The organism is Rubritepida flocculans DSM 14296 (genome assembly GCF_000425365.1).
Taxonomy (GTDB): domain Bacteria; phylum Pseudomonadota; class Alphaproteobacteria; order Acetobacterales; family Acetobacteraceae; genus Roseococcus; species Roseococcus flocculans.
Genome location: NZ_AUDH01000013.1, coordinates 1 through 87,683 on the forward strand (window position 1 = coordinate 1; position 87,683 = coordinate 87,683).

Below are 87,683 nucleotides of genomic sequence, written 5' to 3' on the forward strand. Positions count from 1 at the left end.
AGTGCCACAGTTTCATCCACGGCGGGTCGGGACCGCCGGTGGGTAACTGATACGGGCGGCGAAGCGGCGGTTAAGGCTTCGGAAAGAATCCGGCGCGAAGCTTGGGGCCCCGCCCGGAGGAATGCCCATGTCGCCCTCGCCCGACGCCGCGATCTTCGCCGCGCTGGCCGCGGAGGCTCCGCCCGCGCCCAATGCGGCCGATCTCGCGCTCGAACTGACGGAGGAGGTGCGCGCGCTGACGCGGCTTCTGCGCGAGGCGACGGAGACGCTGCGCGCCCCGCCTGCGCCCGGCTCGGCCGCGCGGCTTGCGGGGCTGCTCGCCGCCGCGGAGGAGACGGCGCAGCGCCAGGGCGAGGCGACCCTCGCCCTGCTGCGCCAGTTGGGCGCGCGGCGCAGCGCGGCCTAGCGCCGCCCGTATCAGTTACCCACCGGCGGTCCCGACCCGCCGTGGATGAAACTGTGGCACTATGGTTTGGGTGGTGGCGAGGTCGGCATGCCGATGGTGCGCCAGAGCCCGCATGTCAGTTTCTGTCTAGCGCGGCCTAGCGCCGCCCGTATCAGTTACCCACCGGCGGTCCCGACCCGCCGTGGATGAAACTGTGGCACTATGGTTTGGGTGGTGGCGAGGTCGGCATGCCGATGGTGCGCCAGAGCCCGCATGTCAGTTTCTGTCTAGCGCGGCCTAGCGCCGCCCGTATCAGTTACCCACCGGCGGTCCCGACCCGCCGTGGATGAAACTGTGGCACTATGGTTTGGGTGGTGGCGAGGTCGGCATGCCGATGGTGCGCCAGAGCCCGCATGTCAGTTTCTGTCTAGTCCGCCTGGATGCGGTGCTCGCGCACCACCGCGCCCCATTTCGCGATCTCGCGCTCGAGGAAGTCGCGCAGATGCGCCGCATCGCCCAGCACCACGCGGGCCTGCTGCGCCTCGGTCACGGTGCGCATCACCCGCTCCTCGCGGAAGCTCTCGGTCAGCGCCGCGGCCATGCGCTGCACCACGGGCGCGGGCGTGCCGCGCGGGGCGAAGACGCCCCACCAGGCCTCCGCCTCGAGGCCCGGGAATCCGCTCTCCGCGGCGGTGGGCACATCGCGCAGCGCAGGCAGGCGCTCGGGGCCGAACTGGACGATGGGGCGCAGATTGCCCGCGGCGATCTGCGGCGCCACCAGCGCGGCGCTGCCGATCATCATCTCCACATGCCCCGCCACCGTGTCGTTCACCGCAAGGCCGCCGCCGCGATAGGGCAGATGCGCCATGCGCACGCCGGCGCGCGCGGCGAGCAGGATCATGGTCAGATGGCCGATGGTGCCGTTGCCCGTGCTCGCGTAGTTGATCGCATCGGGCCGCGCGCGCGCGGCGGCCAGCACATCGGCGAGGCTGCGGTAGGGCTTGTCCTGACGGGTCGCGATCACATAGGGCGCGCCGCCGATCAGCAGCACGGGGTCGAGGTCGTTCGTCAGGTTGAAGGGCAGGTTGGGCAGCAGCGCGGGCAGGGTGGCGTGGCTGTCGAAGGTCAGCAGCCAGGTCTGGCCGTCGTTGCGCGCCTGGGCCACCGCCTGGGTGCCGAGGCTGCCGGCCGCGCCGCTGCGGTTCTCCACCACCACGGGCACGCCCAGGCGCTGCGTCAGCCCCGGCGCGGCGAGGCGCGCCACCGCGTCCGTGCTGCCGCCGGCCGCGAAGGGCACGATGATGCGGATGGGCCCCGAGGGCCAGGACTGCGCCCTGCCGGGGCCCGCAAGGGCGAAAGGCGCGGCGAGGGCGGCGCCGAGCGCGGCGCGGCGGGTGGTGGTCACGCGTTTTCCTCCTGGCGGGGGGCGGGCCCCGCATGCTTCGCGCCGCATGTGATCACCGCCCGCGCGCGCCGGCAAGCGAGGGGCCGGCCGCGCCCCGAGGCGAGGGCGCGGCAGGCGAGCGCCTACCCCTCCTCGCCGCGCAGCCGAGGGTGCGGCACGCTGCGCGGCGCGCCGCCGCCGGGGCGGGTGATGGGGATGCTGCGCACCTTGGCCTCCGGCATCGGGCGCTGCAGGTCGATGTGCAGCAGCCCGTTGTCCAGGAAGGCGCCCTCCACCTCGATGCCCTCGGCCAGCACGAAGGCGCGCTGGAACTGGCGCGCGGCGATGCCGCGATGCAGGAAGACGCGCCCCTCGCCCTCCTCGCGCTGCCGGCCGCGGATGACGAGCTGGTTGTCCTCCTGCGTGATGGCCAGATCCTCCATGGCGAAGCCCGCCACCGCGAGGGTGATGCGCAGCCGGTTCGCCCCCGTCTGCTCGATGTTGTAGGGCGGATAGCCGTCGGCGTTCTTCTGCACGCGGTCGAGCATCTGCTCGAGATGGTCGAAGCCGAGGAAGAGCGGCGAGCCGAACACCGAGGAGCGGGACATGCGGGGCCTCCTGAGGGCAGCGAGCCGGGCGCGCCCCGAAGCAGCGCGCCCGGCGCAGAATTGGCCCGCATGCCGCACCGTTGCAAGGCTCGGCCCCGCGCCCTAACTCCGCGCCGCCATGAGCGACGCGCCCCTGCCCATCCTGATCGTCCCGGATCCGCGCCTGCGCCAGAAGGCCCGCCCCGTGGGCGAGGGGGACGGCGATGCGGTGCGCGAACTCGCCCCGCGCATGCTCGCCACCATGTACGCCGCGCCGGGCATCGGCCTCGCCGCACCGCAGGTGGGGGTGGGGCTGCGCCTCGTCGTGCTCGATGTGGGCCCGCGCGAGAAGCCCGAGCCCATGGTGCTGGTGAACCCCGAGATCGTAGCCGCGAGCACGGAGCGCGCGGTGCGCGAGGAGGGCTGCCTCTCCCTGCCCGGCCAGTTCGCGGATGTGGAGCGGCCCGCGCGCGTGCGCGTGCGCTGGCGCGAGCTCGACGGAACGCGGCGGGAGATGGAGGCGGAGGGGCTGCTCGGCGTCTGCCTGCAGCACGAGATCGACCACCTCGACGGCGTGCTTTTCGTGGACCACCTCTCGGCGCTCAAGCGCAACATGCTGCTGCGCAAGCTCGCCAAGGAGCAGCGCGCGAAGGCGCGGGCGGAGTGAGCGCGCGCGCCGGCTCGCCCCGCCTGCGCCTCGCCTTCATGGGCAGCCCCGGCTTCGCCGTGCCGGCGCTGCGCGCCCTGCACGCGGCGGGGCACGAGATCGCGGCCGTCTATTGCCAGCCGCCGCGCCCCGCCGGCCGCGGGCAGCGCGAGACCCCCTGCCCCGTCCACGCCGCCGCGCTGGAGCTCGGCCTTGCAGTGCGCACCCCCGCCCGGCTGCGCCGCGCGGCGGAGGAGCATGCCGCCTTCGCCGCGCTCGGCCTCGATGCGGCGGTGGTGGCGGCCTATGGGCTGATCCTGCCGCCCCCCATGCTGGAGGCCCCGCGGCGCGGCTGCCTCAACATCCATGCCTCGCTGCTGCCGCGCTGGCGCGGCGCGGCGCCCATCCAGGCCGCCATCCTGCACGGCGACGCCGAGAGCGGCGTCACCATCATGCGCATGGACGAGGGGCTCGACACCGGCCCCATGCTGCTGCGCGAGTCCATCGCCCTGCCGCCCCGCGCCACCACGCCCTGGCTGCATGACCGCCTGGCCGAGATGGGCGCGCGGCTGATCCTGCGCGCGCTCGAGGAGGATCCGCCCGCCATCCCGCAGCCGGAGGCCGGCGTGACCCATGCGCCCAAGCTGAGCAAGGCCGATGGCCGGCTCGACTGGTCGCGCCCGGCGGAGGAGCTCGATCGGCGCATCCGCGCGATGAATCCCTGGCCCGGAGCCTGGTTCGAGCAGGGCGGCGAGGCCTGGCGCGTCTGGGAGGCCGAGCCCCTGGCCGGAGAGGGCGGGCCGCCCGGCCTCGTTCTGCCCGGCGCGCCGCTCACCATCGGCTGCGGCGCGGGGGCGCTGCGCCTGATCCGGCTGCAGCGCCCGGGGCGCGCGGCGATGGAGGCCGAGGCCTTCCTGCGCGGCACGCCGCTGCCGCCCGGCACGCGGCTGGGCTGATGCCGGGCTATGCGCTGCTCGTCGAGTATCACGGCGCGGGCCTTGTGGGCTGGCAGCGCCAGCCCGACGGGCTCTCGGTGCAGGAGGCCATCGAGACCGCCGCCGCCCCGCTGAACGGCGGGGTCGCGCCGCTCGCCACCGCCGCGGGCCGGACGGATTCGGGCGTGCATGCGGAAGGCCAGGTGGTGCATCTCGAGATCGCGAAGCCCCTGCCCCTCGCGCGGCTGCGCGCCGCGCTCGACTTCCACACCCGCCCGCACCGCATCGCCATCCGCGCCGCCTGCCTCGCGCCCGAGGGATGGTCGCCGCGCTTCTCGGCGCGGATGCGCCACTACCGCTACCGCATCCTCAACCGCCCGGCGAAGCCCGCGCTGGAGGAGGGGCGGGTGTGGCACGTGCCACAGAAGCTGGACGCGGAGGCGATGCACCGCGCCGCCCAGCGCCTGCTGGGCCGGCATGACTTCTCGGCCTATCGCGCCGCCTCCTGCCAGGCCGAGCACGCGGTGCGCACGCTGAGCCTGCTCGAGGTGCGGCGCGCGGGCGAGGAGCTCCACATCCGCGCCAGCGCGCGCAGCTTCCTGCACCACCAGGTGCGCAACCTGGTGGGCACGCTGGTCGAGGTGGGGCTGGGCCGGCGCGGGGAGGAATGGCCGCGCGCCGTGCTGGAGGGGCGCGACCGCCGCGCCGCCGGGCAGACCGCGCCGCCCGAGGGCCTCACCTTCCTCGGCGTGGACTACGACCCGCCCCTGCCATGGGAGGCATGAGCCGCCCGCCCCACCGGCCCCCAACGCGGCGTGCCGCGTTGTGTGGTGGCGACCCGGCGGGCGCGATAGGTCCGGCGCAGCCGCCGGCCGTATCAGCTTCCCGCGATGCGCGCCGTGAAGCCCCCGATGAACAGGCCGAGCACCAGGTCGAGCAGCACGAACATCACCGCCGTCGGCCCCGCCACGGCCAGGGCCGCGCGCGCGACGAACCACTCGAGCCAGAGCGCATAGCCCAGCGCCACCAGCCCCAGCCCGTTGCCCAGCCAGTTCGGCAGGCCGAGCAGCGGCGGCAGCATCAGCGCCAGCAGCAGCAGATACTGCACGAGGTTGCACCAGTTCCAGGCCGCGATGAAATGCGGCCAATGCGCGCCGCGCTGCGCCTGCTCGGCCAGCAGCTTCGAGGCGAGCGCATACCCCGCCCAGGAGACGACATACCCCACCAGCTCCGCCGCGAGCGCGATGATCAGCCCGTTGCGCGGCTCGCCCTGCAGGGACCAGGAGAGCAGGCGCAGGCCCAGGAAGGCGGGAAGGCAGATCAGCGCGGCGCGGAAGGAGAAGCGCGCCGTCTCGATGTCGGGCGCGAGCAGCGCGAGCCCCTCCGGCCGGCCGCGCGCCAGCAGCAGCGCCGCGGCCAGGCCGTTGGGGATGCTCGGCGTCACCCGAGGCACTCCTCGAGGATCGCGCGATAGACGCCCGCGAGGGTGCGGAGGTTCTCCACCGAGGCGCGCTCGTCCACCTGGTGGCCGGTGGCGCCGACATCGCCGAACTCGGCCACCGGACAATAGGCGCGGATGAACCGCGCATCCGAGGTGCCGCCGCCCGCGTTCAGCTCCGGCTCCTCGCCGGTGGTGCGGCGGATGGCGCGGATCAGCGCCTCCACGAAGGGGCCGGGCTCGGTGAGGAAGGGGGCGGCGTTGCTCTCGATCTCGATGTCGTAGCGGCAGCCCGCGGCGCGCAGCGCGGCATGGAGGCGCTCGGTCAGGCTCTCGCGCGTGTGCAGGTCGTTGAAGCGGATGTTGAGCATGGCCCGCGCGGTGGCGGGGATCACGTTCGCCGCCCTGTTGCCGACGTCGAAGCCCGTCACCTGCAGAGTGGAGGGCGGGAAGAACTCCGTGCCCTGGTCGAGGGGCGCGGCGATGAGCGGGGCGAGGGCGGCCATCAGCCGGTGCACCGGGTTGTCGGCCTTCTGCGGCAGGGCGCTGTGGCCCTGCTTGCCGTGCACCGCGATGCGCGCGGTGAGCGAGCCGCGCCGGCCGATGCGGATCACATCGCCCACGCGCGCGAAGCTGCTCGGCTCACCCACCAGGGCCATGTCGGGCAGCAGGCCGCGCTCGGCGAGCCAGGGCATGACGCGCGCCACGCCGTCCACGCTGCGCGCCTCCTCATCGCCCGTGATCAGCAGGCTGATGCTGCCCGGATGGTCGGGGTGCGCGGCGAGATAATCCTTGAGCCCGGCGAGGAAGGCCGCCACGCCGCCCTTCATGTCGTTCGCACCGCGGCCGTAGAGCCAGCCCTCGCGCACCACGCCGGCGAAGGGGTCGTCGGTCCATTGCGAAGGGTCGCCGGGCGGGACCACATCGGTGTGGCCGCAATACATGAAATGGGGCGAGCCGCTGCCGCGCCGCGCCCAGAGATTGTCCACCCGCCACTCCTCCGGGCCGAAGACCAGGCGCTCGCAGGCGAAGCCGAGGGATTCGAGGAAGCGCTGCACCACATCGAGCGCGCCGTGATCCGCCGGCGTGACGGAGGGGCAGCGGATCAGCGCCTGCGCGAGCGGGATCGGGTCGGTCGGCGCGAGGGGATCAGTCACGCAGCAGCTCGTTGATCGCGGTCTTGGCGCGGGTCTGCGCGTCCACGCGCTTGACGATCACGGCGCAGTAGAGCGAGGGGCCGGGCGAGCCGTCGGGCAGCGGCTTGCCGGGCAGGGAGCCGGGCACCACCACCGAATAGGCCGGCACGCGGCCCATGAAGACCTCGCCCGTCGCGCGGTCCACGATCTTCGTGGTGGCGCTGAGGAAGACGCCCATGGAGAGCACGCTGCCCTTCTCGACGATCACGCCCTCCACCACCTCGCTGCGCGCGCCGATGAAGCAGTCGTCCTCGATGATGACGGGGTTGGCCTGCAGGGGCTCCAGCACGCCGCCGATCCCCACGCCGCCCGAGAGATGCACGTTGCGCCCGATCTGCGCGCAGGAGCCGACGGTGGCCCAGGTGTCCACCATCGTCCCCTCGCCCACATAGGCGCCGAGATTCACGAAGGAGGGCATGAGCACCACGTTCGGCGCGATGTAGGCCGAGCGGCGGGCGATGGCGCCCGGCACGGCGCGGAAGCCCGCGGCCTTGAAGCGCGCCGCGTCCCAGCCCGCCCATTTCAGCGGCACCTTGTCGTAGGCGCCGGCGGCGGTGGCCATGGGCGCGCTGTCCTCCAGCCGGAAGGAGAGCAGCACCGCCTGCTTCAGCCACTGGTTCACCACCCAGCCCTGCGGCGTGGGTTCGGCGACGCGCGCCGCGCCGCGGTCGAGCAGGTCGAGGGCGGCCTCGATGGCCTCGCGGTCCGCGCCCTTCGTCGCGGGGGAGAGGCTGTCGCGCCGCGCCCAGAGGGCTTCGATGGTGGCTTGCAGGGACATCAGACAAGCGGCTCCTGAATCGCGCCGCGTGATTCGCAGCGGGGCGAGGGCGAGTCAATCAGCCCTGCTCGAGCTCCGAATCCCAGTAGAGGTAGTCGCGCCAGCTCTCGTGCAGGTGGTTGGGCGGGAAGGCGCGGCCATTCTCCTGCAGCTCCCAGCTCGTGGGCTGGCGGGGCTCCTGGCGGGGCAGCATGTTGCACTCGCGCGGCAGGCGGCTGCCCTTGCGCAGATTGCAGGGCCCGCAGGCGGCCACGACATTCTGCCAGGAGGTGCGCCCCCCGCGCGAGCGCGGGATCACATGGTCGAAGGTGAGCTCCTGCGCGGGCTTCGCCTCGCCGCAGTACTGGCACTCGAAACGGTCGCGCAGGAAGACGTTGAAGCGCGTGAAGGCGGGGCGGCGCGCGGCGGGGATGTAGTCGCGCAGCGCGATGACCGAGGGCAGCCGCAGCGAGAAGGAGGGCGAGCGCACCTCCGTCTCGTATTCGCTCAGCACCGAAACGCGCTCCAGCACCACGGCCTTCACCGCATCCTGCCAGGACCACACCGAGAGCGGGAAATAGGAGAGCGGACGGAAATCCGCGTTCAGCACCAGGGCGGGGAAGCCGCCGGGGCCGGAGACCTGGGGGATGAGACTGCCGTCGGGCAAGCGAAGCTCCTCCACGTCTGGCGCGGCAGGAACCCCGGATGCCGGGAGCGGCGCGCTCCCGAGTCGGTTCGCCGCCACAACTGCATGGCCTGCATGACAGGCTTGCCGCAGCGCCGCAAGCCGTCGCGTGGTCGCCGGAGGCGGATTCACGGGCACGTCACGAAACCCTTGCGCGCCCGGCATGACGGCGCGACCAAGGGGCGATGGCCGCGCACACCACCCGCTTCGCGCCCTCGCCCACGGGGCTGCTGCACCTCGGCCACGCGCATGCCGCGCTTTTCGCGGCGCGGCACGGGGCGCGGCTGCTGCTGCGCATCGAGGACATCGACGCCACGCGCTGCCGCCCCGAATTCGCCGAGGCCATCCTCGAGGATCTCGCCTGGCTCGGCCTCGGCTGGGAGGCGCCGGTGCGCGTGCAGTCCCGCCACATTGGCGAGTACGCCGCGGTGCTGCAGGCTCTCGCCGCGCGCGGGCTGCTCTATCCGTGCTTCTGCACGCGCGCCGACATCGCCGCCGCCATCGCCGCCCAGCACGGGCCCGCGGCCGTCTATCCCGGCACCTGCCGCGGCCTCGATCCGGGGCGCGCCGCCCGGCGCGTGGCGGCGGGCGAGCCCCATGCGCTGCGCCTTGACGTGGCGCGCGCGCTGGCCGAGACGGGCCCCCTCGCCTTCACCGACCTCATCCACGGCCCGCGCCGCTGCGACCCGCTCGCCCAGGGCGATGTGGTGCTGGCCCGCAAGGATGTGCCGGCGAGCTACCATCTCTGCGCGACGCATGACGACGCGCTGCAGGGCGTCACGCTCGTCACGCGCGGGGAGGATCTGCTGCCCGCCACCGACATCCAGCGCCTGCTGCAGGCGCTGATGGGCTGGCCCGAGCCGCTCTATGCCCATCACGCCCTGATCCGGGGCCCGGAGGGCGAGCGGCTCGCCAAGCGGGCCGGGGCGCCCGCGCTGCGCGCCCTTCGCGAGGCGGGGCTGAGCCCCGCGCAGGTGCGCGCCATGGCCGGCTTCCCCGATGCCGCGTAGCCTCGCGCCGTGACGCCCCGCACCGCCGGCCTGCTGCTGCTGATGCTCACCACGCTGGGCTGGGGCTCCAACTGGCCCCTGCTCAAGCTGCTGCTGGCCGAGATGCCGCCGCTCGCCGCGCGCTCCTACGCCGCCTTCCTGGGCGCGGCGGCGCTCGGGCTGCTGGCGCTGGCGCGCGGCGAGAGCCTCGCCATCCCGCGCGCGCTGTGGGGGCGGACGATGCTGTTCGCCGCGCTCAACGTCACGGCCTGGATGGGGCTGACGACGGTGGCGCTGCTCTGGCTCTCGGCGGCGGAGGGGGCGATCATCGCCTACACCATGCCGGTCTGGGCGGCGCTGCTGGCCTGGGCGCTGCTGGGCGAGCGGCTGGGGGCCGCGCGCATCGCCGCGCTCGGCTTCGGCGGGCTCGGCGTGGCGCTGCTCGTGCTCGGCCAGCCCCTGGCGCTCGGTCCCGGGAAATGGCTGGGGGCGGCGATGGTGCTGGGCGCGGCGGTGGCCTTCGCGCTGGGCGCGGTCCTGGCCAAGCGCCGGCCGCTCGCCCTGCCGCCCAACGCCTCGGTGGCCTGGCAGCTCTTCCTCGGCTGCGCGCCGCTCGCGCTGCTCTCGCTGCTGCTGGAGGCGCCGCGCTGGGGCGCGCTCTCGGCCACGGCCTGGTTCTGCTTCGTCTGGATGGCGCTGGTCCCGCTCGCCATGGCCTATGTCTGCTGGTTCGCCGCGCTGCGCCGCCTGCCCGCGGGCACGGCGGCGCTGGGCACGCTGTTCGTGCCGGTGATCGGCACGGCGGGCGCGGCGCTGCTGCTGGGCGAGGCTCTGGGCTGGCGGCAGGCCGCGGCGCTGGGCTGCATCCTGGCGGGGGTGGCGCTCGCCGTGCGCGCGGGCGAGGCGCGCGCGCCATGAGCCCGCGCGCGGCGGGGGTGGCGCTGCTGCTCTTCACCTCCTTCGGCTGGGGCTCCACCTGGCCGGTGCTGAAGCTCGTCTTCGCCGAAATCCCGCCCTTCTCGGCCCGGGCGCTCACGGCCTATCTCGCCTGCCTGCTGCTGCTGGCGGCCGCCCGGCTGCGCGGCGAGGCGCTGTGGCCGCCGCGCGCCGTCTGGCCGCGGCTGCCGCTTGCGGCCTTTCTCAACGTCACCTGCTGGATGGCGCCGACGACGCTCGCGCTGCTGTATCTCACGGCCGCCGAGATCGCCATCGTCGCGGCCATCATGCCCGTCTGGGCCACGCTGCTCGGCGCGCTGCTGCTGCGCGAGGCGCTCACGCCCGCGCGGCTGCTCGCGCTGCTGCTCGGGCTCGGCGGGGTGCTGGCGCTCTTCGCCGGCGAGGCGCGCGCCCCCGGGGCGGGCCAGCTTCCGGGCGTGCTGCTGATGCTCTGCGCCACCTTCCTCTTCGCGCTGGGCGCGGTGCTGATGAAGCGCGCGCCGCTCGCCCTGCCGCCGGTCGCCGCCATCTTCTGGCAGATGAGCCTCGGCTGCCTGCCGCTGCCGCTGGCCGCCCTCGCGCTCGAGGCGCCGGCGTGGCAGGAGGTGACGCGCACGGGATGGCTCGCCGTGCTCTGGATGGTCATGGTGCCGATTTCCTCCTGCTACCTCGCCTGGTTCGCCGCGCTGCGGCGCCTGCCCGCCTCCGCCGCGGCGCTCGGAACCCTGCTTTCGCCCGTCATCGGCGTGGCCGCCGCCGCGCTGATGCTGGGCGAGCCGGTGGGCGGGCGCGAGCTCGCCGCGCTGGCGATGACGGGCGCGGCCATCCTCATCGCCGCGCGCGCCGGCGGGGGCCGGGCATGAGCGCGCCCCCGCTGATCCGCCTGCTGCCGGGGCGCGACCGCCGGGTGAAGGCGGGCCACCCCTGGGCCTTCTCGAACGAGGTGGCGATGACGCCCGCCGCCCGCGCCCTGCCGCCGGGCAGCACCGTGCGGCTCGAGGGCGATGACGGCGTGCGCCACGGGCTGTGGCACTTCAACCCGCACAGCCTGATCGCGCTGCGCCTTCTGGACCGCGACGCCGAGGCGCGCATCGACGCCGCCTGGTTCGCGCGCCGCATCGAGGCGGCGATGGCGCTGCGCGCGCGGCTCGGCCTCGGCGCGCATCACCGCCTCGTCCATGCCGAGGCGGACGGGCTGCCGGGCCTGATCCTCGACCGCTACGGCGACGCCATCGCGCTGCAGGCCAACACCGCGGGCATGGAGGCCGCCACGCCGCTGATCCTCGAGGCGCTGCGGGGGCTGCTCGCGCCCCGGGCCGTCGCGGCGCGCAACGACGCGGCGGTGCGCGCGCTCGAGGGCCTCGACCAGCACGCGCGGCTGCTGCACGGCGCCGAGGCGCGCGCAAGGGTGGAGGAGGGCGGCCTCGCCTTCGAGGTGGACCTGCTCGGCGGGCAGAAGACGGGCTGGTTCCACGACCAGCGCGAGAACCGCCGGCGCGTCGCCGCCCTCGCCGCGGGCGAGACGATGCTCGACGCCTTCTGCCACACCGGCGGCTTCGGCCTGGTGGCGGCCCGGGCGGGCGCCCGCCAGGTCACGCTGCTCGACCGTTCGGAGCACGCCCTCGCCCTCGCCAGGGAGAGCGCGCGCGCGAACGGCCTCGCCGGGCGGGTGGAGGCGCTGCGCGGCGAGGCGATGGAGGCGCTGGAGCGCATGGCGGCCGAGGGCCGCCGCTTCGGCGTGGTGGTGGCCGACCCGCCCGCCTTCGCCAAGGCGCGCAAGGACATCCCGGCCGCGCTGCGGGCCTATCAGCGCCTCGCGCGGCTGGCCGCGCAGGTCACCGCGCCGGGGGGCGTGCTCTTCCTCGCCTCCTGCTCGCACCATGTGGGGCCGGGCGAGTTCCTGGACGCGGCGGCGCAGGGGCTCTGGCGCGCGCGGCGCGAGGCGCGGCTGCTCTGGAGCGGCGGGGCGGGGCCGGACCATCCCGTGCACCCGCTGCTGCCGGAGAGCGCCTATCTCAAGGCGATGCTCTTTGCGCTGGACTGAGCCGTGACGCGCCACGCCGCCTATCGCGCGAGCCTCTACCGCGCGGGCGCGGTGGCGGTGCGGGTGGGGCGGCGCAGCGCCTCGGCCGATCGCTGGCTGCTGCGGCATGGCGCGGCCCAGGGAGTCTTCCTCACCGCCTGGAACCCGCTCTCGCGCCCCATGCCGGGGCGCTGGAACGCGCGCGCCATGGCGGCGCTGCGCCGCGCCCTCGGCCCCGCAGCGCATGAGACAGGCGAGGGCGCGCTGGGCCGCTGGCGCGAGGCGATGCTGCTGGCCGCCCTCTCCCGCACCGCCGCGCGGCGCCTCGCCCGGCGCTTCCGCCAGGCGGCCGTGGTGCTCGTCCCGCGCGGCCGGCCCGCGCGGCTGCTCTACATCGCCGGGCCGCGGGCCAGCCCCGCGCCCCATGCCCCTGCGTAGAGTTCCCATGCGTAGTTTTCCGAGGTTGCGGCGCGCCGGGCCCGGGCGGAGATTCAGGCCCGGACATTGGCTGCATCGGGATCGGTTTCATGAGCGAACACGCCCCCCACCGCTTCGTGGACGACTACCTGCTCTACCTGCTGGCGCGGGCCTCCCACACGATCTCGGCCGAGTTCCACGCCTCGCTGCGCCGCGCCGGCCTCACCGTGCCGGTCTGGCGGGTGCTGGCCAGCCTCTCGGGCGCCGAGCCGCAGACCGTGACCGGCCTCGCCGACGCCTGCCTGCTGCAGCAGCCCACCATGACCAAGCTGCTCGACCGGATGGTGCGCGACGGGCTGGTGCGCCGCCTGCCCGACCCCAGGGACCGCCGGGTGGTCCGCATCGAGCTCACCCCCAAGGGGCAGGAGCTGGTGAAGGAGCCGCTGGAGGCCGCCAAGCGGCACGAGGCGCAGGTGATCCAGCGCTTCCCTCAGCTCGACGCCGAGGCCTTCAAGGCCCTGCTGCGCGAGATGATCGTCCGCCCCGCCCGCCCGCGCCGGGCGCTGGCGGCCTGAGGCGTGCCCGATCCGGGGCGGCTCGGCGGCTGGGTGCTGATCGCCGCCACCGTCGCGGCTGTGGTGCAGATCCTGGTCCTCGTCTTCCGCTGAGGGCGGGGCCGGCGCCGCGAGCATTCCGGACCGTCCCGATCTGCGCTATCGCCCGGGCGTGAGCGCGACCCGGCCCGACTTCCTCGACCATGACCGCCCGCCGGTGCCCGATCTCGTGGTGCCGCGCGGCGTCAACCCCTTCCACCTGCGGCGCAAGCCGGTGCGCGGGCGGCTGGTGCGGCTCGGCCCGCTGGCCGAGGCGCTGCTCACCCGCCACGACCATCCCGAGCCGGTGACGCGGCTGCAGGGCGAGGCGCTGGCGCTGACCGCGGGCCTCGCCTCGGCGCTGAAATACCAGGGCAGCTTCTCGCTGCAGGCCAAGGGCGATGGCCCCGTGCCCATGCTGCTGGCCGACTGCACCCACACCGGGGCGCTGCGCGGCTATGCCCGGGTGGAGGCGGAGAAGCTCGCCCGCTACGGCCGCAACCCCTCGCCGCGGGCGCTGCTCGGCAAGGGCTACCTAGCCTTCACCTGCGACCAGGGGCCGCAGATGGACCGCTACCAGGGCATCGTCGCCATCGAGGGGGCGGATCTGGCGGAGATGACGGGCAGCTATTTCGCCGCCTCCGAGCAGCTGCGCGCCTTCGTCCGCCTCGCCTGCGCGCGCGGGCCGGAGGGCTGGCGCGCCGCCGCCTTCCTGATGGAGCGCGTGGCCGGCGAGGGCGGCGTGGGCCCCGAGCTGGACGAGGCGGCGCAGGAGGAGGCCTGGACCACCGCCCTCGCGCTGGCCCACACCCTGACGGCCGAGGAGATGCTGGACGACGCGCTGCCGCCCGAGCGGCTGCTGCACCGCCTGTTCCACGAGGAGGGGCTGGCGCTGGATCAGCCCCGCGCGCTCGCCTATGGCTGCCGCTGCTCGCGCTCGCGCCTCGCGGGCGTGCTGGAGGGTTTCCCGCCGGAGGATCTCGACCACATGGCCGAGGACGGGACGATCACCATGACCTGCGAGTTCTGCAACCACGATTTCCGCTTCGCCCGCGAGGGGCTGCGCGGCGCGCCCGGGGGGGCGGCATGAGCGCGACGGCCCCGCCCGCGCGCCGTCTGGCGCGAGACGATGCCTCCGCGCACCTTCTGGCGCGACGCACCCTCCTGCTCGCCCCGGCCGTGCTGGCCGCCTGCGCGAGCCCCCCGCCCCGGCTGGAGGGGCCGCCCATCGGCTACCGCCACCTCACCCCCATCGCGCTCGATGTGGCGCAGGTGGAGATCGACGAGCGCACGCCCAACGCCGGCCCCGGCGATGTGGGGCGCGAACTTTCGCCCAGCGCGGCCGAAGCCGTGCGCATCATGGGGCGCGACCGCCTCTCCGCCTTCGGGCGCGAGAACCGCGCGCGCTTCCTCGTGGTGCGCGCCCAGATCCTGCGCGCGCGCAACCCGCGCGGCGGCGGCTATTTCGCGGCCGACCCGGGCGAGCGGCTGGACTGCACCCTGACCGCACGGCTCGAAATCCTGGGCGAGAACGACCGCCGCCTCGGCTTCGCCGAGGCCACCGCCTCGCGCAGCCGCAACGCCGAGAGCACCGCCGAGGGCCGGCGCATCGCCGCCGAATCCCTGCTGCGGCTGACCATGTTCGACCTCAACACCGAGTTCGAGTTCCAGGTGCGGCGCGCGCTGCGCCCCTATCTGGCCCCCTCGGCCGGCGCCGCCCCCCCGCCCGCCGGCGTCCAGCGCGAGGAGCTGCCCCGCACATGAGCCTGACCTTCACGAACCCCGAGGGCGTGCGCGCCCCCGCCTCGCGCTATTCCCATGCCTGCCTGGTCGAGGGGCCGGGGCGGCGCCTCGTGATCTCGGGCCAGGTGGGCCTCGCCCCGGACGGCAGCCTGCCGGCGACCGCGGAGGGGCAGATCCGCCAGTCGCTGGCCAACCTCCGCACCATCCTCGCCGCGCACGGGATGGGCGTGCGCGACCTCGTGAAGATCACCGTGTTCCTGACCGACACGGCGCTGGTGAAGCCCTGGCGCGCGCTGCGCGACGAGGCGCTGGAGGGGCATGCGCCCACCTCCACCCTCCTCATCGTCGCGGGGCTCGCCGATCCGCGCTTTCTCGTGGAGGTCGAGGCGGAGGCGTTCCGGGCGGGCTAGACAGAAACTGACACGCGGGCTCTGGCGCACCATCGGCATGCCGACCTCTCCACCAGCCAAACCATAGTGCCACAGTTTCATCCACGGCGGGTCGGGACCGCCGGTGGGTAACTGATACGGTCGGCATGACATGCCGACCGTATCGCGCGCAGGGTTGGCGTGGCGGCTGCGCGCCAAAACAAAGGCATACCAGCGGCCGCTCCGCCTCCTGAGGAATCCAAATCAGCGGCCGCTGGTATAACAGGGCCGCGCCCATTGATCGGCGCGCGCGGGGCGGGCGAAGCTTCCCTCCCCGGAAGGACACCGCCCATGCGCATCGCCCGCCCCCGCCTCGCCCGCCGCGCCCTGCTCGCCGCGCCGCTGCTGCTTCCAGCCGCCGCCCGCGCCCAGGCCTGGCAGCCCAGCCGCCCATTGCGCCTCATCGTGCCCTTCGCCCCCGGCGGCAGCACCGATGTGGGCGGGCGCATCCTGGCCGAGCGGATGAGCGAGACCATCGGGCAGAGCGTGGTGGTGGAAAACCGCACCGGCGCGGGCGGGGCGGTGGGCATCGAGGCCGCCGCCCGCAGCGCGCCCGACGGGCACACGCTGCTGGTCGCCACCAATGGCGCCTTCACCCTCGCCCCGCATCTGGGGCTCATGCGCGCGGTGGATGTCCGGCGCGAGCTGGTGATGGCCTCCAAGCTCTTCACCACCGACGTGATCCTGGTGGTGAACCCCGCCCTGCCCGTGGGCAGCATCGCCGAGTTCCTGGCCTACGCCCGCGCGCGGCCGGGGCAGCTCAGCTTCGGCACCTCCGGCGTGGGCACGGGCACGCACATCTTCACGGAGCTCTTCATGGCCGAGGCGGGCATCCGCATGGTGCATGTGCCCTATCGCGGCTCGGGCCAGGCCATGGCGGACATCGTGAGCGGCACCATCCAGGTGATGCTGGACCAGCCCGCCTCCGCCCTGCCGCAGGTGCGCCAGGGGCGGCTGCGGGCGCTGGCCACCTCGGGGCCGCGGCGCATCGCCGTGCTGCCCGATCTGCCCACCTTCGCCGAGGCCGGGCTGCCCGGGGCCACCGCCCAGTCCTGGGGCGGGATCGCCCTGCCCGCGGGCAGCCCGCCGGCCGCGGTCGCGCGCATCTCCGAGGCGGTGCGCGAGGCCGTCTCGCACCGCCCCACCGCCGAGCGCATGGCCGCGGCGGGGCTCGATGCCGTGGCCAGCACGCCGGCCGAGATGGAGGCCTTCGTCGCCGCCGAGTTCGAGCGCTGGGGCCGCGTCATCCGCGAGCGGAACATCCGCGTCGAGGGCTGAGCCGGTGGAGGAGTGGCCCCGCCCCCTGCTGGGCAGCGAGAGCCCGCGCTTCTCCGGCCCCGCGAGCTTCTTCCGCCTGCCGCTGCGCCGCGCGGGCCTCGACATCGCGCTGTTCGGCGTGCCCTTCGACGGGGCGACGACGCTTCGCCCCGGCGCGCGGCTCGGCCCGCGCGCGCTGCGCGAGGCCTCGACGCTGATCCGCCCGCGCCACGGGCGCAGCGGCCTCGCGCCCTTCGATCTCTGCCGCGTGGCGGATGCAGGGGATGCGCCGGTGCGCCCCTTCGACATCCCGGCCACCCTCGCGAGCGTGGAGGGCTTCGTGGCAGAGCTCTGCGCCGGCGGCGCCGCGCCGCTGATGGCCGGCGGCGACCATCTGATGAGCCTGCCCGTGCTGCGCGGCCTGGCGCGGGCCGGCGCCGCGCCGCCCCCGCCCTGGGGGATGGTGCATCTCGACGCCCATTCCGACACGGCCGAGAGCTTCCTGGGCGCGCGCTTCACCCATGGCACGCCCTTCCGCCGCGCGGTGGAGGAGGGGCTGCTCGACCCCGCCCGGGTGGTGCAGATCGGCCTGCGCGGCGGGGCCTATGGCCCCGATGACCTGGGCTGGGCGCGCGCGGCCGGGATCACGCTGCTCGACATGCCCGCGGTCGAGGCGCTGGGCGCGGCCGGGCTGGCGGCGCGGGCGCGCGAGGTGGTCGGCGCCGCGCCCTGCTGGGTGAGCTTCGACCTCGACGCGCTGGACCCGGCCTTCGCCCCCGGCACGGGCACGCCCGAATGGGGCGGGCTGACGCCGCGCGAGGTGCTGGGCGTGCTGGACGGGCTGCGCGGCGCGCGGGTGATCGGCGGCGATGTGGTCGAGCTCTCGCCGCCGCATGACCCGGCCGGGGTCAGCGCCCTGGCCGGGGCCACGGTGCTGTTCGAGCTGCTCTGCCTGATCGCGGCGGCGCGGGCGGGGTGATACGGGCGGCATCATACCGGCGGCCGCTGGGATGATGCGATCGCCCGGCTCGGCCCGCGATCAGGCCTTGCGCGCCAGTGTCGGGATTTCCTCGCGCAGCCGGAAGCGCAGGGCGGACCAGGTGTTGTCCAGCGCCACCTGCGTCACCGGCAGCAGCCCGGCCTGGGTCAGCGGCTCCCAGCCATGGTCGCGGTCGAGGTCGGAGCGGATGGGGCCGTTCTTCTTCGGATAGGCCATCCACAGCCGCCCGCCCACGCCGTAGAGGTCGAGCGCGCGCGCGGCCACGCGGGCGAGGGAGGCGCGGTCGGTCGCGAAGGCGAGGATCAGTTCGGGCTCGGAGGCGTTGGTCGCCGGCAGCCCATGCTTGAATCCGGCCGGCGGCTCCAGGACGGAGCAGACCATGCCGGGCTTGAATCCAAGCTTCCGGGGAATGGAAGCCTCGAGCGCGGTGTCAATCAGCGGTCACTCCGGCGGCGCGGGCCACCGGCCCCCAAATGGAATCCTGTGCGCGGATCGTGGCCGCGAGCTCCGTCCGCGTTCCCCCGACAGGGTCCGCGGCCAGGGCGCGCAGCCGCCCGGCCACCGCGGGGTCACGCACCGCCGCGATGGCCGCCGCCTCGAACCGCTTCACCAGCACCTCGGGCAGGCCGCGGGGGCCCATCAGGGCCACCCAGCTTTCCGCCTCGAAGCCCGGGATGGTCTCGCCCACCGCCGGCACCTCCGGCAGCAGCGGCGAGCGCGCGCGGGAGGTGACGGCGAGCGGGCGAACGCGCCCCTCCCGCACCAGTGGCAGTCCGATGACAGCGGACTCGACATAGACCTGGACCCCCCCGCTGATCAATTCCGCGACGGCGCCGTTGCGGCCGCGGTAGTGCAGCATGTCGCAGCGGGCGTTGAGCGTGCGCAGCAGCAGCTCGAGGGTGAGGTGGCTGACCGTTCCGGCCCCGGAAGTGCCGCAACTTCCGGGCCTTGCCTTGAGCAGATCGGCCAGTTCGGAGAGGGTGCGCGGCCCCGCCCCCGGGGGGCCCAGCACCAGCAGCGGGATGCTGGCAAGGCGGCTGATGGGGGTCAGCTCTGCCTGTGGGTCATGGCCGAGCTGCCGGGCGAGGTGCCGGTCGAGGACCAGCAGGCTCGCCGGGACGATTCCGAGCGTGTTGCCGTCCGGCGTGGCGCGGGCGAGGGTCTCGGCGGCCAGGCCGCCCCGCCCGCCGGTGCGGTTCTCCACCTCCACCGGGCGCATCACGCGCTGCGCCAGCCCCTCCGCCACGGCGCGGGCGAGCAGGTCCACCGTGCTGCCCGGCGGGAAGCCGACGAGCAGGCGGATGGGCTCCGCCCCGGCGGGGGGGGCGGCCGGGGGCGGGTTGCCGGCCGGCGGCTGCGGCTGGGCGGCGGCCGCGGCGGCCGCGCCCAGCATCAGCGCGAGAAGCGCGGCATGAATCCTTCGGATCACGGCGATGCCCATCCTCCCCGGCCGGCGTGGGTGGTGCGGCCCAGAGGCCCGGCCGCGCAGAGTCTTGCGCCGCCCGGGCCAGGTCAACCGGGGATTTGCACGCCGAGGGTAACTTTCCGCTGACGAGACATTCGGCATGCGCATGACCGGGCGCGCGATTGACGGCCCCGTGACGCGACGCCTAGAAGCGAGGCCGAGGAAGCAAGGCTGGAGTTCCCGATGCCGGAGTTCCCGATGCCGGGCGCGGTTCCGGTGGTGGCTGGCGACGCCGGCGCGCGGCGCGCGGGGCTGGGCTGCGGCGGGAACCCGGCAGGGAGGCTCAGCCCATGACCGACCCGAGGGAGGCCGGCTTCGTCGGCCGGCGCAGCGACGGAAGCCTGATCCGCCGCCCGCTTTCGCCGCATCTGCAGGTCTATGACATGGCGCAGATGACCAGCGCCCTGTCCATCATGCACCGCATCACGGGCGTGATCTGGTCGGCCGGCACGCTGCTGCTGGTGTGGTGGCTGATGGCCGCCGCCACGGGCGAGGCCGCCTTCGCGGCGGTGCAGTGGTTCCTCGGCTCCTTCCTCGGGCTGCTGCTGCTGTTCGGGCTGACGGCGGCAGGCTGGTACCACACGCTGGCCGGCATCCGGCATCTGATGTGGGATGCCGGGCGCGGCTTCGATCTCCCCTCGGTTTATGCCACGGGGCGCGCGGTGCTGATCGGCACCGCCGTGCTGACCGTGCTGACCTGGGTGCTCCTCCTCCTGTTCTGGAACTGACGCGATGGCGGACGGCAAGACGGTGCATGAGGCGGCGCTGCGCACCCCGCTCGGGCGGGTGCGCGGGCTGGGTTCGGCGAAATCGGGCACGCATCACTGGTGGATGCAGCGCGTCACCTCGCTCGCGCTGCTGCCGCTGACGCTGTGGTTCGTGATCAGCCTGATCGGCCTCGCCGGCGCCTCCTATGCGGAGACGCTGGCCTTCATCGGCGCGCCGGTGAACGCGGTGCTGCTGCTGGCGCTGATCGCCGCCACCTTCCACCACATGGCCGCCGGGCTGCAGGTGGTGGTGGAGGACTATGTGCGGGGCGAGTTGCGGCGCAAGGGGCTGATCCTGCTCATCCAGGGCGGCTCTGCACTGATGGCGCTGGCCTCCGCCTTCGCGGTGCTGCGCATCGCCCTCGCCTCGTGACGGTGGCGGAACGGCATGTGACGCGGCGCCCGGGCGCGCCGAGTATCGGGATGACGCGCCGCGCGGCGGCGCGAGGCGGGACGGACCGGAACGGATGAACGCGATCAGCAAGCCTTCGATGGGCGCCTACCGCATCGTCGATCACACTTATGACGTGGTGGTGGTGGGCGCGGGCGGCGCGGGGCTGCGGGCCACCTTCGGCATGGGCGCCGCGGGCCTCAAGACCGCCTGCATCACCAAGGTGTTCCCGACCCGCAGCCACACCGTGGCGGCGCAGGGCGGCGTCGGCGCCGCACTCGGCAACATGGGCGAGGACGACTGGCGCTGGCACATGTACGACACCGTGAAGGGGTCGGACTGGCTCGGCGACCAGGACGCCATTGAGTACATGTGCCGCGAGGCCATCCCCGCCATCATCGAGCTCGAGCATTTCGGCGTGCCCTTCAGCCGCACCGAGGACGGGCGCATCTACCAGCGCCCCTTCGGCGGCCACATGCAGCACTACGGCAAGACGCCCGCGATGCGCGCCTGCGCCGCGGCCGACCGCACGGGCCACGCCATCCTGCACACGCTCTACCAGCAGAGCCTGAAGCACAACTGCGAGTTCTTCGTGGAGTATTTCGCCCTCGACCTCCTGATGGACGACGAGGGCGTCTGCCGCGGCGTCATCGCCTGGTGCCTGGAGGACGGCTCGATCCATCGCTTCCGCGCGCAGAAGACGGTGCTCGCCACCGGGGGCTACGGCCGCGCCTGGTTCTCCTGCACCTCGGCGCACACCTGCACGGGCGATGGCGGCGGCATGGTGCTGCGGGCGGGGCTTCCCCTGCAGGACCAGGAGTTCGTGCAGTTCCACCCCACGGGCATCTACGGCTCGGGCTGCCTCGTCACCGAGGGGGCGCGCGGCGAGGGCGGCTACCTCACCAACTCCGAGGGCGAGCGCTTCATGGAGCGCTACGCCCCCACCGCGAAGGATCTCGCCTCGCGCGACGTGGTCTCGCGCGCCATGTCCATCGAAATCCGCGAGGGGCGCGGCTGCGGCCCGAAAAAGGACCACATCCACCTCCATCTCGAGCATCTGGGCGCCGATCTGCTGCACGAGCGCCTGCCCGGCATCTCCGAGACGGCCAAGATCTTCGCCGGCGTGGACGTGACGAAGGAGCCGATCCCGATGCTCCCCACCGTCCACTACAACATGGGCGGCATCCCCACGAACATCCACACCGAGGTGCTGCGCCCCACGCGCGAGGACGAGGACGCGATCGTGCCCGGCCTGATGGCGGTGGGCGAGGCCGCCTGCGTCTCGGTGCACGGGGCGAACCGGCTGGGCACCAACTCCCTGCTCGACCTCGTGGTGTTCGGCCGCGCGGCCGCGCACCGTGCCGTGGAGACGGTGAAGCCCGGCGCGCCGCAGCCGCCGCTCCCGCCCCGCGCGGGCGAGGCCTCGCTCGACCGCTTCGACCGCGTGCGCCATGCCAAGGGCTCGACCGGGACGGCCGAAATCCGCCTCGAGATGCAGCGCACCATGCAGGACCACGCGGCGGTGTTCCGCACCTCCGCCCTGCTGGCCGAGGGGGTGGAGAAGATGCGCAAGGTGCATGCCGGCCTCTCCGACCTCTGCGTGAACGACCGCAGCCTGATCTGGAACAGCGACCTCGTGGAGGCGCTCGAGCTGCACAACCTCGCCGGCAACGCGATGACCACCATCGTCAGCGCCGAGGCGCGCAAGGAGAGCCGCGGCGCCCACGCCCATGAGGACTACCCCGAGCGCGACGACGCGAACTGGATGAAGCACACCCTCGCCTGGATGGACGAGAAGGGCGAGGTGCGGCTCGACTACCGCGGCGTGAAGATGCGCACGCTGACCAACGAGGTGCAGGTCTTCCCCCCCAAGGCGCGGGTCTATTGAGGAGAGCGGGACCATGGCGACCTTCACCCTTCCCCGCAACTCCGTCGTCGGCGAGGGCAAGACCTTCAAGGCCCCGCCCGGGGCCACGAACGTCAAGGCGTTCAAGATCTACCGCTGGGATCCGGACGGCGACGCGAACCCGCGGCTGGACACCTACGAGGTGGACCTCGACGCCTGCGGGCCGATGGTCCTGGACGCGCTCATCAAGATCAAGAACGAGGTGGACAGCACGCTCACCTTCCGCCGCTCCTGCCGCGAGGGCATCTGCGGCTCCTGCGCGATGAACATCGACGGGCTGAACACGCTCGCCTGCCTCAAGCCCATCGAGGACGTGAAGGGCGATGTGCGCATCCACCCGCTGCCGCACATGCCGGTGGTGAAGGACCTGGTGCCGGATCTCACGCAGATCTACGCGCAGTACCGCTCCATCGAGCCCTGGCTGAAGAGCGACACGCCCCCCCCGCCCGACGAGGAGCGCCGCCAGTCCAAGGAGGAGCGCGCGAAGCTGGACGGGATGTGGGAGTGCATCCTGTGCTTCTGCTGCTCCACCTCCTGCCCCAGCTACTGGTGGAACGGCGACCGCTACCTCGGCCCCGCCGTGCTGCTCGCCGCCTATCGCTGGATCGCCGACTCGCGCGACGAGGCGACGGGCGAGCGCCTCGACCAGCTCGAGGACCCGTTCCGCCTCTACCGCTGCCACACCATCATGAACTGCACGCGGACCTGCCCGAAGGGGCTGAACCCCGCGGAGGCGATCGGCAAGATCAAGCAGCTCATGGTCGAGCGGCAGGGCTAGCGCGCATGGAGCCGGGGGCGGGGCTGGCGGAGTTCCTCCGCGGCCGCCGCGCCCTTCTCTGCTACGGGCTGATGGGCGATGCGGTGGTGCGCCTCGGCCTCGACTACATGGACGCGCACGCCGAATGGCTGGCCGCGCAGGGCGCGCGGCCCGAGGTGCTGAAGGTTCCCACCGCCGACCCCGTGGCCGCCAATGCCGAGCGCCTCGCCGCCGCGCTGAGGGACGGCCCGCCGGGCGCGCTGGTGATCGCGCACAGCAAGGGCGGGGTGGAGGCGCTGGCGGCGCTCGTCGCGCCCGAGACCGCCGCGCGCTGCGCCGCCTTCCTCGCCTTCCAGTCGCCCTTCTACGGCAGCGAGGTGGCGGATCTCGTGACCGAATCCCGCCCGCTGACGGGGCTTGCCCTCGCCACGGCCCGGCTGTTCCGCAGCGGCAGCGGCCAGGGCCTGCGCGACCTCACCACCGCCGCGCGAGCGGCCTGGATGGCCGAGCACGCCGAGGCCGTCCAGCGCCTCGTGCGCAGCCTGCCGGTGGTGACGGTGGCCAGCCATTTCCGCCCGCGGCTGCGCATCGCGCGCGGCCCGCACCTGGCCGCGCTGGCGCTCTGGCTACAGGACAAGGTGGGGCCCAATGACGGGCAGGTGGCCGTCACCTCCGCCCTGCTGCCCGGGGCGCGGCACCTGGTCGAGCAGGGCAGCCACATCGCCCTCGTCACGCGCGGGCCGGGGCAGGACCCGCAGGGTGCGCTGCGGCGCGCGCTGCTCGCCGCGCTGGTGTGATACGGGCGGCATCACATGCCGACCGTATCGCGCGCAGGGTTGGCGTGGCGGCTGCGCGCCAAAACACAGGCATGCCAGCGGCCGCGCGACTGCCGCACGCGTCACGGCAAGCGGCCGCTGGTGTGATACGGGCGGCCGAATGGCCGGACCTATCGCGCACGCCAGGCTGGCGGGCAGCGGCGTGCCGGAACACCGGCATGACGCTTGCCCGACTCCGCCCCCGCGCCACATGGGGGAAGGCGATGCTGCACCTCATCAAGCTCTCGGTCGGCGTGCGGGACGTGGCGCATCTGCGCGCGATCCAGGAGCGCCGGGCGCTGGCCGAGCCGCCGCTGCGCCATCAGACGCGCATGCTGCCCAAGCGGCGCGAGGAGCTGCTGGCGGGCGGCAGCATCTACTGGGTGATCGGGGGCTTCGTGCAGGTGCGCCAGCGCCTGCTGGACGTGATCGAGGACCGCTGGGACGACGGCACGCCCTGCTGCGGCCTGGTGCTGCATCCCGAGCTGGTGCCGGTGGCCGCCCGGGCGCAGAAGCCCTTCCAGGGCTGGCGCTACCTCGCGGCCGAGGACGCGCCGCCCGATCTCGCCGCCGCGCCGGCGGCCGAAGGGCTGGAGGCGCTGCCCCCCGCGCTGCGCGCCGCGCTGCGGGAGGCCTGTCTGATCTGATCAGCCCGGCGCGACGCGCCCCGCCGCCGCCTCCAGCGGCACCTCCTCCTGCGTCCCCGCATCGAGGTCGCGGAACTGCGCCACCCCGCGCGCCGCCTCGCTCTCGCCGATGATGAAGGCGGCGCGCGCGCCCTGCTTGTTGGCGCGCTCCATGCGGCGCTTGAGGTTGCCGCGATAGGCCATCTCCGCCGCCACCCCCGCCGCGCGCAGCCGCTGCAGCAGGGCGAGCGCCACCCCCTCCTCCGCCTCGCTGACCGGGATGACGGCGACGAGGCGCGGCGCGGGCGGCGTGAGGCCGGCGCGCTCCATCAGCATCGCCAGCCGCTCCACCCCCGCCGCCCAGCCGACGCTGGGGGTGGGCGGGCCGCCCATCTCCTCCACGAGGCCGTCATAGCGCCCGCCGCCCATCACCGTGCCCTGCGCGCCCAGCCGCTCCGTCACGAACTCGAAGGCGGTGTGGCTGTAGTAGTCGAGGCCGCGCACGATGCGCGGGTTCTCCCGCCAGGGCAGGCCGAAGGCGTCGAGGTGGCGGCGCAGCGCGTCCCAATGCGCCTGGGCCGCGGGGGTGAGGAAGGCGGCGATGGTCGGCGCCCCGGCCACCAGCGCCTTGTCCTCGGGCTCCTTGCTGTCGATGATCCGCAGCGGGTTCTTCTCGAGGCGCCGGCGGCTGTCCTCGCTGAGCTCGTCGCGGTGCGCGGCGAAATGCGCGATCAGCGCGGCGCGATAGGCCTCGCGGCTCGGCGCGTCGCCCAGCGTGTTCACCTCCAGCACCACGCCGTCCGCCAGGCCGAGCTCGCGGATGATGTGGTGCCCGCAGGCGATCACCTCCGCATCCGCCAGCGGCTCGGCCGCGCCCAGCACCTCCGCGCCGATCTGGTGGAACTGGCGGTAGCGCCCGGCCTGGGGCCGCTCGTAGCGGAACATGGGCCCGGCATAGAACACCTTGCGCGGCAGGGATTGCGTGAGCCCGTTGGAGACGAGGGCGCGGCAGACGCCCGCCGTGTTCTCCGGGCGCAGGGTGATGCTCTCCCCGCCGCGGTCCTCGAAGCTGTACATCTCCTTGGAGACGACGTCGGAGGTCTCGCCCAGCCCGCGGGCGAAGACGCGCGTGTCCTCGAAGATGGGCGTGGCCCATTCCTCGAAGCCGTAGAGCGCGCTGATGCGCCGCGCCGTCTTGATCACCCGGTGGTGGCGGCGGAACTCCTCGCCGATCAGGTCACGGGTGCCGCGCGGCGGCTGGAGCTTGATGGTCGCCATGATGCGGGGCGGGTAGCGCCGCCCGCGGCGGGCGGCAAGGGCGCGCCCCCCTTCAAGGCGCGGCGCGCGCGCGGCAGCATGCGCGGCCCCGCCGCCGAGGAGTCCCGCCTTGCCCGCCCTGCCCTGCCTCGCCCCCGAGAGCGCCGAGGCGCTCCCCATCCATGTCGTCACCCCCGGGGCCTGGGAGGCGCTGCCCGGCGCGGGGCTGGCGCGCGCGAGCGGCTTCGCGGCCAAGCCTGGCGAGCTCGCGCTGCTCACCGACGGCGAAGGGCTGACGGGGGCGATCTTCGGGCGGCCGGAGAGCCATTTCGGCTATGGCGCGCTGGCCACCGCCCTTCCCGCCCGGAGCTGGCGCTTCGCGGAGCCCGCGCCGGAGGGCGCGCTGCTCGGCTTCTGCCTCGGCGCCTACCGCTTCGAGCGGTTCCGCGCGCCCGGCCCGGCGCGCGCGCGCCTCATCCCGCCCGCCGGGCGCGAGGCGGAGCTCGTGGAGGCCGCGGCGATCTGGCGCGTGCGCGACCTGATCAACACGCCCGCCAACCATCTGGGCCCGGCCGAGCTCGCCGCCGCGGTGCAGGCGCTCGGCGCGGAGCACGGCGCGCGCGTGAGCCTGATCGAGGGCGAGGCGCTGGAGCGCGGCTACCCCGCCCTGGCCGCCGTGGGGCGCGGCAGCCCGCGCGCCCCGCGCGTCGCCCTGCTGGAATGGGGCGAGGAGGAGGCCCCGCTGCTCGCGCTCTGCGGCAAGGGGGTGTGCTTCGACACGGGCGGGCTCGACCTCAAGCCCTCCTCCGCCATGCTGCGCATGAAGAAGGACATGGGCGGCGCGGCGGTGATGATCGGCCTCGCCGAGACGCTGATGGCGCTGCGCGCGCCGCTGCGCCTGCTGCTGCTGGTCGGCGCGGTGGAGAACAGCGTCAGCGGCGGCGCCATGCGCCCGCTGGACGTGATCCCCACGCGCAAGGGGCTGACGGTGGAGATCGGCAACACCGACGCCGAGGGCCGGCTGGTGCTGGCCGACCTGCTGGCGCATGCCGCCGAGCGACGCCCGCGCCTGATCCTGGACGCGGCGACGCTGACCGGCGCGGCCCGAGTCGCGCTCGGGCCGGACCTCCCCGCCCTCTTCGCCAATGACGAGGCGCTGGCCGAGTCGCTCCTGGCGGGCGGCCGCGCGGCGGGCGAGCCGCTGTGGCGGCTGCCGCTCCACCCGGGCTACGAGAGCTGGCTGGACAGCGGCGTGGCCGATCTCTCGAACGTGGCGAGCAAGCCCATGGCCGGGGCCATCATCGGGGGGCTGTTCCTCAAGCGCTTCGTTCCGAACGACATTCCGTGGGGACACCTCGACCTGTACGCCTGGAATGACAGCAGCCGGCCCGGCCGGCCCGAGGGCGGAGAGGCCACCGGGCTGCGCGCCCTGCGCCAGGGGGTGCTGGGTCACCTCGGGATGGCGTGACCGTTGGGAAAACGTAACGCCTTTCTCAAGGGTCTCATCACATGAATTTCTTGCAATTCCTCTCCGGATAGGCCCTAATCGGCGGCGATGACATCCCCATCTGTGACGTCGGGAATGTCATCCTCCGCGGCAGGCCGGGCGGCTCCGCGCCGATCTGTCCCGCGGCAAGAAGGAAGGAAGCCATGTCGAACCCCAACAACCCCGATCATCTGGTGGGGGTGCTGCGCGACACCATCGTCGCGCTGGTGCGCCGGGACGGGCCCGACCTCTCCGCACGGCAGCTCGCCGTGTTTCTCACCGTCTATCTCAGCCCGGGGCCGCATACGGTGCGCGGCCTGGCGCAGGAGTTGAACGTCTCCAAGCCCGCCATCACCCGCGCGCTGGACAGGCTGGGCGAGCTCGACCTCGCCCGCCGCAAGGTGGACCCGATGGACCGCCGCTCGGTGCTGGTGCAGCGCACGCTCAAGGGGGCCGTGTTCCTGCGCGACCTGCGCACCACCATGGCCGAGGCGGAGGGCGTGATCAGCGAGATGCCCCTGCCCGAGACCATGGGCGAGGAGCTGGAGCCCTCCGTCCGCTACGCCTGATCAGTAGCCGGCCGCGAAATCCACCAGGTTGATGAGCGGCCGCCCCTCGCGCGCGCGGTGGATGTTCTCCACCACCTGGGGCGCCGCGCTCTCCGGGATGGTGATGCTCGCCGCGTGCGGCCAGACCAGCACGCGCGGATGGCCCCAGAAGGGGTGATCGGCCGGCAGGGGCTCGGGCTCGAACACGTCGAGCGCGGCGGCGGCGATGTGCCCGGAATCGAGGGCGGCCAGCAGATCCTCCGCCACCACATGCCCGCCGCGCGCGGCGTTGATCACGAAGGCCCCGCGCGGCAGCAGGGCGAGGCTGCGCGCGTTGATCACGCCGCGCGTCTCGGGCGTCAGCGGCAGCAGGCAGACCAGGATGTCCGTCCGCGCCAGCATGGCCGAGAGCCCCTCGGCGCCATGGAAGCATTCCACCCCCTCGCGCCGGCGCGGCCTGCGCGTCCAGCCCATCACCGGGAAGCCGAGGGCGCGGAGCGCATCGGCCGCCGCCCCGCCCAGCTCGCCCAGGCCGAGGATGCCCACGCGGCGCTTCGCCGTGTCCGGCGCGGGCAGCTCCTCCCACAGGCGCGCTGCCTGCTGGGCGCGGTATTCCAGGTCCTGCCGGTGGAAGCGCAGCACGTTCAGCAGCACCCACTCTGTCATGCCCTGGGTGAGCCGCGCATCCTTGAGCCGCGCCACCGGCACGCCGGGCGGGGGCCCGGGCGGGCGGAGCAGATGGTCCACCCCCGCGCCCATGGAGACGAGCAGCCGCAGCTTCGGATAGCGGCGCAGCTCCGCCATGTCGTGCTGCGTCCAGCACACGGCGGCCTCGATCTCGGCCGGATCGCCGGCATCGGGGTGGAGGCGGATGTCGAGGCTCGGGTCCACCGCCAGCAGCGCGGCCTTCCAGGCCTGCATGGTCGCGGCCTTGGTGGAGAGCAGAACGGCCATCAGGGCGTGTCCTCGTGGAAGGAGCGGACATAGGCGCGCCAGTCGTCGCGGCGCGTCGCCACCCGCTCCGCGCCGTCGGGCAGCTTCGCGTAGAGGCTCAGCACGCCGCGCGACCAGAGCAGGTCGAAGCGCGCGGGGTCGGCCAGCGCATAGGCGGCGCTGCGGTCGAAGACGCCATCCTTCACCCGCGGCAGCACCTTCGCGATCCACCACCAGCAGCCGACGGCGAGCACCGCCGCGCCCAGGTAGAAATGCACGAGCGCGGTGGCGAGGAAGCTCGACGTCAGGATCAGCGCGGCGGGCCAGATGTTCTCGCCATAGCGATAGACCGGGCTGCCGGGCGAGTTCATCTTGCGGATGTGCACGCCGAGCTTCACCCGCCCCTGGTCCAGCAGGTCGCGCAGGCGTTCCAGCTCCTCGCCCTCCCAGGGGTGTCTCGCCTCAGCCGCTTGCATCTCGTTCCGTCGGGCCCTGTTCCTCGGCGCGCAGCTCGAAGGCGGCGGCCATCAGGGCGCGCGTATAGGGCTCGCGCGGCGCGGAGGTAAGGGCCTCGGCCTCGCCTTCCTCGACGATGCGGCCCGCGCGCATCACCGCGATGCGGTGCGCCATGGCGCGCACCACGCGCAGGTCGTGCGAGATGAAGATGTAGGCCAGCCGATGGCGCGCCTGCAGCTCGCGCAGCAGCTCCACCACCTGCGCCTGCACGCTGACGTCGAGCGCCGAGGTCGGCTCGTCCAGCACCACGAGGCGCGGCTTGAGCACCAGGGCGCGGGCGATGGCGATGCGCTGGCGCTGCCCGCCCGAGAACTCGTGCGGGTAGCGCCCGGCCATGGCGGGATCGAGCCCCACCTCGGCCAGCGCCTCGGCCACCCGCGCCGCGCGCTCGGCCGGCGGCAGCGAGGGCGCGTGCACCGTCAGCCCCTCCCCCACGATCTCGCCCGCGCTCATCCGCGGCGAGAGCGAGCCGTAGGGGTCCTGGAAGACGATCTGCATCCGCGCGCGCAGCGGGCGCAGCGCGGCGCGCGAGAGGCCCTGCAGATCGCGCCCCTCGAAGCGGATCGCGCCCTCGCTGGCCTCCAGCCGCAGCAGGGCGAGGCCGAGCGTGGTCTTGCCCGAGCCGCTCTCGCCCACGAGGCCGAGCGTCTCGCCCTCGCGCACCGAAAGGCGCACGCCGTCCACCGCCTTCACGTATCCCACCGTCCGGCGCAGCAGGCCGCGGCGGATGGGGAAATGGACGCGCACATCCTCGGCGCGCAGCAGCTCCGCCGCCTCGGCGGGCACGGGGGCGGGCCGGCCCTTGGGCTCGGTGGCCAGCAGCATGCGCGTGTAGGGGTGCTCGGGCGCGGCGAAGACGCGCGCCACCCCGCCCTGCTCCACCACCCGCCCGTCCTTCATCACCACCACGCGGTCGGCGTGGCGCTTCACGATGGTGAGGTCATGGGTGATGAGCAGCATCGCCATGGAGAGGCGGCGCTTGAGATCGGCCAGCAGCTCCAGGATCTGCGCCTGGATGGTGACGTCGAGCGCGGTGGTGGGCTCGTCGGCGATGAGCAGCTTCGGATCATTGGCCAGCGCCGCCGCGATCATCACGCGCTGGCGCTGCCCGCCCGAGAGCTGGTGCGGATAGGCGCCGAGCCGCTCCTCCGCATTCGGCAGCCCGGCGCGGCGCAGCTTCTCGATCACCTCCGCGCGCAGCGCCTCGCCGCGCAGGGGGCGGTGCAGCGTGATCGCCTCGCCCACCTGCCGGCCGATCGTGTGCAGCGGGTTGAGCGAGGTCATCGGCTCCTGGAACACCATGCCGGCCACGCCGCCGCGCAGCCGTCGCAGCTCGGCCTCGCCCGCCGTCAGCACCTCCACGCCGTCGAGCGTGATGCGCCCCTCGGGGTTGCTGCCGGCGGCGGAGAGGAGGCGCAGGAGGGAGAGCGCGGTGACGGATTTCCCGCTGCCCGATTCGCCCACCAGCGCCACCGTCTCCCCCGCCTCGACGCGGAAGGAGACGCCCTCCACCACGCGCCGGCCGCGGAAGGCGACGGCGAGGTTCTCGACGCTGAGCAGGCTCATCGCGCGCCTCCGGGCAGCTTGCGCGGGTCGAAGGCGTCGCGCACCGCCTCGCCGATGAAGATCAGCAGCGTCAGCACGCCGCCCAGCACGATGAAGCCGGTGAAGGCGAGCCAGGGGGCCTGGAGGTTGTTCTTCCCCTGGCTCAGCAGCTCGCCCAGCGAAGGCGAGCCGGGCGGCAGCCCGAAGCCCAGGAAGTCGAGCGAGGCGAGCACGGTGACGCTGCCCGAGAGGATGAAGGGCAGGAAGGTGAGGGTGGCCACCATCGCGTTGGGCAGGATGTGGCTCGCCATCAGCCGCGCATCCGAGACGCCGAGCGCGCGCGCCGCGCGCACATAGTCGAGGTTGCGCCCGCGCAGGAACTCCGCGCGCACCACCCCCACCAGCCCCATCCAGGAGAAGAGCAGCAGGAAGACGAGCAGCGTCCAGAAGGAGGGCTCGATCACGGAGGCCAGGATGATGAGCAGGAAGAGCTGCGGCATGCCCGACCAGATCTCGATGAAGCGCTGGAAGAGCAGGTCCGTCAGCCCGCCGTAATAGCCCTGCACCGCCCCCGCCGCGATGCCGATGAGAGAGGCCGCGATGGTCAGCGTGAAGCCGAACAGCACCGAGATGCGGAAGCCGTAGATCACGCGGGCCAGCACGTCGCGCGCCTGGTCGTCGGTGCCGAGCCAGTTGCGCGCGGAGGGCGGCGAGGGCGCGGGGGTGGGCAGGTCCCGCACGATGGTGGCGTGGCTGAAGGGAATGAGCGGCCAGACCATCCAGCCGCCCGCGGCCGCGATGTCGGCCTGGAAGTCGCGGTCCTTCCAGTCGGCGCGGGTGGGCAGCCCGTTCTCCACCACGTCGCTCTCCGCGTACTCGACGAGGATGGGGAAGAACCACCTGCCCTCCACCCGCGCCAGCAGCGGCCGGTCATTTGCGATCACCTCCGCGAAGAGGGTGAGGAGGAAGAGCAGGCCGAAGATCCACAGCGAGACCATGCCGCGCCGGTTCGCGCGGAAATTCGCGAGGCGGCGCTGCGTGATGGGCGAGAGGCTCATGCGCGGGCGAGGCGGAAGCGCAGCGTCTCGCGCGGGGCGGCCGCGAGGCCCGCCCGCATGGCCGCCGCATCGGCGAAGCGGCCGGGCAGGCGCAGCGCCTCCGTCTCCACCACCAGCGCCGCCGGCGCGAGCGGCCAGGGGTCGAGCGTGGCGGCGAAGGGGCCGGTGCGTATCAGCGTGGCGCCCGCGCAGTCGAAGCGCGGCTGGCCCCAGCACAGGCCGAGCGCGATGCCGTCCACGAGCGCGAGCTTCCGCTGCTGCGGGCGCACCTCGGCCTCGCTCACGCCGAGGCGCGCCATGATCCCGGCGCTCCACGCCCTCTCGCGCGCGATGTAGCCCTCCATGGCCGCGCGGCTCTCGGGCGCGGGGGCCATGCGGTTGCCGAGGATGCCCATGCGGTAGATGTGCGTGCCGTGCAGCAGGACGAGCAGCCCCACCCAGAGCCCCCAGTTGGCCAGCGCGGCCTCCACGCCCTTCTCCCACATCGGCACATGCTCCGCGCCCGAAAGGGCGTTGAAGTGGCGCGGCAGGCCGGTCGCCGGGTCGAACTCCGGCGCCTGCTCCCAGGGCATCCAGGCGCAATCGTGCTGGGCGGCGGCGGTGCACACCGCCTCGAAGGGCTCGGGCCGTTCGGCCAGCGCGCGCATGAGCTGCCCCGCGATCAGCGCATGCGCGGGCTGGGGCGTGGCGAGGACGGAGCCATCCTCCTGCGGCCAGAGGATCAAACCGCCTACCTCCTCGCCTCGAAGTCGATCCGCGGATCCACCAGCGTGTAGGTGAAGTCGCTCACGATCTGCATGAGAAGCCCCAGCAGGGTGAAGATGTAGAGCGTGCCGAACATCACCGGATAATCCCGCCGGATCGCTGCCTCGAAGCCGAGCAGGCCGAGCCCGTCCAGCGAGAAGATGATCTCCACCAGCAGCGCGCCGGTGAACAGGATGCCGATGAAGGCCGCCGGGAAGCCCGCAATGATGATGAGCATCGCGTTGCGGAACACATGGCCGTAGAGCACGCGGCGCTCCGTCGCGCCCTTGGCGCGCGCCGTCAGCACATATTGCTTGTTGATCTCCTCGAGGAAGGAGTTCTTGGTCAGCATGGTGAGGCCCGCGAAGCCGCCGATCACCAGCGTCAGCGTGGGCAGGGTGATGTGCCAGGCGTAGTCCAGCGCGCGCTGCCAGAAGGGCCAGGCCTCCGCGCCCGAGCTCGCGAGCCCCCGCAGCGGGAACCATTGCAGGAAGCTGCCGCCGGCGAAGAGCACCACCAGCAGCACGGCGAAGAGGAAGCCCGGGATCGCATAGCCCACCAGCACCACCGCGCTCGTCCAGAGATCGAAGCGCGACCCGTCGCGCACCGCCTTGCGGATGCCGAGCGGAATGGAGATCAGGTAGATGATCAGCGTGGACCACAGCCCGAGCGAGATGGAGACGGGCAGCTTCTCCACCACCAGATCCCACACCGGCCGGTCGCGGAACAGGGAACGGCCGAGGTCGAAGGTGAGATAGCCGCGCAGCATCTCCGCAAGCCGCGCATGCCAGGGCTTGTCGAAGCCGAAGGCGCGCTCGATCTCGGCCACGATGGCGGGATCGAGACCCCGCGCGCCGCGATAGGCGCCGCGCGGCCCCTCCCCGCCCCCGCCACCGGCCGAAAGCCCGGGCTGCTGGGGCGGACGCACCTCGCCAGGCCCCTCGCCCGTCAGCCGGCCCATCGTGTCGCCCTCGCCACGCAGCTCGGCCAGCATCTGCTCCACAGGCCCGCCCGGCGCGAACTGGATCACAGCGAAGTTGATGAGGATGATCCCGAGCAGCGTCGGCACCACCAGCAACAACCGCCGCAGCAGATAGGCGGTCACGGGCGGCGATCTCCGGGGCGATGCGCCAGCGGGAGGGCGCCGCCCTCCCGCACCCTCCCGCCGGGGACTTTTGGTCCCCGGACCCCTCGGAACCTTGTGGGATGTGGAGGGAGGGGCGTCACGGATGCGTCTGAGGAGAAGCGCGCGCCATGCCCCTCCCTCCACATCCCACCAACGATCATGGGTCCAGGGAACAAGTTCCCTGGCGGGGGAGCGCGAGGGGGCAGCGCCCCCTCGCCGGTGCAGCCGGCCCGGAGGATCACAGTCCGCGCCGTGCTTCCGCGAGGGCGCGGTCGCGGGTGGGGTCGATCCACCAGGAGTCGAAGCCGAGGCCGTAGCGCGGGTTGCGTTCGGGCCGGCCGAAGCGGTCCCAGAAGGCGATCCAGAAGCGGCGGTTGTGCCATTGCGGGATGACGAAGTGGTGGTGCAGCAGCACGCGGTCCAGCGCGCGGGTGCGGTGGATGAGTTCCTCGCGGTCGGGCGCGGTGATGAGGAGCTCCACGAGTTCGTCGATGACCGGGTCGCAGATGCCGGCCACGTTCTGGCTGCCGTTCTGGCGGGCCTTCTCGCAGGTCCAGTAGTCGCGCTGCTCGTTGCCGGGCGAGAGGGACTGGCCCATCACGTCAACGGTCATGTCGTAGTCGAAGGCGTCGATGCGCACCTGGTATTGCGCGGGGTCCACCGTGCGCACGCGCGCCTCGATGCCCAGGCGCTCCAGCCACTGCACATAGGGCAGGGCGATGCGCTCGAAGCTCGCGCCGTTGAGCAGGATTTCGAAGCTGAAGCGCTGCCCCTGGGCGTTGACGAGGCGCCGGTCGCGCACCGTCCAGCCCGCCTCGCGCAGCAGGGCGAGCGCCCGGCGCGCCCCCTCGCGGTTGTTGCCCGAGCCGTCGGTGACGGGCAGGCGGTGCTCGGTGGTGAAGACGCTCTCCGGGATGCGGCCGCGGAAGCGCTGCAGGATTTCGAGCTCGCGCCCGGTGGGCAGCCCGGAGGAGGCGAGTTCCGAGTTGGAGAAGAAGCTCGTGGTGCGGTTGTAGAGCCCGTTGAAGATGTTGGCGTTCAGCCACTCGAAGTCGAACACCTCGATCAGCGCCTGGCGCACCCGGGCGTCCTGGAACAGCGGGCGGCGGAGGTTCACCACGAAGGCCTGCATGCCGGTGGGCAGTTCGTGGCGGATTTCGTCGCGCCGCACGAGGCCGCGCCGCGCGGCCGGGAAATCGTAGCCGGTGGCCCAGTTGCGCGCGATGTTCTCGGTGCGGAAGTCGATCTGCCCGGCCTTGAAGGCCTCGAAGGCCACCGTCACGTCGCGGAAATACTCGTAACGCATCGCGTCGAAGTTGTGCTGGCCGCGCCGGGTGTTGAGGTCGCGCGCCCAGTAGTCCTCGACGCGGCGGTAGATCACGGTGCGGCCAGGCTCGAATCGCTCCAGGCGATAGGGGCCGGAGCCGAGCGGGATGTCGAGCGAGGGGCGCGCGAACTCCCGCCCCTCCCAGAAATGCCGCGGCAGGATCTGCATCTGGCCGAGGATGAGCGCGAGCTCGCGGTTCTCGTTGGTGCGGAAGCGGAAGGTCACGCGGCGGGGCGATTCGGCGAGAACCTCGCTCACGTCCGACCAGTAGGCGCGGTAGAAGGGCCGCCCCTGGCTGCGCAGCGTGTTGAAGGTGAAGGCCACGTCCTCGGCGGTGATGGGCCGGCCGTCGTGCCAGCGCGCGCCCTCGCGCAGCTCGAAGGAGACGCCCATGCGGTCGGCCGGGAGTTCCACCACCTCCGCCACATGCGCGTATTCGGTGCTCGCCTCGTCGGCGCTCTCCTGCAGCAGCGAGTCGTAGAGGTTGACGAGGCCCACCGCCGGGGTGCCGCGCAGGATGAAGCCGTTGAAGCTGTCGAAGCTGCCGATGGCGGTCAGCGCCACCTCGCCGCCCTTGGGCGCATGCGGGTTCACCCAGGGCCAATGGGCGAAGCCGGGGGGCAACGCCGGCTCGCCCAGCAGCGAGAGGGCGTGGGTGCGGATCGTGCCCTGCCGGGCCATGGCCCGGCCGGAGAAGGCGACGAGGCCCACCCCGGCGGCGAAGAGGTCGCGGCGCTTCATGCCCCTGACATTGGGGGCGCGGGCGCGCGGCGGCAACCGTTTCCGGCGGCGCGGGCGGCTGCTACACCGCCCCCATGCTGGCGCTGACCATGGGCGAGCCCGCCGGGATCGGCCCGGAGATCGCCGCCAAGGCCTGGAGGGCGCTCCGCGCGGGCGGGCCGGCCTTTCTTTTCCTGGGCGATGCGGGGCTGGTCGCGGGGGTTCCCGTGGCGTGCGTCGAATCGGTCGAGCAGGCCGCGCGCGCCTTCCCCACGGCGCTGCCCGTGCTGCACCGCCCCCTGCCCGCCTCCGCCACCCCGGGCCGGCCGAGCCCGGCCACCGCCCCCGCCGTGATCGCCGCCATCGAGGAGGCGGTGGCGCTGGCGAGATCGGGCGCGGTGGGTGCCGTGGTGACCAACCCGATCCAGAAATCCGTGCTGACGGCCGCGGGCTTTCCCCATCCCGGCCACACCGAGTTCCTGGGCGCGCTGGCCGGCACGGGCGTGCCGCCCGTGATGATGCTGGCCTGCCCCGGGCTGCGCGTGGTGCCGGTGACGGTGCATGAGCCGCTGCGCCAGGCCATCGCGCGCCTCACGCCGGGGCTGATCGCGGAGCACGCCCGGGTGGCCCATGCGGCGCTGCGGCGGGATTTCGGCATCGCCGCCCCGCGCCTCGCCGTCGCGGGCCTCAACCCGCACGCGGGCGAGAACGGCACGCTGGGCGACGAGGAGGGCCGCATCGTCGCCCCCGCCATCGCCCTGCTGCGCGCCGAGGGCATCGCGGCCACCGGCCCGCACCCGCCCGACACGCTGTTCACCGCCGCCATGCGCCCGCGCTACGACGCCGCCATCTGCCTCTACCACGACCAGGCGCTCATCCCGGTCAAGACGCTGGACATGGCGGGCGGGGTGAACGTGACGCTCGGGCTCTCCATCATCCGCACCAGCCCCGACCACGGCACCGCGCTCGACATCGCCGGGCGCGGCGTGGCCGGGCCGGAGAGCCTGATCGCCGCGCTGCGCTTCGCCCAGAGCCTCGCAGAGACCCGGAGCCGCACGCCATGAGGCTGTCCGTCAACATCGACCATGTCGCCACGCTGAGGAACGCGCGCGGCGGCGCGCATCCCTGCCCGGTGGCGATGGCGCAACTCTGCCTGGATGCGGGGGCCGAGGGCATCACCTTCCACCTGCGCGAGGACCGCCGCCACATCCGCGACGCCGATGTGCGCCGCCTGCACGCGGAGCTGCGCACGCGCCTCAACTTCGAGATGGCCGCGACCCCGGAGATGGTGGGCATCGCCGAGAGCCTGGCGCGCTCTCCCCGGGGCCTCGCCGCCTGCTGCTTCGTGCCGGAGAAGCGCGAGGAGCTGACCACCGAGGGCGGGCTCGACGTGCTGCGCGCCGGGCCCTTCCTCGCCGAGGCCATCGCGCGCATGGCCGCGCAGGGGACGGAGGTGAGCCTCTTCGTGGAGCCGGACGCGGCGCAGATCGAGGCCGCCGCGCGGCTCGGCGCCAAGGCGGTGGAGCTGCACACCGGCAGCTATGCGGACGCGGCGCCCGAGGCGCGCCCGGCGCTGGTCGCGCGGCTCGCGGAGGGCGCGCGGGTGGCGGCGGGGCTCGGCCTCGCGGTGCATGCGGGGCACGGGCTCTCCTTCGAGACGATCGGGCCCGTGGCGGCGATCCCCGAGATCTGCGAGGTCTCCATCGGGCATTTCCTGGTGGGGGCGGCGCTGGCCGAGGGGTTCCCCGGGGCGGTGGCGCGCATGCGCGGGCTGATCCGGACCGCGCGCGGGGGGTGATCCGGGCGGCCTGCGAGGCCGACCGCGTCCTGCCGGCCGGCACGGCGGTGGCTGTTCACCGCGCGTCAAGCTTTCTCCGCCAGCATGCCGGGATGACCCAGCCGACACAGCCCCCACGCCTCGACCGGACGCCCAAGGCCCAGGCCCGCACACGGCGCTATGCCGAGGCGCAGACGCCGCTGCCGACCTACATCCTGCAGGGCGCGGCGGGGATGCTGTTCATGATGTTCATTTTCTGGCTCGCGGGCTTCGGCTCCTAGGCACGGCTTCGCCGCGCGTCGCCGGGCGGGGCATCGCTCCGGGGCGCGCGAGAACAGGCGCCCGCCGTCACCCCGGGGCATCCGCGCAAGCGGATCGGGCCCCGGGCCCGCGGCGGGCGCCATGCGTTCCGGCAGGACGCCCACCGCACATCCCGGCCGCTCTGGAAGCCCGCGTTGCATTTTGCAGGGCCTTGCCGAAGGCGAGCGGGGGCGCCGCGCGGATCGCGCCAAAAAGCCATGCGAATCAAATTTCTGCGCGCCTGGCATGGCGCCCGGCCTCCGGCGCGGGATTTGCGAGGCGGGGGCCAGGATCGGCCAGAGGAGAGAGCCACCGCCATGACCCCGACCTCGAGCAGCCTGCGCCCCGCCCGGACCCTCAAGGCCCCCGCGCGCACCCGCAAATACGACAACGCCCCGGCCTCGCTCGGCAGCTATCTGGCGCAGGGCGCCATGGGCCTGGGCGCGATGATGTTCATCTTCTGGCTGGCCGGCTTCGGGTTCTGATCGGTCCGGCCTGACCGCCGCCCGTATCGTGCCGGCGGCCGCTTGCCGTCGCTCCCGAAAAGGCGGCGCGGCCGCCGCACCGGCGCGCGGTGGCCGGGCGGCGAGCAGGGCCGGCACGCCCGGCACCGCCCGCGGCGGGCCGCCTACTCCGCCGCCGGCGCCATGGCGGCGGCCTTCGCCGCCTTCTCCGCGGCCGCCTTCGCCTCCGCCTCGGCCTTCAGCAGCGCGGCGCGGCGCTCCACCAGCTCCACCAGATGGTCCACCATCTCCTCGGTGGTGGTGGTGTGGTCCTGCTTGCCGGCGGCATAGACCATGTGCTTGTCGGCCCCGCCGCCGGTGAGGCCGATGTCGGTCATCAGCGCCTCGCCCGGGCCGTTCACCACGCAGCCGATGATCGAGAGCGTCACGGGCTGCTCGATGTGCGCGAGGCGCTCCTCCAGCATCGCCACCGTCTTCACCACGTCGAAGCCCTGCCGCGCGCAGGAGGGGCAGGAGACGATCTTCACGCCCCGGTGCCTGAGGTGCAGCGCCTTCAGGATTTCCCAGCCCACATGCACCTCCTCCTCCGGCTCGGTGGAGAGGGAGACGCGGATGGTGTCGCCGATGCCGGCCCAGAGCAGGTTGCCGAGGCCGATCGCGCTCTTGACCGTGCCGGTGCGCCGCCCGCCCGCCTCGGTGATGCCGATGTGCAGCGGGTGGTCGCAGGCCTCGGCAAGCTGGGTGTAGGCCGCAACCGCGAGGAACACGTCGGAGGCCTTCACGCTGATCTTGAACTCATGGAAGTCGTTCTGCAGCAGGTGGTCGGCGTGCCAGAGGGCGGATTCCACCAGCGCCTCGGGGTTCGGCTCGCCATATTTCTCGAGCAGGTGCCGCTCCAGGCTGCCCGCGTTCACGCCGATGCGGATGGCGCAGCCGTGGTCCTTCGCGGCCTTCACCACCTCCTTCACGCGCTCGGGGCTGCCGATATTGCCCGGATTGATGCGCAGGCAGGCGGCACCGGCCTCGGCGGCCTCGATGGCGCGGCGGTAGTGGAAGTGGATGTCGGCCACGATGGGCACGTTCACCTCGCGCACGATCTCGCGCAGCGCCGCGGTGCTCTCCTCGTCGGGGCAGGAGACGCGCACGATGTCCACCCCCGCGAGTTCGCAGCGGCGGATTTGCGCGATGGTGGACGCGGCGTCCGAGGTCAGCGTGTTGGTCATGGTCTGCACGCTGATCGGCGCGTCGCCGCCGACGAGCACCTTGCCCACCCGGATCTGGCGGGACTTGCGGCGGGCGATGTGCTGGTAGGGGCGGTAGCTCATGAAATCCCTCGGGCGTGGCGTCGGGAATATAGGCCGCGCGGGGGGCGCGCCCCAAGCGGCGGCGTCAGGGCCGCCCCATCGGCGGCGCGCCGGCGGGGGCGGGCGCCGGGGCGGGCTGCAGCCGCGCCGGCGCGGGCGGGGCGGCCGCGGGCGGGGCCGGGGGGGCGGCGGGCGGCCGTGCGGCGGCCGGCGCGGGCGCGGCGGCGGGCGGCGGCGCGGGCGAGGGCGGCGGCGCGGGCCGGTTGCGCAGCTCGGCCGGGTTGAGCGGCACGTCGCGCCGCACCCCCTGGGTGGCGGCGAAGACCTGCGAGACCTGCCCATCCACCAGCACGTCGATGTTCTGGGCCGCGCCGGTGGAGAGCAGCAGCCCCGTGCGGTCGGCGGGCACGGTCCAGCTCTCGCCCGGCCGCATCACCCGCGCGAGCAGGTTCTGGTTCGCGCGCGGGTCGCGCACCTGCACCCAGGCCTCGCCCTTGGCGCGGATCACCATGCGCCCCTCGCCGGGGGCCGGGGCCGAGGGCTGGGCGGGGGCGGGCGCGGGCGGCGGCGGCACCTGCACGGGAACCGGGGTGGGCACGGGCAGGCTGGGGCTGGGCGGGGCGGCGGCCTGCGGCACGGGGGCGGCGGGCCCCTCCGGGCGCAGCGCCTCGCCCTCGCGCACCGCGCTCTCGAGGCGCGGCGGCGGGGGGGGCACTGCGTCCACCGTCCGGTCGCCCGAGCCGGTCCAGTTGTACCAGGTGATGTAGCTGCCGATGGCCACCGCCGCCCCCAGCAGCACCAGCACACCGGCGGGGAAGCCGCGCTCGGGCACCGGCTCGGGAAAGACCAGATCCTGCCGCTTTCCGGAGGCCGCCTCGCGGAAGCGGCGCACCATGTCGTTCACGTCGAGGCCGAGCGCGCCCGCATAGTTCCGCACGAAGCCGATGGCGTAGGCGGGCGAGGGCAGATCCTTCAGCCGCCCCTCCTCCAGCGCGATGAGATAGACGCGCCGGATGCGGAGCTGGGCCGCCATGTCCTCGATGGAGGCGCCGAGGGCGAGCCGCGCGTCGCGCAGCTCCTCGCCCAGCCGCGCGGCGTCCACCGGCGGGGCCTCGGGGGTGCGGAAACGCTTCATGTCCTCGAACACGCGGCCATGGTTAGAGCAAGCCCCCCGCGGGGCCAAGCGCGCAATGGGCGCGGCGCGGAACCGTCATGGGCCGCACCGGCGGGCGGCCAGCGCCGCCGCGGCCTGGGCGATCAGCTCCGCCACGATCTCGGCCGCCGGCTGCTCGCGCGTCACCATCCCCACGCTCTGGCCGGCCATCAGCGAGCCGTTCTCCACATCGCCCTCGATCACCGCGCGCCGCAGCGCCCCCGCCCAGAAATGCTCGATGTCGAGCTGCGCGGCCTCCCGCGTCAGCTCGCCGGCCTGGAAGCGGCGCAGCACCTCGGCCTGATGGGCCATGAAGCGCTTGGTGCCCTCGTTCTGCAGGGCGCGCACGGGGATGACCGGGAAGCGCTCGTCGAGCTGCACCGAGGGAAGCGCGTCGCGCGCCGCGCCGCGGATGAAGGCGCGCTTGAAGTTCGGGTGCGCGATGCTCTCGGTGGCGCAGACGAAGCGCGTGCCGAGCTGCGCCCCCGCCGCCCCCATCTCGAGATAGGCGAGGATCGCCTCGCCCCGGCCGATGCCGCCGGCGACGAAGACCGGCACCTCGCGCACATGCGGCAGGATTTCCTGCGCGAGCACGTTGAGGCTGACGGGGCCGATGTGTCCGCCCGCCTCGCTGCCCTCGATGACCAGCGCATCCGCCCCGCCGCGGATCAGCTTCCGCGCCAGCGCCAGCGCCGGGGCGAAGCAGATCACCTTCGCCCCCCCGTCCTTGGCGCGCTTCATCGCCGCCCCGGGCGGGATGCCGCCCGCGAAGACGATGTGCGACACCCCCGCGGCGAGGCAGACGTCCACCAGCGCCTCGAGCTGCGGGTGCAGGGTGATGAGGTTCACGCCGAAGGGGCGCGCGGTGAGCGCCCGCGTGGCGGCGATCTCCTCGGCCAGCCGCTCGGGCGCCATTGCCCCGCAGGCGATCACGCCGAAGGCCCCCGCGTTGGAGAGGGCGGCGACGAGGTTGCGCTCGCTCACCCAGGACATCGCACCGCCCAGAATGGCGTGGCGCGCGCCCAGGAAGGCCGCGCCCCGCGCCATCAGCGCATCGAGCGCGGCGAAGGCGGCCTCGGGGATCGCGGGCGGCGCCTCAGGCATCGAGGCCATAGGCCGTGTGCAGCGCGCGCACCGCGAGCTCGGTGTAGTCGGCCGCGACGAGCACGCTGACCTTGATCTCGGAGGTGGAGATGACCTGGATGTTGATGCCCTTCTCCGCCAGCGCCCGGAACATGGTGGAGGCCACGCCCGCATGGGTGCGCATGCCGATGCCCACGACGCTGATCTTCGCCACGTCCGGATCGGCGATCAGCGCCTCGTAGCCGAGCTCGGCGCGCGCCTTCTCGAGGATGTCGGTCGCGCGCGGCAGGTCCGCCCGGCCCACGGTGAAGGTCATGTCGGTGGAGCCGTCCGCGCCGATGTTCTGCACGATCATGTCCACGTTCACGTTCGCGGCCGAGAGGGGGCCGAACACCTTCGCCGCCACGCCCGGCCGGTCGGGCACGCGGCGCAGCGTCACCTTCGCCTCGTCGCGGGAATAGGCGATGCCCGACACGATGGGCTTTTCCATGATCTCGTCCTCATCCACCACGAGCGAGCCCGGCTTGTCCTCGAAGGAGGACAGCACCTGCACCCGCACGCGCTCCTTCATCGCGAGTTCGACGCTGCGCGTCTGCAGCACCTTGGCGCCCACCGAGGCGAGCTCCAGCATCTCCTCGTAGGAAATCCGCTCGAGCTTGCGCGCCCGCGGCACGATGCGCGGGTCGGTGGTGTAGACGCCGTCCACATCGGTGTAGATGTCGCAGCGGTCGGCCTTCAGCGCGGCGGCCAGCGCCACCGCCGAGAGGTCCGACCCGCCGCGGCCGAGGGTGGTGACGCGGTTGCGCGCGGGCTCGATGCCCTGGAAGCCCGCCACCACCGGCACCTGGCCCTGCTCCATGCGCCGGATCAGCTCCGCCCCCTCGATGGATTCGACGCGCGCCTTGCCGTGCGCGGCGTCGGTGCGGATGGGGATCTGCCAGCCCATCCAGGAGCGCGCCTCCACGCCGATGGCCTGCAACGCGATGGCGAGCAGGCCGATCGTCACCTGCTCGCCGGTGGCCACCACCACGTCGTATTCGCGCGCGTCGTGCAGGGGCGAGAGGTCCTGGCACCATTTTACGAGCTGGTTGGTCGCGCCCGCCATGGCGGAGACGACGACGGCCACCTGGTGGCCGGCCTCCACCTCGCGCTTCACGCGGGCGGCGACGTTGCGGATGCGGTCGAGATCGGCGACGGAGGTGCCGCCGAACTTCATCACGATGCGTGCCATCAACGATCCTGGCCCCTCGCGCTCCTGACCCCGGGATGCGGGCCTTGCGGGGGCCTCAAGGGCGGGTCAGATACCGGGCATGGACGGGCGAGACAACCGGCCCCCCGCCACGGGGGCCAGCGCCGACGCGGCGGAGGTGGCGAAATTCGACGCGCTGGCCGCCGAGTGGTGGAACCCGCGCGGGCCCATGGCCCCGCTGCACGCCATGAATCCCGCCCGCATGGGCTGGATCGCCGCGCGCCTCGGCCCGCTCGAGGGCCTGCGGGTGCTGGATGTGGGCTGCGGGGCGGGGCTCGCCTCGGAATGGCTCGCCCGGCGCGGGGCGGCCGTCACCGGGCTCGACGCCGCCGGGGCCGCGCTGGAGGCCGCACGCGCCCATGCCGCCGCCGCCGGGGTGGCGGTGGACTACCGCGAGGGCACGCCGGAGACGCTGGGGGAGACGGGCTTCGACGCGGTGCTGGCGCTGGAGGTCATCGAGCATGTGCCGCCCGCCGAGCGGCCGGGCTTCCTCGCCGCCCTCGCCCGCGCCGTGCGGCCGGGGGGGCAGGTGATCCTCTCCACCCTCAACCGCACGCCGCGCGCCTGGCTGACAGCGAAGCTCGGCGCGGAATACCTGCTGCGCTGGTTGCCCCCGGGCACGCATGAGTTCCGCCTCTTCCTCCGCCCCGCCGAGCTCGGCGCGCTGATGCGCGGGGCGGGGCTGGTGGTGGAGGAGGTGGCGGGACTCTCGCCCAGCCTGCGCGAGGGCTTCGCCGTCACGCGCGACGTGGGGGTGAACTACCTGATGGCAGGGCGGCGGTAGCTAGACAGAAACTGACACGCGGGCTCTGGCGCACCATCGGCATGCCGACCTCGCCACCACCCAAACCATAGTGCCACAGTTTCATCCACGGCGGGTGGGGACCGCCGGTGGGTAACTCATACCAGCGGCCGCTGATTTCGACTCCTGAGGAGCCGGTGCGGCCGCTGGTATGCTTCTGTTTTGGCGCGCAGCCGCCACACCAACCCTGCGCGCGATACGGTCGGCATGTGATGCCGACCGTATCAGCCCGGCGGCCGCCGGTGTCATGGCCGCGACGTCAGCCCCGCCCGCCTCACCGCACCCCCCTCCGCTCCGCCACCACCGCGCGCGCCGCCTCCTCCGGAACGCCGAGGCGCAGCAGCGCCGCCTCGCCCAGCAGCAGCGCGGCCTCGCGCACCTCGGGCACCACATCGCTCGCCCCGGCGGCGCAGAGCTCGCGCGCATGCGCCTCGTCGCGCACGCGGGCGAGGATGGGCAGGCGCGGGAAGCCCTGGCGCGCGGCGGCCACCAGGGCGCGGGCCTGCGCGGCGTCGTTCACCGTCACCACCAGCAGCGCGGCGCGGGCGGCCCCGAGGCGGGCCAGGATTTCCACCTGCGTCGCCTCGCCATACCAGACGGCCGCGCCCTGCCGGCGCAGCGCCGCCACCCGCGCCGCGTCGCGATCGAGCGCCACATGCGGCACGCGCTGGCCGTCCAGCACCTCGCCCACCAGCCGCCCCACCCGGCCATAGCCCACGATGATGACATGGTCGCGCAGCCCCTCATCGGCCTCGGGCGCGGGGGCCTCGCCCTGCCCCGGCGGCGCGAGCCGCGCGCCGAGTCGCCGGCCCAGGCCGGCCAGCGCGGGCGTGGCCAGCATGGTCAGCGCCACCACGATGGCGGCGAACTGCGCCGTCTCCGGCGGCAGGACGGCGAGCGAGGCGGCCAGCGCGACGACGATGAAGCCGAACTCGCCCCCCTGGCCGAGCAGCAGCGCCGCCTCGGCCGCCACCTCGCGCCGCTCGCCCCAGGCGCGCATCAGCGCATACAGCAGCGCCGCCTTCACAAGGACGAGGCCCGCCACCGTGCCGGCGAGGGCGAGCGGGGCGCGCGCCACCGCGCCGAGGTCGATCATCAGCCCCACGCTGACGAAGAAGACGCCGAGCAGCAGCCCCTTGAAAGGCTCCAGATCCACCGCGACCTGGGCGCGGAACTCCGTCTCGGCCAGCAGCACCCCCGCCAGGAAGGCGCCGAGCGCGAGGGAGAGCCCCGCCGCCTCGGTGGCGATGGCGGTGCCGATGGCGGCGAGCAGCACCGCCGCCAGGAAGGCCTCGCGACTCTCGGTCGCCGCCACGGCGCGCAGCAGCGGGCGCATCACGAGCCGCCCCGCCAGCACGATGAGCATGATGGCCAGCGCCGCCTTGCCCAGCGCCAGCAGCACGTCGGCCGCGATCTCGCCGCCGCTGGGCGCCGCGACCCCGGCGGCTCCGAGCAGCCCCACCAGCAGCAGCACCGGCACCACCGCCAGATCCTGGAACAGCAGCACCGCGAAGGCCGCACGCCCGGTGGGCGTGCCCAGCCGCCCGCGCTCGGCGAGGAGCTGCACGACGATGGCGGTGGAGGAAAGGGCAAGCCCCGCCCCCAGCACCACCGCCGCCGCGGGCGCATGGCCCATGCCCCAGGCCAGGGCGGCGATGACGGCCGCCGTCAGCCCCACCTGCGCGCCGCCGAGGCCGAAAACGAGCCCGCGCATGCGCCACAGCCTCTCCAGCGAGAGCTCGAGCCCGATCATGAACAGCAGGAAGGCGACGCCGAGCTCTGCGGCGAGCTTCATCCCCTCCGTCTGGCGCAGCACCAGCAGCCCCGCCCAGGAGCCCTCCGGCGCCAGCGCGCCCAGCCCGTGCGGGCCGATCAGCAGCCCGACGGCGAGGAAGCCCAGCACGGTGCTGATGCGCGCGCGGTGGCAGGCCAGCGCCACCAGCCCGGTGGCGCCCAGCAACACCACCACCTCGCGCAACTCGGCGGCCACCATGGCTTTCGCGCGCTCTCCCCACCCCTCTGGCCGGAGGTGCCGCAAGCGGCGGGGCGCGTCAAACCTTCAGGCGATCGGGGATGGGCAGGCCCAGCCGGTCGGGGATGGGCCATTCCTCGCGCACCACGCGCAGCACCCGGAAGCCCGCCTTGAGATAGTTGGGCAGGGCGCGCGGATGATCGGCCGTGCAGGTGTTCACCGTCAGCGCCGAAGGCCCCTCGGCCCAGGCGGCGGCGATGGCGTGGTGCAGGAAGGCCATGCCGAGGCCCTGCCCGATCGCCCCCGGCATCAGCCCGAAATAGGCGAGGTTGATGACGCCGCGCGGGCGGCGGTCCAGCTCGTAGAAGCCGGCCTCGCGCCCCGCGGGGTCGTGCAGCACATGGACGCTGAGCGTGGGCTCGGCCAGCACCTCGTCGAGCTCGGCATCCGAGAGGCTGCGGCGCAGCCACCACACATAGTCGCGGCCCACCCCGTCATAGAGGCGGCGATACTGCTGCACCGAGCAGCGCGGCCTGAGGCGGGTGACGCGCCAGCCATCCGGCAGCGCGGGCTGGCCCGGCGGCGGCGGCGCGTCCATCCGCATGAAGGTGACCTCCACCGCGACCAGGGTGGAGGGCTCGGCCGTCCACATCAGGTTTCGAGGAAGCTGCGGAGCTTGCGCGAGCGCGAGGGGTGCTTGAGCTTGCGCAGCGCCTTGGCCTCGATCTGGCGGATGCGCTCGCGCGTGACGTTGAACTGCTGGCCGACCTCCTCGAGGGTATGGTCGGTGTTCATGCCGATGCCGAAGCGCATGCGCAGCACGCGCTCCTCGCGCGGCGTGAGCGAGGCGAGCACGCGCGTCGTCGCCTCGCGCAGGTTGGACTGGATCGCGGCGTCGAGCGGGATGACGGCGTTCTTGTCCTCGATGAAGTCGCCGAGGTGGCTGTCCTCCTCGTCGCCGATGGGGGTCTCGAGGCTGATCGGCTCCTTCGCGATCTTCAGCACCTTGCGCACCTTCTCGAGCGGCATGCCGAGCTTCTCGGCCAGCTCCTCGGGCTGGGGTTCGCGGCCGATCTCGTGCAGCATCTGGCGCGAGGTGCGCACCAGCTTGTTGATCGTCTCGATCATGTGCACGGGGATGCGGATGGTGCGCGCCTGGTCCGCGATCGAGCGCGTGATGGCCTGGCGGATCCACCAGGTGGCGTAGGTCGAGAACTTGTAGCCGCGGCGGTATTCGAACTTGTCCACCGCCTTCATCAGCCCGATGTTGCCCTCCTGGATCAGGTCCAGGAACTGCAGGCCGCGGTTGGTGTATTTCTTGGCGATGGAGATCACGAGGCGCAGGTTCGCCTCGATCATCTCCTTCTTCGCCTGGTTCATGTCGCGCTCGCCGCGGCTGACGGTCGCATAGACGCGGCGGAACTCGGAGATGGGCAGCCCCGTGGCCGCGGCGATGGCGGCGATCTCGGTGCGGATCGCCTCCAGCTCCTCGCGCCCGCGCGCGGCGAAGGCCTGCCAGGCCTTGGACTTGAGCTTGGCCACCCGGTCCAGCCAGGCGGGATCGAGCTCGCTGCCCTTCCACTGCTCGAGGAACTCCTCGCGCTTCACCTTGAAGCTCTCGGCGAGGCGCAGCACCTGCCCGTCCAGCGTGTTCAGCTTGCGGTTGAGCTGCTTGAGCTGGTCCACCAGCTCCTCGATGCGGTTGTTGTGGAGGTGCACCTTCTCCACCAGCGCCACCAGCTCCTGGCGCTGCTTCTCGTAGGTCTTCTCGCTGCGCCCGCCGAGCTCGCCGCCCTGGGCGTAGGCGTCCATGCGCTTGGTGGAGAGCTTCTGCAGCCTGGCGTAGGCTGCCTGGATGGCCTCGAAATTGGCCAGCACCTCGGGCTTCAGCTTCTCCTCGAGGGCGGAGAGGGAAAGCCCCACACCCTCCCCTTCCTCGCCCTCCTCGAACTCCTCGGGCTCGGCGGGCGCGCCGTCGGGGTTGTCGGCGTTGGCGGTGGCCTCGAGGTCGATCACGTCGCGCAGCAGCATGCGGCCTTCCTTGACCGCATCGTGCCAGGCGACGATCGCCTTGAAGGTGAGCGGGCTCTCGCAGAGCCCGCCGATCATCATGTCGCGGCCGGCCTCGATGCGCTTGGCGATGGCGATCTCGCCCTCGCGCGAGAGCAGCTCCACGCTGCCCATCTCGCGCAGATACATGCGCACGGGGTCGTCGGTGCGGCCGAGGCTCTCCTCGTCCACATTGCCGCCGCCCTCCTCGTCCTCCTCGGCGTCCTCGGCCTTGGCGGGCTTCTGGGCGGCCTCCTCGTCGTCCTGCTCGGCCTCGACGACGTTGATGCCGGCCTCGGAGAGGGAGGAGAGCGTGTCCTCCATGAACTCGGGGCTCACCTGGCCCTCGGGCATGGCGGCGTTCACCTCGTCGAAGGTGACGTAGCCGCGCTCCTTGCCGCGGGCGATGAGCTTCTTGACGGCGGCCGAGGTGACATCGAGCAGCGCGCCCTCGACCGCTTCCTCGCGCGCCTCGGCCGTCTCGCCCGTCGTCGCCGTCTTGCTCGCCATGCGCCACTCCGTCGCTGCCGGGGGAGAAACCCCCTCTACCCTATGTGCATCGCCGCGGGCGGGTCAGCCCGCCGCGGAGAGATCCTCCACCTCGCCCCGGCGCAGCGCGTCCAGCGCCGCGGTGAGGCGGATCAGCCGGGCCTGGGCCGCGGCGTCATTCGTCTCGGCCAGGGCCGCCGCAGCGGCCCGGGCGTCCTCGACGAGCTCCGCCTCGCCGCGCAGGAAGCCGAACATCTGCCAGAAGGCGTCCAGCGCCTCCTTGGGCTGCGCGCCCGGCCGGGCCTCCGGCGGCAGGCCGGCCGGCCTGAGCACCAGGGCGCAGGCCTCCGCCGCCGGACCATCGGCGAGGTGGGCGATCAACTCCGCCGAGTCAAGGCGTTCGGCCTGCCGAATCCAGGCGAGGAGGGCATCCCTGACCTGCTTCGCCGGCCCCTCGGGAAAATCGAGCAGGGCCAGCGGCTCCTCGATCTCGGGCAGGAGCTCGGGCTGCCGGAGGCAGATGGCCATGACGATGCGCGCCCGCTCGGCGCGGATGGCCTCGGCGTCGGGCACGGGGCGGGGGTGGCGGGGGGCGGCGGCGGGGCCGGGGCGGCGGGAGAGCGCGAAGAAGCGGTCGAGCAGGGCGCGGCGGAACTCGGCGGCCAGGGCGCGATCCGGGATGGACTGCGCCGCCTGGATCAGCCGGTGGCGGATGGCCGCGCGCGCCTCCGGCCCCTCGGGCAGCTTCGCCCCGGCGATCAGGGAAAAGAGCGCCTCCGCCAGCGGCCGCGCCGCCTCCAGCACCGCCTCCATCCCGGCCGGACCGCGCCTGGCGAGGAGCGTGTCGGGGTCCTCGCCGGCGGGGAGGGTGGCGAAGCGCAGGGTGCGCTCGGGGCTGAGCAGGGGCAGCGCCACCTCGGCCGCGCGCGCCGCCGCCCGCGCCCCGGCCGCGTCGCCGTCGAAGCAGAGCACGGGTTCGGGGCTGATGCGCCACAGCGCCTCGAGCTGCTCGGGCGTGAGTGCGGTGCCCAGCGGCGCCACCGCCCCGGCGAAGCCCGCCTGGTGCAGCGCGATCACGTCCATGTAGCCCTCGACCACCAGCAGCCGCGCGCCGCGGAACACGCCCTCGCGCGCCAGGTCGAGGCCGTAGAGGTTGCGCCGCTTGGAGAAGAGCGCCGTCTCCGGCCCGTTCACGTATTTGGGCTGCCCATCGCCCAGGATGCGGCCGCCGAAGCTGATGGTGCGGCCGCGCCGGTCGCGGATGGGGAACATCACGCGGTTGAAGAAGAGATCGACGGGCGGCCCCTCCTCGCGCGGCTGCATCAGCCCGGCCTCGACAAGCTGGGCGGGCTCGATGCCCTGTTCGCGCAGCTCCGCCGCCAGCGCCCCGCGCCCCGCGCCGGACCAGCCCAGGCCGAAGCGGGCGATGGTCTCCTCCGTCAGCCCGCGCCGGCGCAGATAGGCGAAGCCCTCCGCCCCCTCGGGGCTCGTCAGGCGGCGGCGATAGGCGGCCTCGGCGGCGGCGAGCACGGCGTGCAGGTCGCGCGCGCGCTGTTCGCGGGCGCGGGCCTCGGGGCCGGGTTTGGGCAGCTCCATCCCCGCCTCGGCGGCCAGCCGCTCGACGGCCTCCATGAAGCCCAGCCCCTCGCAGCGCATGAGCCAGGCGAAGGCATCGCCATGCGCGCCGCAGCCGAAACAGTGGAAGCTGTCCTCATAGACGTAGAAGGAGGGGGTCTTCTCGTTGTGGAAGGGGCAGAGGCCCTTCCAGTTCCGCCCGGATTTCGAGAGCCGCACGCGCCGGGCGGCCAGCGCCGGCATGGGGGTGCGGGCGCGCAGCTCGTCGAGGAAGGCGGGAGGGAGGGCCATCGTCTGGGCATGTAGCAGGAGAGGCGGCCGGGCGGACGGGGGATGCGGGCCTGCCATTTTCGGAACGCTCGCGGAAAGTCCGACTGCCAGGCTTGAATTTTCAGAAATTGCTGAACATACGCTCAGCCATGGACCTCCCTCCCGCCACCGCCGCCTTCGTCCTCCACTTCGGCGAGATGGGCTCGCGCTGGGGCATCAACCGCACCGTGGGGCAGATCTATGCCCTGCTCTTCCTCTCCGAGCGCCCCCTGCCGGCCGACGAGATCGCGCAGAAGCTCGGCTTCTCCCGCTCCAACGTCTCCATGGGGCTGAAGGAGCTGGAGGCCTGGCGGCTGGTGCGCCTGCAGCACCTGCCGGGCGACCGGCGCGAGCATTTCTCCACGCCCGAGGATGTCTGGCAGATCGTGCGAATCCTCGCCGAGGAGCGCCGCAAGCGCGAGGTGGACCCCACCCTCACCTTGCTGCGCGACACGCTGATGCAGCGGCCCGCCAGCGCCGAGGAGGCGCACGCCCAGGCGCGCATGCAGTCCCTCTACGAGGTGATCTCGCTGCTCACCGGCTGGATGGACGATGTCCAGAAACTGCCGGACGAGCGGCTGATCGCCCTGCTCAAGCTCGGCGGGCGCGTCGCCCGCGTGCTGGAGGCGACGGAACGCTTCCAGGAGATCGTCACCCGCAAGCCGCGGCGCCGCGCCGCGAAGGAAGGCTGAGCCATGGACCCGCTGCTGCTCGCGCGCATCCAGTTCGCCGCGAACATCTCCTTCCACATCCTCTTTCCCACCATCACCATCGCGCTGGGCTGGCTTCTGCTCTTCTTCAAGCTGCGCTTCAACGCGACGCGCGACGAGGCGTGGATGGAGGCCTACCGCTTCTGGGTGAAGGTCTTCGCCCTCAGCTTCGCCCTCGGCGTCGTCTCGGGGCTGACCATGAGCTTCCAGTTCGGCACCAACTGGCCGGGCTTCATGGAGCGCGTGGGCAACATCGCGGGCCCGCTGCTGGCCTATGAGGTCGTCACCGCCTTCTTCCTCGAGGCCTCCTTCCTCGCGATCATGCTCTTCGGCTACCGCCGCGTGCCGGACTGGCTGCACACGCTCGCCACGGTGCTGGTGGCGGTGGGCACCTCGCTCTCGGCCTTCTGGATCCTGGTGCTGAACTCCTGGATGCACACGCCCGCGGGCTTCGAGATGCGCGAGGGCGTGGCGCACGCGACCGACTGGTTCGCCATCGTCTTCAACCCCTCCATGCCCTACCGCCTGGCGCACATGCTGCTCGCCTCGGGGCTGACGGCCGCCTTCCTGATCGCCGGCCTCTCGGCCTGGCGCTGGCTGCGCGGGGACCGCACGCCCGGCGTGCTGGCCGCGCTGCGCACGGGCGTGGTGCTGGGCGCGGTGCTCATCCCGGTGCAGATCTTCGCGGGCGACCTGCACGGGCTGAACACGCTGAAGCACCAGCCGCAGAAGGTGGCGGCGATGGAGGGCGTGTGGGAGACGGAGCGCGGCGCGGCCCTGCGCCTCTTCGCCATCCCCGACGAGGCCAGCCGCAGCAACCGCTTCGAGATCGCCATCCCCAACATGGCCTCGCTCATCCTCACCCATGAGTGGGAGGGCGAGGTGCGCGGCCTCAACGAGTTCATCGGCGAGCATCCGCCCGTGGCGCCCGTCTTCTACGCCTTCCGGATCATGGTGGGGATGGGCGTGCTGATGCTGCTGGTGGGCTGGTGGGGGGCCTTCGCGCTGCGGCGCGGGCGCGAGCCCGGGCGCTGGCTGGCCCGCGCCCTGGTGGCGATGACCTTCTCGGGATGGGTGGCCACCCTCGCGGGCTGGTATGTCACCGAGATCGGCCGCCAGCCCTGGCTCGTCACGGGCATCCTGCGCACGGGCGAGGCCGCGGGGCCCGTGCCGGCGGCCAGCATCGGCGTCTCGCTCGCGCTCTACCTCGCCATCTACGCGGTGCTGCTCGCGGCCTATATCGGCACGCTCTACCACCTCGCGGGCAAGCGCGGCGGCGCGGGCCAGGAAGTCCGCACCGGGCCCTTCCGGCCCCAGGCCCAGCCCGCGGAGTGAGCGCCATGGAGACCCTGCCCCCGGGCGCCTGGCTGCCCATCGCCTTCGCCGTGCTCATGGCGCTCTCCATGCTGCTCTACGCCATGCTGGACGGCTTCGACCTCGGCGTGGGGGTGCTGCTGCGCCGCACCCCCGAGGAGGCCGAGCGCGACCGGATGATCCACTCCATCGGTCCCTTCTGGGACGCGAACGAGACCTGGCTGGTGCTGGGGGTGGGGCTGCTGCTCGTGGCCTTCCCGATGGCGCATGGCATGATCCTCACCGCGCTCTACCTGCCGGTGGCGCTGATGCTGGCCGCGCTGATCCTGCGCGGGGTGGCCTTCGAGTTCCGCGCCAAGGCGCCCGAGGCGCAGAAGCCGCGCTGGGACATGGCCTTCCAGGCGGGCTCGGTGCTCGCCGCCTTCAGCCAGGGCTGGATGCTGGGCAGCTACATCCTGGGCTTCGCCGAGGGCTGGGCGGCGCTGCTCTTCTCCTTCCTGGTGGGCGCCATCGTGGTGGCGGGCTACACGCTGATCGGCGCCTGCTGGCTGGTCTGGCGCACCGAGGGCGCGCTGCAGGCGCGCGCGGCCGCCTGGGCGCGCGGCGCGCTCTACGCCACCTGGGCGGGGGTGCTGGTGATCAGCGCCGCCACCCCGCTCGCCAGCCCGCGCATCTTCGAGCGCTGGTTCGACTTCCCGCAGGTGCTCGGCCTCGCGCCCATCCCGCTCGCCACGGGGGCGCTGTTCCTGCTGCTGCACATCTTCCTGCGCCGCTTCCCGCGCGCGGACCACGCGCTCGACTGGGTGCCCTTCGCCGCGTGCTGCGCCATCTTCGCGCTGTGCTTCCAGGGTCTCGCCTATTCCTTCTGGCCCTATGTGGTGCCCGAGCGGCTGACCATCTTCGAGGCCGCCGCCGCCCCCGAGAGCCTGCTCATCATCCTGGTCGGCGCGGGGCTCGTGCTGCCGGTGATCGGCCTCTACACGGTGGTGATCTGGCGCGTGTTCGGGGGCAAGGCCCGGCCGCTCAGCTACTACTGATCATCCCCCGCGCGGGGCTTTTCACGGCCCCGCGCGCGGTCCATCTCTGGGGGGAGGAGTTCCCCCCATGAGCGACACCCGCGCACCCGTCCCCGTCACCGTGCTGACCGGCTATCTCGGCGCCGGCAAGACCACGCTGCTCAACCGCATCCTCACCGAGAACCACGGCCGGAAATTCGCCGTGGTGATCAACGAGTTCGGCGAGCTCGGCGTGGACAACGACCTCGTCGTGGACGCCGACGAGGAAGTCTTCGAGATGAACAACGGCTGCATCTGCTGCACCGTGCGCGGAGACCTCATCCGCATCCTCTCGGGGCTGATGAAGCGGCGCGAGCGCTTCGACGGCATCATCGTCGAGACCACGGGCCTCGCCGATCCCGCCCCCGTCGCGCAGACCTTCTTCGTGGACGAGGACGTGAAGCGCGCCACGAAGCTCGATTCCATCGTGACGGTGGTGGACGCGAAGCACCTCTCCCAGCGCCTGAACGATTCGCGGGAAGCCGAGAAGCAGATCGCCTTCGCCGACCTCATCCTGCTCAACAAGATGGATCTCGTCACCGAGGCCGAGGCCGCAGCGGTCGAGGCGAAGATCCGCGCCATCAACCCCTGGGCGGAGCTGATCCGCTCGACGCGCTCCGCCGTGCCCATCGACCGCGTGATCGGCCGCGACGCCTTCAGCCTGGAGCGCATCCTGGCGCGCGAGCCCGAGTTCCTCTCCGGCGATGACGCGCACGAGCACGACAGCGAGGTGAACAGCGTCTCCTTCGAGGTCTCCCGCCCCATCGACCCCGAGAAGTTCAACGCCTGGATGACGGAGCTCCTCGCCAACAAGGGGCAGGACCTGCTGCGCACCAAGGGCATCCTCGCCTATCCCGGCGAGGACCGCCGCTTCGCCTTCCAGGCCGTGCACATGATCGCGGACGGCGACTTCATCTCGCCCTGGCGCGAGGGCGAGCCGCGCAGGTCGAAGATCGTCTTCATCGGGCGCGACCTCAACCGCCCCGCGCTGCGCCGCGGCTTCGAAGCCTGCCAGGTGGAGGCGTGAGCGCCAGCCAGGAGATCGCCTACCTCCTGCACTCCCGCGGCGTGGCGCGGGAGCTCGGGGCCTGGGTGGTCGGCCTCGCCTTCGGACGGGAGGGGCGCTCGCTCGCCTTCGGGCTCGGCGATGGCAGCGTGCATGTGGCGGATGCGCGCGCCCCGGCCGGCGACTGGCTGCGGGTGGAGGCGCACAAGGGCGCGGTGCTCGCCCTCTGCGCCGATGTGGCCGAGGGCGTGCTGACGGGCGGCGACGACGGCCGCCTCGCCCGCGTCACCCCGGCCGGCCAGGTGGAGGAGGTGGCGGGCTTCGGCCGCAAATGGGTGGAGCATGTCGCGGCCCATGAATCGGGGGTGCGCGCGGCGGCCGTGGCCAAGGCCGTGCATGTGCTGGACGCGAAGGGCCAGGCGCTGAAGTCGCTGCCGCACCCCTCCACCTTGGCGGGCCTCGCCTTCGACGCGAAGGGCAAGCGCGTGGCGGCCAGCCACTACAACGGCGCCTCGCTCTGGTTCGTCGCCGCGCGCGAGGACAAGCCGCGGCTGCTGGAATGGAAGGGCAGCCACCACGCCATCGCGATCCACCCCGAGGGGACGCATGTCGTCACCGCCATGCAGGAGAACGCGCTGCATGGCTGGCGCCTCGCGGACGGGCAGCACATGCGCATGTCCGGCTATCCGGCCAAGACGCACAGCCTCTCCTTCAGCGCCAAGGGCCGCTGGCTCGCCACCAGCGGGGCGGAGAGCGTGGTGCTCTGGCCCTTCTTCGGGGGCGGGCCGATGGGCAAGGCGCCCACCGAGCTTGCGGGCGGGGATTCCGTGCTCTGCACCCGGGTCGCCTGCCATCCGCAGCACGAGATGGTGGCCGCGGGCTTCGAGGACGGTCTCGTGCTGCTGGCCGACATCGCCTCGGGCCGGGTGCTGCCCATCGCCCCGCCGGGGCGCGGCGCGGTCTCGGCGCTGGGCTGGAACGCGAATGGCGCGCTGCTCGCCTTCGGCACCGAGCAGGGCTTCGCCGCGCTGCTCGACCTTTCGAAGAAGTGACGCCGATGATCCTGGACACGCCCCTTCTGCGCATGCCCGCCCTCGGCCTCGGCACCTGGCCGATGCGCGGGGCGGAATGCCAGGCGGCGGTGGAGGGCGCGCTGGCGCTGGGCTACCGCCACATCGACACGGCCGAGATGTACGGCAACGAGGCGGAGGTGGGGGCCGCGCTGCGCGCGGCCGGCCTGCCGCGCGGCGAGGTCTTCGTCACCACCAAGATCTGGTGGGACAAGCCCGACGGGCCGCGCTTCCGCGCCGCCGCCCTCGCCTCCCTCGAGCGGCTCGGCCTCGATGCGGTGGATCTGCTGCTCGTCCACTGGCCCTCCCCCGAGCTCGACCTGCCTTCCGTGCTGGAGGCGCTCGCGCGGCTGCGCGAGGAGGGGCGGGCCAAGGCGGTGGGCGTCTCCAACTTCCCGGCCGGGCTGCTGCGCCGCGCGCTCGACCTCGCCATCGCCCCGCTCGCCTGCCTGCAGGTGGAGCACCACGCGATGCTCGACCAGTCGCGCCTGCTGGCGCTGACAGAGGCGGCGGGGATGGTGCTGACGAGCTACACCCCCCCTCGGCAAGGGCGAGGTGGCGGCCCACCCCGCGGTGCGCGCCATCGCCGCGCGCCATGGCGCGACGGGGGCGCAGGTGGCGCTCGCCTATCTGCTCGGCAAGGGGCGGGTGGCGGCCGTGCCCAAGGCGGCGAGCGCGGCCCGCCAGGCGGAGAACCTGGGCGCGCTCGGGCTGCGGCTCGCGCCCGAGGATGTCGCGGCGCTGGACGCGCTGCCGAAGAACCGCCGCTTCGTGAACCCCGCCTTCGCGCCCGACTGGGACGGCTGATCACCCCTCCCAGCGCGCCAGCCAGCCGAGGTCGTGGCAGAGGATCAGGTCCTCGTAGCGGAGGGGCGACATCAGCACCTCGTGCACCAGGTCCGAGCGCGCGAAGGGGCCCTCCACCACCCGCGGCCGCCCCTCGCGCAGCACCACGAGATGGGGGAAGAGCGCCGCCCACTCCTCCATCACGCGGAAGGGGTTGCGGTCGGCGAAGCGCATCAGCGTCCAGAGATTGAACTCCACCTGCACGAGCGGGCGGAAGCGGCGCAGCGCCTCGCGCCCGCCCGCCAGCGCGGCCGGCTCGCTGCCCTCGAGGTCGAGCTTCACGAGGTCGAGCCGCGGCAGGGAGGCGGCCACGGCGTCGAGGGTTGTGACGGGCACGCGCTGGTCCTCGGCCCAGCCATGGGGCGCCGGGGCGTCGGGCCCCGCGAGGAAGGCGACGGAGGCGTTGTCGCGCGGGACGCGCAGCACCGCCTCGCCCGGGGCGGCGCCCAGCGCCTCCGCCCGGCATTCGGCGCGCGCGAGCCCGTGCCGCGCCAGGTTCTGCGCGAGATGCGCGCGCAGCGCCGCATTGGGCTCGAAGGCGAGCAGCCGCGCGTGGCGCGGCGCGCCGAGGCCCATGGCGAGCGCGCCGAGCCCGAGATTCGCCCCGCCATCCAGCAGCACCGCCCCCTCCCCGCCATCGGGCAGCAGGGCGCGCGTCACGCGCAGCAGCCCCTCCTGCGCGGCGGCCTCGGCGGCCAGCGCGCGGGCGTAGTCATCGCCCGCCGGGGCGGAGAGCGACAGCGCACGCCCCCCGAGGCGCACCGGCGGCGGCGCCTCGGGGAAGGCGGCGAGTAGGCCCTCGCGCAGCGCGGCGATCTCGGCCGGCGGGGCGGGCGCATCGGGCGGCGGGCGGGCGCCGAAACGGAGCTGCCGCCAGGCGTCGAGCGCCTCGGCGTCCGGCGCGGCGGCGATGCGCGGCGCGAAGGGCCGGCCGCGCAACGCCCGGTGCTCGGGGCTGGCGAGGAAGGCGGCGGCGAGGGCGCGCGGATCATCCGCCCCCTGCCAGTTCGCGACGACTTCCGCGCTCTCGGGCTCGCGGCCTAAGATGATTCTGTAGGCCCAGACGACCACATGCTCGGCGATCGGCATGCTGGCTTCGGCTCCCTGCGCTTGCCGGGCCAGGCGCCCGGCCATGACGAACGAGGACGGCACGAGCATGGCAGACACGGACGAAGACGGCGAAGAGCTGGACCTCGGCATCTCGCTCGAGGTGGTGGCGACGGTGGTGGACCTCGCCCATGCGGTCCAGGACGCCGAGGAGGCGGAGATCGGCCGCCCCGAGGACGACGAGGAGCTGGACGACGACGAGGAGAACGAGATCACCGAGGAGATGCTGACCGACTACATCGACGAGCTGAACGAGGAGCAGCAGAACGCCCTCATCGCGCTCGCCTGGGTCGGCCGCGGCGACTACGAGCCGGAGGAATGGGAGGAGGCGCTGAAGCTCGCCGCCGAGCGCAACGCGCGCGGCGAGGCCTCGAGCTACCTCGCCGGCATGGACGGGCTGGGCGATCTGCTCTCCGAGGGGCTCGCCGCCTTCGGCATCGCGGTGGAGGAGGTGGAGCGCTGAGGCGCTCCACGGCCCCTCATACCAGCGGCCGCTGATTTCGACTCCTGAGAAGTCGGTACGGCCGCTGGTATGCCTCTGTTTTGGCGCGCAGCCGCCACACCAACCCTGCGCGCGATACGGTCGGCATGTCATGCCGACCGTATCACACCGTGAAGTACTTGGCCCGCGGGTGGTGCAGCACGATGGCGCTCGTGCTCTGCTCCGGATGGAGCTGCCACTCCTCGGAGAGCGAGACGCCGATGCGCTCGGCACCCAGCAGCTTCAGCAGCGGCGCCTGGTCCTCGAGGCGCGGGCAGGCGGGGTAGCCGAAGGAGTAGCGGCCGCCGCGATAGCCCTGTTGCAGCATCTTCTCCATGTCGCGCTCGTCCTCGCCCGCGAAGCCGAGCTCGGCGCGGATGCGCTTGTGGACGTATTCCGCCAGCGCCTCGGCCATCTCCACCGAGAGTCCGTGCAGGTAGAGGTAGTCCTGATAGCGGTTCTCCTCGAACCACTCGCGCGCCATGTCGGAGGCCTTCTGCCCGACGGTGACGACCTGCAGGCCGATCACGTCGCGCTCCGCGTCGTCCACGTCGCGCACGAAATCGGCGATGCACTCGCCATCCTCCTTGGGCTGGCGCGGCAGGTGGAAGCGCGCCGCCTCGGTCACGCCGTCCTCCTCGAAGAGGATCAGGTCGTTCCCCTGCCCCGCGCATTTCCAGTAGCCGTAGATGGCCTGGGGCTTGAGGATCTGCTGCTCCTCGGTCAGCGCCAGCATGCGCTTGAGCACGGGGCGCAGCTCCTGCTTCGCCCAGCCGAGGAAATCCTCCAGGCTGCGGCCCGCTTTGCGGAAGCCCCACTGGAACTGGTAGAGGCTGCGCTCGTTGATGAAGGGCACCAGGGCCTTGGGCGCGGCCTCCATCACCCGCGGCCCCCAGAAGGGCGGCGTGGGCACGGGAAGGCCCGCCGTCTGCCGCCGCCGCCGGGCCTGGGCGTAGGCGAGATCCACGGGCGCGAAGCCGCGCGGGTCGGCGGCGCCCAGCACGCGCTTCTCGTTGCGCGCCTTGCCCGCGCGCCGGGCCTGGATGGCGGCGAGGTAGCCGTCGAAGTCGTTGCCCATCACCTTGTCCATCAGGTGCAGGCCGTCGAAGGCGTCGCGCGCATAGGCCACGCGCCCGCAGGCATAGGCCTTCACGCAATCCTCCTCGACATAGTTGCGCGTCAGCGCCGCCCCGCCCAGCAGCACGGGCAGCTCGATGCCCATGCGCGACATCTCCTCGAGATTCTCGCGCATCACGACGGTGGACTTCACCAGCAGCCCCGACATGCCGATGGCGTGCGCCTTGTGCTCGCGCGCGGCGGCCACGATGTCGGCGAGCGGCACCTTGATGCCGAGGTTGATCACCTTGTAGCCGTTGTTGGTGAGGATGATGTCCACGAGGTTCTTGCCGATGTCGTGCACGTCGCCCTTGACGGTGCCGAGCACGATGACGCCCTTCTCCTGCCCCTCCACGCGCTCCATGAAGGGTTCGAGATAGGCGACCGCCGCCTTCATCGTCTCGGCCGACTGCAGCACGAAGGGGAGCTGCATCTTGCCCGCGCCGAAGAGGTCGCCCACCACCTTCATGCCGTCGAGCAGGATGTCGTTGATGATCGCGAGCGGCGTGAGCCCCTTGGCCAGCGCGTCCGCCAGCTCCTCCTCCAGCCCCTTGCGGTCGCCGTCCACGATGCGGTCCCTGAGGCGCTCCTCGACCGTCTCGGCCTTCTTCTTCGCCGCGGCGTCGGCGGCCTTGCGGCCGGCGAACATCTCCAGGACCTTCTGCAGCGGGTCGTAGCCCTCGCGGCGGCGGTCGAAGATCAGATCCTCCATCACCTGCACCTCCTCGGGCGGGATCTGATGGAGCGGCTTGATCTTGGAGACGTGCACGATCGCCCCCGTCATGCCGGCCTTCACCGCGTGGTCGAGGAAGACGGAGTTGAGCACGTGCCGCGCCGCCGGGTTGAGGCCGAAGGAGATGTTCGACAGGCCGAGGATGATCTGGATGTCCGGAAACTCCTCCCGAATCATCCGGATGCCCTCGAGCGTCCACAGCCCCAGTTTCCGGTCGTCCTCGTTGCCGGTGGCGATGGTGAAGGTCAGCGGGTCGATCAGCAGGTCTGACTGCGGCAAACCATGGCGGTTGCAGGCGAAGTCCACGAGGCGGCGGGCGATGCGCAGCTTGTCCTCGGCGGTCTTGGCCATGCCCTGCTCGTCGATGGTGAGCGCGATGACGGCGGCGCCGAATTTCCGCGCCAGCACCATGCGGTCATGCGCGGCGCCCTCGCCCTCCTCGAAGTTGATCGAGTTGATGATGGGCTTGCCGCCGTGCAGCTTCAGCGCGGCCTCGATCACCGGGGTCTCGGTGCTGTCTATGACGAGCGGCGCGTTCACGCTGGCGGTGAAGCGCTTCACCACCTCGCACATCTCGGCCATCTCGTCGCGGCCGACGAAGGCGGTGCAGATGTCGAGCGAGTTCGAGCCCTCCGCCACCTGCTCGCGCCCGATGGCGAGGCAGCCGTCCCAGTCGTGCGCCGCCTGGCGCTCGCGCCAGGCCTTGGAGCCGTTGGCGTTGCAGCGCTCGCCGATCGAGAAGTAGCTGTTCTCCTGGCGGAGGCTCACGGCGCTGTAGAGCGAGGCGACGGAGGGCACCCAGTGGACGCGGCGCCGCACCGGCGCGGGCCGCGCCGCCCCGCCCGCGAGCTTGCGCAGCACCGCATCCAGCGCGGCGATGTGCGGGGTGGAGGTGCCGCAGCAGCCGCCGATGAGGTTGAACCCGTCCTCGACGACGAAGCGCTCCATCCACACCGCCATCTCCTCGGGCGAGAGCGGGTAGTGCGTCCTGCCGTCCACCAGCTCCGGCAGCCCGGCATTGGGCTGCACGCTGAGCAGCCCGGGCCAGTTCTGCGAGAGCCAGCGGATGTGCTCGGCCATCTCCTGCGGCCCCGTCGCGCAGTTGAGGCCGAGGAGCGGCACGTCCAGCGCGTGCACCACCGCCGCCGCGGCGGCGATGTCGGGGCCCACCAGCAGCGTGCCGGTCGTCTCCACCGTCACCTGCACGAAGATGGGGATGTCGCTCTTGGCCTCGGCCTTCGCGGCCTTGGCGGCGTTCACCGCGGCCTTGATGTAGAGCGTGTCCTGGTTCGTCTCGGTCAGCAGCGCGTCCGCCCCGCCGGCGATGAGGCCGCGGCACTGCTCGGTCAGCGCCGCCTCCAGCGCGTCGTAGGAGATGTGGCCGAGCGAGGGCAGCTTGGTGCCCGGCCCGATGTCGCCCACCACCCAGCGGTGGCGGCCGTCGGCGAAGCTCTCGGCGGCCTCGCGCGCGAGGCCGACGGCGAGCTTGTTGATCTCGAAGGCGCGGTGGCCGAGCTCGAACTCCTCCAGCGTCACGGGGCTGCCGCCGAAGGTGTTGGTCAGCACCATGTCGGCGCCGGCCTCGAAATAGCTGCGATGGATCTCGCGCACGATGTCGGGGCGCGAGAGGTTGAGCACCTCGGTGCAGTTCTCCTTGTCCCAGAAATCGCGCGCCACATCGAGGTCCATCGCCTGCACGCGCGCGCCCATGCCGCCGTCGCAGAGCAGCACGCGGTCGCGCAGAACCTCGAGGAGATGCGGTCGGGCCATGTTCTTCTTCCTGGTGGCGGCGTGTCAGGCGTCGGCGAGGAGCCGGGCGGGCAGCTTCTCCGCGCGCCAGAGGCGCACGGCGAGCGGCCCGGGGATGTCGGCGGGCCGGGGCGCGGCGCAGCCGGCCGCGCCCAGCCAGCCGGCGATGGCGGCGTCGTCGAAGCCGGGCCAGCGATGGGCGAAGCGGCGCATCACCTCGGCGCGGTCATGCGGGGCGAGGTCGAGCACGAGCAGCGCGCCCCCTGGGCGCAGCACCCGCGCGGCCTCGGCCAGCGCCGCGGCCGGGTCCTCGGCGTAGTGCAGCACCATCTGCAGCGTCACGGCGTCGAAGCGCGCATCGGGCAGCGGCAGGCGATACATGTCGGCAAGGCGCACCGTGCAGCGCTCGGCGAGGCCGCGTTCGGACAGGCGCGCGCGCGCCAGCGCCAGCATCTCGCGGCTCGCGTCCACGCCCAGCGCCCGGCCGACGCGCGGCGCCACCAGCTCGAGCAGCGCGCCCGTGCCGGTGCCGATGTCGAGCAGGCTCTCCACCCGCTCGGGCAGCGCCGCGAGCAGCGCGGCCTCGATGGCCGCGGCGTCGAGGCCGAGGGCGCGGATTTCGTCCCACTCCATCCCCTCGCGCTGGAAGGCCTCGGAGGCGGCGCGGGCGCGATCGGCGGCGATGCGCGCGGCCTGGCGGCGATCGGCCTGCAGCAGGGGGTCCTCCTCCGGCAGGCGCGCCAGCAGGGCGCGGGCGAGATCGGCCCCGGCCGGGAGCTGGAAATAGACGTGCGGCCCCTCGGGCAGCCGCTCGAGCAGCCCGGCCTCGTGCAGCAGCTTCAGGTGGCGGGAAAGGCGCGGCTGGGACTGGCCGAGCACGGCGCAGAGCTCGCTCACGTTGAAGGCCCCGCGCGCGCAGAGGGCGAGCAGGCGCAGCCGGGTCGGCTCGGCGGCGGCGCGGAGTTGGGTGAGCAGCGGCTCCATGGCTTGCAAATGGCATAAACATATCCTTATGTCCAGCGCATGGCCTGGTCGCTGGACGCCCGCATCCCCGTCACGCTCCTGCCCGACATGGCGGCGGTGGAGGCGGCGCTGGCCGAGGGCAAGCCGGCCGCCCTGGTCACCGCGGCCCCCCCTCCCCCCAAGCCCGCGCGCGCGGCGGCGGCCGTCTCCTTCGCGCCCGGGCTGGCCGCGCATCGCGCGGCCTGCGCCTGCTGCCAGGGGAGGAGCCCGGCCGCCCAGGCGCTGGACCGGCTCTTCCAGGCCCGCGCGCGCGGCGCCGCCCCCTGGTTCGAGCGGGTGCTGGTGCTGGACGAGGAGGGCGTGGGCGCGGAGCTGCGCCGGGCGCTGCGGGAGGACGCGCTGGCGGCCGCACGGTTCCGGGCGGACTGAGCCCGCGTTACATTGCCCGGGAAAAGACCAGGACGCCGCCATGAGCTTCGCCAGCACCCAGGATCTCGCCGAGAAACGCGTCTCCTTCGACGAGCTCGGCCCCGGGCTCTACGCCTACACCGCCGAGGGCGATCCCAACTCCGGCGTCATCCTGGGCCCCGAGGGCGTGGTGGTGGTGGACGCCCAGGCCACGCCGCTGATGGCGCGCGACGTGCAGGCGCGCATCGCCACCGTCACGCCGCTGCCGGTGAAGCAGGTGGTGCTGACGCACTACCACGCCGTGCGGGTGCTCGGCGCCTCCGGCTACCCGGCCCATTCGATCCTCTGCTCGGAGGCCACCCGCGCGCTGATCGTCGAGCGCGGAGCCCAGGACATGGACAGTGAGATCGGCCGCTTCCCGCGCCTGTTCCGCGGGCGCGAGACCATCCCCGGCCTCACCTGGCCCACCCACACATTCGAGCGGCGCATGACGCTCTGGCTCGGCGAGCGCGAGGCGCAGGTGATCCACATCGGCCGCAGCCACACGGCGGGCGACACGGTGGTCTGGCTGCCCAAGGAGCGCGTGCTCTTCGCCGGAGACACGGTGGAGTTCGGCGCCACCCCCTATTGCGGCGACGCGCATTTCGCCGACTGGCCCGCCACGCTGGCCGCCATCCGCGCGCTGAACCCGGAGAAGCTGGTGCCCGGCCGCGGCGCGGCGCTGCTCAACCCGCAGGATGTGGCCGAGGCGCTGCACCAGACGGAGAGCTACGTGACCGACCTCTTCGCGCTGGCGCAGCGCGCGGTCGCGAAGGGCTGGACGCTGAAGCAGCTCTACGACGAGGCGATGGCCGCGCTGCGCCCCAAATACGGGCATTGGGTGATCTTCGAGCACTGCATGCCCTTCAACGTCAGCCGCGCCTTCGACGAGGCGAGCGGGATCGCGCATCCGCGCATCTGGACCGCCGAGCGCGACCTCGAGATGTGGCGCGCGCTGGAGCAGGGCGCGCCGATGAAGAGCGCCGAAGCGCATTGATGGCGGCCCGCTTCGCGCCCCCGCGCTACGCCTCGCCCCCGCCGCGCCATCCGGGCGGCGAGGAGGCGGCGCGCCTGGTGGTGGCGGGCGGCGGGCTCGTGGGCCTCACGGTCGCGCTCGACCTCGCGCGGCGCGGCGTGGATGTGGTGCTGCTGGACGAGGACGACACCGTCTCCACCGGCAGCCGCGCCATCTGCTTCGCCAAGCGCACGCTGGAGATCTACGGCCGGCTCGGCCTCGGCGCGAGGTTCCTGGAGAAGGGCGTCACCTGGAACCGCGGCCGCGTCTTCCACGGCGAGCGCGAGGCCTACGCCTTCGACCTGCTGCCCGAGCAGGGGCACGAATACCCGGCCTTCGTGAACCTCCAGCAGTATTACGCCGAGGCCTGGCTGGTGGAGGCCTGCGCGGCCACGGGCCGGGTGGATCTGCGCTGGCGGCACAAGGTCACCGGCATCGAGAACCGCCCGGACGGCGCGCGCCTCGCCGTCGAGACGCCGCAGGGCGCCTACACGCTGCACGCGGAATGGCTGCTCGCCTGCGACGGCGCGCGCAGCTTCCTGCGCGAATCCCTCGGCCTGCCCTTCGTCGGGCAGGTGTTCCGCGACCGCTTCCTCATCGCGGACGTGGTGATGCAGGCGGATTTCCCGACGGAACGCTGGTTCTGGTTCGACCCGCCCTTCCACCCCGGCCAGTCCGTGCTGCTGCACAAACAGCCCGACGATGTGTCGCGCATCGATTTCCAGCTCGGCTGGGAGGCCGATCCGGAGGCGGAGAAGGATCCCGCCCGGGTGCGCGCGCGCGTGGCCGCCATGCTGGGGCCGAAGATCCCCTTCGAGCTGGAATGGGTCAGCGTCTACACCTTCAGATGCCGGCGGATGGAGCGGTTCCGCCACGGCCGCACCCTCTTCCTGGGCGACGCCGCGCACCAGGTCTCGCCCTTCGGCGCGCGCGGCGGCAATGGCGGGGTGCAGGACGCGGACAATCTCGCCTGGCGCCTCGCCGCCGTGCTGACCGGCGAGGCGGGCGAGGCGCTGCTCGAGGGCTATGAGGCCGAGCGCATCCCCGCAGCCGACGAGAACATCCTGAACTCCACCCGCAGCACGGATTTCATCACGCCGAAGAACCCCGCCGCCCGCGCCTGGCGCGAGGCGGTGCTGCAGCTCGCCCGCCGCCACGCCTTCGCCCGGCCGCTGGTCAACTCGGGCCGGCTCTCGCGCCCCTGGTCGGGCCAGGTGGCGGCGCCCGACGCGCCCGTGCTGCGCGAGGGGCAGGCGGAGTGGCTGCTGCGCCACATCGGCCATGACGGGCGCTTCACCCTGATCGCGCGCGAGGCCACGCCGCCCGCCCTGCCCGGCGTCACCGCGCTGATGCTCGCCGACACCCCGCGCCCGGGCACGCTGCACGACCATTCGGGGCTGGCCGCCGCGCGGCTCGGCCTCGCACCCGGCGAGGCGGCGCTGTTCCGCCCCGACCAGATCCTCGCCGGCCGCGCCCCGGCCGCCGACCGCGCGGCGCTGGCCGCGCTGCACGCCAAGGCCCTCGCCCGATGAGCACCCTCTCCACCGAACCCCGCCTTCCCGATCCCGACGGCTTCTACGCCCTGGTGATGGAGGCGCACCGCGGGCTGGACGAGGCCGCCTCCCGCGCGCTGGACGCGCGGCTCGTGCTCATCCTCGCCAACCACATCGGCGACGCCGAGGTGCTGGCCGAGGCCATTGCGCTCGCGCGCCGCGCGGGCGAAGAGGAGGCATGAGCAGCAGCCCCATCGAGACCATCGCCGCCTGGCAGGAGGAGTTCACCGCCATCCGCCGGGACATCCACGCCCATCCCGAGCTGGGCCTGGAGGAGCACCGCACCGCCGCCCTCGTCGCCGCGAAGCTGCGCGAATGGGGCGTCGAGGTGCATGAAGGGGTGGGCCGCACCGGGGTGGTGGGCGTGATCCGCGGCGGGCGCGCGGCCGAGGGCCGCAACGACGGCCCGCGCATCGGCCTACGCGCCGACATGGACGCGCTGCCCATGCAGGAGGCCAACGGCTTCGCCCATGCCAGCACCCATCCCGGCCGCATGCACGCCTGCGGCCATGACGGGCACACCACCATGCTGCTCGCCGCGGCGAAGTATCTCGCCCGGACGCGCAACTTCGACGGCACGGTGCACCTGATCTTCCAGCCGGGCGAGGAGGGCGCGGGCGGCGCGCTCGCCATGCTGGAGGACGGGCTGTTCGCCCGCTTCCCCTGCGATGCCGTGTTCGGCATCCACAACCGCCCGGGCCTGCCGGTCGGCGAGTTCGGCCTGCGCCCCGGCCCGATGATGGCGGGCGTCGCCTTCTTCGACATCCAGGTGACGGGCAAGGGCGGCCATGGCGCGCGCCCCGAGGCGACCAACGACCCGGTGGTGATGGGGGCGGCCATCGTGCAGGCGCTGCAGTCGGTGGTGGCGCGCAACGTCCCCGCCATCGAGCGCGCGGTGCTCAGCGTCACCCGCTTCGACGCGGGCCAGGCCTACAACGTGATTCCGAACGAGGTGCGGCTCGGCGGCACGGTGCGCGCCTTCTCCAACGAGATCATGGCGCTGGTGGAGAACCGCATGCGCGCCATTTCCGAAGGGGTGGCGGCGGGGCTCGGCGGCAGCGCCGTGCTCGATTTCCGGGTGATCACCACGCCGCTCGTGAACGACGCGATGGAGGCCGCGGCGCTGGGCGACGCCGCCGCGGCCCTGGTGGGCGAGGGCCATGTCCACCGCGATTTCCCCGCCGTGATGGGCGGCGAGGATTTCGCCTTCATGCTGGAACGCTGCCCCGGCGCCTACATCGTCACCGGCAATGGCGACAGCGCGGAGGTGCACCACCCCCGCTTCGACTTCGACGACCGCGCCATCCCCTATGGCGCGGGGGTTCTGGCGGCGGTGGTGGAGCGCAAGATGCCGCGCGCGGGGTGAGTGCTGTTCAGCCCAGGTGGCGGGCGAAGAACTCGAGCGTGCGCCGCTGCGCCAGCGCCGCGTCGGCCGGGACATGGCTGCCGCGCTCCTCGCAGCCGAAGCCATGGCCCGCGCCGGGATAGACGAAGACCTCCACCTCCGGGCGCGCGGCGCGGATGGCCTCCACATCGCTCATCGGGATGGAGGCGTCCGTCTCGCCGAAATGGAGCTGGGCGGGGCAGCGCGGCGCCTCCTGGCGCGCCGCGGCGATGCCCCCGCCATACCAGCCCACCGCGGCCGAGAAGGCGGAGGAGCGCGTGGCCCCGTGCCAGGCCACCGTGCCGCCCCAGCAATACCCCACGATCCCGCGCTTCGCCCCCGCCGGCAGGGCGGCCGCGGCGGCGAGGATGTCGAGCAGCGTCTTGTGCTCGTCCACCTGGCCGCGCAGGGCGCGGCCGCGCGCCACGTCCTCGTCCGTGTAGCCGAGCTCCACCCCGCGCTCCACGCGGTCGAACAGGGCGGGCAGGATCACGGCGTAGCCGGCCTCGGCGAAGGACTGCGCCACGCGGCGCATGTGCCGGTTCACGCCGAAGATCTCCTGCACCACCACCAGCGCCCGCGCCGCCTCGCGCGGGCCGGCGGTCCAGGCGGAGAGCGTGTGGCCGTCGGCGGCGGTGAGCGTGATCTCCATTGGCGGAACCCCCTGTGCTTCCTGTAGGATTGCGAGCATGGGCGAGGTCGTGAACCTGAGGAAGTGGGTCAAGGCGCGCGAGAGGGCGCGGCGCGCGGCCGAGGCCGCCGCCAACCGCGCCGCGCATGGCCGCACCAAGGCCGAGAAGGCGCGCGAGGCCGAGGAGGCCGCCCGGCAAGGCCGGCGGCTCGACCAGGCGAAGCGCGACGACGCGCCGGAGGGCTGAGCGGCGGCGATTCCGCCCCGCGCCGCGACAGGCTACTCTGCGTCCATGGACCAGCCCGCGCCCCATCCCTACCGCGACGGTTTGCCCCCCGCCCCGCCCGGGCCCCCGGAAGGCGAGCAGCACCCGCTGCTGCGCGCCACCGAGGTGCCCTTCCTCACCGGGCTCGCGCAGGGGCCGATCCCGGCGCTGGCGCTGGCGGTGGCGCTGCTGGCGCTGGGCGCACCCGCCGGGCTCGCGCTCGCGGGCGGGCTGGCGGCCACCGCGGCGGGGGCGGTGCTGCTCGGGCTCGGGCGCTATTTCGCCGCGCTCGGCGCGGCCGAGCGCTACGCGGCCGAGAAGCGGCGCGAGGAGGAGGAGACGCATCTCTACCCCGAGCGCGAGCGCTGGGAGGTGGCCGCGGTGCTGCACCGCTACGGGCTGCGCGGGGACATCCTGGCCCGCGCGGTGGAGGCCATCGCCGCCGACCGCCGCCGCTGGGTGGATTTCATGATGCGCTTCGAGCTGGACCTGATCGAGCCGCAGCCCGCCCATGCGGGCCGCGAGGCGGCGGTGCTCGCCCTCGGCGCGCTGCTGGGGGGGGCGCTGGTGCTGCTGCCGCTCGCGCTCTGGCCGGCTCTGGGCTGGGGGGGGCCTGTGCTGGCCGCCGCGCTGGTGATGGGCGGGGCGGGCTTCCTGCTGGGCCGCGCCGAGGGGCAGGTGCCGGCGGGGGGTGCGGTGCGCAGCCTCGCGCTCGGCGCAGCGGCGGCGCTGGCGGGTCTGGCGCTGGCCGGCTTCGCGCCGTGACGCGGATTCGGGCGCGGTCAAGGCTTTCTTAAAGCTCGCACGTCAGGCTCGGTCGCCGAAAGGCAGACCGATGCAGAAAATCCTGGCGTCTCCTCCCGCTTGCCTGGCCCTGGCAAAAGCCTTCGGCCTCCTGGCGGCCCTGGCCCTGCTGGCCTCGCCCGTGGCGGGGCTTCCCGCCGTCTGGGCCGCGGCCTTTTTCGCGCTGGCCATGGCCGCGGCCTATGCCGGAAGCCTGGCGCGGATCGCCAAGCGCGCCTGCCCCTCCTGCACGGCGGTGCGCGCGGCCACCGAGTCCGAGCTCGCCATGCGCGGCCTGCTGGAACACGCCCCCGTGGGCATCTGGCAGCTCGACGCGGCGGGGAGCACGGTCTTCGCCAACAGCCGGCTGCGCGCCCTGTTCGGCGGCCGGGCGCCCGCCGGGCTGCGGCAGAGCGGGCTGCAGCGCAATGGCGGCGACGGGCCCTTCGACATCGCCCCGGGCGAGGAGCGCGAGGCCGTGCTGCCCGGGGCCGACGGGCGGGAGGCGCTGCGCCTTCAGGTCGCGGCCACGCCCTGGCCGGCCGAGGGCGGCGCGGGCCGGCTTCTCAGCGTGCTGGACGTGACGCCGCTGCGCCGCGCCCAGGCGCGGGTCGAGCATCTGACGGAGCATGACGCGCTGACCGGCCTCGCCAACCGGGAGGCCTTCGGCTGCGCGCTGGGCGCGCTGGCCGGCGCCGCCTCGGGCGGCCTTCTGCTGCTGCTCGACCTCGACCATTTCCGCTCGGCCAATGAGCGTTTCGGCCATGTGGTGGGGGACAGGCTGCTGCGCGAGGCGGCGGAGCGGCTGCGCGGCGCGGTGCGGCCCAGCGACATGGTCTGCCGCCTGGGCGCCGACGAGTTCGCCGTCCTCGCCTTCGAGGCGGGGCCCGAGAGCGCCCTGCCGCTCGCCGGACGGGTGCGCTCCGCCCTGCGCCCGCCGCTGCGGCTCGACGGGCTCGACCTCTCCATCTCCGCCAGCATCGGCATCGCCACCGCGCCCAGGGATGGGCGGGATGGCCCGGCCCTGCTGCGCGCCGCCGAGCTCGCCCTGCACGAGGCGAAGGCGAACGGGCGCAACGCCGTCTGCCTCTTCGAGCCGCAGATGCGCGAGCGGCACGAGCAGCGCGCCGCGCTGCGCGAGGCCTTCGTGGAGGCGCTGGAGCGGGGCGAGCTGGAAATCCACCTCCAGCCCCAGCAGGACATGGAGCGCCAGGTCATGGTGGGGGCCGAGGCGCTGATCCGCTGGAAGTCCAGCCGGCTGGGCCGCTGGGTGCCGCCGGGCGAAATCCTGCCCGCCGCGAACGAAGGCGGCGTGATCCAGCGGCTGGACCGCTTCGTGCTGCAGCGCGCCGTGGCCCTGCTGGCCGAATGGGGCGACCGGCCCGACGCGCCGGCCACGCTGGCCATCAACATCTCGGTCTCCAGCCTGCACGATCCGGGCTTCGCCGGCGAGGTCGCGCAGGCCCTCGCCCGCGCCGGCGTGGCGCCCGAGCGGCTCGAGATCGAAATCCCCGAGGATCTCGCCATCCGCGACCTGCCCGGCGTGCAGAAGACGCTGCAGGCCCTGCGCGAGGTGGGCGTGCCGCTGGCGCTGGACGATTTCGGCGGCGGCCATTCCGGGCTGCCGCATGTGGTGCGCCTGCCGGTGCAGCGCCTGAAGCTCGACCGCTCCATCGTCGCCGGCCTGCCGGAGGATGCGAAGGCGCTGGCCGTGCTGCGCGCCACCATCTCGCTGGCGCGCGGCATGGGCATCGAGGTGGTGGGCGAGGGGGTGGAGACGGAGGCCCAGGCCTTCGCCCTGCGCCGGGCCGGCTGCCATGTGATGCAGGGCTGGCTGGTCGCCCGGCCCATGGCGCCCGAGCTGCTGGTGCCGCCCAGCCTCGCCCTGCCCGCACCAGGGGCGCAGCGCGTGCGCGCCTGACGCCGCGGATTCCCGCGGCCCGGGGCGACGCGCTGGACTATGATTTCAACATCACGGATCATGCTCCCGCCTTTGTCGAGAGGGCGATTCACCGCTGCGGCGATTCCGCCTTCGCGGATCGCGCTCTAGGCTCCCGCCCCGGATGAGCGCGCCCCGCCCCGCCCCTGCGCCCCCCTTCGCGAGCCCTCTTTCCGAGGCCGAGTTCGCCGCCCTGATGGCCCCCTTCGCGCCGCTGGTCCCTCCGCTGGTGGTGGGCTGTTCGGGGGGCGCGGATTCCCTCGCCCTCGCCTGGCTCGCGCATCGCTGGTCCGGGGGGCGGACCATCGCCGTCATCTGCGACCACGGGCTGCGGCCGGAAAGCGCGGCCGAGGCCGAGCAGGTGGCCGAGCGGCTGCGCGGGGCCGGGTTGCGGGTGGCGCTGCGCCGCCTCCGCCTCGCCCCCGGCCCCGCCCTGCAGGCCCGCGCGCGGCTGGCGCGCCGCGCCGCGCTGCTCGCCGCCTGCCGGGAGTTCGGCGCGCCGCATCTGCTGCTCGGCCATCACGCGGGGGATCAGGCGGAGACGGTTGTGATGCGCGCCCTCGCCGGCTCCGGCCCGCGCGGGCTCGCGGGCATGGCGCCGCTTGCGGTCGCGCCGGAGGCGCTGGTGCTGCGCCCGCTGCTCGGCATCCCGCGGGCCCGGCTGGAGGCAAGCTGCCGCGCCGCGGGGCTCCTCTGGGTGGAGGATCCCTCCAACGCCGATCCGCGCTTCGCCCGGGCCCGGCTGCGCGCCGCGGGCGGCGCGGAGGGCGCGGAAGCCGCCGCCCCCGCCTTCGCCGCCCGGCGCGCGCGCGAGGAGGCGGCGCTGGCCGCCCGGGCCGCCGCCTGCCTGCGCCTGCTGCCCGAGGGCTGCGCGCGGCTCGACCTCGCCGCGCTGGGCAGGGACGCCACTGCCGCCGCCCTCCTCGGGCGGGTGCTGCGCGTGGTGGCGGGGCGGGCGCATGCGCCGGCCGAGGCGCGGGCGGCGGCGCTGCTGGCGCGCGGCCAGGGCACGCTGGGCGGGGCGCGGCTGCTCGCCTCCGGCTGGGTGGTGCGCGAGGCGCCCTCCCCGCCCTGCCCCGCCACGCCCGGCGCGCTGTGGGACGGGCGCTTCCGCCTCCTCGCCGCGGCGGAGGGGCTTCTCATCGGCCCGCTGGGCGCGGCGGAGGCCGCGCGGCTGCGCGCCCGCCACCGCCATCTGCCCGCCGCCGCGCTGGCCGCCCTGCCGGCGCTGAGACATGCGCGGGATGGAATGCTGGCGGCGGTCCCGCATCTCGCCTATCCTGGAACGGAAGCAGCAGCGCGGTTTCCGTTGCGCTTCGCGCCCCGGGGCGGCCCCCTGCTGGACGGCTGATCGGAAGGATCGGGCCAGTTCATTTCCGGCAGGGGCATTCTCTCCGCCCGCAGGCGCACCACATGGGGTTCGTGCGGGCCATCGCCGCCCGCGAAGGGGAAAAGCGGACGTGAGCAATTTCGGCCGGAACCTGGCCCTCTGGGTGATCGTGGCGCTGCTGCTGGTGGCGCTGTTCAACCTCTTCCAGCCCTCCGGGCCGACCGGCCGGGCGCAGATGCAGGTCGCCTACAGCGACTTCCTCAACGAGGTGAACAACGGCCAGGTGCGCGACGTGGTGATCCAGGGCCGCACCGTCTCCGGCCAGCTCACCGACGGGCGCAGCTTCACCACCTACACGCCGGAGGATCCGAGCCTCGTCTCGCGCCTGACCGAAAAGGGCGTGCGCGTGGTGGCGCGGCCGGAGGAGAGCGAGGTGAACCCGCTCTTCCAGATCCTGATCTCCTGGTTCCCGATGCTGCTGCTCATCGGCGTCTGGATCTTCTTCATGCGCCAGATGCAGGGCGGCGGCGGCCGCGCCATGGGCTTCGGCAAGAGCCGCGCCCGGCTGCTGACGGAGAAGCACGGCCGCGTCACCTTCGAGGACGTGGCCGGCATCGACGAGGCGAAGGCCGAGCTCGAGGAGATCGTGGACTTCCTGCGCGACCCGCAGAAGTTCCAGCGCCTGGGCGGCAAGATTCCGAAGGGCGTGCTGCTGGTGGGCCCCCCGGGCACCGGCAAGACGCTGCTCGCCCGCGCCATCGCGGGCGAGGCGAATGTGCCCTTCTTCACCATCTCGGGCTCCGACTTCGTCGAGATGTTCGTGGGCGTGGGCGCCTCCCGCGTGCGCGACATGTTCGAGCAGGGCAAGAAGAACGCCCCCTGCCTGATCTTCATCGACGAGATCGACGCGGTGGGCCGCCATCGCGGGGCGGGCCTCGGCGGCGGCAACGACGAGCGCGAGCAGACGCTGAACCAGATGCTCGTCGAGATGGACGGCTTCGAGAGCAACGAGGGCGTGATCATCATCGCCGCCACCAACCGCCCCGACGTGCTGGACCCGGCGCTGCTGCGCCCCGGCCGCTTCGACCGCCAGGTGGTGGTGCCGAACCCCGACGTGGTGGGGCGCGAGAAGATCCTGCGCGTGCACATGCGCAAGGTGCCGCTCGCCTCCGACGTGGACCCGAAGGTGATCGCGCGCGGCACGCCCGGCTTCTCGGGCGCGGATCTCGCCAACCTCGTGAACGAGGCCGCGCTGCTCGCCGCGCGGACGGGCCGGCGCACCGTCGGCATGGCGGAGTTCGAGGCCGCGAAGGACAAGGTGATGATGGGCGCGGAGCGCCGCAGCCTCGTCATGTCCGAGGACGAGAAGCGCATGACCGCCTATCACGAGGCGGGGCACGCCCTCGTCGCCATGCACGAGCCGGAGTGCGACCCGGTCCACAAGGCCACCATCATCCCGCGCGGCCGGGCGCTCGGCCTCGTGATGAGCCTCCCCGCCGGGGACCGCTACTCCAAGCACAAGTCCAAGATGAAGGCCGAGCTCGCCATGGCCATGGGCGGGCGCGTGGCGGAGGAGATCGTCTTCGGCCCGGACAAGGTGAGCAACGGCGCCTCGGGCGACATCAAGATGGCGACCAACCAGGCGCGCCTGATGGTCACCGAATGGGGCATGAGCGAGAAGCTCGGCATGGTGGCCTATGGCGAGAACAGCCAGGAGGTGTTCCTCGGCCATTCCGTCACCCAGTCGAAGAACGTGAGCGAGGCCACCGCCCAGCTCATAGACGCGGAAATCCGCCGCATCATCGACGAGGCCTATGCGCGCGCGAAGCACATCCTGACCGAGAACCGGGAGGAGCTGGAGCGCCTCGCCAAGGGGCTTCTCGAATACGAGACGCTCTCGGGCGACGAAATCCGCCAGGTGCTGCGCGGCGAGCCGGTGGTGCGGAGCCGCCCCGACGAGCCCGCCCAGGCCGGGCGCGGCAGCGTGCCCAGCTCGGGCCGCACCCCGCGCCCCGATACGGGCGGCTTCTCGCCCGCGCCCGCGGGGTGAGGCCCGCATGATCCCCGAGCCGCTCGGCCTGCTCGACGGGCCGGCGGCGGCGGAGGCGGTGGCACAGGGGCTCGCGCTGCCGTTGCAGGGCGGGCCCCTCGCCTTTCTGGGCTGGCGGCCGCTGGGAGATGCGGGCCCGATGCGCCCGGCCGCTTCCGCGCCGCCCGTGCTCTCCGCCGCGCCGCCGCCCTTCCCGGGCCTCGCGCCCCATCCGGCGCGGCCGCTGGTCATGGGCATCGTCAACTGCACGCCCGACAGCTTCTCGGGCGATGGGCTGGGCGCGGCGCATGCCGCCGCCATCGCCCGGGGCGAGGCCATGCTGGCCGCGGGGGCCGACATGCTGGACGTGGGCGGCGAGAGCACCCGCCCCGGCGCCGCCCCGGTGAGCCCGGAGGAGGAGCAGGCGCGCATCCTGCCCGTGATCCGCGCCCTCGCCCGCCTCGCCCCGGTCAGCGTGGACACGCGCCACGCCGAGACGATGCGCGCGGCCCTCGCCGCCGGGGCGCGCATCGTGAACGATGTGAGCGCGCTCGCCTTCGACCCCGCGGCGATGGGCGTGGTGGCCGAGGCCGGCTGCCCTGTGGTGCTCATGCACATGCGCACGCTCGATCCGCGCACCATGCAGCGAAGGGTGGCCTACGAGGATGTGGTGCGCGAGGTGGCCGAGCATCTCGCCCGCCGCCTCGACGCCTGCGAGGCCGCCGGCATCCCGCGCGGGCGGATCGCGCTCGATCCGGGCATCGGCTTCGGCAAGACGGTCGCGCACAACCTCGCGCTGATCGAGCGGCTGCCGGCGCTTGCGGGGCTCGGCTGCGCCATCCTGCTCGGCGCCTCGCGCAAGACCTTCATCGGCCGGATCACGGGGGTGGAGGCGCCGGCGGAGCGGGTGCATGGCAGCGTCGCGGCCGCCCTGGCGGGGGCGGCGCGCGGGGCCCATATCCTGCGCGTGCACGATGTGGCCGCGACCGTGCAGGCGCTCAGGCTGCGCGCGGCGGTGCTGACCGGAGGGGCGTGATGGGCGAGTGGTGGATGCTCGGCGTCTTCTTCGCCGCCTGCGTGGCCACCGCCGCCTCGGGCGCCATCTTCGCGCCCGGCCCCTGGTATGCCGGGCTGCGCAAGCCGCGCTGGTGCCCGCCCGACTGGCTGTTCGGCCCCGCCTGGGCGGTGCTGTTCTGCATGATCGCGGTGGCGGGCTGGCTGGTCTGGCGCGCGGCGGGCTTCGGCCCCGCGCTGATCGCCTACGCTGCGCAGCTCGTGCTGAACTTCGCCTGGTCCTGGCTCTTCTTCGGGCTGCGGCGGCCGGACCTCGCCTTCTACGAGCTCTGCGCGCTCTGGGCCTGCATCGGGCTGTGCATCGCGCTGTTCGCCCCGATCAGCGCGACGGCGGCCTGGCTCTTCGCGCCCTACCTCGCCTGGGTGGGCTTCGCGGGCGCGCTGAACCTCGCGCTGTGGCGGCTGAACGGGGCGCGCCCGCGCCCCGCCCCGCTCACGGCCGGATGAGAGTGCCCGCGCCCTTGTCGGTGAAGAGTTCGCGCAGCACCGCGTGGGGCTGGCGCCCGTCGAGGATCACGGCGCCCTTCACCCCCTGCTCGATGGCGTAGATGCAGGTCTCGATCTTGGGGATCATCCCCCCCGCGATCCAGCCCGCGGCGATGCCCGCACGGGCCTCGGCCACCGTCATCTCGGGGATGAGGGTCTTGTTCGCGTCCAGCACCCCGGGCACATCCGTCAGCATCAGCATGCGCTCGGCCCTGAGCGCGCCGGCGATGGCGCCCGAGACGGTGTCGGCGTTGATGTTGTAGGTCTGCCCATCGGGGCCGAGCCCCACGGGCGCGATCACCGGCACGATGTCCGCGCCGATCAGGAGTTCGAGCACGCGCGTGTCCACGCTCTCCGGCTCGCCCACCAGGCCGAGGTCGAGCACCTGCTCGATGTTGCTGCCCGGATCCTTCACCGTGCGCGTGGCCTTGCGGGCGCGGATCAGCCCGCCATCCTTGCCCGAGATGCCCACCGCGATGCAGCCCGCCCGGGTGATGGCGGAGGAGAGGGCTTTGTTCACGGTGCCGGCCAGCACCATCTCCACCACCTCGACCATCTGCTGGTCGGTCACGCGCAGCCCCTGCACGAAGGTGGACTTCACGCCGAGCCGGCCGAGCATGGCGTTGATCTGCGGCCCGCCGCCATGCACCACCACGGGGTTCACCCCCACCTGCTCGAGCAGGGCGATGTCGCGGCCGAAGCGCTCGGCCGCCTCCTCCTCGCCCATGGCGTGGCCGCCGTACTTCACCACCACGATCTGGTCGTCGTAGCGCTTGAGGTAGGGCAGCGCGCCGATCATCGTCTGCATCTGGGCGAGCGCGTCGTCGGACATCTGGGTGGCGTTCCTCGGGCCTTGCTGGGGGCGCTATCCGGCGGGCGGGGCGGGGCGTCAAGCCAGTGAGGTGTCAGGCGAGCAGCGCGGCGATCTCCGCGCGCAGCTCGGGGATGCCCTGGCCCGTCTCGGCCGAGGTGACGAGCACGAGCGGGTGCCCCGCCGGATGGGCGCGCGCGAGGCCCTGCGCCTCCGCAAGGCGCTTCTCCAGCGCGGCCGGCTTCACGTCATCGGCCTTGGTGAGCACGAGCTGGAAGGCCACGGCGGCCTTGTCCAGCAGGTCCATCACCGCGCGGTCGGAGGGCTTGGTCTCGATCCGCGCGTCCAGCAGCAGCAGCACGCGGCGCAGGTTGGGCCGGCCGCGCAGGTAGTCGAACATCAGCCCCTGCCAGTCCTCCTTCACCAGCTTGGAGGCCTTGGCGAAGCCGTAGCCCGGCATGTCCACGAGGGCGAGCGGCGTGCCCTCGACGCGGAAGAAGTTGAGCTGCTTGGTCCGCCCCGGGGTGTGGGAGACGCGCGCCAGCGCCCGCCGCCCCGTCAGCGCGTTGGTGAGCGAGGATTTGCCCACATTGGAGCGCCCGGCCAGCGCCACCTCCACCCCCTCGGGCGGCGGGAGCTGGTCGAGACGCTGGCTCGCGTGGAAGAAGGCGCAGGGCCGGGCGAAGAGCAGCCGCCCGGCCTCGATGAGCGCGGCGCGCTGCGCTTCGTCGCGCGCCTCGGCAAGCCCGCCGGCGGGAAGGCCCGCAGGGAGGCTCACTTCTTCGCCGCCGCCGTCCCCTGGCCGCCGGCGCCCCGCCCCCCCTGGGCCGGCGGGCGCGCCGCCTGCGCCTTCTTGTCGAGATGCATGATGTACCACTGCTGGGCGATGGAGAGGAGGTTGTTCCAGGTCCAGTAGATCACGAGCCCGGCCGGGAAGCTCGCCAGCATGAAGGTGAAGAGCACCGGCAGCCAGGCGAAGATCTTCTGCTGGATCGGGTCGGGCGGCTGGGGGTTCAGCTTCTGCTGCACCCACATGGTCACGCCCATGATGATCGCCCAGACCGGCAGATGCAGGAAGCTGGGGGGATCCCAGGGGATCAGGCCGAAGAGGTTGAACAGGTTGGTCGGGTCCATGGCCGAGAGGTCACGGATCCAGCCGAAGAAGGGCGCGTGACGCATCTCGATGGAGATGAACAGAACCTTGTAGAGCGCGAAGAAGACGGGAATCTGCACCAGGATAGGCAGGCAGCCCGAGGCGGGGTTGATCTTCTCGCTCTTGTAGAGCGCCATCATCTCCGCCTGCATCTTCGCGGGGTCGTCTTTGTACCGGTCACGGATTTCCTGCATCTTCGGCGCCACGAGGCGCATGCGGCCCATGGACTTGTAGGCCTTGTTGGCCAGCGGGAAGAACAGGACCTTCAGGCACAGGGTGAAGATCAGGATGGCGATGCCGAAATTGCCCGTGACGATGCCGAGCCAGTGCAGCACATAGAAGAAGGGCTTGGTGATGAAGTAGAACCAGCCCCAGTCGATCGCCTTGTCGAAATCCTGGATGCGCTGCTGGTCGCGGTAGCGGTCGAGGAGCTCCACCTCCTTCGCCCCGGCGAAGAGGCGCGAGGCGAAGCCGGCCGACTGCCCGGCCGCGATGGCCTGCGGCGCGGGGGGCGCGATGTCCACCTGCCAGCGGTCCACCCCCTGGTCGGGGATGTGGCGGAAGGCGCTGCGCAGGCGCTGGCCGTCCTCGGCGCGGGTCAGCGCCGTCAGCCAGTATTTGTCGGAGAGGCCGGCCCAGCCCTCGGCCGCCTCGTTGTCCCAGGCGGAGCCCTGGGCGCGGCGGCGGTTCCCTTCGTCGCGGCCGTCGCTGTAGGTGATCTCGGTCAGCCGCCCGTCCTGCACGGCGACGAAACCCTCATGCAGGATGAAGAAGCCCAGCGTCTGCGGCGTGCGCTCGCGCCGCACCCGGGCCCAGGGCAGCACCACCACGGCCTCGGCGGCGCTGTTGCGGAGGGTCTGGCGCACGGTGAACATGTAGTCGGCGTCCACCGAGACCTCGGCCTCGAAGATCTGGCCCTGCCCATTGTCCCAGGTGAAGGTCACGGGCCGGCCGGGGGCCAGCGGCCCGCCCGTCACGGTCCAGTCCGTCTCGTTGTCAGGCACGCGGGTGCGGCCATCGGCGGCCGTCCAGCCCCACTGGGCGAAATACCCCTCCGGCCGGCCGCGCGGCGCGAGCAGGGTGACATTGGCCGAGCCCGGCTCCACCGTCTCGCGGAACTGGCGCAGCACGAGCTGGTCGAGCATCAGCCCCCGCGCCGAGAGGGCGCCGGTCAGGCGCGGGTTCTCCACCGGCACGCGCTGCGCCTCGGCCCGGGCGGGCGACAGCTCCGCCGGCGCGGCGGGGGCGGCCGGGGCGGCGCCGGGGGCGGCAGGCGTGGCCGGCAGCGGCACCTCGGCCTGCTGGGCCTGGGGGGCGGGCGGCGGCGCCGGGGGCGACATCGTCCGGTTCCACACGTCGAACAGCAGCAGGATGCCGATGGAAAGGGCGATCGCCGCGAAAAGGCGCTTCTGGTCCATGGGTCTCGGTCAGGTTTCGGGCTGGCCCGGCGCGCGGGGCGCGAGCCGGTTCAGCCGGGGCGGCACGGGGTCGTAGCCGCCGGGATTCCAGGGGTTGCAGCGCAGGATGCGCCAGGCGGCGAGGCCCGTCCCGCGCAGCGCCCCGTGCTCGCTGAGCGCGCCCAGCGCGTAGTCCGAGCAGGAGGGGTGGAAGCGGCAGTTGCAGCCGAGGATGGGCCGCAGCGTCCACTGATAGGCGATCACCGCGCCCTTCAGCAGCGGCGTGACGGGGTTCACGGGCGGCTCGTCTCGGGCAGCGTCGGGCCGCCGGCGCGCACGCCCGCCTTGACGAGCGCGGAGTCGAGGGCGCGCGCGATCTCGGCGAAGGGGCAGCGGGCCGTCTGTTCCCGGGCGATCAGCACGAGATCCCAGCCCGGGGCGGGCTCGGCCGCCAGGGCGAGCCGCGCCGCCGCGCGCAGCCGGCGCTTCGCGCGGTTGCGGGTCACGGCGTTGCCGATCTTCTTCGTGGCGGTGAAGCCCAGGCGCGTGGCCGAGTCCTGCCGCGGCAGGGCCTGCAGCAGCAGCGCCCCGCGCGCCACCTTGGCGCCTTCGCGCGCGGCACGCAGGAACTCGGCGCGCCGCTTGAGGCGCCCCGGCTTCGCGGGCGGCGGCGTCACGGCAGGCATGGGCGCCCGCGGGCGCCCGTCAGGCGGAGAGCTTGGCGCGGCCCTTGGCGCGGCGATTGGCCAGCACCTTCCGGCCGCCGACCGTCGCCATGCGGGCGCGGAAGCCATGGCGCCGCTTGCGGACGAGCTTCGAGGGCTGATAGGTGCGCTTCACGGCCGGAACTCCAGAGCAAAGAGGAAGGGCGGGGTCGCGCCGCGCGCGCCCCGGCGTGGCGGGGGTATAGGAAGCCCGGGGGGCGGGCGTCAACCGCGGGCGGCGCCGGCGCCGCCCTGCCGCCGCGCGGATTGCCGCAGCGCGGCAACGGGCCTATGCCCATGCGCCGACATGGCGGGATGACACAGCGCATGGAACGGATTCTGGACGGGCAGGCGGCCCTGATCACCGGCTCCACCTCCGGCATCGGGCTCGGCATCGCGCGGCTTTTCGCCGAGGCGGGGGCGCGGGTGATGCTCAACGGCTTCGGCAGGGCGGAGGAGATCGCCGCCGCCCGGGCCGGGATCGGCGCGCTGATGGGCGTGGCCGAGGCGCCCTACAGCCCGGCCGACATGGCGAAGCCCGCCGAGGTGCGCGCCATGGTGGCTGCCGCCGAGGCCGCCTTCGGCCGGCTCGACATCCTGGTGAACAATGCGGGCATCCAGTTCGTCAGCCCCGTTCAGGATTTCCCCGAGGAGAAGTGGGACGCGATCCTCGCCATCAACCTCTCTTCCAACTTCCACGCCATCAAGGCGGCGCTGCCGGGCATGCTGGGCCGCCGGTACGGCCGGATCATCAACATCGCCTCCGCGCACGGGCTGGTGGCGAGCCCCTTCAAGACGGCCTATGTCGCCGCCAAGCACGGGGTGGTGGGGCTGACCAAATCGGTCGCGCTCGAGATCGCGGAGACGCCCATCACCTGCAACGCCATCTGCCCCGGCTTCGTGCGCACGCCGCTCGCCGAGGCGCAGGTGAAGCCGCTCGCCGAGAAGCACGGCGTGAGCGAGGAGGTGGCGCTGAAGCAGCATCTGCTGGCCAAGCAGCCCTCGAAGCGCTGGATCGAGGTGGAGGAGGTGGCGCGCATGGCGCTCTACCTCGCGGGCCCCGGCTCGGGCGGCGTGAACGGGGCGGCGCTCAGCGTGGATGGCGGCTGGCTCGCCGCCTGAGATGGACGCGAGCCCCCCTCCCTCCCCGGCCGCCGAGGCCGCGCCCGGCGCGCGCCTCAAGCGCGTGAACCTCGCCCTGCAGGGCGGGGGCACGCATGGCGCCTTCACCTGGGGCGCGCTGGAGCGGCTGCTGGAGGACGAGCGCATCGCCTTCGACGGCATTTCCGGCACCTCGGCGGGCGCCATCAACGGTGCGGTGCTGGCGCTCGGGCTGATCGAGGGCGGGCGCGAGGGCGCGAAGCGCGCGCTGGAGGGGTTCTGGCGCGCGCTGGGCGCGAAATTCGCCCTCTCGCCGCTGCGCGCCACCCCCATCGAGAAGGCGATCTGGGGCTGGGACCTCACGCACAGCCTCGCCTGGCGCGCCTTCGAGACGGCGACGCGGATGCTGAGCCCCTATCAGCTCAACCCCTTCCCGCTCGAATACAACCCGCTGCGCCGCGCGCTGGAGCAGAGCCTCGACCTCGAGCGGCTGCGCAGCGCGAAGAACGGGCCGCGCATGTTCATCTCGGCCACGAATGTGCGCACCGGCCGCGCGCGCGTGTTCCGGCGCGAGGAGATCACGGTGGACGTGCTGCTCGCCTCCGCCTGCCTGCCCAACATCTTCAAGGCGGTGGAGATCGAGGGCGAGCACTACTGGGATGGCGGCTATCTCGGCAATCCCGCGCTCTGGCCGCTCTATCACGAGCGCCTCGCACCCGACATCGTGGTGATCCAGCTCAACCCGCTGATCCGCGACGAGGTGCCCACCTCGCCGGCCGACATCATGAACCGGCTGACCGAGATCAACTTCAACGCGGCGCTGATGAGCGAGATGCGCGCGATAGACTTCGTGCAGCGCATGCTGGATGCGGGGCGGCTCGAGCAGCCGCGCTACCGCCGCATCTTCCTGCACGCCATCGAGGACGAGGAGCGCATGCGCGCCTTCAAGCTCTCGACGAAGTTCAACGGCGAATGGGACTTCCTGCAGACGCTGCGCGACTACGGCCGCGCGGCGGCCGACCGCTTCCTCGCCGCGCATTTCGACAGCCTGGGCCGCGAGAGCACCCTCGACATCCGGCGCTTCCTCTGACGCGCAGCCGCCCCGGCTTGGCAAGCGGCGCGAGGCGCGCGAGCCTCCCGCGCAGGGAGAACCACGCCACGCCATGACCAGGCTTCGCATCGGCTATGTCGGCCATGTGCCGCACCGCAATTTCCTCGAGGTCTGCGCCGCCGATCCGGCGCTCGAGCTGCTGCGCATCCCGCTCGAGGCGAGCGCGGAGGAGGCGGTGCGGATGCTCTCCACCTGCCAGGCCTATTACGCCATGGCCTCGCGCGACGAGCTGCCGCGGCCGCTGCACGTCACCGCCGCGCTGCTGGCGAAGCTGCCCGGGCTGCTGATGGTGGCGAGCACCGGGGCGGGCTACGACACCTGCGACCCCCGGGCCTGCACCGAGGCGGGCGTGGCGCTGGTGAACCAGGCCGGCGGCAACGCCGAGGGCGTGGCCGAGCACGCGCTGGGCATGATGCTCGCCCTGCTCAAGCGCTTTCCCGAGAACGCGGCGGCGATGAAGGCCGGCCGCGCGGGGGACCGCGCAAGCCTGCTCGGCCACGAGCTGAAGGGCCGCAGCGTGGGCCTGATCGGCTGCGGCCATGTGGGGCGCCGCGTGGCGGAGATGCTGCGCGCCGCCTTCGGCTGCCGCGTGCTGGCCTGCGACCCCTATCTCGACGCCGCCACCCTCGCCGCGCGCGGGGCGGAGAAGGCGACGCTCGAGGAGCTTCTCGCGCAGTCGGACGTGGTGAGCGTGCATTGCCCCCTCACGCCCGAGACGCGCGGCATGCTGGGCGCGGCGGAGTTCGCCGCGATGAAGCGAGGCGCGGTCTTCGTCACCACCGCGCGCGGCTCCATCCATGACGAGGCGGCGCTGCTCGCGGCGCTGGAGAGCGGTCATCTCTGGGGCGCGGGCGTGGATGTGTGGGAGCAGGAGCCCCCGCCCGCCGACCACCCGCTGCTGCACCACCCGAAGGTGATCGCCACCCAGCATACGGCCGGGGTGACGGAGGAGAGCCGCGCGAACATCACGCGCATCGCGGCGCTCGCCTTCTCCGATCTCGCGGCGGGGCGGATGCCGCCGCGCATCGTGAACCCGGAGGTGAAGCCGCGCTTCGCCGCGCGCGTCGCGGCCGCGCTCGGGCGCGCGCCGGTGGAGGCGTAGGCGGCCGGCCTCACCCCTCCAGGCGCACCTGCGCCGCCTGCGCCACCTCGCGCCATTTCGCGATCTCGGCGCGGATGAAGGCGGCGAACTGGGCGGGGGTGCCGGGGTCGGGGATGGTGGCCATGCCGTGCAGCCGCTCGACGATGGCGGGCTCGGCCAGGATGGCGCGCAGATCGGCCGAGATGCGCTCGACGATGGGGGCCGGGGTTCCGGCCGGCGCGGCAAGCCCGGTCCAGCCCGCCGCCTCGTAGCCGGGCGAGAGGGTCTCGGCGAGGGTCGGCGTGTCGGGAAGCTGGGGGATGCGCCGGGCGCTGGCCACCGCCAGGGCCACGGCCCGCCCCGCGCGGATGTGGCCGAGGGCGCTCGCCACGCTGTCCATCATCACCGGCACATTGCCGGCGACGAGATCGGTGATGCCTGGGCCCGAGCCGCGATAATGCACGATGTTGAAGCGCAGCCCCGTGCGCAGTTGCAGCAGTTCGATGGCCATGTGCTGGCTGGTGGCGGGGCCCGCGCTCGCGATGTTCACCTCGCCCGGCCGGGCGCGCAGCATCGCCGCCAGCGCGGCCGGATCCCGCGCCGGGAAGGAGGGGTGCGCCACCAGCAGCAGCGGCACCATGGCGATGTTGCTGATGGGCGCGAAGTCCCGCTCCGCGTCATAGGGCAGGCGGGGCAGCACCGAGGGGTTCACGCCGAAGGTGCCCGAGGTGGCGGCGACGAGCGTGTAGCCGTCGGCCGGCGCGCGCGCGACGGATTCCACCCCGGGCGCGCCCGCGCCGCCGCCGCGGTTCTCCACCAGCGCGCGCTGCGGCCAGCGCGCCGAGAGCTGGTCCGCCACCAGCCGCGTCACGATGTCCGCCGCCTGGCCGGGCGGGAAGGGCACGACGATGCGCACCGGCCGCTCCGGCCAGGCGGGCTGGGCCGCCGCGGCGAGCGGAATGAGGGCGGGCGCGCCCAGCAGCGCGCGGCGTCGTAACGGCATCGCATCCTCCCGAACGAGGGGCTTTCGGGCCCTCTGCGCGTCAGGTTAGCGTGGCCGCAACGAGGAAGGGAGGGCCGGGACATGCTGGCGAACAGCCATGACATCGCGGTGCTCGCCGGGGATGGAATCGGCCCGGAGGTGATGGAGGCCACGCTCGAGCTGCTGCGGGCGGTGGAGCAGAAGCACGGCATCAGCCTCGCCTTCACCGCCACCCGCGCCGGGGCCTTCTGCTACAAGGAGACGGGCACGGACCTCAGCGACGAGGCCTTCGAGCGCGCGGCGCGGGCCGACGCCATCCTGCTCGGCGCCATGGGCTGGCCCGGCATCCGCCGCGCCGACGGCACCGAGATCGCCCCGCAGATCACGCTGCGCCAGCGCCTCGATCTCTATGCGGGGGTGCGGCCGATCCGCGCCATTCCCGGCACGCCCGCCGTGCTCGCGCATCCGCGCGCGAAGGAGATCGACTTCGTGATCCTGCGCGAGAGCACGGAGGGGCTGTTCTTCTCCAAGGACCAGGGCATCGTCAGCGCCGACTGGGCGGAGGAGACGCTGCGGCTGACGCGCCGCACCACCGAGCGGCTGGCGCGCACCGCCTTCCGGCTGGCCGCGCACCGGGCCGCCCAGCGCGGCCGGCCGGGCCGGGTGACGCTGGTGGACAAGGCCAACGTGTTCCGCGCCTTCGCCTTCATGCGCGAGGTCTTCGCCCCCATCGCGGCCGAGCATCCCGACATCGCCTATGACCAGCACTACGTGGACGCCATGGCGCTCGACCTCGTGCGCCGGCCCTGGGCGTTCGACGTGCTGCCCATGGAGAACATGTTCGGCGACATCCTCTCCGACCTGGGCGCGGGGCTGATCGGGGGGATGGGCTTCGCCCCCTCGGCCGATCTCGGCGACACGCACGGGCTGTTCCAGCCGAGCCACGGCACCGCGCCCGACATCGCGGGGCAGGGCGTCGCCAACCCCACGGCCTGCATGCTCTCGGCCGCGATGATGCTGGAATGGCTCGCGATGAAGGGCGGCGGGCAGAGGCTGCTCGACGCCGCGACCGACATCCGCGAGGCGGTGGACCACGCCTTCGCCGAGGGGCTGCGCACCCCCGACATCGGCGGCGGCGCGGGCACGGTGGCCGCCACGCGCGCGGTGATCAGCGCGCTTCGGCGACGCCCCGGCTGATCAGCTCCGCCAGCGCGCGGGCCACGCAGTCGTTGAGCTTGTCCACCGCCGCCGCGCGCCCGGGGCGCGGGGTGCGCTCGAGGTCCACCGCCCCCGTCTCCACCCAGTGCTGCATGAGGTCGTAGCGCGGGAAGAGCGCGGCGCCGGCGGCGGCGGCGGCGAGGCGCAGCTTCTCGCGATAGGGCTCGATGTTGGAGTTGGCCCGCAGGAAGCGGGAATACTGCTGGTCCACCACGATCACGTCGGCGCCGCGGCGGCGGATGCGCTCCAGCCCCCGGCGCAGCGCCTCCGTCATCTCGTCCGGGTCCATGCCGCGCACCGCCTCGACGGTGCCGAGCTGCCAGAGGATCAGCGCGGGGGTTTCGCTGGCGAGGCTCTCGCGCAGCAGAGCCAGGTGGTCGGTCACCGAGACGCCGCGACCGCCGCGCACCGCCACCTCGATGGAGCGTCCGGGGTAGCGCTCGCTCAGCAGCGCCTGCAGCCGGCCGGGCCAGGCGGCCTCGGGGCCCGAGGAGCCCGGGCCGGTGATGGAGCCCGAGCCGAGCGCCAGGATCAGCACCGGCCCGCGCTCCAGCGCGCGCGCCAGAGCGGGCAGAGGCCGGGCCGATTGGGCGAAATCGGAGGGAAGATCGCAGGCCGGGCCGCTCGCGCGGGCCGGCGCCCCGACCAGAAGGCCGGCGGCGAGCGCCCAGACGGCAAGACCCTTCCGCGACATGACAGGCGATTTACGCATGGGGCAGGGCCCGCGGCAAGCGCGGCTCCGCGGGGGCCGGCAGGGCCGCGGGTCTCTCGAAGCCCTTGTTCCACTCGCCGATCCAGGCCACGGCGATGAGCGCAGCGAGGCAGAACAGGTTCACCACCACCTGCATGGCCCAGCGGTCGTCCAGCTCCAGCATCACCCGCGCGAGGAAGGAGAGCAGGATGCCGAAGCAGAACACCGGCAGGCTGTGCCGGCCCATGTCGCGGAAAGGCCGCGCCCACCAGCCGGAGACGAGCCGCCCCTCGCGCGGAACGTAATGGCCGATCAGATAGGCCATGGCGAGGATGGAGAGCAGCCGCCAGGGGTGCAGCGAGGCCTTGTCCACCCCGGCGATCAGCTCCGCCAGCCATTCGGGCAGACGCTCGCCCAGCGCGGGCAGATGCAGCGAGGCGAGCATGCCGAGCAGCCCGAGCCCCAGCACCAGCCCCGCGGCGGCGGTGAGCCAGAGCCGGCGCGGCGGCAGCCCCACCGAAGGCGCGCCGCGCACCGCCTGCCCCATCTGGAAGCCGCAGAAGAACAGCACCTGCCAGGCCAGCGGATTGAAGAACCAGCCCTCGCCCTGCCAGGTCAGCGGCGTCAGCCCCGTCGCGCGCGCGCCGAGCCAGAGGCCGACGGAAAGCCCCATCAGCCACCAGGGATGGTTCCGCAGCAGCAGGGCCGGGATGAACAGCGAGAGCAGCACGATGTAGAGCGGCAGGATGTCGAGGAAATGCGGCTGGAAGCGCAGCAGCAGCGCCTCCAGTAGCGCGCGGTAGGGATCCTCGGCGAAGGGGTCGAGGGCGAGCTCGTCGAGGAAGGCCGCGCGATCGAGCGCGGCGGCCGAATATCCGACCTGCGCGGTGAAGACGACCAGCAGGAAGATGTGCGCCACGTAGAGCTTGGCCACCCGCCGCACCAGCGCGGCGGCGGCGGGCAGGAAGCCCTGGCGGTCCGCCTGGCCGGCATAGGCGAAGGCCGCCGCGTAGCCGGCCAGCAGCACGAAGGCCTCGGTGGCGTCGCTGAAGGAGAAGTTGCGCAGCGTCCAGTCGCCCAGCCAGTTCCCGGGCGTGTGGTTGATGACGATCATCCACAGCGCGAGCCCCCGGCAGATGTCGGCGCGGGTGTCGCGCGCGGGGCGGGAGGGCGTGGCGCTGCTGCTCATGCCCTCCTATAATGGCATTGATGCGCGCCTTGTGGACCCTCCTCTTCTGCCTCGCCGCCCCGCTGGCCTGGGCGGGGGAGTGCCCGCGCGCGCAGGAGGCCCTGCCGCCGCTGCCCGGCGTGCAGGCCGAGCTCGAAGCGGGCGAGCCGCTGACCATCGTGGCGCTGGGCTCCTCCTCCACCGAGGGCGCGGGCGCCTCCTCGGCCGATTCCGCCTACCCCTCGCGGCTCGAGCGGCTGCTGCGCGCCGCCCTGCCGGGGGTGGAGCTGCGCGTGGTCAATGCCGGGAAGTCCGGCGAGACCTCGGCCGAGATGCTCGCCCGGCTGGAGGGCGAGGTGCTGGCCCTGCGGCCCGATCTCGTCATCTGGCAGGCCAGCGGCAACGAGGTGCTGCGCGGCGTGGAGCCCGAGCGCTTCCTCGCCCAGATGCGCGAGGGGCTGCGCCGGCTGCGCGCCATCGGCGCCGAGGTGGTGCTGATGGACAATCAGCGCGCCCCGCGCCTCGAGGCCAGCCCCCTCGCCGCGCGCTATGACGCCACCATGGAGGCGCTCTCGCGCGAGGAGCGGGTGCCGCTCTTCTCCCGCGCGCGGCTGATGCGCGGCTGGTTCGCGCGCGGCGTCGCGCCCGAGGAGGTGCTGGCGCCCGACGGGCTGCACCACAATGACCGCGGCTACGCCTGCCTCGCCGAGGCGCTGTCGGAGGCGCTGCTCGCCGCCGCCGGCGCGGGGCGTCAGGTGGCGGGCCGCTGAGCCGCGAAAGGCAGACCCATGTCGCTGACCCGCCCCCTCGCCCGCATCCATCGCCCGCCGCGCAGCGCCATGCAGTCCGGCCGCGCGAACACGCGCGACTGGGTGCTGGAGTTCGCCCCCTCGGCCCGGCTGCGCCTCGATCCGCTGACCGGCTGGCCCGGCTCGGCCGACACGCTCGGCCAGGTGCGGCTGCGCTTCCCGAGCCGCGAGGCCGCGGTGGCCTATGCCGAGGCGCATGGGCTGCGCTACGAGGTGGAGCCGGTGCGGCCCGAGAAGCCCATCCGGCCCAAGGTCTATGCGGAGAACTTCCGCTACGGCCGGGCGGAGAACTGGACGCACTGACCGCCCGGGCGGCGCGGGCGCCCTTAGCTCAGCCGGACAGAGCAGGAGCCTTCTAAGCTTCAGGTCGGTGGTTCGAATCCACCAGGGCGCGCCACCGCATGCCTGCGACTGCTCATCTGGACCGCTAGACAGAAACTCCCTCGGCTTGTGGTTCGA

At 73.4% G+C, this 87,683-nt stretch carries 90 protein-coding genes, 1 tRNA gene and 1 pseudogene; 55 read left to right on the plus strand and 37 right to left on the minus strand.

Annotated features, from left to right (window positions below; all coding sequences use genetic code 11):
* The first annotated feature begins 127 nt into the window (after nt 1-127).
* A complete protein-coding gene (locus tag H596_RS0111920; protein WP_027285086.1) occupies nt 128-406 on the plus strand; it encodes a hypothetical protein in 279 nt (92 codons plus the stop codon).
* Nucleotides 407-812: 406 nt separating this feature from the next.
* Here H596_RS0111920 and H596_RS0111925 read toward each other — a convergent pair whose 3' ends face one another.
* Nucleotides 813-1,790, minus strand: coding sequence for a Bug family tripartite tricarboxylate transporter substrate binding protein (locus H596_RS0111925; RefSeq protein WP_027285087.1), 978 nt, complete (start codon nt 1,788-1,790; stop codon nt 813-815).
* Nucleotides 1,791-1,912: 122 nt separating this feature from the next.
* Nucleotides 1,913-2,377 carry an Hsp20 family protein gene (locus tag H596_RS0111930; RefSeq protein ID WP_027285088.1) on the minus strand — a complete coding sequence of 155 codons (465 nt, stop codon included), beginning with the start codon at nt 2,375-2,377 and terminating at the stop codon, nt 1,913-1,915.
* A gap of 118 nt (nt 2,378-2,495) precedes the next feature.
* Here H596_RS0111930 and def point away from each other — a divergent pair, with 118 nt between their 5' ends.
* Genes def through truA form a run of 3 tightly spaced genes read left to right on the plus strand, consistent with a single transcriptional unit; the run spans nt 2,496 to nt 4,722 of the window.
* Nucleotides 2,496-3,023, plus strand: a complete 528-nt coding sequence (gene def, locus H596_RS0111935) for a peptide deformylase (RefSeq protein ID WP_027285089.1) — start codon at nt 2,496-2,498, stop codon at nt 3,021-3,023.
* A 23-nt stretch (nt 3,024-3,046) separates the two neighbouring features.
* On the plus strand, nt 3,047-3,958 hold the full coding sequence (gene fmt, locus H596_RS0111940; protein WP_027285090.1) for a methionyl-tRNA formyltransferase: 912 nt from the start codon (nt 3,047-3,049) through the stop codon (nt 3,956-3,958).
* Nucleotides 3,958-4,722: a tRNA pseudouridine(38-40) synthase TruA gene (gene truA, locus H596_RS0111945; protein WP_027285091.1), complete on the plus strand. Its 765-nt coding sequence runs from the start codon at nt 3,958-3,960 to the stop codon at nt 4,720-4,722. The genes fmt and truA overlap by 1 nt, the downstream gene beginning before the upstream one ends.
* A gap of 92 nt (nt 4,723-4,814) precedes the next feature.
* On the opposite strand, the gene H596_RS0111950 is transcribed toward truA, so the two are convergent.
* From H596_RS0111950 to H596_RS0111965, 4 genes are read right to left on the minus strand one after another with little or no spacing between them, the layout of a single operon-like run.
* On the minus strand, nt 4,815-5,381 hold the full coding sequence (locus tag H596_RS0111950) for a hypothetical protein (RefSeq protein ID WP_027285092.1): 567 nt from the start codon (nt 5,379-5,381) through the stop codon (nt 4,815-4,817).
* Nucleotides 5,378-6,532: a succinyl-diaminopimelate desuccinylase gene (gene dapE / locus H596_RS0111955; RefSeq protein ID WP_027285093.1), complete on the minus strand. Its 1,155-nt coding sequence runs from the start codon at nt 6,530-6,532 to the stop codon at nt 5,378-5,380. Before dapE ends, H596_RS0111950 begins: the two co-directional genes overlap by 4 nt.
* On the minus strand, nt 6,525-7,349 hold the full coding sequence (gene dapD, locus H596_RS0111960; RefSeq protein ID WP_027285094.1) for a 2,3,4,5-tetrahydropyridine-2,6-dicarboxylate N-succinyltransferase: 825 nt from the start codon (nt 7,347-7,349) through the stop codon (nt 6,525-6,527). Before dapD ends, dapE begins: the two co-directional genes overlap by 8 nt.
* A 58-nt stretch (nt 7,350-7,407) precedes the next feature.
* Nucleotides 7,408-7,995: an HNH endonuclease gene (locus H596_RS0111965; RefSeq protein ID WP_027285095.1), complete on the minus strand. Its 588-nt coding sequence runs from the start codon at nt 7,993-7,995 to the stop codon at nt 7,408-7,410.
* 203 nt (nt 7,996-8,198) lie between these two features.
* Between H596_RS0111965 and gluQRS the strand changes: the two genes are divergently transcribed.
* The 11 genes from gluQRS to H596_RS0112025 all read left to right on the plus strand — a co-directional run bounded on the left by gluQRS (nt 8,199) and on the right by H596_RS0112025 (nt 17,378).
* Entirely contained in the window at nt 8,199-9,023 is an 825-nt protein-coding gene (gluQRS, locus tag H596_RS0111970; protein WP_027285096.1) for a tRNA glutamyl-Q(34) synthetase GluQRS, read from the plus strand.
* A gap of 9 nt (nt 9,024-9,032) precedes the next feature.
* Nucleotides 9,033-9,920, plus strand: a complete 888-nt coding sequence (locus H596_RS21285; RefSeq protein ID WP_245584004.1) for a DMT family transporter — start codon at nt 9,033-9,035, stop codon at nt 9,918-9,920.
* The gene (locus H596_RS0111980) at nt 9,917-10,801 is read left to right on the plus strand and encodes a DMT family transporter (protein ID WP_027285097.1); all 885 of its coding nucleotides are present in this window, start codon (nt 9,917-9,919) and stop codon (nt 10,799-10,801) included. Before H596_RS21285 ends, H596_RS0111980 begins: the two co-directional genes overlap by 4 nt.
* Nucleotides 10,798-11,982 (plus strand): class I SAM-dependent rRNA methyltransferase, encoded by a 1,185-nt coding sequence (locus tag H596_RS0111985; RefSeq protein ID WP_027285098.1) that lies wholly within the window; start codon nt 10,798-10,800, stop codon nt 11,980-11,982. The genes H596_RS0111980 and H596_RS0111985 overlap by 4 nt, the downstream gene beginning before the upstream one ends.
* A 3-nt stretch (nt 11,983-11,985) precedes the next feature.
* The gene (locus tag H596_RS21290; protein WP_051212885.1) at nt 11,986-12,399 is read left to right on the plus strand and encodes a DUF3293 domain-containing protein; all 414 of its coding nucleotides are present in this window, start codon (nt 11,986-11,988) and stop codon (nt 12,397-12,399) included.
* Nucleotides 12,400-12,488: 89 nt separating this feature from the next.
* Nucleotides 12,489-12,953, plus strand: a complete 465-nt coding sequence (locus H596_RS0111995) for a MarR family winged helix-turn-helix transcriptional regulator (protein ID WP_027285099.1) — start codon at nt 12,489-12,491, stop codon at nt 12,951-12,953.
* Between the two features lie 151 nt (nt 12,954-13,104).
* On the plus strand, nt 13,105-14,061 hold the full coding sequence (gene hslO, locus H596_RS0112005; protein ID WP_051212887.1) for an Hsp33 family molecular chaperone HslO: 957 nt from the start codon (nt 13,105-13,107) through the stop codon (nt 14,059-14,061).
* Entirely contained in the window at nt 14,058-14,735 is a 678-nt protein-coding gene (locus H596_RS0112010; RefSeq protein ID WP_027285101.1) for a hypothetical protein, read from the plus strand. Before hslO ends, H596_RS0112010 begins: the two co-directional genes overlap by 4 nt.
* The gene (locus H596_RS0112015; protein WP_027285102.1) at nt 14,732-15,124 is read left to right on the plus strand and encodes a RidA family protein; all 393 of its coding nucleotides are present in this window, start codon (nt 14,732-14,734) and stop codon (nt 15,122-15,124) included. The genes H596_RS0112010 and H596_RS0112015 overlap by 4 nt, the downstream gene beginning before the upstream one ends.
* A 309-nt stretch (nt 15,125-15,433) precedes the next feature.
* Complete coding sequence (locus tag H596_RS0112020; protein WP_037301155.1) at nt 15,434-16,420, plus strand: Bug family tripartite tricarboxylate transporter substrate binding protein; 987 nt, start codon at nt 15,434-15,436, stop codon at nt 16,418-16,420.
* A 4-nt stretch (nt 16,421-16,424) separates the two neighbouring features.
* The gene (locus H596_RS0112025) at nt 16,425-17,378 is read left to right on the plus strand and encodes an agmatinase (RefSeq protein WP_037301157.1); all 954 of its coding nucleotides are present in this window, start codon (nt 16,425-16,427) and stop codon (nt 17,376-17,378) included.
* Nucleotides 17,379-17,438: 60 nt separating this feature from the next.
* Here H596_RS0112025 and H596_RS21295 read toward each other — a convergent pair whose 3' ends face one another.
* Both H596_RS21295 and H596_RS21300 read right to left on the minus strand, forming a co-directional pair.
* Nucleotides 17,439-17,780, minus strand: a complete 342-nt coding sequence (locus H596_RS21295) for a hypothetical protein (protein WP_051212889.1) — start codon at nt 17,778-17,780, stop codon at nt 17,439-17,441.
* A gap of 49 nt (nt 17,781-17,829) precedes the next feature.
* Nucleotides 17,830-18,828: a Bug family tripartite tricarboxylate transporter substrate binding protein gene (locus tag H596_RS21300; protein ID WP_169579869.1), complete on the minus strand. Its 999-nt coding sequence runs from the start codon at nt 18,826-18,828 to the stop codon at nt 17,830-17,832.
* A gap of 326 nt (nt 18,829-19,154) precedes the next feature.
* Here H596_RS21300 and sdhC point away from each other — a divergent pair, with 326 nt between their 5' ends.
* From sdhC to H596_RS0112065, 6 genes are all read left to right on the plus strand, one after another.
* Nucleotides 19,155-19,592 (plus strand): succinate dehydrogenase, cytochrome b556 subunit, encoded by a 438-nt coding sequence (sdhC, locus tag H596_RS0112040; protein ID WP_027285105.1) that lies wholly within the window; start codon nt 19,155-19,157, stop codon nt 19,590-19,592.
* A 4-nt stretch (nt 19,593-19,596) separates the two neighbouring features.
* Nucleotides 19,597-20,004, plus strand: a complete 408-nt coding sequence (gene sdhD, locus H596_RS0112045) for a succinate dehydrogenase, hydrophobic membrane anchor protein (RefSeq protein WP_027285106.1) — start codon at nt 19,597-19,599, stop codon at nt 20,002-20,004.
* 94 nt (nt 20,005-20,098) lie between these two features.
* Nucleotides 20,099-21,910: a succinate dehydrogenase flavoprotein subunit gene (sdhA, locus tag H596_RS0112050; protein ID WP_027285107.1), complete on the plus strand. Its 1,812-nt coding sequence runs from the start codon at nt 20,099-20,101 to the stop codon at nt 21,908-21,910.
* A 13-nt stretch (nt 21,911-21,923) separates the two neighbouring features.
* Nucleotides 21,924-22,706: a succinate dehydrogenase iron-sulfur subunit gene (locus tag H596_RS0112055; RefSeq protein ID WP_027285108.1), complete on the plus strand. Its 783-nt coding sequence runs from the start codon at nt 21,924-21,926 to the stop codon at nt 22,704-22,706.
* Between the two features lie 5 nt (nt 22,707-22,711).
* Entirely contained in the window at nt 22,712-23,482 is a 771-nt protein-coding gene (locus tag H596_RS0112060) for a hypothetical protein (RefSeq protein ID WP_027285109.1), read from the plus strand.
* A gap of 242 nt (nt 23,483-23,724) precedes the next feature.
* The gene (locus H596_RS0112065; RefSeq protein ID WP_027285110.1) at nt 23,725-24,147 is read left to right on the plus strand and encodes a DUF1489 family protein; all 423 of its coding nucleotides are present in this window, start codon (nt 23,725-23,727) and stop codon (nt 24,145-24,147) included.
* On the opposite strand, the gene hisS is transcribed toward H596_RS0112065, so the two are convergent.
* Complete coding sequence (gene hisS / locus H596_RS0112070) at nt 24,148-25,404, minus strand: histidine--tRNA ligase (RefSeq protein WP_027285111.1); 1,257 nt, start codon at nt 25,402-25,404, stop codon at nt 24,148-24,150. It lies immediately after the preceding gene.
* Between the two features lie 109 nt (nt 25,405-25,513).
* On the opposite strand from hisS, the gene H596_RS21305 reads away from it, so the two are divergent.
* Both H596_RS21305 and H596_RS21310 read left to right on the plus strand, forming a co-directional pair.
* Nucleotides 25,514-26,851, plus strand: coding sequence for a leucyl aminopeptidase family protein (locus H596_RS21305; protein ID WP_084602732.1), 1,338 nt, complete (start codon nt 25,514-25,516; stop codon nt 26,849-26,851).
* A gap of 182 nt (nt 26,852-27,033) precedes the next feature.
* Complete coding sequence (locus H596_RS21310; protein ID WP_084602734.1) at nt 27,034-27,438, plus strand: MarR family transcriptional regulator; 405 nt, start codon at nt 27,034-27,036, stop codon at nt 27,436-27,438.
* Here H596_RS21310 and H596_RS0112085 read toward each other — a convergent pair whose 3' ends face one another.
* The 7 genes from H596_RS0112085 to H596_RS0112115 form a co-directional block, all read right to left on the minus strand.
* A complete protein-coding gene (locus H596_RS0112085; protein WP_027285112.1) occupies nt 27,439-28,371 on the minus strand; it encodes a 2-hydroxyacid dehydrogenase in 933 nt (310 codons plus the stop codon).
* Complete coding sequence (locus tag H596_RS0112090; RefSeq protein WP_051212893.1) at nt 28,371-28,826, minus strand: hypothetical protein; 456 nt, start codon at nt 28,824-28,826, stop codon at nt 28,371-28,373. Before H596_RS0112090 ends, H596_RS0112085 begins: the two co-directional genes overlap by 1 nt.
* A complete protein-coding gene (locus H596_RS0112095) occupies nt 28,813-30,432 on the minus strand; it encodes an ABC transporter ATP-binding protein (RefSeq protein ID WP_027285114.1) in 1,620 nt (539 codons plus the stop codon). The genes H596_RS0112090 and H596_RS0112095 overlap by 14 nt, the downstream gene beginning before the upstream one ends.
* The gene (locus H596_RS0112100) at nt 30,429-31,469 is read right to left on the minus strand and encodes an ABC transporter permease (RefSeq protein WP_027285115.1); all 1,041 of its coding nucleotides are present in this window, start codon (nt 31,467-31,469) and stop codon (nt 30,429-30,431) included. The genes H596_RS0112095 and H596_RS0112100 overlap by 4 nt, the downstream gene beginning before the upstream one ends.
* Nucleotides 31,466-32,194 carry a DUF3891 family protein gene (locus tag H596_RS22965; RefSeq protein ID WP_027285116.1) on the minus strand — a complete coding sequence of 243 codons (729 nt, stop codon included), beginning with the start codon at nt 32,192-32,194 and terminating at the stop codon, nt 31,466-31,468. The genes H596_RS0112100 and H596_RS22965 overlap by 4 nt, the downstream gene beginning before the upstream one ends.
* A gap of 5 nt (nt 32,195-32,199) precedes the next feature.
* Complete coding sequence (locus tag H596_RS0112110) at nt 32,200-33,318, minus strand: microcin C ABC transporter permease YejB (protein WP_027285117.1); 1,119 nt, start codon at nt 33,316-33,318, stop codon at nt 32,200-32,202.
* A 259-nt stretch (nt 33,319-33,577) separates the two neighbouring features.
* Nucleotides 33,578-35,407 (minus strand): extracellular solute-binding protein, encoded by a 1,830-nt coding sequence (locus H596_RS0112115; RefSeq protein WP_027285118.1) that lies wholly within the window; start codon nt 35,405-35,407, stop codon nt 33,578-33,580.
* Between the two features lie 74 nt (nt 35,408-35,481).
* On the opposite strand from H596_RS0112115, the gene pdxA reads away from it, so the two are divergent.
* The 4 genes from pdxA (at nt 35,482) to H596_RS23835 (ending at nt 37,948) form a co-directional block, all read left to right on the plus strand.
* Nucleotides 35,482-36,450 (plus strand): 4-hydroxythreonine-4-phosphate dehydrogenase PdxA, encoded by a 969-nt coding sequence (pdxA, locus tag H596_RS0112120; protein WP_027285119.1) that lies wholly within the window; start codon nt 35,482-35,484, stop codon nt 36,448-36,450.
* A complete protein-coding gene (locus H596_RS0112125) occupies nt 36,447-37,184 on the plus strand; it encodes a pyridoxine 5'-phosphate synthase (RefSeq protein ID WP_027285120.1) in 738 nt (245 codons plus the stop codon). The genes pdxA and H596_RS0112125 overlap by 4 nt, the downstream gene beginning before the upstream one ends.
* Nucleotides 37,185-37,276: 92 nt before the next feature.
* Nucleotides 37,277-37,444, plus strand: a complete 168-nt coding sequence (locus H596_RS23830; protein ID WP_156910102.1) for a hypothetical protein — start codon at nt 37,277-37,279, stop codon at nt 37,442-37,444.
* Between the two features lie 336 nt (nt 37,445-37,780).
* Nucleotides 37,781-37,948, plus strand: coding sequence for a hypothetical protein (locus H596_RS23835; protein ID WP_156910103.1), 168 nt, complete (start codon nt 37,781-37,783; stop codon nt 37,946-37,948).
* Between the two features lie 143 nt (nt 37,949-38,091).
* Here the strand turns inward: H596_RS23835 and ispG are convergent, their stop codons facing one another.
* The 4 genes from ispG to H596_RS0112155 all read right to left on the minus strand — a co-directional run bounded on the left by ispG (nt 38,092) and on the right by H596_RS0112155 (nt 42,698).
* The gene (ispG, locus tag H596_RS0112140; protein ID WP_027285122.1) at nt 38,092-39,252 is read right to left on the minus strand and encodes a flavodoxin-dependent (E)-4-hydroxy-3-methylbut-2-enyl-diphosphate synthase; all 1,161 of its coding nucleotides are present in this window, start codon (nt 39,250-39,252) and stop codon (nt 38,092-38,094) included.
* A 64-nt stretch (nt 39,253-39,316) separates the two neighbouring features.
* Nucleotides 39,317-40,378 carry a helix-turn-helix domain-containing protein gene (locus tag H596_RS0112145; protein ID WP_027285123.1) on the minus strand — a complete coding sequence of 354 codons (1,062 nt, stop codon included), beginning with the start codon at nt 40,376-40,378 and terminating at the stop codon, nt 39,317-39,319.
* Nucleotides 40,379-40,441: 63 nt separating this feature from the next.
* A complete protein-coding gene (locus H596_RS0112150) occupies nt 40,442-41,488 on the minus strand; it encodes an NAD(P)H-dependent flavin oxidoreductase (RefSeq protein WP_211225273.1) in 1,047 nt (348 codons plus the stop codon).
* Nucleotides 41,481-42,698, minus strand: a complete 1,218-nt coding sequence (locus tag H596_RS0112155; protein ID WP_027285125.1) for an aspartate kinase — start codon at nt 42,696-42,698, stop codon at nt 41,481-41,483. The genes H596_RS0112150 and H596_RS0112155 overlap by 8 nt, the downstream gene beginning before the upstream one ends.
* A gap of 79 nt (nt 42,699-42,777) precedes the next feature.
* On the opposite strand from H596_RS0112155, the gene ubiG reads away from it, so the two are divergent.
* A complete protein-coding gene (gene ubiG / locus H596_RS0112160) occupies nt 42,778-43,500 on the plus strand; it encodes a bifunctional 2-polyprenyl-6-hydroxyphenol methylase/3-demethylubiquinol 3-O-methyltransferase UbiG (protein ID WP_037301164.1) in 723 nt (240 codons plus the stop codon).
* A 292-nt stretch (nt 43,501-43,792) separates the two neighbouring features.
* On the opposite strand, the gene H596_RS0112165 is transcribed toward ubiG, so the two are convergent.
* The 4 genes from H596_RS0112165 to dnaG form a co-directional block, all read right to left on the minus strand.
* Nucleotides 43,793-45,511, minus strand: a complete 1,719-nt coding sequence (locus H596_RS0112165; RefSeq protein WP_027285127.1) for a cation:proton antiporter domain-containing protein — start codon at nt 45,509-45,511, stop codon at nt 43,793-43,795.
* A 58-nt stretch (nt 45,512-45,569) separates the two neighbouring features.
* Nucleotides 45,570-46,142: a GNAT family protein gene (locus tag H596_RS0112170; protein WP_027285128.1), complete on the minus strand. Its 573-nt coding sequence runs from the start codon at nt 46,140-46,142 to the stop codon at nt 45,570-45,572.
* The gene (rpoD, locus tag H596_RS0112175; RefSeq protein WP_027285129.1) at nt 46,142-48,049 is read right to left on the minus strand and encodes an RNA polymerase sigma factor RpoD; all 1,908 of its coding nucleotides are present in this window, start codon (nt 48,047-48,049) and stop codon (nt 46,142-46,144) included. Before rpoD ends, H596_RS0112170 begins: the two co-directional genes overlap by 1 nt.
* A gap of 63 nt (nt 48,050-48,112) precedes the next feature.
* Nucleotides 48,113-49,894, minus strand: coding sequence for a DNA primase (gene dnaG, locus H596_RS0112180; protein WP_027285130.1), 1,782 nt, complete (start codon nt 49,892-49,894; stop codon nt 48,113-48,115).
* Nucleotides 49,895-50,022: 128 nt separating this feature from the next.
* Here dnaG and H596_RS0112185 point away from each other — a divergent pair, with 128 nt between their 5' ends.
* The 7 genes and pseudogenes from H596_RS0112185 to H596_RS24860 all read left to right on the plus strand — a co-directional run bounded on the left by H596_RS0112185 (nt 50,023) and on the right by H596_RS24860 (nt 55,874).
* A complete protein-coding gene (locus H596_RS0112185) occupies nt 50,023-50,604 on the plus strand; it encodes a GbsR/MarR family transcriptional regulator (RefSeq protein ID WP_027285131.1) in 582 nt (193 codons plus the stop codon).
* 3 nt (nt 50,605-50,607) lie between these two features.
* On the plus strand, nt 50,608-51,957 hold the full coding sequence (locus H596_RS21320) for a cytochrome ubiquinol oxidase subunit I (RefSeq protein WP_037301168.1): 1,350 nt from the start codon (nt 50,608-50,610) through the stop codon (nt 51,955-51,957).
* Between the two features lie 5 nt (nt 51,958-51,962).
* Nucleotides 51,963-52,973, plus strand: a complete 1,011-nt coding sequence (locus H596_RS0112195; protein ID WP_027285132.1) for a cytochrome d ubiquinol oxidase subunit II — start codon at nt 51,963-51,965, stop codon at nt 52,971-52,973.
* 67 nt (nt 52,974-53,040) lie between these two features.
* The gene (locus H596_RS0112200; RefSeq protein ID WP_027285133.1) at nt 53,041-54,018 is read left to right on the plus strand and encodes a CobW family GTP-binding protein; all 978 of its coding nucleotides are present in this window, start codon (nt 53,041-53,043) and stop codon (nt 54,016-54,018) included.
* A complete protein-coding gene (locus H596_RS0112205) occupies nt 54,015-55,049 on the plus strand; it encodes a WD40 repeat domain-containing protein (RefSeq protein ID WP_027285134.1) in 1,035 nt (344 codons plus the stop codon). The genes H596_RS0112200 and H596_RS0112205 overlap by 4 nt, the downstream gene beginning before the upstream one ends.
* A 62-nt stretch (nt 55,050-55,111) precedes the next feature.
* Nucleotides 55,112-55,558: pseudogene (locus H596_RS24855) on the plus strand (aldo/keto reductase); the annotation flags it as partial.
* Between the two features lie 64 nt (nt 55,559-55,622).
* A complete protein-coding gene (locus tag H596_RS24860; protein ID WP_027285136.1) occupies nt 55,623-55,874 on the plus strand; it encodes an aldo/keto reductase in 252 nt (83 codons plus the stop codon).
* On the opposite strand, the gene H596_RS22970 is transcribed toward H596_RS24860, so the two are convergent.
* Nucleotides 55,875-57,002, minus strand: a complete 1,128-nt coding sequence (locus H596_RS22970) for an FkbM family methyltransferase (RefSeq protein ID WP_051212895.1) — start codon at nt 57,000-57,002, stop codon at nt 55,875-55,877.
* A 43-nt stretch (nt 57,003-57,045) separates the two neighbouring features.
* On the opposite strand from H596_RS22970, the gene H596_RS0112225 reads away from it, so the two are divergent.
* On the plus strand, nt 57,046-57,483 hold the full coding sequence (locus tag H596_RS0112225; RefSeq protein ID WP_051212897.1) for a DUF3775 domain-containing protein: 438 nt from the start codon (nt 57,046-57,048) through the stop codon (nt 57,481-57,483).
* A 142-nt stretch (nt 57,484-57,625) separates the two neighbouring features.
* On the opposite strand, the gene metH is transcribed toward H596_RS0112225, so the two are convergent.
* The gene (gene metH, locus H596_RS0112230) at nt 57,626-61,120 is read right to left on the minus strand and encodes a methionine synthase (RefSeq protein ID WP_027285138.1); all 3,495 of its coding nucleotides are present in this window, start codon (nt 61,118-61,120) and stop codon (nt 57,626-57,628) included.
* A gap of 24 nt (nt 61,121-61,144) precedes the next feature.
* Complete coding sequence (locus tag H596_RS0112235; protein ID WP_027285139.1) at nt 61,145-62,083, minus strand: ArsR/SmtB family transcription factor; 939 nt, start codon at nt 62,081-62,083, stop codon at nt 61,145-61,147.
* A 39-nt stretch (nt 62,084-62,122) separates the two neighbouring features.
* Between H596_RS0112235 and H596_RS0112240 the strand changes: the two genes are divergently transcribed.
* The 5 genes from H596_RS0112240 to H596_RS0112260 are packed head-to-tail and all read left to right on the plus strand — an operon-like array spanning nt 62,123 to nt 66,443.
* The gene (locus H596_RS0112240; protein ID WP_027285140.1) at nt 62,123-62,491 is read left to right on the plus strand and encodes a hypothetical protein; all 369 of its coding nucleotides are present in this window, start codon (nt 62,123-62,125) and stop codon (nt 62,489-62,491) included.
* A gap of 40 nt (nt 62,492-62,531) precedes the next feature.
* Nucleotides 62,532-63,506 carry an MBL fold metallo-hydrolase gene (locus H596_RS21340; RefSeq protein ID WP_037301177.1) on the plus strand — a complete coding sequence of 325 codons (975 nt, stop codon included), beginning with the start codon at nt 62,532-62,534 and terminating at the stop codon, nt 63,504-63,506.
* Nucleotides 63,506-65,056: an FAD-dependent oxidoreductase gene (locus H596_RS0112250; RefSeq protein WP_027285141.1), complete on the plus strand. Its 1,551-nt coding sequence runs from the start codon at nt 63,506-63,508 to the stop codon at nt 65,054-65,056. The genes H596_RS21340 and H596_RS0112250 overlap by 1 nt, the downstream gene beginning before the upstream one ends.
* The gene (locus H596_RS0112255; RefSeq protein ID WP_027285142.1) at nt 65,053-65,259 is read left to right on the plus strand and encodes a DUF2783 domain-containing protein; all 207 of its coding nucleotides are present in this window, start codon (nt 65,053-65,055) and stop codon (nt 65,257-65,259) included. Before H596_RS0112250 ends, H596_RS0112255 begins: the two co-directional genes overlap by 4 nt.
* Complete coding sequence (locus H596_RS0112260; RefSeq protein WP_027285143.1) at nt 65,256-66,443, plus strand: M20 aminoacylase family protein; 1,188 nt, start codon at nt 65,256-65,258, stop codon at nt 66,441-66,443. The genes H596_RS0112255 and H596_RS0112260 overlap by 4 nt, the downstream gene beginning before the upstream one ends.
* Before the next feature lie 7 nt (nt 66,444-66,450).
* Here the strand turns inward: H596_RS0112260 and H596_RS0112265 are convergent, their stop codons facing one another.
* Entirely contained in the window at nt 66,451-67,113 is a 663-nt protein-coding gene (locus H596_RS0112265) for a dienelactone hydrolase family protein (RefSeq protein WP_027285144.1), read from the minus strand.
* Nucleotides 67,114-67,150: 37 nt separating this feature from the next.
* Between H596_RS0112265 and H596_RS0112270 the strand changes: the two genes are divergently transcribed.
* The 7 genes from H596_RS0112270 to H596_RS0112300 all read left to right on the plus strand — a co-directional run bounded on the left by H596_RS0112270 (nt 67,151) and on the right by H596_RS0112300 (nt 74,959).
* Entirely contained in the window at nt 67,151-67,339 is a 189-nt protein-coding gene (locus H596_RS0112270) for a DUF4169 family protein (protein ID WP_027285145.1), read from the plus strand.
* Nucleotides 67,340-67,384: 45 nt separating this feature from the next.
* Nucleotides 67,385-68,122, plus strand: coding sequence for a VIT1/CCC1 transporter family protein (locus tag H596_RS21345; protein WP_051212898.1), 738 nt, complete (start codon nt 67,385-67,387; stop codon nt 68,120-68,122).
* A 160-nt stretch (nt 68,123-68,282) separates the two neighbouring features.
* Nucleotides 68,283-70,061: a putative bifunctional diguanylate cyclase/phosphodiesterase gene (locus tag H596_RS21350; protein ID WP_169579870.1), complete on the plus strand. Its 1,779-nt coding sequence runs from the start codon at nt 68,283-68,285 to the stop codon at nt 70,059-70,061.
* 142 nt (nt 70,062-70,203) lie between these two features.
* Entirely contained in the window at nt 70,204-71,430 is a 1,227-nt protein-coding gene (gene tilS / locus H596_RS21355) for a tRNA lysidine(34) synthetase TilS (RefSeq protein ID WP_051212902.1), read from the plus strand.
* Nucleotides 71,431-71,539: 109 nt separating this feature from the next.
* Nucleotides 71,540-73,459: an ATP-dependent zinc metalloprotease FtsH gene (ftsH, locus tag H596_RS0112290; protein WP_027285146.1), complete on the plus strand. Its 1,920-nt coding sequence runs from the start codon at nt 71,540-71,542 to the stop codon at nt 73,457-73,459.
* 7 nt (nt 73,460-73,466) lie between these two features.
* Nucleotides 73,467-74,474 (plus strand): dihydropteroate synthase, encoded by a 1,008-nt coding sequence (gene folP / locus H596_RS21360; protein ID WP_037301180.1) that lies wholly within the window; start codon nt 73,467-73,469, stop codon nt 74,472-74,474.
* Nucleotides 74,474-74,959 (plus strand): TspO/MBR family protein, encoded by a 486-nt coding sequence (locus H596_RS0112300; protein ID WP_027285147.1) that lies wholly within the window; start codon nt 74,474-74,476, stop codon nt 74,957-74,959. Before folP ends, H596_RS0112300 begins: the two co-directional genes overlap by 1 nt.
* On the opposite strand, the gene argB is transcribed toward H596_RS0112300, so the two are convergent.
* The 6 genes from argB to rpmH form a co-directional block, all read right to left on the minus strand.
* A complete protein-coding gene (argB, locus tag H596_RS0112305) occupies nt 74,946-75,830 on the minus strand; it encodes an acetylglutamate kinase (protein ID WP_027285148.1) in 885 nt (294 codons plus the stop codon). The genes H596_RS0112300 and argB overlap by 14 nt on opposite strands.
* Nucleotides 75,831-75,903: 73 nt before the next feature.
* Nucleotides 75,904-76,515, minus strand: a complete 612-nt coding sequence (gene yihA, locus H596_RS0112310; RefSeq protein WP_037301217.1) for a ribosome biogenesis GTP-binding protein YihA/YsxC — start codon at nt 76,513-76,515, stop codon at nt 75,904-75,906.
* 68 nt (nt 76,516-76,583) lie between these two features.
* On the minus strand, nt 76,584-78,380 hold the full coding sequence (gene yidC, locus H596_RS21365; RefSeq protein WP_051212904.1) for a membrane protein insertase YidC: 1,797 nt from the start codon (nt 78,378-78,380) through the stop codon (nt 76,584-76,586).
* A gap of 9 nt (nt 78,381-78,389) precedes the next feature.
* Nucleotides 78,390-78,656 carry a membrane protein insertion efficiency factor YidD gene (yidD, locus tag H596_RS21370; RefSeq protein ID WP_051212906.1) on the minus strand — a complete coding sequence of 89 codons (267 nt, stop codon included), beginning with the start codon at nt 78,654-78,656 and terminating at the stop codon, nt 78,390-78,392.
* Entirely contained in the window at nt 78,653-79,045 is a 393-nt protein-coding gene (rnpA, locus tag H596_RS0112325) for a ribonuclease P protein component (RefSeq protein WP_051212908.1), read from the minus strand. Before rnpA ends, yidD begins: the two co-directional genes overlap by 4 nt.
* Before the next feature lie 19 nt (nt 79,046-79,064).
* Entirely contained in the window at nt 79,065-79,199 is a 135-nt protein-coding gene (gene rpmH, locus H596_RS0112330; RefSeq protein WP_027285151.1) for a 50S ribosomal protein L34, read from the minus strand.
* 191 nt (nt 79,200-79,390) lie between these two features.
* On the opposite strand from rpmH, the gene H596_RS0112335 reads away from it, so the two are divergent.
* The 3 genes from H596_RS0112335 (at nt 79,391) to H596_RS0112345 (ending at nt 82,377) form a co-directional block, all read left to right on the plus strand.
* Nucleotides 79,391-80,185 carry a 3-hydroxybutyrate dehydrogenase gene (locus tag H596_RS0112335; protein WP_027285152.1) on the plus strand — a complete coding sequence of 265 codons (795 nt, stop codon included), beginning with the start codon at nt 79,391-79,393 and terminating at the stop codon, nt 80,183-80,185.
* Nucleotide 80,186: 1 nt separating this feature from the next.
* Entirely contained in the window at nt 80,187-81,254 is a 1,068-nt protein-coding gene (locus H596_RS0112340; RefSeq protein WP_084602736.1) for a patatin-like phospholipase family protein, read from the plus strand.
* Nucleotides 81,255-81,327: 73 nt separating this feature from the next.
* Complete coding sequence (locus tag H596_RS0112345) at nt 81,328-82,377, plus strand: hydroxyacid dehydrogenase (RefSeq protein ID WP_027285154.1); 1,050 nt, start codon at nt 81,328-81,330, stop codon at nt 82,375-82,377.
* Nucleotides 82,378-82,387: 10 nt separating this feature from the next.
* On the opposite strand, the gene H596_RS0112350 is transcribed toward H596_RS0112345, so the two are convergent.
* A complete protein-coding gene (locus tag H596_RS0112350; RefSeq protein WP_027285155.1) occupies nt 82,388-83,359 on the minus strand; it encodes a Bug family tripartite tricarboxylate transporter substrate binding protein in 972 nt (323 codons plus the stop codon).
* A gap of 81 nt (nt 83,360-83,440) precedes the next feature.
* On the opposite strand from H596_RS0112350, the gene H596_RS0112355 reads away from it, so the two are divergent.
* On the plus strand, nt 83,441-84,535 hold the full coding sequence (locus H596_RS0112355) for an isocitrate/isopropylmalate dehydrogenase family protein (RefSeq protein WP_027285156.1): 1,095 nt from the start codon (nt 83,441-83,443) through the stop codon (nt 84,533-84,535).
* Here the strand turns inward: H596_RS0112355 and H596_RS0112360 are convergent.
* Together H596_RS0112360 and H596_RS21375 are read right to left on the minus strand one after the other, a co-directional pair.
* Nucleotides 84,507-85,250, minus strand: coding sequence for a GDSL-type esterase/lipase family protein (locus H596_RS0112360; protein WP_027285157.1), 744 nt, complete (start codon nt 85,248-85,250; stop codon nt 84,507-84,509). The genes H596_RS0112355 and H596_RS0112360 overlap by 29 nt on opposite strands.
* Nucleotides 85,251-85,260: 10 nt before the next feature.
* Nucleotides 85,261-86,436: an OpgC family protein gene (locus H596_RS21375; protein ID WP_051212910.1), complete on the minus strand. Its 1,176-nt coding sequence runs from the start codon at nt 86,434-86,436 to the stop codon at nt 85,261-85,263.
* 20 nt (nt 86,437-86,456) lie between these two features.
* Here H596_RS21375 and H596_RS21380 point away from each other — a divergent pair, with 20 nt between their 5' ends.
* The 3 genes from H596_RS21380 (at nt 86,457) to H596_RS0112380 (ending at nt 87,621) form a co-directional block, all read left to right on the plus strand.
* Nucleotides 86,457-87,185, plus strand: a complete 729-nt coding sequence (locus H596_RS21380) for an SGNH/GDSL hydrolase family protein (protein WP_084602739.1) — start codon at nt 86,457-86,459, stop codon at nt 87,183-87,185.
* Between the two features lie 18 nt (nt 87,186-87,203).
* Nucleotides 87,204-87,527, plus strand: coding sequence for an ETC complex I subunit (locus H596_RS0112375; RefSeq protein WP_027285158.1), 324 nt, complete (start codon nt 87,204-87,206; stop codon nt 87,525-87,527).
* Nucleotides 87,528-87,544: 17 nt separating this feature from the next.
* Nucleotides 87,545-87,621 (plus strand) — tRNA-Arg (locus H596_RS0112380).
* Nucleotides 87,622-87,683: the final 62 nt, after the last annotated feature.

Excerpts from the sequence above, each read along its gene's own strand:
- ubiG (WP_037301164.1), top strand. The coding sequence starts at position 42,778 with ATGGACGGGCGAGACAACCGGCCCCCCGCCACGGGGGCCAGCGCCGAC.
- H596_RS0112260 (WP_027285143.1), top strand. The coding sequence starts at position 65,256 with ATGAGCAGCAGCCCCATCGAGACCATCGCCGCCTGGCAGGAGGAGTTC.
- H596_RS0111920 (WP_027285086.1), top strand. The coding sequence starts at position 128 with ATGTCGCCCTCGCCCGACGCCGCGATCTTCGCCGCGCTGGCCGCGGAG.
- rnpA (WP_051212908.1), bottom strand. The coding sequence starts at position 79,045 with ATGCCTGCCGTGACGCCGCCGCCCGCGAAGCCGGGGCGCCTCAAGCGG.
- H596_RS0112235 (WP_027285139.1), bottom strand. The coding sequence starts at position 62,083 with ATGGAGCCGCTGCTCACCCAACTCCGCGCCGCCGCCGAGCCGACCCGG.
- H596_RS0112225 (WP_051212897.1), top strand. The coding sequence starts at position 57,046 with ATGACGAACGAGGACGGCACGAGCATGGCAGACACGGACGAAGACGGC.
- H596_RS0112340 (WP_084602736.1), top strand. The coding sequence starts at position 80,187 with ATGGACGCGAGCCCCCCTCCCTCCCCGGCCGCCGAGGCCGCGCCCGGC.
- def (WP_027285089.1), top strand. The coding sequence starts at position 2,496 with ATGAGCGACGCGCCCCTGCCCATCCTGATCGTCCCGGATCCGCGCCTG.
- truA (WP_027285091.1), top strand. The coding sequence starts at position 3,958 with ATGCCGGGCTATGCGCTGCTCGTCGAGTATCACGGCGCGGGCCTTGTG.
- tilS (WP_051212902.1), top strand. The coding sequence starts at position 70,204 with ATGAGCGCGCCCCGCCCCGCCCCTGCGCCCCCCTTCGCGAGCCCTCTT.
- H596_RS0112255 (WP_027285142.1), top strand. The coding sequence starts at position 65,053 with ATGAGCACCCTCTCCACCGAACCCCGCCTTCCCGATCCCGACGGCTTC.
- H596_RS0111985 (WP_027285098.1), top strand. The coding sequence starts at position 10,798 with ATGAGCGCGCCCCCGCTGATCCGCCTGCTGCCGGGGCGCGACCGCCGG.
- H596_RS0112100 (WP_027285115.1), bottom strand. The coding sequence starts at position 31,469 with ATGAGCCTCTCGCCCATCACGCAGCGCCGCCTCGCGAATTTCCGCGCG.
- H596_RS0112350 (WP_027285155.1), bottom strand. The coding sequence starts at position 83,359 with ATGCCGTTACGACGCCGCGCGCTGCTGGGCGCGCCCGCCCTCATTCCG.
- yidC (WP_051212904.1), bottom strand. The coding sequence starts at position 78,380 with ATGGACCAGAAGCGCCTTTTCGCGGCGATCGCCCTTTCCATCGGCATC.
- hisS (WP_027285111.1), bottom strand. The coding sequence starts at position 25,404 with ATGGCGACCATCAAGCTCCAGCCGCCGCGCGGCACCCGTGACCTGATC.
- H596_RS0112085 (WP_027285112.1), bottom strand. The coding sequence starts at position 28,371 with ATGGCCGTTCTGCTCTCCACCAAGGCCGCGACCATGCAGGCCTGGAAG.
- H596_RS0112335 (WP_027285152.1), top strand. The coding sequence starts at position 79,391 with ATGGAACGGATTCTGGACGGGCAGGCGGCCCTGATCACCGGCTCCACC.
- H596_RS0112300 (WP_027285147.1), top strand. The coding sequence starts at position 74,474 with ATGGGCGAGTGGTGGATGCTCGGCGTCTTCTTCGCCGCCTGCGTGGCC.
- sdhD (WP_027285106.1), top strand. The coding sequence starts at position 19,597 with ATGGCGGACGGCAAGACGGTGCATGAGGCGGCGCTGCGCACCCCGCTC.
- H596_RS0111930 (WP_027285088.1), bottom strand. The coding sequence starts at position 2,377 with ATGTCCCGCTCCTCGGTGTTCGGCTCGCCGCTCTTCCTCGGCTTCGAC.
- H596_RS0111980 (WP_027285097.1), top strand. The coding sequence starts at position 9,917 with ATGAGCCCGCGCGCGGCGGGGGTGGCGCTGCTGCTCTTCACCTCCTTC.
- H596_RS0111995 (WP_027285099.1), top strand. The coding sequence starts at position 12,489 with ATGAGCGAACACGCCCCCCACCGCTTCGTGGACGACTACCTGCTCTAC.
- H596_RS21345 (WP_051212898.1), top strand. The coding sequence starts at position 67,385 with ATGGACCAGCCCGCGCCCCATCCCTACCGCGACGGTTTGCCCCCCGCC.
- H596_RS0112170 (WP_027285128.1), bottom strand. The coding sequence starts at position 46,142 with ATGTGGACGGCCGAGCCCTCCACCCTGGTCGCGGTGGAGGTCACCTTC.
- gluQRS (WP_027285096.1), top strand. The coding sequence starts at position 8,199 with ATGGCCGCGCACACCACCCGCTTCGCGCCCTCGCCCACGGGGCTGCTG.
- ispG (WP_027285122.1), bottom strand. The coding sequence starts at position 39,252 with ATGAGCTACCGCCCCTACCAGCACATCGCCCGCCGCAAGTCCCGCCAG.
- H596_RS0112360 (WP_027285157.1), bottom strand. The coding sequence starts at position 85,250 with ATGTCGCGGAAGGGTCTTGCCGTCTGGGCGCTCGCCGCCGGCCTTCTG.
- rpoD (WP_027285129.1), bottom strand. The coding sequence starts at position 48,049 with ATGGCGAGCAAGACGGCGACGACGGGCGAGACGGCCGAGGCGCGCGAG.
- H596_RS0112125 (WP_027285120.1), top strand. The coding sequence starts at position 36,447 with ATGAGGCTGTCCGTCAACATCGACCATGTCGCCACGCTGAGGAACGCG.
- argB (WP_027285148.1), bottom strand. The coding sequence starts at position 75,830 with ATGTCCGACGACGCGCTCGCCCAGATGCAGACGATGATCGGCGCGCTG.
- H596_RS23830 (WP_156910102.1), top strand. The coding sequence starts at position 37,277 with ATGACCCAGCCGACACAGCCCCCACGCCTCGACCGGACGCCCAAGGCC.
- H596_RS21295 (WP_051212889.1), bottom strand. The coding sequence starts at position 17,780 with ATGGTCTGCTCCGTCCTGGAGCCGCCGGCCGGATTCAAGCATGGGCTG.
- sdhC (WP_027285105.1), top strand. The coding sequence starts at position 19,155 with ATGACCGACCCGAGGGAGGCCGGCTTCGTCGGCCGGCGCAGCGACGGA.
- H596_RS21310 (WP_084602734.1), top strand. The coding sequence starts at position 27,034 with ATGTCGAACCCCAACAACCCCGATCATCTGGTGGGGGTGCTGCGCGAC.
- H596_RS0112195 (WP_027285132.1), top strand. The coding sequence starts at position 51,963 with ATGGAGACCCTGCCCCCGGGCGCCTGGCTGCCCATCGCCTTCGCCGTG.
- H596_RS0112240 (WP_027285140.1), top strand. The coding sequence starts at position 62,123 with ATGGCCTGGTCGCTGGACGCCCGCATCCCCGTCACGCTCCTGCCCGAC.
- H596_RS0112270 (WP_027285145.1), top strand. The coding sequence starts at position 67,151 with ATGGGCGAGGTCGTGAACCTGAGGAAGTGGGTCAAGGCGCGCGAGAGG.
- H596_RS0112165 (WP_027285127.1), bottom strand. The coding sequence starts at position 45,511 with ATGGTGGCCGCCGAGTTGCGCGAGGTGGTGGTGTTGCTGGGCGCCACC.
- H596_RS0112185 (WP_027285131.1), top strand. The coding sequence starts at position 50,023 with ATGGACCTCCCTCCCGCCACCGCCGCCTTCGTCCTCCACTTCGGCGAG.
- H596_RS0112015 (WP_027285102.1), top strand. The coding sequence starts at position 14,732 with ATGAGCCTGACCTTCACGAACCCCGAGGGCGTGCGCGCCCCCGCCTCG.
- dapD (WP_027285094.1), bottom strand. The coding sequence starts at position 7,349 with ATGTCCCTGCAAGCCACCATCGAAGCCCTCTGGGCGCGGCGCGACAGC.
- H596_RS0112375 (WP_027285158.1), top strand. The coding sequence starts at position 87,204 with ATGTCGCTGACCCGCCCCCTCGCCCGCATCCATCGCCCGCCGCGCAGC.
- H596_RS0112090 (WP_051212893.1), bottom strand. The coding sequence starts at position 28,826 with ATGCAAGCGGCTGAGGCGAGACACCCCTGGGAGGGCGAGGAGCTGGAA.
- H596_RS0112150 (WP_211225273.1), bottom strand. The coding sequence starts at position 41,488 with ATGCCTGAGGCGCCGCCCGCGATCCCCGAGGCCGCCTTCGCCGCGCTC.
- H596_RS0112060 (WP_027285109.1), top strand. The coding sequence starts at position 22,712 with ATGGAGCCGGGGGCGGGGCTGGCGGAGTTCCTCCGCGGCCGCCGCGCC.
- H596_RS0112020 (WP_037301155.1), top strand. The coding sequence starts at position 15,434 with ATGCGCATCGCCCGCCCCCGCCTCGCCCGCCGCGCCCTGCTCGCCGCG.
- H596_RS0112345 (WP_027285154.1), top strand. The coding sequence starts at position 81,328 with ATGACCAGGCTTCGCATCGGCTATGTCGGCCATGTGCCGCACCGCAAT.
- H596_RS21340 (WP_037301177.1), top strand. The coding sequence starts at position 62,532 with ATGAGCTTCGCCAGCACCCAGGATCTCGCCGAGAAACGCGTCTCCTTC.
- pdxA (WP_027285119.1), top strand. The coding sequence starts at position 35,482 with ATGCTGGCGCTGACCATGGGCGAGCCCGCCGGGATCGGCCCGGAGATC.
- metH (WP_027285138.1), bottom strand. The coding sequence starts at position 61,120 with ATGGCCCGACCGCATCTCCTCGAGGTTCTGCGCGACCGCGTGCTGCTC.
- H596_RS0112200 (WP_027285133.1), top strand. The coding sequence starts at position 53,041 with ATGAGCGACACCCGCGCACCCGTCCCCGTCACCGTGCTGACCGGCTAT.
- H596_RS0112065 (WP_027285110.1), top strand. The coding sequence starts at position 23,725 with ATGCTGCACCTCATCAAGCTCTCGGTCGGCGTGCGGGACGTGGCGCAT.
- H596_RS0112010 (WP_027285101.1), top strand. The coding sequence starts at position 14,058 with ATGAGCGCGACGGCCCCGCCCGCGCGCCGTCTGGCGCGAGACGATGCC.
- H596_RS0112265 (WP_027285144.1), bottom strand. The coding sequence starts at position 67,113 with ATGGAGATCACGCTCACCGCCGCCGACGGCCACACGCTCTCCGCCTGG.
- H596_RS0112055 (WP_027285108.1), top strand. The coding sequence starts at position 21,924 with ATGGCGACCTTCACCCTTCCCCGCAACTCCGTCGTCGGCGAGGGCAAG.
- H596_RS21375 (WP_051212910.1), bottom strand. The coding sequence starts at position 86,436 with ATGAGCAGCAGCGCCACGCCCTCCCGCCCCGCGCGCGACACCCGCGCC.
- dnaG (WP_027285130.1), bottom strand. The coding sequence starts at position 49,894 with ATGGCCCTCCCTCCCGCCTTCCTCGACGAGCTGCGCGCCCGCACCCCC.
- H596_RS0112250 (WP_027285141.1), top strand. The coding sequence starts at position 63,506 with ATGGCGGCCCGCTTCGCGCCCCCGCGCTACGCCTCGCCCCCGCCGCGC.
- sdhA (WP_027285107.1), top strand. The coding sequence starts at position 20,099 with ATGAACGCGATCAGCAAGCCTTCGATGGGCGCCTACCGCATCGTCGAT.
- H596_RS0112355 (WP_027285156.1), top strand. The coding sequence starts at position 83,441 with ATGCTGGCGAACAGCCATGACATCGCGGTGCTCGCCGGGGATGGAATC.
- H596_RS0112155 (WP_027285125.1), bottom strand. The coding sequence starts at position 42,698 with ATGGCACGCATCGTGATGAAGTTCGGCGGCACCTCCGTCGCCGATCTC.
- H596_RS0112095 (WP_027285114.1), bottom strand. The coding sequence starts at position 30,432 with ATGAGCCTGCTCAGCGTCGAGAACCTCGCCGTCGCCTTCCGCGGCCGG.
- H596_RS22970 (WP_051212895.1), bottom strand. The coding sequence starts at position 57,002 with ATGCCGATCGCCGAGCATGTGGTCGTCTGGGCCTACAGAATCATCTTA.
- folP (WP_037301180.1), top strand. The coding sequence starts at position 73,467 with ATGATCCCCGAGCCGCTCGGCCTGCTCGACGGGCCGGCGGCGGCGGAG.
- H596_RS21380 (WP_084602739.1), top strand. The coding sequence starts at position 86,457 with ATGCGCGCCTTGTGGACCCTCCTCTTCTGCCTCGCCGCCCCGCTGGCC.
- H596_RS23835 (WP_156910103.1), top strand. The coding sequence starts at position 37,781 with ATGACCCCGACCTCGAGCAGCCTGCGCCCCGCCCGGACCCTCAAGGCC.
- H596_RS21320 (WP_037301168.1), top strand. The coding sequence starts at position 50,608 with ATGGACCCGCTGCTGCTCGCGCGCATCCAGTTCGCCGCGAACATCTCC.
- H596_RS0112115 (WP_027285118.1), bottom strand. The coding sequence starts at position 35,407 with ATGAAGCGCCGCGACCTCTTCGCCGCCGGGGTGGGCCTCGTCGCCTTC.